Origin of the sequence: Burkholderia oklahomensis C6786 (assembly GCF_000959365.1) — a bacterium.
In the GTDB taxonomy this organism is placed as follows: Bacteria; Pseudomonadota; Gammaproteobacteria; order Burkholderiales; family Burkholderiaceae; genus Burkholderia; species Burkholderia oklahomensis.
In genome coordinates this window covers 339290-454632 of record NZ_CP009555.1, presented here as the reverse complement: position 1 = coordinate 454632, position 115343 = coordinate 339290, and the positions used below count along the sequence as shown (strand labels likewise).

Here is a 115343-nt window from a genome sequence, read left to right as displayed (position 1 = left end):
AGTCATATAGGAATCCAAATGAAATATCGACGACTCGATGGATTCGCGCGCGCCGGGCGCTACGCGGCGCTTTGCGTCGGATTCGGCTGCGGTGCGGCCGCGTCCGCGCAGAGCTCGGTGACGCTTTACGGCCTGCTCGACGCCGGCATCCAGTACAAGACGCACGCGAGCGCCTCAGGCGACGGCGCGTTCTCGTCGAACAACGCGAACACGTCGTATCCGTCGCGCTTCGGGCTGCGCGGCAGCGAGGATCTCGGCGGAGGCTATCGCGCGATCTTTCAGCTCGAGAACGGCTTTTCGCTCAGCAGCGGTGCATTCGCGGCGGCGGGTACGCTGTTCAACCGGACCGCGCTCGTCGGGTTGACGAGCGATCGTTTCGGATCGCTGACGTTCGGCCGGCAGTACAGCGTCCAGTACGACAAGACGGTGCTGTACGAGCCGACGCTCTTCAACAACTATTCGATCTTCTCGCTGAACATGATCCCGCCCGCGACGGTGCGGCTCGACAACTCGATCAAGTATGTGTCGCCGGATCTCGCGGGCGTGAACGTCGAGGCGATGTACGGCTTCGGCCAGCAACTGCCGGGCAATGAGGACGCGGGCCGCTACTGGGGCGTCGCCGTCGAATACAAGCATGGCGAGTTCTGGGCGCGCGCCGGCTACGAGGAGGTGCGGGGTACCGTCAGCGACGCGCTCGACCGCTCGGGTGCCGCCGACCGTCGCGCGAGCGTCGTCGTGCGCTACGCGTTCGACCGCTTCACGGTGTCGGGCGGCGTCGTGACGGTGCGCGGCTCGCTGCAGGCGTCGCCGAACGGCGATATCTACTGGGCGGCGGGACAGTACATGCCGACGCCGGCGTTGAAGCTGATCGTCGAAGGCGGCCGCTACGTGTTCAAGGACAGCGGCGGGCGGCCGACGCTCGTCAATGCGTCGGTGCTGTATTGGCTGTCGAAGCGCACGACGGTTTACGTGACGGCAGGCTACACGATCAACGGCGGCGGCAGCGACTTCGGCGTCAATAACTACACGACGACGCCTGCGCCCGGGATGACGCAGCTCGCGGCGGGCACGGGATTGATTGTGCGATTCTGATGTTGGCGATGGCGATGGCGATGGCGATGGCGGGGAGGGTTGCGCGTACCGCGGCCGGAAGCCGCGCACCGCGCAGCCGATTGCAGCCTGAGCGATCAAGCGGACGCGGGGCGACGCTCAGCGCACGGCTGCTCGGCGCAGCCGGCGGCACCTAGCGCCAGCTCTCGCGACGGCGCGCGGCGAATGGCCGTGAAGACGCTTCCGGCACGGCGCGAACGGCTCGAATCCATCCAAGCGTTCCCGCGCGATCGGATCGCCTGGAGCGAATCGACGCGACGCAAAGCCCCAGGCCAAACCCTTAGCCTTCCTCATCATCCGCCGCCGCGCGCCGCTGCCGCGCCATCGCGGCCTTCAGCATCTCGATGCACTTGTTCACGGCGATCGACCGCGGCCGATACCGGTACACGCAAAGCTCGACGCTCACCTGTCGCAGCTCCGTGTCGGCGATCGGCACCGCATGCAGGCCGGTATCGTCGGCCGGCGCGGCGCCGTTCGCGTCGCGCATCGCGAAGCACGGCAGGATCAGCAGCGCCGCGCCCTGCCGCGCGAGCGCCTTCTGCGTTTCGAGCGAGCAGGTCGTGAAGAGCGGCTTGAGCGTCACGCCGCAGCGCTTCGCGATCCGCTCGAGCGCCTGCCGCACGCCGAACGCCGCATCGGGAATCGCGAGCGGCTGGTCGACGAGCTCCGCGAGCGTGACGCTCGCCCGTGTGCTCAGCGGATGCGTCGACGGCACCAGCACGCGATGCGATAAATCGACGGTTTCGAGTATTTCGACGTCCGCCCGATGCGGCAGATAGAAGCCGACGCCGAGGTCCGCGCGGCCCTGGCAGAGCGCGTCGAGCGTGTGCTGCGCGCTCGCGACGGCGATGTCGAAGCGGATGCGCGGATAGCGCCGCGTGAAGTCGGCGAGGACGGGGGCGAGCAGTCCGGACACGATCCCCTCCGACGCATAGACCGAAACCGAGCCGGCTTCGAGATTGCGCCGCTCCGAGATCAGCGTCTTCACTTCGTCGAGCTCGCGCAGCACCGTGTCGATGCGCTCGGCGAGGAATTCGCCTTCGGCGGTCAAGCGAATGCCGCGCGGTCCGCGTTCGAGCAGAAGCGCGCCAAAATGGTGCTCCAGTTGCTCGATCTGCCGGCTGATCGCGGTCGGCGCGACGTGCAGCCGCTCGGACGCCTTGCGCAACGACGCGCAGTGCGCGAGTTCCTGGAAGTAGCGGAGTGTGCGGAGTTGCATGGGACCGTCCGGTTGGGCAAGCGCAGGAAGGAGCCGACCGTTGGGCGGAGCAATTCCCGTACCGGGCCGGCAGATGCGGGCACGGCCGGGCGCGACGCACGGACGGCGCGAACCGGAACAGCATAGGACACGGCGGGCGCCGCGCAAATTGGGGGAGAGACGGTGCGCGGCGACGGCGCCGCGCACCGCGGCATTACGGATTGAGGCGGTGCGCGGCGGGCGGCGTCGGCGTGCGAACGTAGACGCGCAGCATTTCCTGCTCGTCGCCCGGGCGCGCGCCGGACCAGAACGGCTTCCATTCGCCGCCGAGCGCGGGCGGGCTCGCGCGCGTGCCTTGCACGATGAGCCACGTGCATGCGCTTGTATCCGGCAGCGCGACGGGCTGGTGCCGGATGCCCGAGAAGTAATAGAGCATCGGCGCTTCCGACTCGCCGAGATCGACGCTCGCCATGCAGTCGCCGTCGTTCCACTCGAGCGCGAGCCGGCGGTTCAGATCTTCGAACACCGAACGATAGCTCTTCGCGACGTCGAGCCACGGCAGCAGCAGCGTGTAGACGAGCCCCCACGCGACGAGCGCGCCCATCGCCCACGACAGCGCACCGCGCCATTTGCCCGCGAGCCGCAGCGACGGCAGCAGGCCGACCCAGCCGATCGTGATCGCGAGCGCCGACAGTACGAGCGCGGGCTCGATCGGCATCGTCCAGTCGAGCGGCAGCCAGCGGCCGAGCCATTGCAGTCCGGCGCGCGGGCCGTTGTGATCGGACATCAGCGACCAGACGATCCACGCGAGCGCCGCGACCGCGCCGAACAGCAGCCGGCTCGCATAGTCCCACGCGGTGTGCAGCCGCTGCGGCAGGCGCGGGATCGCCTGCGCGGCGACGAGCGCGAGCGGCGCGATGAACGGCAGGACGTACAGTTGCCGCGACGTCGCGGAAATGTGCAGCACGACCATCCCGATGCCCGCGAACGCGAGCGGCAGCGCGACGCGCGGCGCGCGCCACTCTCGCCAGAGGCCGCGCGCGAGCGCGACGAGCGCGAGCGGGGCGACCGGGAAGCCGACCGTCAGCAGTGCGCGCCAGATGAAGAGCGGCTTGTCGTTTTCGGCGCCGAGCGTCGGCACCGAGAAGCCGAAGAAGCGGCCGACGTTGTTTTCCCAGAACCAGACGAGGAACAGCGATTCCGAGCGCAGGAACAACGCGGTCGGCCAGATCAGCGCGAACGGCGCGCACACGAGCGCGGCGACGGCGAGCGAACGGAGGAACGCGCGGCTGCGGCAGGCCGGGTAGAGGACGAGCGTCGCGGCAACCGTCGCGCCGAACACGAGCGGCACGAACAGCCCCTTCGACATCAGCGCGATGCCGACGCCCAAGCCGAAGAGCGGCGCCGCGAAGCGGTTCGCGGGCGCGCGGTGCGTCGGGATGGCGCCGTTCGCGCCGCCGGCGTGCCGGATCACGAGCTCGAGCAGTCCGCAAAATCCCATCGCCGTGCCCGCCATCAACGCGACGTCGGTCATCAGATCGTGCGAATGCTTGATGACGATGAGCGAGCCCGCGTATAGCGCGACGGTGCCGATCACCGGCAGCTCGAGCCAGCGCGTCGCGCCGGTCGCGATGCGCGCGGCGCGCGCGGCGAAGCCGAACGCGAGCGCGGCGAAGAGGGCGCTCGCGAGCCGTGCTGCGTCGTGCAGCGGCAAGTAGCGGGAAAAGAGCCATGCGAGGCCGGTGGCGACCCAGTCGTACAACGGCGGCTTTTCGAGGAACGGCTGCCCCGCGTTGGTCGGCACGACGAAATCGCCGCTCTCGAGCATGTGCTGGATGATGCCGAACGTGTAGGTCTCGTCCTGCTTCCACGGATCGTGGCCGAGGGCGCCCGGCAGCAGGTACGCGCACAGCACGGCCGCGGCGACGAGCCATGCGCGCAGCCCGGCGAGCGGCGCGCGGGCAACGGACGCCTCGCGCGCATCGGCGGCACGGCCGCCTGCTGCGCCCGCAGCGCTCGATGCGGGGACGGCGAGCGTCGCGGCGGACGATGTCGGTGAATTGGCTTCCGATGGGCGGACGTGATGCGCCGAGCCGGGCGCAGGCGCGTGCCGGCCGCCGGGCGTTGCATTTCCCTGCATCTGGGTGATCTCTTCGTATGTGCCGGCCAGGCTGCGTGGGTTTGGCCGATTTCGTGACCGCGAGGTGGCGGATGACGGGCGTGCGACGGCGTACGTCGCGATGGTCGTTAGTAGACCACGAGACTATTACGAACGTTTACGAAAATTGTTATGAAACGCTAAAGATTGCGGAGAATTGTGAAGTTTTGTGTGGCCGGCACGGCAGGCGCTCGCGTTGCAGGTCGTGTCAGGCCCGCATTGTGCGGCGACCGATGTGAAAAAACGACGGTCGGCGGCCCGAACGTGCAGGCGAGGGCGCGAAATCGTTCGAAGCCCGAATGAACGGAGATGGCCTCGCCGTTTGGCGCTCGCCGCTCGACGAGATCGAAGACGCGGCGTGCGCGGGCTTCAGCGCCCGCCGCCGACGTCGAGCAGTGCGCCCGTCACGTACGACGCCGCGTCGCTCAGCAGCCAGACGATCGCTTCGGCTACCTCGTCGGCTTCGCCTGCGCGGCCGAGCGGCGTCTGTGCGCCGAGCCGCTCGGCGCGGCCGGGCTGGCCGCCGCTCGCATGGATCTCGGTTGCGATGAGGCCCGGGCGCACCGCGTTCACACGCACGCCGTGCGGGCCGAGTTCTTTCGCGAGGCCGAGCGTCAGCGTGTCGACCGCGCCCTTCGAGCCTGCATAGTCGACGTATTCGTTCGGCGAGCCGAGCCGCGCGGCGATCGACGACACGTTGACGATCGCGCCGCCCGCGCCGCCGCGATCGGTCGACAGCCGCCGCGCGGCCTCGCGCGCGCACAGATACGCGCCGAGCACGTTGGTGTCGAACACGCGCTTCAGGCGCGCGACGTCCATGTCGGCGAGCGGCAGCGACGGCGCGACGATCCCCGCGTTGTTGACGAGCGCGTCGAGTCGGCCGAATGCGGACTGCACCGCATCGAACATGCCGGTCACGTCGGCGTCGTTCGCGACGTCGCCGCGCACGACGCACGCTTGCCCGCCCGCGGCGCGCACCGCATCGGCGGTCGCTTCGGCGGCGTTCGCGTCGCGCGCGTAATTGACGCCGACCGACCAGCCGCGCGCAGCGGCGAGCAGCGCGGTCGCGCGGCCGATGCCGCGGCTCGCGCCGGTGATGAGGACGACTTTGGGCGGCGTATTCGTCATCGCTTGAACCTCGGCCCGGGCGGAACGCGCATTCGGGCGGAAAAGGGGAACGGCGGGAAAACGGAGACCGAGCGGACACTGCGAGGCGATTGCGCGGCGCGGCCGGTCGGCGCGAGAGACGAGACCGGCGCGCGGAGCGCGGAGCGGGCATCAGCGAAAGCGGTGCGAGGCGGCGCGCCGGATCGCGGCGCGCGCCCGCGATGCATTGCGCCGGCTCAGGCTTCCTGCTCGGACAGGAACGTCCATTTGTCGCGCGCGGGCGGACGATACTGGGCGAGCTGATCGATGAGCGCGTCGGGCGCTGCGTCGATGCACAGCGCATCGAAGTACGTGCGCTGCATGAAGCCTTCGTCGACCGTGTGCCTGAGGAGCGTGATGAGCGGTTCGTAGAACGCGTCGACGTTGTAGAGCGCGACGGGCTTGCGGTGATAGCCGAGCTGCGCCCACGTATAGACCTCGAAAAACTCTTCGAGCGTGCCCGCGCCGCCCGGCATCGCGACGAATGCGTCGGCGAGCTCGGCCATCATCTTCTTCCGATGATGCATGTCGGGCACGACGTGCAGCTCGGTCAAGCCGGTGTGGCCGACTTCCTTGTCGACGAGCAGCTCCGTGATGACGCCGATCGCGTGCCCGCCCGCGGCGAGCACTTCGTCGGCGATCACGCCCATCAGGCCGACGCGCCCGCCGCCGTAGACGAGCGTGAGGCCGGACTGCGCGAGCGCGCGGCCGAATGCGCGCGCGGCTTCCGTGTAGACGGGCTTGACGCCGTGCGCCGAACCGCAATAGACGCAGACGGCCTTCATTGCTTCGTATCCTTGCGCGGCGAACCGTCGCGCGGCGGCAGGTAGTCGTGGAACTCGCGCTTCGGCAGCTTGCCGGACACGAGATCGTCGAAGATCTGCCGCGAGCGGCCGCGCAGATACGGCGCGATCACCGAGATCACGTGCATGCTGACCTGGTGCAGCTCTTCGCGGATCGCGTCCTGGTCGTTGTACTTGCGCGGGTGCATCACGTATTGATACGACAGCCAGTAGGTGGCGATCACGGCCATGTTGGTCGCGATCACCTCGATCTCGGCGGGCGTCGCGACGAGCTCGCCGTCGGCCGCGAGCAGCTCGCACATCTCGCGCGCGAAGCGCACCTTGTGGCTGATGATCTGCTTGAAGTGCGTCTCGAGCGTGCGGTTGCGCGCGAGCAGATCGTTCAGGTCGCGATAGAGGAATCGATAGGTCCACATGAAGTCGGCCATGTACTGCAGGTACGACCACGTTTCGTCGATCGTCGGCCGATGATCTTCGGGAAAACGCAGGCGCCGTTCGATCTGCTGTTCGAACTGCGCGAAGATGCTGTTGATGATGTCGTCTTTGTTGCGGAAATGGTAGTACAGGTTGCCTGGGCTGATTTCCATTTCCTCGGCGATCGTCGTTGTCGTGACGTTCGGCTCGCCGATCTCGTTGAAGAGTTTCAACGACAACTCAAGAATCCGTTCGCGCGTGCGGCGGGGAGGTTTCGCTTCCATGTCGTCCGGCCCTGTGTTTGCCGGACTGGCGGGCGCTGCCAATGTTGCTGCGTGAATCGTAGTCCGGCTCGGGTTGCTGTTTTGAAGGCTGTCGGCCGATTATAAACCGCTACCTTGCACGTCCGGCGTATTTCGTCATCGGTGCATACCCGGCGGTGCTGCGTCGCACACAAGAGGCGGGTCGAGGCGGCGCGAGTCTCGGCGGGGACCGGTCGGCCGCCGGCCGCCGCGATGCGCCTAGCCGGCGAGCCGGTGCCAGACGAGCGGGCCGAGTATGAGGCCCCAGGTCGTCAGGCACGCGCAGAGCGCGACCGTGACGGCCGCGCTGCCGAGATCCTTCGCGCGCTTCGACAGCTCGTGGCGTTCGAGCGAGATCCGGTCGATCGCCGTCTCGACGCTCGAGTTCAGCAGCTCGACGATCAGCACGAGCAGCACGGTGCCGATGAGGAGCGCGCGCGACGCCGGCTCGACGGGCACGAACGCCGCGATCGGCAGCATGATCGCCGCGAGCGTCAGCTCCTGGCGGAACGCGCTTTCTTCGCGGATCGCGACGCGAAAGCCGTTGTATGAGTTCTTGAGCGCATGCCATGCGCGCATCAGGCCGCGATTGCCCTTGTACGGATTGTGCGGCAGCGCGAGCGGATCGTCCGGGCCGAGCGGCTCGTGCGGCTCGGGCGTTTCAGACGGAGAGAACGGAACGTGGACGGGATGCGCGGCGGCCGCACGTGCGGCCGGCCTCCGCGGCGAATGGGTCGGGGGCGCTTTCGCGCGCATGGCTGGTTTCAAACGGCTGCGCCTTCGGTGTGTGGACAGGCGGTTTTCGGCAGCGGCTTCAGGTGCGACGCGAACTGCTCGGACGCCGCGAGCCACGAGTAGCGCTCCGCCCATGCGCGCGCATGCCGCCGGTCGATCTTCAGCGCCTCGAGGCACGCTTCGCGCAGGTCGTCGTTCATCGCACCCGCGCCGCCGTCGGCGAGCACGTCGACGGGCCCGGTGACCGGATACGCGGCGACGGGCGTGCCGCACGCGAGCGCCTCGAGCAGCACGAGCCCGAAGGTGTCGGTGCGGCTCGGGAACACGAACACGTCGGCGGCGGCGTAAACCTTGGCGAGCTCCGCCTGAGTCAGCACGCCGAGGTAATTGGCCTCAGGATAGCGCGATTTGAGCTCGGCGAGCGCGGGCCCTTCGCCCGCGACCCACTTCGAGCCGGGCAGGTCGAGCTTCAGGAACGCCTCGACGTTCTTCTCGATCGCGACGCGGCCGACATACAGGAAGATCGGCCGCACGGTGTTGAGCACCTTCGACTCCATCGGCCGGAAGATGTCGAGATCGACGCCGCGCGTCCACAGCACGACATTGTCGAAACCGTATTGCTCGAGGTCGCTCTTGACGACGGGCGTCGGCGCCATCACCGCGAGCGACGCGCCGTGGAACCAGCGCAGGAAGCGGTAGGTCGCGGACAGCGGAACGCCGAAGCGCGCCTGCACGTACTCCGGAAAGCGCGTGTGATACGCGGTCGTGAACGGCAGCCGGCGCGCGCGGGCGTAGCGGCGCGCGGCGAGGCCGAGCGGGCCTTCCGTCGCGATGTGCAGCGCGTCCGGCGCGAACGCGTTCAGGCGTTCGCGCAGCCGCCGGTACGGCAGGATCGACAGGCGGATTTCGGGATAGGTCGGGCACGGGACCGTGCGGAACTCGAGCGGCGTGACGAGCTCGACGCGGTGGCCGAGCGCGACGAGCTCGCGCGCGGTGCTCTTCAGCGTGCGCACGACGCCGTTGACTTGCGGCTCCCACGCATCGGTGACGATCATGATTTTCATCGCAGGCAGTCCTTTCGGGGGTCAGGCGGTGGCGGCTTTCGTCTTGCGCGATTGCGCGGCGGGCGGCGTGTGCAGCACGGTCCAGTAGACGACCTTCAGTTCGCCCTCCATCGTCTCGACGAGCGCGGACAGGCTCTCGACCCAGTCGCCGTCGTTGCAATAGAGCACCCCGTCGATGTCGCGGATCTCGGCCTTGTGGATGTGGCCGCAGACGACGCCGTCGCAGCCGCGGCGACGCGCCTCGTCGGTCATCACCGCTTCGAACGACGAGATGAAGTTCACGGCGTTCTTCACCTGGTGCTTCAGGTATTGCGACAGCGACCAGTACTGGAAGCCGAAGCGGCTGCGGATCCGGTTGAACCAGCGGTTCAGCACGAGGATCAGCGTGTACAGCGTGTCGCCGAGATAGGCGAGCCACTTCGCGTGCTGGATCACACCGTCGAACAGGTCGCCGTGAACGACCCACAAACGTTTGCCCGACAGCGTCGTATGGAACGCCTCGCCGCGCACGTGGATCTCGCCGAACGCGAGATCGCAGAACTGGCGCGCGGCTTCGTCGTGGTTGCCGGGGATGTACACGACCTGCGTGCCTTTGCGCGCCTTGCGCAGGATCTTCTGGACGACGTCGTTGTGCGCCTGCGGCCAGTACCAGCCCTTTCTGAGCTGCCAGCCGTCGATGATGTCGCCGACGAGGTACAGGTATTCCGATTCGTTGTGCTTGAGGAAGTCGAGCAGGTAGCCGGCCTGGCAGCCGCTCGTGCCGAGGTGGATGTCCGACAGCCAGATGGTCCGGTAGCGGTGCGAGGCCGGCTCGTGGTCGTCGTGCCGCGTGGCGCTCGCGGCGGGCGGACGGGCCGGCGCGAGCACTTCGCTCGCTGCGGAGCCGGACAGGAAGGCGCTGGCGGCGTGCAGGCCGGCAGGATCACGAAAGAAGGAGGTCGCGGACGTTTTTTTGCCCATGCATGACTCGCGCCGATTGATGTTATCGGCATTGCGCCATGCGGGCGTGACTATGCCGTGACAGTCACGAGACGTTCTTATTACGGGGAATCAGCCGTGGCGGGGCGCGCCGACGATGCGGGTGCCGGCGAGGCGATCGTGCGGGAACTGGCGGCTCGGGTGCAGCCGCGCGGCGAGCGCCCACAGCGCGAACCAGACGGCCGCGGCCGCGAGCGTGCGCGGCACGGAAAAGCCCGCGAGCGGGTGCAGCGCGAGGGGCGGCAGGAACCACAGCCAGCCGAGCGCGTAGCGGACGAGCGCCCGGCCGACCGACAGCGGCGTGCCGCGCGCGGTCTCGATGCGCAGCCGCCAGGTCTTCATCGGCAGCGTCTGGCCGCCGTGCGTCCAGAACCAGACGAAGTAGGCGCCGACGACGATCGCGATCCACGCGGCGAGCAGATTGTGATGGGCGAGGCCGTTGCGCTGCTGGAGCGTCACGCCGAACGCGAGGCCGGCGAAGAACACGACGCCGAACAGCAGCAGGCTTTCGTAGACGAGGGCGGCGAGCCGGCGGCGCACGCTCGGCGGCGGCGCCGGCTCGGACGGAATCGCGGGCGCCGTCACGGCCGCTTACGAACCGTTGAAGAGCGACGGCGCCTCGGACGGCGAGACGGGCGTGGGCACGGCCGGCGTGACGGCGCCCGTCGTCGTCGATGCAGGAGCGGGCGCCGCGGCGGGCGCTCCGGCGGCGGGCGGCGCGATGCTAGCGGCGGGCGCGCTCGCCGGATGACGGTCGTGCGCGTTGACGAGCCGGTTGACGTCGCGGTCGGTCTTGCCGGTGGGCGGCGCGCTGACGACGGTCGGCCGGCGCCGGCGCTCGGCCGCGGCGAGCTTCTCCTTCTGCTCGGGCGACAGCTGCTGGTAAGCCTTCCAGGCCTTCTCGCGAGCCTGCGCGGACAGATCCTTCGACACCAGGTAGTTCTCGCGCGCGACGCGGCGCTGCTCGGGCGTCATGCGGACCCATTCGGTCATCCGCTCCTGCAGGCGCTTTTGCGCTTCGGGCGACATCTTCGGGAAGCGTGCCGCGATCTTCAGCCATTTGCGCTTGCGTTCGTCGCTGAACGAATCCCATTGGTTGGCGAACGGCGCGAGCGCGACGCGCTGCGGCGGCGTGAGGCGCGCCCAGGACAGCGGGCTCGACGGCGGCAGCGCCGGGAAGTCGGTCGTGAGGGTGATCGCGGCCGACGCGACCGCCGGTGCGCTCGCGGCCGCCACCGCGGCCGGTTGTGGGTGAAAGCGCGGGTAGGTGGCGGCGTACGCGACGATGAGCGCGATCACGCAACCGAAAAAGACAGCCAATCCCCGTTTTTGACTCACCCGTGCGTTCCTCTTCTTGATGCGTTGGCGTTAGTGAGTGTGCGACAGATACGCGTTGAACCCGTGGTCGAGATACGCGGTGAGCGGCAGGTTGTCGCTCAGCATCGCCGCGTCGATGTCCGCGAGCTCGGCCGTGCGCTGCATGTCTTCCCAGTACGCGATGCCGACGAGCCCCGCGAGCAGCAGCGCGAGCGGCCACGCGCGGACCAGCCGGCGCGCGAGCGACTTGCGGCGCGGTTCGGCCGACGGGCGCAGCTCGAGCGTGCCGGCGCTGCCGGCGAGCGCCGGCACGAGCACGATCGCGGCGTCGGGCTTCTTGCGGGCGATCGCGGCGCGGCGCGCGGCGGCGAGCCGCTCCGTCGTCGCGGCGGGCAGCGCGGTCGCGCGCTCGTCGAGCGCGCGACGCACCTTGAAGGCGAAATCGGTTTCTTCTTTCGTTGCGGGAGCGGAGCTCATAGCGTGATTCCTTTGGCCTTGAGCGCGGCCGCCAGTGCGTGAGTGGCTCGGGAGCAGTGCGTCTTGACGCTGCCCTCCGAGCAGCCCATGGCGGCGGCTGTCTCGGCGACATCCATATCCTCCCAATAACGCATCAGGAAGGCTTCTCGTTGACGCGCCGGAAGCTTCTGGATTTCGTCGTCGATGAGGGCGAGCACCTGCTCGCGCTCGAGCCGCGTCTCGCTGCTCTCGACGCCGCCGCCGTCCGCCGATTCGAGCGTCTCCAGCGGGTCGAACTCATCGTCGTCGGTGTTGTTCAGCGACGAGAACAGGCTGACCCAGGTGTTGCGCACCTTTTGTCTGCGGAAATAGTCGTGAATCGCGTTCTGAAGTATCCGCTGAAAGAGCAGCGGCAGCTCGGCGGCCGGGCGGTCGCCGTATTTCTCTGCGAGTCGGATCATCGCATCCTGCACGATGTCGAGCGACGCGTCGTCGTCGCGCACCGCGTAAGCAGCCTGCTTGAACGCGCGCCTTTCGACGCCCGCCAGAAAGTCCGCGAGTTCCTTGTCTGATGCCATTCCGTGAAGGTCTGCGCTGCGTTCTTGCGGCGTGAAAAGATCGGAAAAAATTCGTAAAACCCGCGGATGCTAACAAATTTCGCCGTCGACGGCATCCTGATCGGGCTGCCAAGCCGTCGAAACGGGCGTGCGCGGCGGTTCGCCGCCGGCCTCGGCGCGGCGTTCGCGGCCGCTTCGCCGGGAGGATTGATGCGCCGCGGGATTTTCCGCTTGACCGCCTGTCAGGGACCCGCTATCGTTGCCAGTTCGCAACATAAGTGATGGTCACATTTGAGGCTGGCCCAAGAAGCCCGCCTTTCAACTGGACGCGCCGCTTGAACCTGAGCCACAAGCCCAGCAGAGAGCACCCGATCAATTTTTTGCCGAAAATTCGAAAGGTCAACGATGAACATGCCCAGCGCGGAATTCTCCACGTCGGAATCCCTTTCCCCTCAGAAAACCGGCTCCATCGGCGCCACCGTGCTCATGAAGGCACTGGCCGACGAGAACGTCGAATTCATCTGGGGCTACCCTGGCGGCTCGGTCCTCTACATCTACGACGAGCTGTACAAGCAAGACAAAATTCAGCACGTGCTCGTGCGCCACGAGCAGGCGGCCGTGCACGCCGCGGACGCGTACTCGCGCTCGACGGGCAAAGTCGGCGTGTGTCTCGTCACGTCCGGCCCGGGCGTCACGAATGCGGTGACGGGCATCGCCACCGCGTACATGGATTCGATCCCGCTCGTCGTGATCAGCGGCCAGGTGCCGACCGCGGCGATCGGCCAGGATGCGTTCCAGGAGTGCGACACCGTCGGCATCACGCGTCCGTGCGTGAAGCACAACTTCCTCGTGAAGGACGTGCGCGAACTCGCGGAAACCGTCAAGAAGGCGTTCTACATCGCGCGCACCGGCCGGCCCGGCCCGGTCCTCATCGACATCCCGAAGGACATATCGAAGACGCCGTGCGAGTACGAGCCCGTCAAGAACGTGTCGCTGCGCTCGTACAACCCGGTCACGAAAGGCCACTCGGGGCAGATCCGCAAGGCGGTGTCGCTGCTGCTGTCCGCGAAGCGTCCGTACATCTACACGGGCGGCGGCATCATCCTCGCCGACGCGTCGCGCGAGCTGAACCAGTTCGCCGACCTGCTCGGCTATCCCGTCACGAACACGCTGATGGGCCTGGGCGGCTACCGCGCGTCGGACAAGAAGTTCCTCGGCATGCTCGGCATGCACGGCACGTACGAAGCCAACATGGCGATGCAGCACTGCGACGTGCTGATCGCGATCGGCGCACGCTTCGACGACCGCGTGATCGGCGATCCGGGCCACTTCGCGTCGCGTCCCCGCAAGATCATCCATATCGACATCGATCCGTCGTCGATCAGCAAGCGCGTGAAGGTCGACATCCCGATCGTCGGCGACGTGAAGGAAGTGCTGAAGGATCTGATCGAGCAGCTGCAGACGGCCGAGCATGGCCCGGACACCGAAGCGCTCGCGCAATGGTGGAAGGACATCGAGAGCTGGCGCGCGAAGGACTGCCTGAAGTACGACCGCGAAAGCGAGATCATCAAGCCGCAGTACGTGGTCGAGAAGGCGTGGGAGCTGACGGACGGCAACGCGTTCGTCTGCTCGGACGTCGGCCAGCACCAGATGTGGGTCGCGCAGTTCTACCGCTTCAACAAGCCGCGCCGCTGGATCAATTCGGGCGGCCTCGGCACGATGGGCTTCGGCCTGCCGGCGGCGATGGGCGTCAAGATGGCGCACCCCGACGACGACGTGCTCTGCATCACGGGCGAAGGCTCGATCCAGATGTGCATCCAGGAGCTGTCGACCTGCAAGCAGTACGACACCCCGGTGAAGATCATTTCGCTGAACAACCGCTACCTCGGCATGGTCCGCCAGTGGCAGCAGATCGAATACAGCAAGCGCTATTCGCATTCGTACATGGATGCGCTGCCCGATTTCGTGAAGCTCGCCGAGGCGTACGGCCACGTCGGCATGCGCATCGAAAAATCCGCGGACGTCGAGCCGGCGCTGAAGGAAGCGCTGCGCCTGAAGGACCGCACCGTGTTTCTCGACTTCCAGACCGACCCGACCGAGAACGTCTGGCCGATGGTTCAGGCCGGCAAGGGCATCACCGAGATGCTGCTCGGATCGGAAGATCTGTAAAGGCGCGATGCGCGCCCGAGCCCGCGGGCGGCCGCCTTCACGAAGGGCGGCGCGGCACGCGGCGGTGCGCTGCGATACGCAATCGACACGGGATAATTCTGGAAGAAGCGAACATGAGACACATCATTTCCGTCCTGCTGGAAAACGAACCGGGCGCGTTGTCGCGCGTCGTCGGTCTGTTCTCGGCACGCGGCTACAACATCGAAACCTTGACGGTGGCGCCGACCGAAGACCAGTCGCTGTCGCGCCTGACCATCGTTTCCATCGGCTCCGACGACGTGATCGAACAGATCACGAAGCATCTGAACCGCCTGATCGAGGTGGTGAAAGTGGTGGACCTGACCGACGGTGCACACATCGAACGGGAGCTGATGCTCATCAAGGTGAGGGCAGTGGGCAAGGAGCGCGAAGAAATGAAGCGGATGGCGGACATTTTCCGCGGCCGTATCATCGACGTGACCGAGAAGACCTACACGATCGAATTGACGGGTGCGAGCGACAAGCTCGACGCATTCATTCAGGCGCTGGACGCGGGCTCGATTCTCGAGACCGTGCGCACCGGCAGCTCGGGCATCGGTCGAGGCGAGCGCATTCTGAAGGTCTGACGCCGCCGCGCCGAACGAGCCGGGTGCGCCGTCAGGGCCCGGTCTCACTAACGAAATTCACTGAATCAGCGAAGGAACAATCATGAAAGTTTTCTACGACAAGGACGCCGACCTCTCCCTCATCAAGGGCAAGCAAGTCACGATCATCGGTTACGGCTCGCAAGGCCATGCGCACGCGCTGAACCTGAAGGACAGCGGCGTGAACGTGACGGTCGGCCTGCGCAAGGGTGGCGCGTCGTGGAGCAAGGCCGAGAACGCCGGCCTCGCGGTCAAGGAAGTGGCCGAAGCCGTGAAGGGCGCGGACGTCGTGATGATGCTGCTGCCCGACGAGCAGATCGCCGCCGTCTACGCGCAGGAAGTGCACGCGAACATCAAGCAGGGCGCGACGCTCGCGTTCGCGCACGGCTTCAACGTCCACTACGGCCAGGTGATCCCGCGCGCGGATCTGGACGTCATCATGATCGCGCCGAAGGCGCCGGGCCACACGGTGCGCGGCACGTACGCGCAGGGCGGCGGCGTGCCGCACCTGATCGCGGTCGCGCAGGACAAGTCGGGTGCGGCGCGCGACATCGCGCTGTCGTATGCGGCGGCGAACGGCGGCGGCCGCGCCGGCATCATCGAAACCAATTTCCGTGAAGAGACGGAAACCGACCTGTTCGGCGAGCAGGCCGTGCTGTGCGGCGGCACCGTCGAGCTGATCAAGGCCGGTTTCGAGACGCTGGTCGAAGCGGGCTACGCGCCGGAAATGGCGTACTTCGAGTGCCTGCACGAGCTGAAGCTGATCGTCGACCTGATCTACGAAGGCGGCATCGCGAACATGAACTACTCGATCTCGAACAACGCCGAGTACGGCGAGTACGTGACGGGCCCGCGCGTCGTCACCGAAGAGACGAAGAAGGCGATGAAGCAGTGCCTGAAGGACATCCAGACGGGCGAATACGCGAAGAGCTTCATCCTCGAGAACAAGGCGGGCGCACCGACGCTGCAATCGCGCCGCCGCCTGACGGCCGAGCACCAGATCGAGCAGGTCGGCGCGAAGCTGCGCGCGATGATGCCGTGGATCGCGAAGAACAAGCTCGTCGACCAGTCGAAGAACTAAGCTGCGCGTCTCATCCGGCCCTCGAATCGAGGGTCGGCATCAAAAAGCCGCCCGAAGGCACCGGAGCCGAGGGCGGCTTTTGCTATCCTACGGGCTTTGCAATTCAACGAAGAACGAACCATGAACTATCCTCATCCGATCATCGCGCGCGAAGGCTGGCCGTTCATCGCGATCGTAGCCGTCGTCACGCTGCTGATCCATGCCATCGGCGGGTTCGGCCTCGCATGGCCGTTCTGGCTGCTGCTCGTCTTCGTGGTTCAGTTCTTCCGCGATCCGCCGCGCGCGATCCCCACGCAGGCGAACGCGGTGCTGTGCCCGGCCGACGGCCGCATCGTCGCGGTCGAAATGGCGCAGGATCCGTATGCGAATCGCGAAGCGCTGAAGATCAGCGTGTTCATGAACGTGTTCAATGTCCACTCGCAGCGCTCGCCCGTCGACGGCGCGGTGCAGAAGGTCGAGTATTTTCCGGGCGCGTTCCTGAACGCCGCGCTCGACAAGGCGTCGGCCGAGAACGAGCGCAACGCGGTCGTGATCCAGACGGCGACCGGCCAGACCGTGACGGCCGTGCAGATCGCGGGCCTCGTCGCCCGCCGGATCCTCTGCTACGTGCGCACGGGCGAGCCCGTGTCGCGCGGCCAGCGCTACGGCTTCATCCGCTTCGGGTCGCGCGTCGACGTGTATCTGCCGAAGGGCAGCCGCGCCCGCGTGTCGATCGGCGAGAAGGTGTCCGCATCGTCGACGATCCTCGCCGAACTGCCCGAACAACAGTAATCGGGAAAACGTATCGATGGCCGCTTTCAAACCGCGCCGGCCGCGCAACGGCAATGCTCCGTGGCCGCGCTCGTTTCGTCACAACAAATCGGTCGCGCAGGACGTCGCGCCCGTCGAGAGCCGGCGCGCCGCGCGCCAGCGGTTCCTGAGGACGCGCGGCATCTACCTGCTGCCGAACGCGTTCACGACGGCCGCGCTCTTCTGCGGCTTCTTCGCGGTCGTGCAGGCGATGAACGTGCGCTTCGAGACCGCCGCGATCGCGATCTTCGCCGCAATGGTGCTCGACGGGATGGACGGACGCGTCGCGCGGATGACGCACACGCAAAGCGCGTTCGGCGAGCAGTTCGACAGCCTGTCGGACATGGTGTCGTTCGGCGTCGCGCCCGCGCTCGTGATGTACGAGTGGGTGCTGAAGGATCTGGGCCGCTGGGGCTGGCTCGCCGCGTTCATCTACTGCTCGGGCGCCGCGCTGCGCCTCGCGCGCTTCAACACGAACATCGGCGTCGTCGACAAGCGCTTTTTCCAGGGCCTGCCGAGCCCGGCCGCCGCGGCGCTGATCGCGGGCTTCGTGTGGCTCGCGACCGACAACCGCGTGCCGATGAAGCTCGGCTGGCTGCCGTGGGTCGCGTTCGTGCTGACGGTCTACGCGGGCGTGACGATGGTGTCGAACGCGCCGTTCTACAGCGGCAAGGCGCTCGACGTCAGGCATCGGGTGCCGTTCGCGGCGATCCTGCTCGTCGTCGTCGCGTTCGTGCTCGTGTCGTCCGATCCGCCGCTGATGCTGTTCTGCCTCTTCGTGCTGTACGGGCTGTCCGGCTACGTGTTCTGGGCCTATATGGCCGTGCGCGGCCGGGCCAATCCGGCGCGCTCGTCGCAGCGGGAGCACTGACGGGCCCTGCTGGCCTGGCGCGACGTCGAATCGAGTCCGGCTCGCGCCGGGCGCACCGAAGACGGCGGCCCGCGTGGCCGCCGTTTTTCTTGCCCGGATGCCGTGCGGCGCGGCGTTCGTGCCCCGAGAAGCTGCCGATTGCGCGCGGCCGGGAATGCCGCTATATTCGTCGGCATGACCGCATTTTCCCGCCTCTCCCTTCTTCTAGCCGGTGCGCCGCTACGCGCGCTAGCGCTAGCGCGCCTGCCGCGCTGACCGTTTTCGCCCTCCGTCGAGCTTCGTCTGTTGTCTAGCGTCGCCTGCGGTGGCGCGAGCTTCATCACGTGTGTTTCCCCATTCGACACCTGGAGTCCCCATGACAGACAAGCTGATCATATTCGACACGACGTTGCGCGACGGCGAACAATCGCCCGGTGCGTCGATGACGAAGGAAGAGAAAATCCGCATCGCGAAGCAGCTCGAGCGCATGAAGGTCGACGTGATCGAAGCCGGCTTCGCGGCCAGCTCGAACGGCGACTTCGACGCGATCCACACGATCGCGTCGCAAGTGAAGGACAGCACGATCTGCTCGCTCGCCCGCGCGAACGACAAGGACATCCAGCGCGCGGCCGATGCGCTGAAGCCCGCGAACAGCTTCCGGATCCATACGTTCATCGCGACGTCGCCGCTGCACATGGAAAAGAAGCTGCGGATGACGCCGGACCAGGTGTTCGAGCAGGCGCGCCTCGCGGTGCGCTTCGCGCGCAAGTTCACCGACAACATCGAGTTCTCGCCGGAAGATGGCAGCCGCTCGGACTTGGACTTCCTCTGCCGCGTGCTCGAAGCCGTGATCGCCGAGGGCGCGACGACGATCAACATCGCGGATACGGTCGGCTACGGCGTGCCGGAGCTGTACGGCAACCTCGTGAAGACGCTGCGCGAGCGCATCCCGAACTCGGACAAGGCGATCTTCTCGGTGCATTGTCACAACGATCTGGGGATGGCGGTCGCGAACTCGCTCGCCGGCGTGAAGATCGGCGGCGCGCGCCAGGTCGAATGCACGATCAACGGCCTCGGCGAGCGCGCGGGCAACACGTCGCTCGAAGAGATCGTGATGGCCGTGAAGACCCGCAGGGACTATTTCGGCCTCGATCTCGGCATCGACACGACGCAGATCGTGCCGGCGTCGAAGCTCGTGTCGCAGATCACCGGCTTCGTCGTGCAGCCGAACAAGGCGGTCGTCGGCGCGAACGCGTTCGCGCACGCATCGGGCATCCACCAGGACGGCGTGCTGAAGGCGCGCGATACGTACGAGATCATGCGCGCGGAAGACGTGGGCTGGACCGCGAACAAGATCGTGCTCGGCAAGCTGTCGGGCCGCAACGCGTTCAAGCAGCGCCTGCAGGAACTCGGCATCGCGCTCGACAGCGAAGCCGAGCTGAACGCCGCGTTCGCGCGCTTCAAGGATCTCGCCGACCGCAAGGCCGAGATATTCGACGAAGACATCATCGCGATCGTGACCGAAGAGGAATCGGCGCTCGCGCACGAGCATGAGCACTACAAGTTCGTGTCGCTGTCGCAGCGCTCGGAGACGGGCGAGCGGCCGCAGGCGAAGGTCGTGTTCGCCGTCGACGGCGGCGAAGTGGCGGGCGAGGCGAGCGGCAACGGCCCCGTCGACGCGACGTTCAACGCGATCGAGACCGAAGTGGGCAGCGGCGCCGAGCTGCTGCTGTATTCGGTCAACGCGATCACGACGGGGACGCAGGCGCAGGGCGAAGTGACGGTGCGTCTGGCGAGGAGCGGGCGGATCGTCAACGGCGTCGGCACCGATCCGGACATCGTCGCCGCATCGGCCAAGGCGTACATCGCCGCGCTGAACAAGCTGTACTCGAACGCCGACAAGCTGAATCCGCAGCGCGCGTAACACGCGCCGTGCGTGCGCGGGCGGCATCGCCGCCGCGTTCCGAATGAACGACGCCCCGCGGGCCGATGGCCTCGCGGGGCGTCGTTTTTTTGACGGCACGGCGAGCCGGCGCACGCCGGCTCACGCGCTCACTGCGCCGTCGGGCTGCGGAAGAACCAGCGGATGCCGCGGCCGCGCGCGTGCTGGACCTGGCGCCGGTAATCGACCGTGATCTCGCGCCGCGGCGCCTCCGCGACGAACGCATCGAGCATTTCGCGCACGTCGTGGTCGATGTAGTCGGCGCGGGTCGCGTCGATGATGACGACCGCGCGGTCCGGGATCTGCGCGAGATAGTGCTTGATCTGGACCTTGCCGAGGAACGACACGTCCTTGCGGAACGACAGCAGATAGTGGTCGTCGTGCTGCGCGAGCGTCGCCGGGCTGCGCAGGTTCGCGCACGCGACGGCCAGCACGCAGCAGGCGAGGCCGAGCGCGATGCCGGCGAGGAGGTCGATCGCGAGCACGCCCGCGATCGTCACCGCGAACGGCAGGAACGCGCCGGGGCCTTGTTTCGCGACCGACGTGAAGAGCGCCGGTTTCGCGAGCTTGAAGCCCGTGTGAATCAGGATCGCCGCGAGGCTTGCGAGCGGAATCAGGTTCAGGAGCCCGGTGAGCGCGAACACGCTGACGACGAGCATCACGCCGTGCACGATCGCCGACATCCGGCTCTGCGCGCCTGCGTTCACGTTGACCGAGCTGCGCACGATCACCGACGTGATCGGCAGGCCGCCGATCGCGCCCGCGACGAGATTGCCGACGCCTTGCGCCTTCAGTTCGCGGTTCGGCTGGGTCGGACGGCGCTTCGGATCGATCTGCTCGACCGCTTCGAGGCTCAGCAGCGTCTCGAGACTCCCGACGACGGCGAGCGTGATCGCGATGCGCCACACGTCGGGGTTCAGCAGGTGCGCGAGGTTCGGGCCGAGGTCGGCGGTCTTGAGCGCGTTGCCGAGCGCGGCGAACGACGCGAGCTCGGGCAGCGCGACCCGGTGCTCGGCGGGCGGCGCGAAATGCGGCGCGACGAAGCCGAGCGCGAACGTGGCGCCGATGCCGAGCAGCACGACGGCGAGCGGCGCGGGCACGAGGCGTACGAACGCGAAGCGGCGCATCGCGCGGGTCTCCCAGACGGCGAGGAGCGCGAGCGACGCGAGCGCGATCACGCTCGATGCGAGCACCGCGTGGCCCGGCGCGTCGCCGTCGCCGCCGAGGCCGAGCGCGAACGGCATCTGCTTGACGATGAGCAGGATGCCGATTGCGGCGAGCATTCCTTTGATCACGGGCGAAGGCACGTATGCGGCGAACCGGCCCGCCTTCAGGAGACCGAGGCCGAACTGGATGACGCCCGACAGCAGCACGGCGAGCAGGAACGCCTGGAAGCTGCCGAGCTGCGCGATGCCGTCGACGATGATCACGACGAGGCCCGCGGCGGGACCGCTGACGGACAGCGGCGAGCCGCTCAGCACGGCGACGATGAGACCGCCGACGATGCCGGACACGAGGCCGGCGAACGGCTCGACGCCGGATGCGTTGGCGATTCCGAGGCAGAGCGGCAGCGCGACGAGGAACACGACGGTGCCGGCCACGAAGTCGCGCGGAAACGTGGAAAAGGAAGCGCGTAGATTCTTCATAGTGAACGGAAAAAAACGGGTTGAGGCGGAATGCGGCGCGGCGGCGCCGGCCGGTCAGGCGGTCGCGGCTACTGCGCGTTCGGCTTGCGGCGCCGGCTCGGCGGCCGCGTAGCCGGACGCGAGCTCTTTGAGCCGTCCGTCGGCGAGCGAGAAGATCCAGCCATGCACGAGCGGCGCGGGATCGGCGTCGCGGATGATCGGCGAGCTGCGCAGCAGGCGGACCTGCTCGAGCACGTTGAGCTCGGCGAGCCGGTCGGCGGCCTGGTCGGGCGGTACGCCGTCGAGCTCCACGCGATGGCGGCCGGCGAGCGCGCACAGCGGCGCGATCCGGCGGCTCACGTGCGGCAGCTCGGGCGAGGGCGGCAGCAGCGACGCGCGCACGCCGCCGCAGCCGTAGTGCCCGCAGACGATCACGTGATCGACCTTCAGCACCCGCACTGCGTACTCGAGCACGCTCGCGCAGTTGTCGTCGTCGGGCTGGAAGATGTTCGCAATGTTTCGGTGAACGAATAGTTCGCCAGGCGCACTCTGCGTGATGGTTTCGGCCGGCACGCGGCTGTCGGCGCAGCCGATCCACAGCACGCGCGGGTTTTGTCCGCGAGACAGCGCGTCGAAGAAGTCGGGCGAGCGTTCGGACGTCTCGCTGGCCCAGGCGATATTGGCGACGAGCATGCTTTTTGGGCGATTCATTGAGGATTCCTTCTTATGCGTGTGGTATCGGCGACGCAAACATGCATCTGCGCAGAACCAATTGCTTTCTAAATTGAAAGGTTGTTGTGTGTGATATTAGGGGAACCTCGTAATCCGAAGTTCAATTTGAAATATTCTGTTGCAATTTATTTTCGAGGTTAGGACGATTGCACCAACCGTGAATATTGAACGGCCGCAAAGGGTGCATATCGCACTGAAATGGGCGTGAGACGCCCGTCCAGCGGGGCCGAGGGGGTCAGGCGGATGTTTTATTTTTGATTTCGCCGATGCGGCAGTCGCGATATTGCCGCGTCATGAAAGATGACAAAAATTTTAAAAAGCTAATGAGAAAAATGATAAAAAAGTCATTTAAGAACCCGAGCGCGCTAAATGACTTCGGAAGCGGGCGCGCCGGCCGGGCGGCCGGCGGCGGGGAGCATCAGAACAACGTGCGGCGATCGGGGTCGTGCAGCGGGTCGGGCGTCTTCTGCGTGAGGCGCAGGATGCCGGCATCGTCGAAGTAGAAGCTGTAGAGCATGTACCAGACGTTGTCTTCGAGATAGCGATAGGTCCACACTTCACGCTTCATCAGCGGGAAGTAGGACGTCTCGACCGGACGGCCGAAGTTCACGAGCACGTCGGTTCTGGTCCACTTGCCGATCTCGGCGCGATAGAACTCGAGCGGCTGCAGCACCTGCCGCACGTTGACGATCCTGCCATGGGCGTCGATGTCGGCGGCCGTCGTGACCTCGCCCATCGGCTGGGTCGGCCACATCAGGCGCTTGCCGCCGTTAGGCAGGTCGTAGACTTCGCGCGGCGGGCCCATCCGGGCGACGATCGCCGACGAGTCCTCTCCGGCGCGAAACTGCTGCCACGGCTGGGCGCAGCCGGCAAGGAGCGCCGCCGCGCAAGCGAACAGCGGGAGACGAGCGTACATACTTTTCTCCATGAGGCGGGGATGGCGACGTTTTATCACGGCGGATGAGCGCGTGCGCGTGCCGGCGCGGAAAAGTTTGCGCTGCGCGGCATCCGTGGCATCCACGACACGGCGACACGGCGACACGGCGGGCGGCGGGCGGCGGGCGGCGGGCGGCGGGCGGCGGGCGGCGGCGGCGCCTTTCCGAGCCGGCGTCGGGAGGGCGGGCGGATGGGGCGGGCGTCGATGGGGGCATGCGCCCGACGGTGCGTCCGGACGGACGATGTGCCCGGCCAGGCGATCGACGCTCGCCACGCGTCCGTTCGGCCGTCCTGCTTGCCCGTTCGCCGCGCGCTCGCCTATGATCCTGCGCTCGACAAACGGACTGCGCAGGAAACCACGCGATGTCTACCTGCTGGATGCGTTTTGCCGCTGCCTCGGCGGCGCTCTCGTTGACGATGCTGTTGCCCGCGCAGGCCGGCGCGGCGGGCGAGCCGATCCGGATCGCGCTTGTCGAGGGGATGTCGGGACCGTTCGCGAATGCGGGCGCGGCGGCCGAGCGCAATCTGCGCTTCGGCGTCGAGCGCGTCAATGCGCGGGGCGGCGTGCGGCTGCGCGACGGCGCCCATCCGCTGGAACTCGTCGTGCTCGACAGCAAGGGCGGCGTCGAGGAGGCGCTCGTCCAGCTGCGCGCCGCGACCGACAAGGGGATAGGCTTCGTCGCGCAGGGCAACGGCTCGGCTGTCGCGGCGGCGCTCGTCGCCGCGCTCGCCAAGCAGAACGCGCGCGATCCCGGGCATCGCGCGCTGTTCCTCAACTATTCGGCCGACGATCCCGCGCTGACGGGCCGCGACTGCAGTTTCTGGCACTTCCGTTTCGACGCGCACGCAGGCATGCGGATGGACGCGCTCGCCGACGTGCTCGCGCGCGATCGCGCGGTCAGGAAGGTCTATCTGCTGAACCAGGACTACAGCTTCGGGCACGATGTCAGCACGCTCGCGCGCGCCGCGTTGAAGGCGCGGCGGCCGGACATCGCGATCGTCGGCGACGAATTTCATCCGATCGGACGCGTGAAGGACTTCTCGCCGTACGTCGCGAAGATTCGCGCGAGCGGCGCGGACGCGGTCGTGACGGGCAACTGGGGCAACGATCTGACGCTGCTCGTGCGTGCGGCGCGCGAGCAGGGACTCGCGACGAAGTTCTACACGTTCTACGGCAACAGCCTGGACGCGCCTGCCGCGCTCGGCGACGCGGGCGTGAAGCGCGTGCTCGCGGTCGCCGACTGGCATCCGAACGCGGGCGGCGCGCAGTCCGACGCGTTCTACCGCGCGTTCCGCGCGCGCTTCCCGACGCCGCAGGACGACTATCCGGTGCGGCGGATGAGCCTGATGATCGAGATGCTGGCGGCGGCGATGGCGCGCGCGGGCTCGGCCGATCCGGTCGCGGTCGCGCGGGCGCTCGAGGGGATGCGCTACGACGACGGCTTCCACCCGGCGCAGATGCGCGCGGCCGACCACCAATTGATCCAACCCCTTTACGTGATCGAGATGGATCGCGTTGGCGCGCCGGGCGTGCGCTTCGATAACGCGGGGTCGGGTTACGGCTTCCGGACGGTGCTCGAGCTGCCGCCCGCGCCGGGCGCGGCTTCCGCCGAATGCCGTATGAAACGCCCGTGATAGGCGGGTTCGCCGGCCGGGCGACTTGTGCTACAATGCGCGCCGGTTGTAAATCACGGCACGGCCTTTCTTCCGTGTCCGCCTGTTCAGTCGAAAGGAAATCAAATGTCTGTTGCTGATATCAAGAAGTCGGAAGTTGTTGCTCAGTTCGCGCGCGGCGCCAACGACACGGGCTCGCCCGAAGTGCAGGTCGCGCTGCTGACGGCGCGCATCACGGAACTGACGGGTCACTTCAAGACCCACGCGAAGGACCACCACAGCCGCCGCGGCCTGCTGCGCATGGTGAGCCGCCGCCGCAAGCTGCTCGACTACCTCAAGGGCAAGGATGCCGACCGCTACCGCGCGCTGATCGAGAAGCTGGGTCTGCGTAAGTAATCGGGGCGTTGCTCGCCTCCAGCAAGATGCCTGTGTCAGTCTGCTGATACAGGCATTTTGTTTTTTCGCGGCACGCACGATGCATGCCGTCGGGCTGTCAAAGCCCACAACCGGCCAGGCGCACAAGGGTTGAGCTTTGTGTCATTCCAGCGCGCTGTTCGCGTCCCGCTCGACGCCGAGCGGCGAGCACGGCGCTGGAATGGCATAAAAAACACACCTCTTCCCATGTGGCCCGGTCGCGCCGCCGCCATGCCGGCTTCGTCCGCGCACGGCGATCCAGTCATAGAACCTGAAAGGAGCGACCATGTCTCTGTTCAACAAAGTCGTGAAGGAATTCCAGTGGGGCCAGCACAAGGTGCGCCTCGAAACCGGCGAGATCGCGCGCCAGGCTAGCGGTGCCGTGCTCGTCGACATCGAGGACACCGTCGTCCTCGCGACGGTCGTCGGCGCGAAGTCGGCGAAGCCGGGCCAGGATTTCTTCCCGCTCACCGTCGACTACATCGAGAAGACCTACTCGGCGGGCAAGATCCCGGGCGGCTTCTTCCGCCGCGAAGGCCGTCCGTCGGAGCACGAGACGCTGACGTCGCGTCTCATCGATCGCCCGCTGCGCCCGCTCTTCCCGGAAGGCTTCTACAACGAAGTGCAGGTCGTGATCCACGTGCTGTCGGTGAACCCGGAAGTCCCGGCCGACATCCCGGCGCTCATCGGCGCGTCGGCTGCGCTCGCCGTGTCGGGCCTGCCGTTCAACGGCCCCGTCGGCGCCGCGCGCGTCGCGTACGTCAACAACGAATACGTGCTGAACCCGACGCGCGAGCAGATCAAGGCGTCGCGCCTCGACCTCGTCGTCGCGGGCACGGAGCGTGCCGTGCTGATGGTCGAGTCGGAAGCCCAGCAACTGCCGGAAGACGTGATGCTGGGCGCCGTGGTGTTCGGCCACGAGCAGATGCAAACGGCGATCGACGCGATTCACGAACTCGTGCGCGAAGGCGGCAAGCCCGAATGGAACTGGCAGCCGGCCGCGAAGAACGAAGCGCTGATCGCGCGCGTGACCGAGCTCGCGCAAGCCGACCTGCAGGCGGCCTACCAGATCCGCGAAAAGCAGTCGCGCTCGACGAAGCTGAAGGAAGTCTACGCAGCCGCCACCGCGAAGCTCGCGGAAGAAGCGGCGGCGTCGAACGCCGAAGCCGCCGACGCGGCGACGGTCGGCAACATCCTGTTCGATCTCGAAGCGAAGATCGTCCGCTCGCAGATCCTGAACGGCGAGCCGCGCATCGATGGCCGCGACACGCGCACCGTGCGCCCGATCGAGATCCGCACGGGCGTGCTGCCGCGCACGCACGGCTCGGCGCTCTTCACGCGCGGCGAGACGCAGGCGCTCGTCGTCGCGACGCTCGGCACGAAGGGTGACGAGCAGATCATCGACGCGCTCGAAGGCGAATACCGCGAGCGCTTCATGCTCCACTACAACATGCCTCCGTTCGCGACCGGCGAAACGGGCCGCGTCGGTTCGCCGAAGCGCCGCGAAATCGGCCACGGCCGCCTCGCGAAGCGCGCGCTCGTCGCGTGCCTGCCGAGCGCCGACGAATTTGGCTACTCGATCCGCGTCGTGTCGGAAATCACCGAGTCGAACGGTTCGTCGTCGATGGCGTCGGTGTGCGGCGGCTGCCTCGCGCTGATGGACGCGGGCGTGCCGATGAAGGCGCACGTCGCGGGCATCGCGATGGGCCTGATTCTCGAAGGCAACAAGTTCGCGGTGCTGACCGACATCCTCGGCGACGAAGATCACCTCGGCGACATGGACTTCAAGGTGGCCGGCACGGCCGACGGCGTGACCGCGCTGCAGATGGACATCAAGATCCAGGGCATCACGAAGGAAATCATGCAGGTCGCGCTTGCACAGGCGAAGGAAGGCCGCATGCACATCCTCGGCAAGATGACGGAAGCGGTCGCCGGCGCGAACACGCAGCTGTCCGAATTCGCGCCGCGCATGATCACGATCAAGATCAACCCGGAAAAGATCCGCGACGTGATCGGCAAGGGCGGCTCGGTGATCCGCGCGCTGACCGAAGAAACCGGCACGACGATCGACATCTCGGATGACGGCGTCGTGACGATCGCGAGCACGAACAGCGAAGGCATGGCCGAAGCGAAGAAGCGCATCGAGAACATCACGGCCGAGATCGAAGTCGGTCAGGTGTACGAAGGCACGGTGCTGAAGCTGCTCGATTTCGGTGCGATCGTGAACCTGCTGCCGGGCAAGGACGGCCTGCTGCACATCTCGGAAATCGTCAACGAGCGCGTGAAGGACATCAACGACTACCTGAAGGAAGGCCAGCAGGTGAAGGTCAAGGTGATCCAGACGGACGAGAAGGGACGCGTGCGTCTGTCGGCCAAGGCGCTGCTGAATGAAGCAGCCGCCCACCAGACGGATACGCCGCCGCAGCAGTAAACGGCGACGAAACGGCCGGCAGCGCGAATGCGCGCCGGCCGTTTTTTCATAGGATGGACCGGTTTGCGGGGCGCGCATCGCGCGCGCAAACCCGTCACGATCTTGGAGCGACGTGCATGAAAGCGATCGAAATCACCGAATTCGGCGCGCCCGACGTGCTGAAGCTGACGGAGCGCCCGCAGCCGGAGCCGAAGCGCGGCGAGGTGCTGATCAAGGTGGCGGCGTCCGGCGTCAACCGTCCGGACGTGTTCCAGAGAAAGGGCGCTTATGCGCCGCCGCCCGGCGCGTCGGATCTGCCGGGCCTCGAGGTCGCCGGCGAGATCGTCGGCGGCGACCTTTCCGACCCCGCGACGAACCCGTTCGGCCTGAAGCTCGGCGACCGCGTCTGCGCGCTGCTCTCGGGCGGCGGCTATGCCGAGTACGTGGCCGCGCCGCTCGCGCAGTGCCTGCCGGTGCCGAAGGGGCTGACCGACGTCGAAGCCGCGTCGCTGCCAGAGACGTTCTTCACGGTGTGGAGCAACGTGTTCGATCGCGCGCAACTGGGCGCGGGCGAGGGCGGTGCGCAGGAAACGTTCCTCGTGCAGGGCGGCTCGAGCGGCATCGGCGTGACCGCGATCCAGATCGCGCACGCGCTCGGCTTCCGCGTGTTCGCGACGGCGGGCACCGACGACAAGTGCCGCGCATGCGAGCGGCTCGGCGCGGAGCGCGCGATCAACTACAAGACTGAGGATTTCGTCGAAGTCGTGAAGTCGCTGACGCACGATCGCGGCGTCGACGTGATTCTCGACATGGTCGCGGGCGCGTACGTGCCGCGCGAGCTGACGGCGCTCGCCGACGGCGGCCGGCTCGTCGTGATCGCGCTCCTCGGCGGCGCGAAATCGGAGATCAATCTGGGCGAGATCCTGCGCCGTCGTCTGACGGTCACGGGCTCGACGCTGCGGCCGCGTCCCGTCGAGTTCAAGGCGCGCATCGCCGCGCAATTGAAGGCGCGCGTGTGGCCACTCATCGAGGACGGGCGCGTGAAGCCCGTCATCTACCGCGTGCTGCCGGCCGCGCAGGCGTCGGACGCGCATGCGCTGATGGAGAGCAGCGAGCACGTCGGCAAGATCATGCTCGATTGGGGTGCGAACGCTTGACACCGGCGGTTTGACCGGCTCTAGAGCTGCGCAGTAAAATCGCGGGTTCGCTTCGCCAGATGAACACGACGCCCGGCTTCGGCGCGTCAACGACGAGACAAACGATGTCGAAACATAGAATCAAGCGGGTGATCGGCAACTGGAAGATGCACGGTCGCTTGAGCGGCAATCAGGCATTGCTGAACGAAGTCGCGCAAGGCGCGCAAGCGGTGCACGACACTGTCGGCATCGGTGTGTGCGTGCCGTTCCCGTATCTCGCGCAGGCGCAGGCGCAGCTCCAGGGCGGTCGCGTCGCGTGGGGCTCGCAGGACGTGTCCGCGCACGAACAGGGCGCTTACACGGGTGAAGTCGCGGCCGGCATGGTGGCGGAGTTCGGTGCGGCTTACGCGATCGTCGGGCACTCGGAGCGCCGTGCGTATCACGGCGAATCGAGCGAGACCGTCGCGGCGAAGACGCAGCGCGCGCTCGCCGCGGGCCTGACGCCCGTCGTCTGCGTCGGCGAGACGCTCGCCGAGCGCGAAGCGGGGGCGACCGAGCGGGTCGTCGGCGCGCAGCTCGACGCAGTGCTCGCGGTGTTGTCGGCGGACGATGCGGCGCGCATCGTCGTCGCGTACGAGCCGGTCTGGGCGATCGGCACGGGCAAGAGTGCGACGGCCGAGCAGGCGCAGCAGGTGCACGCGTTCCTGCGCGCACGGCTCGCCGCGAAAGGGGCGGAGCACGTGTCGCTGCTGTACGGCGGCAGCGTGAAGGCCGACAACGCGGCCGAGCTGTTCGGTCAGCCGGACATCGACGGCGGCCTGATCGGCGGCGCGTCGTTGAAGAGCGGAGATTTTCTGGCGATCTGCCGGGCAGCGCAGTAAGCATTCGCACGACGCGGGCGCGAAAAGGATATCGGGGCAGCCGGCAGGTGCGCCGGTTGTTTAAACCAAACAGGTGAATGTATGCCGTATTTCAAAGTCTTGATCATTGTGGTCCAACTGCTGTCTGCGCTCGGCGTGATCGGCCTCGTATTGCTGCAGCATGGCAAGGGTGCCGACATGGGCGCGGCGTTCGGCAGCGGTGCGTCGGGCAGTCTCTTCGGTGCGACTGGCTCGGCAAACTTCCTGTCGCGCACGACGGCGGTTCTGGCGACGATCTTCTTCGTCGCGACGCTCGCGTTGACGTATCTCGGTTCGTACAAGTCGGCACCGTCGGTCGGCGTGCTCGGCGCGGCTCCCGCGCCTGCGTCGTCGGTTGCTGCGTCGCAAGCGCCTGCCGCGTCCGCGCCGGCCGCCGCGCCGGCCGCGTCTGCGCCTGGTCAGGACGTGCCGAAATAAATTTTCAAAAAATTCGCGCTTGTGCGTTGAACAATTTGAAGAGCCGGGTTAGAATTTAAATCTTGAAGCGATTCGCGGGATACGAAGTTCCTCCCGGGTTGCATGCAGTGCCGACGTGGTGAAATTGGTAGACACGCTATCTTGAGGGGGTAGTGGCGAAAGCTGTGCGAGTTCGAGTCTCGCCGTCGGCACCAAAGTTACTCAATGCCAGCCGCTTCATGTGGCTGGCATTTTTCATTTCTGGGCTACCCTTGCGCTCAGCTTGGGTTCTGCGGTAGTCCGAAATGATCCTTTCCCCGGAACGGTGTTATTCTCCGGAACGCTCGGAACCAACCAATAGAGGATAGCCTTGAACCTCGCAGCCTATTACCCCGTCTTGTTGTTCCTCCTGGTGGGCACTGGTTTAGGTATAGCGCTGGTCAGCATCGGCAAGATCCTCGGTCCCAACAAGCCCGACAGCGACAAGAACGCGCCCTACGAGTGCGGCTTCGAGGCGTTCGAGGACGCGCGCATGAAGTTCGACGTGCGCTACTACCTCGTTGCGATTCTGTTCATCATCTTCGATCTCGAGACCGCATTCCTGTTTCCGTGGGGCGTCGCCCTGCGCGAGATCGGCTGGCCCGGTTTCATCGCAATGATGATTTTCCTGCTCGAATTCCTGCTGGGCTTTGCCTATATCTGGAAGAAGGGCGGCCTCGACTGGGAGTGACGGGCTAATCGCCGGTTTGCATGGGCGGCCACGCGTCGCCGCCTGTCTGGAGTGGAAAGCAAATGAGTATCGAAGGGGTCTTGAAGGAAGGGTTTGTCACCACGACGGCTGACAAGCTGATCAACTGGACGCGTACCGGCTCGCTGTGGCCGATGACGTTCGGGCTCGCGTGCTGCGCAGTGGAAATGATGCATGCGGGCGCCGCCCGCTACGACCTCGACCGGTTCGGCGTCGTGTTCCGTCCGAGCCCGCGTCAATCCGATGTGATGATCGTCGCGGGTACGCTCTGCAACAAGATGGCGCCCGCGCTGCGCCGCGTCTACGATCAGATGGCCGAGCCGCGCTGGGTGATCTCGATGGGGTCGTGCGCGAACGGCGGCGGCTACTACCACTACTCGTACTCGGTGGTGCGCGGCTGCGATCGGATCGTGCCCGTCGACGTCTACGTGCCGGGCTGCCCGCCGACCGCCGAGGCGCTCGTCTACGGCGTGATCCAGCTGCAGGCGAAGATCCGCCGCACGAGCACCATCGCCCGTCAATAAAGCATCGAGCACCCCACAACATGGCAAGCAAAATCGAGACCCTCAAGGCGAACCTCGAAGCCGCGCTCGGCGCGCGCGTGGTGAGCCTCGTAGAAGCGGTTGGCGAGCTCACGCTCGTCGTGAAGGCAGGCGATTACCTCGAAGTCGCGAAAGCGCTGCGCGACGATCGCACGCTCGGCTTCGAGCAGCTGATCGACCTCTGCGGCGTCGACTATCAAACCTACGGCGACGGCGCCTACGACGGCCCGCGTTTCGCCGCCGTCCTGCACCTGTTGTCGATCGCGAACAACTGGCGCCTGCGCGTGCGGGTGTTCGCGCCTAACGACGATCTGCCGATCGTGCCGTCGATCGTCGACGTCTGGAACTCGGCGAACTGGTACGAGCGCGAAGCATTCGACCTCTACGGCATCGTGTTCGAAGGCCACCCCGACCTGCGCCGCATCCTCACCGACTACGGCTTCATCGGTCATCCGTTCCGCAAGGACTTCCCGGTTTCGGGCTACGTCGAAATGCGTTACGACCCGGAAGAGAAGCGCGTCGTATACCAGCCGGTGACGATCGAGCCGCGCGAAATCACGCCGCGCGTGATCCGCGAGGATCGCTATGGCGGTCTGAAACATTGAGAGGGCGTCATGGCTGAAATCAAGAACTACACGCTCAACTTCGGTCCGCAGCACCCGGCCGCGCACGGCGTGCTGCGCCTCGTGCTCGAGCTCGACGGCGAAGTGATCCAGCGCGCCGATCCGCACATCGGCCTTCTGCACCGCGCGACCGAGAAGCTCGCCGAGAACAAGACGTTCATCCAGTCCGTGCCGTACATGGACCGTCTCGACTACGTGTCGATGATGGTGAACGAACACGGCTACGTGCTCGCGATCGAGAAGCTGCTCGGCATCGACGTGCCGGAGCGCGCACAATACATTCGCGTGCTGTTCGACGAGATCACGCGCGTGCTGAACCACCTGATGTGGATCGGCGCGCACGCGCTCGACGTCGGCGCGATGGCGGTGTTCCTCTATGCGTTCCGCGAGCGCGAAGACCTGATGGACGTGTACGAGGCGGTGTCCGGCGCGCGCATGCATGCGGCGTACTATCGTCCGGGCGGCGTCTATCGCGATCTGCCGGACGCGATGCCGCAGTACAAGGCGTCGAAGATCCGCAACGAGAAGGCGCTCGCGAGGATGAACGAGACGCGCCAGGGCTCGGTGCTCGACTTCATCGACGATTTCTTCACGCGCTTCCCGAAGTGCGTCGACGAATACGAAACGCTTCTGACCGACAACCGGATCTGGAAGCAGCGTCTCGTCGGCATCGGCGTCGTGACGCCGGAGCGTGCGATGCAGCTCGGCCTGACGGGGCCGATGCTCCGCGGCTCCGGCATTGCATGGGATCTGCGCAAGAAACAGCCGTATGAAGTGTACGATCGCCTCGATTTCGATATCCCGGTCGGCGTGAACGGCGATTGCTACGACCGTTATCTCGTGCGTGTCGAGGAGATGCGCCAGTCGACGCGTATCGCGAAACAGTGTATTGAGTGGCTTCGCAAGAATCCCGGCCCCGTGATCACCGACAATCACAAGATCGCGCCGCCGTCGCGTGTCGGCATGAAGACGAACATGGAGGATCTGATCCACCATTTCAAGCTCTTCACGGAAGGTTTTCACGTGCCCGAAGGCGAGACGTATGCCGCCGTCGAGCATCCGAAGGGCGAGTTCGGCATCTATCTCGTGTCGGACGGCGCAAACAAGCCGTATCGCCTCAAGATCCGTGCACCGGGCTACGCTCATCTGTCCGCGCTCGACGAAATGGCGCGCGGGCACATGATCGCCGACGCCGTGACGATCATCGGTACGCAGGACATCGTGTTCGGCGAAGTCGACCGCTGACGGTCGCGCCGCTCGCGGGCCCGGTCGAGCCGCGAGCGGCGGGTCACACTCGGCGCGCGCCTCGGGCGCGCCGTCGCAACAAGCTGTCAACAGTGAGCGCCAGGTCTGCCGCATCGGTCATGCGGCAGGTTGTTCGTGCGGTAGGAATTGAAAGAGTCGTGTCTGAAAATGATCTCAGCTGAAGGCCTGAAAGAAATCGATCGAGCGATCGCGAAGTATCCCGCCGATCAGAAACAGTCCGCTGTGATGTCGGCGTTGGCCGTCGCTCAGGAAGAGCATGGCTGGCTGTCGCCCGAACTGATGCAGTTCGTCGCGGACTATCTCGGCATGCCGGCCATCGCGGTCCAGGAAGTCGCGACGTTCTACACGATGTACGAGCTCGCGCCCGTCGGCACGCACAAGATCACGCTCTGCACGAATCTGCCGTGCCAGCTCGGGCCGCACGGCGGCGCTGAAGCGACGGCCGAGTATCTGAAGCAAAAGCTCGGCATCGACTTCGGCGAAACGACGCCGGACGGCAAGTTCACGCTGAAGGAAGGCGAGTGCTTCGGCGCGTGCGGCGATGCGCCGGTGCTGCTGCTCAACAATCACAAGATGTGCAGCTTCATGAGCCGCGAGAAGATCGACCAGCTGCTTGAGGAGCTCTCGAAATGACATCCCTCCACGATCGTCACATCAAACCGCTGATCCTCGCCGGTCTCACCGGCGAGAACTGGCATCTCGAAGATTATGTCGCGCGCGGCGGCTACGCGCAGCTGCGCCGCATCCTCGAAGAAAAGATTCCGCCCGAGCAGGTGATCGCCGACGTGAAGGCGTCGGGGCTGCGCGGCCGCGGCGGTGCGGGCTTCCCCACCGGCCTGAAGTGGAGCTTCATGCCGCGTCAGTTCCCGGGCCAGAAGTATCTCGTCTGCAATTCGGACGAAGGCGAGCCGGGCACGTTCAAGGATCGCGACATCCTGCGCTGGAACCCGCACGCGCTGATCGAAGGCATGGCCATCGGCGCATACGCGATGGGCATCACGGTCGGCTACAACTACATTCACGGCGAGATCTTCGAAGTGTATCGACGCTTCGAGGCAGCGCTCGAGGAAGCGCGCCGCGCCGGGTTCCTCGGCGACAATATCATGGGCTCGGGCTTCTCGTTCCAGCTGCACGCGCACCACGGTTACGGCGCGTACATCTGCGGCGAGGAAACCGCGCTGCTCGAGTCGCTCGAAGGCAAGAAGGGCCAGCCGCGCTTCAAGCCGCCGTTCCCGGCGAGCTTCGGCGTCTACGGCAAGCCGACCACGATCAACAACACCGAGACGTTCGCCGCGGTGCCGTTCCTGCTCGCAGTCGGCCCGCAGAATTATCTCGAGATGGGCAAGCCGAACAACGGCGGCACGAAGATCTTCTCGGTGTCGGGCGACGTCGAGCGTCCGGGCAACTATGAAGTGCCGCTCGGCACGCCGTTCGCGACGCTGATGGAGCTCGCCGGCGGCATGCGCGGCGGCAAGAAGATCAAGGCGGTGATCCCGGGCGGCTCGTCGGCGCCGGTGATCCCGGGCGACATCATGATGCAGACCGATCTGGACTACGACTCGATCGCGAAGGCGGGTTCGATGCTCGGCTCCGGCGCGGTGATCGTGATGGACGAGACGCGCTGCATGGTGCGCTCGCTCCTGCGCCTGTCGTACTTCTATTACGAAGAGTCGTGCGGCCAGTGCACGCCGTGCCGCGAAGGCACGGGCTGGCTGTACCGCGTCGTGAACCGCATCGAGCACGGCGAAGGCCGCCAGGAAGACCTGGATCTGCTGAACTCGGTCGCGGAGAACATCATGGGCCGCACGATCTGCGCGCTCGGCGACGCGGCGGCGATGCCGGTGCGCGGCATGCTCAAGCACTACTGGGACGAATTCGCGTACCACGTCGAGCACAAGCACTGCATGGTCGGCGGCCACGCGCATGCGGCCGCGGCCTGACGGCGGAACCCGATTGCAGAATTCGAGCGCCCGGTCGAGCGGACGCGGGCGAGCGGTAATAGGTTAAGGACCATTCACCATCATGGTTGAACTTGAAATAGACGGCAAGAAGGTCGAGGTGCCTGAAGGCAGCATGGTGATCCAGGCTGCTCACAAGGCGGACACGTACATTCCTCACTTCTGCTATCACAAGAAGCTGTCGGTTGCGGCCAACTGCCGGATGTGCCTCGTCGAAGTCGAGAAGATGCCGAAGGCGGTGCCCGCGTGCGCGACGCCCGTGTCGGCCGGCATGATCGTCCACACCAACTCTGACAAGGCCGTGAAGGCGCAGCAGTCGGTGATGGAGTTCCTGCTCATCAACCATCCGCTCGACTGCCCGATCTGCGATCAGGGCGGCGAATGCCAGCTGCAGGATCTCGCGGTGGGCTACGGCAAGTCGTCGTCGCGCTACGCGGAAGAGAAGCGCGTCGTGTTCCACAAGGACGTCGGCCCGCTCATCTCGATGGAAGAGATGTCGCGCTGCATCCACTGCACGCGCTGCGTGCGCTTCGGCCAGGAAATCGCCGGCGTGATGGAGTTCGGCATGCTGGGCCGCGGCGAGCATTCGGAAATCACGACGTTCGTCGGCAAGACGGTCGACTCCGAGCTGTCGGGCAACATGATCGACCTGTGCCCGGTCGGCGCGCTGACGAGCAAGCCGTTCCGCTACAGCGCCCGCACGTGGGAGCTGTCGCGCCGCAAGTCGGTGAGCCCGCACGATTCCGTCGGCGCGAACCTCGTCGTGCAGGTGAAGAACAACCGCGTGATGCGTGTGCTGCCGTTCGAGAACGAAGCCGTGAACGAGTGCTGGATCTCGGACAAGGACCGCTTCTCGTACGAAGGCCTGAATAGCGAAGAGCGCCTGACGAAGCCGATGATCAAGCAGGGCGGCGAGTGGCGCGAAGTCGACTGGCAGACCGCGCTCGAATACGTCGCGCGCGGCCTGAAGGGCATCAGCGAAGAGCACGGCGCGTCCGCGCTCGCCACGCTCGGCAGCGCGCACAGCACGGTCGAGGAGCTGTTCCTGCTCAAGCAGCTCGCTCACGAGCTGAAGACGCCGAACCTCGATTTCCGTCTGCGTCAAACCGATTTCTCCGCGGCCGCCCAGGGCGCGCCGTGGCTCGGCATGCCGATCGCCGATCTGTCGGGCGTCGACGCCGCGTTCGTCGTCGGCTCGTTCCTGCGCCGCGATCATCCGCTCTTCGCCGCGCGTCTGCGCCAGGCGGCGAAGAGCGGCGCGAAGCTGCACTTCCTGCATGCGACGGGAGACGATTCGCTGATCCCGACCGCGCAACGCATCGTCGCCGCGCCGTCGGCATGGCTCGACGCGCTCGCGGGCATCGCGGCCGCCGTCGCACGGGCGCGCGGCGTCGCGTTGCCGGATGCGCTCGCGGGCGTCGAGCCGTCGAGCGCCGCGCAAGCGGTCGCGCAGTCGCTCGTGAACGGCGAGCGCCGCGTCGTGCTGCTCGGCAACAGCGCGGTCCAGCATCCGCAATTCGCGCAGATCCATGCGACCGCGCAATGGATCGCCGACGCCACGGGCGCGACGCTCGGCTTCCTGACGGAAGCGGCGAACACGGTCGGCGCGCACCTCGTCGGCGCGCTGCCGGGCTCGAACGGCCTGAACGCGGGCGACGCGTTCGCGCAGCCGCGCAAGGGCTACGTGCTCCTCAACGTCGAACCCGAATTCGATACCGCGGATCCGGCGCAGGCGATCGCCGCGCTGAAGCAGGCGGAGACGGTCGTCGTGCTGTCGCCGTTCAAGTTCGGCCTCGACTACGCGGACGTGCTGCTGCCGATCGCGCCGTTTACCGAGACGGCCGGCACGTACGTGAACGCGGAAGGTCGCGCGCAGTCGTTCAACGGCGTCGTGCGCCCGCTCGGCGACACGCGTCCTGCATGGAAGGTGCTGCGCGTGCTCGGCAGCCTGCTCGGCCTGCCGAATTTCGAATACGAGACGTCGGAAGAAGTGCGGCTCGCCGCGCTCGGCGACGAGGACGTCGCGCCGCGCCTGTCGAACAGGACATCGGCGGCGCCCGCGCGCGCCGCTGCGAAGGCGGCCGACGGCGGCCTCGAGCGCCTCGCCGACGTGCCGATCTACCACGCCGACGCGCTGTCGCGCCGCGCGGGCGCGCTGCACCTGACGGCCGCTTCGAAGGTGGCGCACAAGGTGGGCCTGCCTGCCGCGCTGTTCGACAAGCTCGGTCTGAAGAACGGCGACGCGGTGCGCGTGCGCCAGGGCGATCGCACGGTGCAGTTGCCGGCCGTGCGCGACGAGAATCTTGCGGAGATGGTCGTTCGCGTGTCGGCGGCCACGCCTGCCGGCGCAGCGCTCGGCAGCCTGTCCGGTGAACTGGTGGTGGAGAAGGCGTAAATGAGCTTGTTCGATACGATCAACTCGGGCGGAGCCCAGCTTCTCGGCGTCGCATGGCCGACGGTGTGGGCGCTCGTGCGCATCATCGTCGTCGCCGTCGTGATCCTGCTGAGCGTCGCGTACCTGATTCTGTGGGAGCGCAAGCTGATCGGCTGGATGCACGTGCGTCTCGGTCCGAACCGCGTCGGCCCCGCCGGTCTGCTGCAGCCGATCGCCGACGTGCTGAAGCTGCTGCTGAAGGAAGTGATTCATCCGTCGGCGGCGAGCCGCTGGCTGTATCTGATCGCGCCGGTGATGACGGTCGTGCCGGCGTTCGCCGTGTGGGCGGTGATCCCGTTCCAGGCGGGCGCGGTGCTTGCGAACGTCAACGCGGGCCTGCTGTACGCGATGGCGATCTCGTCGGTCGGCGTCTACGCGGTGATTCTCGCCGGCTGGGCGTCGAATTCGAAGTATGCGTTCCTCGGCGCGATGCGTGCGGCCGCTCAGATGGTGTCGTACGAAATCTCGATGGGCTTCGCACTCGTGCTCGTGCTGATGACGGCGGGCAGCCTGAACCTGTCGGAGATCGTCAACTCGCAGCAGCACGGCTTCTTCGCGGGCCACGGCGTCAACTTCCTGTCGTGGAACTGGCTGCCGCTCCTGCCCGTGTTCGTCATCTACTTCATCTCCGGCATCGCCGAAACGAACCGCCATCCGTTCGACGTGGTGGAAGGGGAGTCGGAGATCGTCGCGGGTCACATGATCGATTACTCGGGCATGGCGTTCGCGCTGTTCTTCCTCGCCGAGTACATCAACATGATCGTGATCTCGGCGATGGCGGCGACGCTGTTCCTCGGCGGCTGGGATGCGCCGTTCGAATTCCTGTCGTTCATTCCGGGCATCTTCTGGCTGGTGCTGAAAGTCTTCGCGCTGCTGTCGGTGTTCATTTGGGCCCGTGCGACGTTCCCGCGTTTCCGCTACGACCAGATCATGCGCCTCGGCTGGAAGATATTCCTGCCGGTGTGCGTGATCTGGGTGGTCGTGGTCGGTTTCTGGATGATGTCGCCGCTGAATATCTGGAAATAAGGGGCGGACGAAATCATGACGGCAATCCAACAATTCTTTAAGACCTTCTTCCTGACCGAGCTGCTGAAGGGGCTCGCGCTGACGGGACGCTACACGTTCAAGCGCAAGTTCACCGTGCAGTTCCCCGAAGAGAAGACGCCGATCTCGCCGCGTTTTCGCGGGCTGCACGCGCTGCGCCGCTACGAGAACGGCGAAGAGCGGTGCATCGCGTGCAAGCTGTGCGAAGCGGTGTGCCCGGCCCTGGCGATCACGATCGAGTCGGAGACGCGTGCGGACAACACCCGCCGCACGACGCGCTACGACATCGACCTGACGAAGTGCATCTTCTGCGGTTTCTGCGAAGAGAGCTGCCCGGTCGATTCGATCGTCGAGACGCAGATCCTCGAGTACCACGGCGAGAAGCGCGGCGATCTGTACTTCACGAAGGAAATGCTGCTCGCGGTGGGCGATCGCTACGAGAAGGAGATCGCGGCCGCGAAGGCCGCCGATGCGCGGTATCGGTGATTGACGTGCGCCGGCCCGGAGGACGGGTCGGCCCAAGCCGCGGCGATGCCGCGGCACGCCCGGCGGTGCCAGCCAACCGCGCCTGACAATGGCCTAATGATGAACCGGTAATCATGGACTTCACGACCGTACTCTTCTACATCTTCTCGCTGCTCCTCGTGGTGTCGGGGCTGAAGGTGATCACTTCGCGCAACCCGGTGGCGTCTGCGCTCTTCCTCGTGCTCGCGTTCTTCAATGCGGCCGCGATCTGGATGCTGCTCGAGGCCGAGTTCCTCGCGATCTTGCTGGTGCTCGTCTACGTGGGCGCGGTGATGGTGCTCTTCCTGTTCGTCGTGATGATGCTCGACATCAACGTCGACGTGCTGCGCCGAGACTTCAAGCGCTTCGTGCCGATGGCGACCGCGGTCGGCGCGATCATCATCGTCGAGACGGCCCTGATCCTGTGGCGCGGCTACGGCGCGACGGCCTCGCCCGTGCGCGACGTGGCCGCGGGCGCGCTCGCCGGCATGCCGAACACGAAGCTGATCGGCAAGGTCATCTACACCGACTACATCTTCGCGTTCGAAATCGCGGGCCTCGTGCTGCTCGTCGCGATCATCGCCGCGGTCGCGCTGACCGCGCAGAAGGGCAAGGACAGCAAGCGCCAGCGCGTGTCCGAGCAGGTGAAGGTGCGCCGCGAAGACCGCGTGCGCCTCGTGAAGATGCAAGCCGACAAGCCGCAGCCGGAAACCGCCGCGAGCGACGCCGCGTCGGGCGGGAACAACGGCTAAGCGGAGGAGAAGAATCTATGTTGACCTTGGCTCATTACCTCGTGCTGGGCGCGATCCTGTTCGCGATCAGCATCGTCGGGATCTTCCTGAACCGCCGCAACATCATCGTGATCCTGATGGCGATCGAACTGATGCTGCTCGCGGTGAACACCAATTTCGTCGCGTTCTCGCATTACCTGGGCGACGTGCACGGCCAGATCTTCGTGTTCTTCGTGTTGACGGTCGCGGCGGCGGAAGCCGCAATCGGCCTCGCGATTCTGGTGACTCTGTTCCGTAAGCTCGACACGATCAATGTCGAGGATCTCGATCAGCTCAAAGGTTAATTTCAGGCAACGCTGTTATGTCAACGACACTCAATGAAAACCTGCTGCTGGCGATTCCGCTCGCTCCGCTGGCCGGCTCGCTGATTGCGGGGCTGTTCGGCAACGCAGTGGGGCGCAAGGGCGCACACCGGATCACGATTCTCGGCGTCGCGATCTCGTTCATTCTTTCCGCGATCGTCTTCTTCGACGTGATGGGCGGCGCGAGCTTCAACGCGACCGTCTACGAATGGATGAACGTCGGCTCGCTGAAGCTCGAAATCGGCTTCCTCGTCGACACGCTGACCGCAATGATGATGGTCGTCGTCACGTTCGTGTCGCTGATGGTGCACATCTACACGATCGGCTACATGTCGGAAGAGGACGGCTACCAGCGCTTCTTCTCGTACATCTCGCTCTTCACGTTCTCGATGCTGATGCTCGTGATGAGCAACAACTTCCTGCAGCTGTTCTTCGGCTGGGAAGCGGTGGGTCTCGTGTCGTACCTGCTGATCGGCTTCTACTTCACGCGTGAGAGCGCGATCTACGCGAACATGAAGGCGTTCCTCGTGAACCGCGTCGGCGATTTCGGGTTCCTGCTCGGCATCGGCCTCATCCTCGCGTACGCCGGCTCGATGAACTACGGCGACGTGTTCGCGAAGCGCGCGGAGCTCGCGTCGCTGCATTTCCCGGGCACCGAATGGGGTCTGCTGACCGTCGCGTGCATCTGCCTCTTCATCGGCGCGATGGGTAAGTCCGCGCAATTCCCGCTGCACGTGTGGCTGCCGGACTCGATGGAAGGTCCGACGCCGATCTCCGCGCTGATTCACGCGGCGACGATGGTGACGGCCGGCATCTTCATGGTCACGCGCATGTCGCCGCTGTTCGAGCTGTCGGACGCCGCGCTGTCGTTCATCACGGTGATCGGCGCGATCACGGCGCTCTTCATGGGCTTCCTCGGCATCGTCCAGAACGACATCAAGCGCGTCGTCGCTTACTCGACGCTGTCGCAGCTCGGCTACATGACGGTCGCGCTCGGCGTGTCCGCGTATCCGGTCGCCGTGTTCCACCTGATGACGCACGCGTTCTTCAAGGCGCTGCTGTTCCTCGGCGCGGGTTCGGTGATCATCGGCATGCACCACGATCAGGACATGCGCAACATGGGCGGCCTGCGCAAGTACATGCCGATCACGTGGATCACGTCGCTCGTCGGTTCGCTCGCGCTGATCGGCACGCCGTTCTTCTCGGGCTTCTACTCGAAGGACTCGATCATCGACGCGGTGAAGCTGTCGCACCTGCCGGGCTCGGGCTTCGCTTACTTCGCGGTCGTCGCGAGCGTGTTCGTCACCGCGCTGTACTCGTTCCGGATGTACTTCCTCGTCTTCCACGGCGAAGAACGCTTCCGCCATCCGAAGGAATTCGGCAACAACCACGGCGCCGAGTCGGCCGCGCATCACGGCCATGACGACGACCACGGTCACGGCCACGCGCACGAGCCGCACGAAACGCCTTGGGTCGTCTGGGTGCCGCTCGTGCTGCTCGCGATTCCGTCGGTCGTCATCGGTGCGATCGCGATCGGCCCGATGCTGTACGGCGATTTCTTCCAGCACGGCGTCGCGTTCGACAAGGTGATCTTCATCGGCCAGAACCACCCGGCGCTCGCCGAGATGGCGGAGGAATTCCGCGGCTGGGCGGCGCTCGGTCTGCACTCGATCTCGACGCTGCCGCTCTGGCTCGCGCTCGCAGGCGTCGTGACCGCGTGGTTCCTGTACCTGAAGCGCCCGGATCTGCCGGCTGTGATCCGTCGCGCGTTCGGCCCGATCTACACGCTGCTCGACAACAAGTACTACATGGACAAGATCAACGAGGTCGTGTTCGCGAAGGGCTCGATCGCGATCGGCCGCGGTCTGTGGAAGGAAGGCGACGTCGTGGTGATCGACGGCCTCGTCAACGGCAGCGCGCGCTTCATCGGCTGGTTCGCCGGCGTGATCCGCTTCCTCCAATCCGGTTACATCTATCACTACGCGTTCGCCATGATCATCGGCATGCTGGGGCTCCTGACCCTGTTTGTAACGCTCGGCGGCAAATAAGGCGGGGGACGACTAATGCACTCTTTTCCGATTCTCAGTACCGCGATCTGGTTGCCGATCGTCTTCGGCCTCATCGTGCTCGCGGTCGGCTCCGACAAGAATCCGGGCGCGGCGCGCTGGATCGCGCTGATCGGCTCGCTGGCGGGCCTTGCCGTCACGATCCCGCTGATCACGGGCTTCGACTCGAGCACCGCTGCGCTGCAGTTCGTCGAGCAAACGACCTGGATCGAACGCTTCAACATCACGTATCACCTGGGCGTCGACGGCATCTCGATGTGGTTCGTCGTGCTGACCGCGCTCATCACGGTGATCGTCGTGATCGCCGGCTGGGAGGTGATCACCGAGCACGTGTCGCAGTATCTCGCCGCGTTCCTGATTCTCTCGGGGATCATGATCGGCGTGTTCTCGGCGGCCGACGGCCTGTTGTTCTACGTGTTCTTCGAGGCGACGCTGATTCCGATGTACATCATCATCGGCGTATGGGGCGGCCCGAACCGCGTGTACGCGGCGTTCAAGTTCTTCCTGTACACGCTCGCCGGCTCGCTCCTGATGCTGGTCGCGCTGATCTACCTGTACACGCAGACGCATTCGTTCGACCTCGCCACGTGGCAGAACGCGAAGATCGAGATGACGCCGCAGGTGCTGCTCTTCATCGCATTCTTCCTCGCGTTCGCGGTGAAGGTGCCGATGTGGCCCGTCCACACGTGGTTGCCTGACGCGCACGTCGAAGCGCCGACGGGCGGCTCGGTCGTGCTGGCCGCGATCATGCTGAAGCTCGGCGCATACGGTTTCCTGCGCTTTTCGCTGCCGATCACGCCGGACGCGAGCCACTTCTTCGCCCCCGTCGTGATCGCGCTGTCGCTGATCGCCGTGATCTACATCGGCCTCGTCGCGATGGTGCAGGCGGACATGAAGAAGCTCGTCGCGTATTCGTCGATCGCGCACATGGGCTTCGTCACGCTCGGCTTCTTCATCTTCAACCAGCTCGGCGTCGAAGGCGCGATCGTCCAGATGATCTCGCACGGCTTCGTGTCGGGCGCGATGTTCCTCTGCATCGGCGTGCTGTACGACCGCCTGCACTCGCGTCAGATCGCCGACTACGGCGGCGTCGTCAACGTGATGCCGAAGTTCGCGGCGTTCGCGATGCTGTTCTCGATGGCCAACTGCGGTCTGCCGGGCACGTCGGGTTTCGTCGGCGAGTTCATGGTGATCCTCGCCGCCGTCCAGTTCAATTTCTGGATCGCGTTCGGCGCGGCGTTCACGCTGATTCTCGGCGCGGCGTACACGCTGTGGATGTACAAGCGCGTGTACTTCGGCGCGGTGGCGAACGATCACGTCGCGAAGCTGAAGGACATCAGCCGCCGCGAGTTCGTGATGCTCGCCGTGCTCGCCGCGTTCACGATGCTGATGGGCCTCTATCCGAAGCCCTTCACCGACGTGATGCACGTTTCCGTGGAAAACCTCCTCTCCCACGTCGCGCAGTCGAAACTGCCGCTGGCCCAGTAAGCGCGAGCGGAGGATACAAAGATCATGCAAAACGCACCTATGAATGTCCTGTTGCCTGATGCGCTGGTGATGGTCGCCATCATCGTCGCGTGGCTGAACGACACCTTCGTCGGCGCGGCCGGCCGCCGCCTCACGTACCTGATCGCGGTCGTCGCATCGGCCGCGGCCGGCGTGTGGTTCGCGCTGCAAGCCCTCGATCCGCAGCAGTACTACTTCTTCTCGCGGATGGTCGTCGTCGATTCGTTCGCGAGCGTGATGAAGGCGGTGGTGTCGCTCGGCTTCGCCGTGACGCTCGTCTACTCGCGCAAGTACCTCGAAGATCGCGATCTGTTCCGCGGCGACGTGTTCCTGCTCGGCATGTTCTCGCTGCTCGGCCAGCTCGTGATGATCTCGGGCAACAACTTCCTGACGCTGTACCTCGGCCTCGAGCTGATGTCGCTGTCGCTGTATGCGGTGATCGCGCTGCGTCGCGACGCGGCGCAGTCGAGCGAAGCGGCGATGAAGTACTACGTGCTCGGCGCGCTCGCTTCTGGCTTCGTGCTGTACGGGATCTCGATGCTGTACGGCGCGACGGGCTCGCTCGAACTCAACGAAGTGCTGAAGGCGGTCGCATCGGGCCGCATCAACGACGCGGTGCTGCTGTTCGGCGTGATCTTCATCGTCGCGGGCGTCGCGTTCAAGCTCGGCGCCGTGCCGTTCCACATGTGGGTGCCGGACGTCTACCAGGGCGCGCCGACCGCGATGACGCTCTTCGTCGGCGGCGGCCCCAAGGTCGCGGCGTTCGCGTGGGGCCTGCGCTTCCTCGTGATGGGCCTGCTGCCGCTCGCCGTCGACTGGCAGGAAATGCTCGTGATCCTCGCGGCATTGTCGCTGATCGTCGGCAACATCACGGGTATCGTCCAGCGCAACGTGAAGCGGATGCTCGCGTACTCGGCGATCTCGAACATGGGCTTCGTGCTGCTCGGCCTGCTCGCGGGCGTCGTCAACGGCAACCCGTCGTCGGCGGCGAGCGCGTACAGCTCGGCGATGTTCTACACGATCGTCTACCTCGTGACGACGCTCGGCTCGTTCGGCGTCGTGATGCTGCTCGCACGCCGCGACTTCGAAGCCGAAACGCTCGACGACTTCAAGGGGCTCAACAAGCGCAGCCCGGTGTTCGCATTCGTGATGATGGTGATGATGTTCTCGCTCGCCGGCATCCCGCCGACGGTCGGCTTCTACGCGAAGCTCGCGGTCCTCGAGGCGACGGTCAACGCCGGCCTCACGTGGCTCGCGGTGCTCGCCGTCATCACGTCACTGTTCGGTGCGTTCTACTATCTGCGCATCGTCAAGCTGATGTACTTCGACGCACCGCAGGACACGACCCCGATCGCGGGCGACGCGTGCAAGCGCACGGTCCTCGTGCTGAACGGGCTCGCAGTCGTCGTGCTCGGCATCGTGCCGGGCCCGCTGATGACGATCTGCCTGCAGGCGATCAGCCACACGCTGCCGCTGTAATGTCGGCAGCCGGCTGGTTCATCGTGCTGTTGGCGCTCGCGGGCGCCAACCTGCCGTTCCTGAACCAGCGCCTGTTCGCCGTCGTGCCGCTCAAGAGCGGGGCGGCGGCGAAAAAGAGCGCGTGGATCCGGATCGGCGAATTGATCGTGCTGTATTTCGTCGTCGGCGCATTGGGCTTCTGGCTCGAATCGCGCGCCGGCAATCGCTTCGAACAGGGCTGGCAGTTTTACGCGATCACCTTCAGTCTTTTTGTGGTGTTTGCGTTTCCCGGCTTCACGTTCCAGTATCTCGTCAAACGGCGCTGACGGCGTAGGCCGTCGCGCCCCACTGCGGAGCCGCCGATGGCCGACTTGCCGAATCACGACGCCACCCTCACCGAAACTTGCATCGAAAGCGAGCCCGTGTACGACGGCTCGTTCCTGAAGGTCAAGCGCGATACGGTTCGCCTGCCCGACGGCAAGCATGCGACGCGCGAATACGTGACGCATCCGGGCGCCGTGATGGTCATTCCGCTCTTCGACGACGGCCGCGTGCTGATGGAGAGCCAATATCGCTATCCGATCGGCAAGGTGATGGCCGAATTCCCGGCGGGCAAGCTCGATCCGAACGAAGGCGCGCTCGCGTGCGCGATCCGCGAGCTGCGCGAGGAAACCGGCTACACGGCGCGCGAATACGTGTTTCTCACGCGGATTCATCCGATCATTTCGTATTCGACCGAATTCATCGACATCTATCTCGCGCGCGGCCTGACGGCGGGCGAGCGCAAGCTCGACGACGGCGAGTTCCTCGAGACGTTCACGGCGACGCTGCCGGATCTGCTCGAATGGGTGCGCACCGGGCAGATCAGCGACGTCAAGACGATCATCGGCACGATGTGGCTCGAGAAGGCGATGTCGGGCGCGTGGCCGCTCGGCGACGCGATCCGGCCGTGAGCCGGGCCGAGCGGGAGACTGTGCGAAGGGATACAATCGGTGCCGTCGGTTCGTTCGATCGCGTCCTTTTTCGAACTTAATTTAGCACGACCGTTCACAAAATTTCTATTTGCGATACACTGGCAGCACGCCCTGATTCAGCATGAAGGTCCTCGATTTGCAGTGCCCGGATGGCCATCGGTTCGAAGGCTGGTTCGCATCGGCCGATGAGTTCGAAGCGCAGTTGTCCCGCAAGCTGGTCGAATGCCCGGTTTGCGGTTCGACCGAGGTCAGCCGCATGCCGTCCGCGCCGCGCCTGAATCTGTCGGGCGCGACGCAGGCGCAGCCGGCCGATCCGCGCGAACTGCAGGCGCAGGCAATGCGTGCGCTGCGCGAGGTGCTCGCGAAGACCGAGAACGTGGGCGAGCGCTTCGCCGAGGAAGCGCGGCGCATTCACTACAACGAAGCGCCCGCGCGCAGCATTCGCGGCGTCACCACGCCCGAAGACGCGCAAGCCTTGGCCGAAGAAGGCATCGACGTGATGCCGCTGCCGGTTCCGGCCGCGCTGAAAGAGCCTTTGCAGTGATCGACCGCTGATCGCTGCGCGGCCGTCGGCGGCCGCCGGCGCGGTCAGAGGAGACACTGCGCATGGATCTCGATTATTCCCCCGCCGACGACGCGTTCCGCGCCGAAGTTCGCGCATGGCTCGAGGCGAATCTGCCTCGCACGCTGCGCGCCAAGGTTCTCGATCACAAACGTCTGAATCGCGACGACTTCGCGAGCTGGCATCGGCTGCTCGGCACGCGAGGCTGGTCCGCGCCCGCGTGGCCCGTCGAATACGGCGGGCCCGGCTGGAACGCGACGCAGCGCCACATCTGGGAAGAGGAGTGCGCGCGGATCGGCGCGCCGCCCGTGCTGCCGTTCGGCGTATCGATGGTTGCGCCGGTACTGATGAAGTACGGCAGCGAAGCGCAGAAGCGCCATTATTTGCCGCGGATTCTCGACGGCACCGACTGGTGGTGCCAGGGCTATTCGGAGCCCGGCTCGGGCTCCGATCTCGCGTCGCTGCGCACGCGCGCCGAGCGGCACGGCGATCATTACGTCGTCAATGGCCAGAAGACCTGGACGACGCTCGGCCAGTACGCGGACTTGATGTTCTGCCTCGTGCGCACCGATCCCGCGGCGAAGAAGCAGGAAGGGATCTCGTTCCTGCTGATCGACATGAAGTCGCCGGGCATCACCGTGCGCCCGATCACCACGCTCGACGAGGACCACGAAGTCAACGAAGTGTTCTTCGAGGACGTGAAGGTGCCCGTCGGGAATCTCGTCGGCGAAGAAAACCATGGCTGGACCTACGCGAAGTATCTGCTCGGACACGAGCGCACCGGCATCGCGCGCGTCGGCGCGTCGAAGCGCGAACTCGATTTCCTGAAGCGCATTGCGTCGCGCGAGCGCAAGAACGGCAAGCCGCTCATCGCCGATCCCGTTTTCGCCGCGAAGATCGCCGCGCTCGAGATCGAGCTGATGGCGCTCGAAGTCACGGTGCTGCGCGTCGTCAGCAGCGAGGCGAGCGGGCGCGGGCCGGGGCCGGAGGCGTCGATGTTGAAGATCAAGGGCTCCGAGATCCAGCAGGCGCTGACCGAGCTGATGGTCGACGCGATCGGGCCGCTCGCCGCGCCGTTCGACGCACCGTTCCTCGAAGGCGAGCGCGAGCACAGCGTCGCGGGCGACGACGACGCGGCGCCGCTTGCCGCGTATTACTTCAACTACCGCAAGACTTCGATCTACGGCGGTTCGAACGAAATCCAGAAGAACATCATCGCGCAGATGATTCTCGGACTGTGAGGAGCGGCGCCATGAACTTCACCTTCAGCGAAGAACAACAGCAATTCGCCGACGCGCTGCGCCGCTATCTCGACGAGCGCTACGGCTTCGACGCGCGGCGCGCGATCGTCCATTCGGATGCCGGCGTGTCGGCCGACCAGTGGCGCGCGTTCGCCGGGCTCGGCCTCACCGCGCTGCCCGTGCCGGAAGCGCACGGCGGTTTCGGCGGCGGCGCCGTCGACATGCTCGTCGCGATGCAGGAGCTCGGGCGCGCGCTCGTCGTCGAGCCCTATTGGGCGACCGCGGTCGGGATCGAGGCGGTGCGCGTCGCGGGCTCGGGCAGCGGCGAAGACGCCGCGCTCCTCGAACGCGTGGCGCAGGGCGACGCGAAGCTCGCGGTCGCGTTCCACGAGCCGCACGCGCGCTACGACCTGTTCGCGATCGAGACGACCGCGCGGCCTCATGGCGATGCTTTCGTGCTGAACGGCGTCAAGTCGGTCATCCAGCACGGCGCGCAGGCGGATGCCCTGATCGCGCCCGCACGGCTGCCGAACGGCGCGCTCGGCCTGTTCGTGGTGGCGCGCGGTGCGACGGGCGCGGATGTCGTCGACTATCGGACGATCGACGGCCAGCGCGCGGCGACGATCCGCCTGTCGAGCACGCCGGCGCGCGCGCTTGCCGGCGGCGAGCGCGACGCGTCCGCGCTCGAGAAGATCGCCGACTACGGGATCGTGCTGCTGTGCGCGGAGGCGCTCGGCGCGCTCGACGCGCTCAATCGCGCAACGCTCGACTATACGAAGACGCGCCAGCAGTTCGGCGTGCCGATCGCGCGCTTCCAGGCGCTGCAGCACCGGATGGTCGACATGCTGATCCATGTCGAGCAGGCGCGCTCGCTCGCGTATCTCGCCGCGGTGCGCTATGCGAGCGACGATGCCGACGCGCGTCGCAAGGCGGTGTCGGCGGCGAAGGTCCGCATCGGCCAGGCGGCGCGCTTCGTCGGCCAGCAGGCGGTGCAGCTGCACGGCGGGATGGGCGTCACCGACGAGGTCGCGGCCGCGCATCTGTTCAAGCGTCTGTCGATCATCGAAACGACGCTCGGCGACGTCGATCATCATCTCGCACGCTTTGCGTCGCTGCCGGATTTCGCGGCATTGCAGGATGCCTGAGCGGGCGCGCCCGCCCGTCTCATTTCACGGAGAAGCTCGATGGGTATCAGTTACGAAGACCTGGAAGTCGGCGGTAAAACCGAAGTCGGCAAGCATCGATTCACGTCCGATGAAATCGTCACGTTCGCGCAGGCGTACGACCCGCAGCCTTTTCACGTCGACGAGGAAGCGGCGAAGTCGTCGATGTTCGGCGGGCTCGTCGCGAGCGGCTGGCATACGTGCTCGGTGTTCATGGGCATGCTCGTGCGCAACGTGCTGCAAGGCTCGACGAGCCTGGGCTCGCCCGGCATCGACGAGATCCGCTGGATCAAGCCGGTGCGCTCGGGCGACACGATCACGATGTACAACAAGGTCCTCGACAAGCGGCTGTCCGCGAGCCGGCCCGATCGCGGGATCGTGACGACCGAATGGGAAGGCGTCAACGAGCAGGGCGAGACGGTCATCACCGTGCGCTCGAAGGTGATGTTCGGGCTGCGGGAGCCGAAGGAGCGCGCATGACGGACACGACGGACGACAGGCAAGCGGCGCTGCCGACGATCGCGTCGGCGCAGGCGCTGCGCGAGCTCGTCGGCGGGGAGCCGTTCGTGAGCGGCTGGATTACCGTCGATCAGCCGCGCGTCGACCGTTTCGCGGAAGCGACCGACGATCGGCAATGGATTCACGTCGATCCCGAGCGCGCGCGACGCGAATCGCCATTCGGCGGGCCGATCGCGCACGGCTTTCTGACGCTGTCGCTGATTCCCGCGCTGATGGTCGACGCGGTCCGCTTCGAGGAGCGGATGAGCGTGAACTACGGGCTCAATCGCGTGCGCTTCCTGCGGCCGGTGCCGGTCGGCGCGCGCGTGCGGGCGCGCTTCGCGGTGAAGGACGTGAGCGAAGGCGCGCAGGGCGGCATGCGCGCGACGTGGTCGGTGTCGGTCGAGATCGAGCATCCCGAAAAGCAGGCGCACGCATGCGCGGCGGAGTTCGTCACGCTGCATTTCTTCTGAGCGCTCGCGCGGCGTTTCGCGGCTTTGCAGCGCGGTCGCGGCGGCGCATCGCGTGGCGAAGGCGGCAGGAATGAAAAGGGACGCGAGTCGAACCGCGTCCCTTTTTCTTTTCGATCGACGTGACCCGCGACCGTCGCCGCGCGGCCGGCCGCGCGTCAGTGGCGCGAGTACTGCGTCGCGCCGAACAGCATCTCGCGTGCGCGATCGTCGTCCTGCAACGGCTTGCGCAGCGACGCCAGCACCTCGACGCCGCGCTGCACCGCCGGACGCGCGGCGATCGCTTCATGCCAGCGCTTCACGTTCGGGAATTCGTCGAGCTCGATGCCCTGGTTCTTCCATGAGCGGGTCCACGGGAACGTCGCGATGTCGGCGATCGTGTAGCCGTCGCTCGCGAGGTACGCGGATTCGGCGAGGCGCTTGTCCATCACGCCGTACAGCCGCTTCGCCTCGTTCGTGTAGCGGTTGATCGCGTACTCGATCTGCTGGGGCGCATAGAGGCGGAAGTGGTGCGCCTGTCCGAGCATCGGGCCGACGCCGCCCATCTGGAACATCAGCCATTCCAGCGTTGCGTAGCGCGCGACGGGCGCGGACGGCAGGAACTTGCCGGTCTTCTCGGCGAGATAGATCAAGATCGCGCCCGATTCAAACAGCGAGATCGGCTTGCCGTCGGGACCGTCGTGATCGACGATCGCCGGGATCTTGTTGTTCGGGCTGATCTTCAGGAATTCCGGCTTGAACTGGTCGCCCGCACCGATATCGATCGGATGCACGCGATACTCGAGGCCGGTCTCCTCGAGCAGGATATGGACTTTGTGGCCGTTCGGGGTTGCCCAGCTGTAGACGTCGATCATCGTCGTTCCTTTGTGACGGTTCGTCGATGCGGCGCCGTCACGGCGCCGCGGCACGCGGGAAATTAGAGCATAGATCCGTCGGCGCTGCAGACGGCCGCGCCGGCGGAGGAAACGACGCCCGCGCGTGGCGCGCCGCCGCGTTTCGTTTCGATGCGCGCCGCGCGGCCTCGGTTCGGCGACCCGGCGATTTGCCGGTTTGTTGGTTCGTCGGTTCGCCGGTTCGCCGGAGCGAACTCGAAACGCCTGCCACCCGCACCGCCGCGCGCAAGACGGCGATCGCGTCGGCGCGCGCGGCCGACGCCTGCCGCCGATCGCCGCCGCGTCAGCTTCCTCGTGCCGGCGCGCTCGCATGGCGTGCGAGTTCGAGCTTCGCGATCGCGTTGCGATGCACTTCGTCGGGGCCGTCCGCGAAGCGCAGCGTCCGCGCGCTCGCATACGCGTACGCGAGCGGGAAATCGTCGCTGACGCCGCCGCCGCCGTGCGCCTGGATCGCCCAGTCGATCACCTCGCACGCCATGTTCGGCGCGACCACCTTGATCATCGCGATCTCGCCGCGCGCGCCCTTGTTGCCGACGGTATCCATCATGTACGCGGTCTTCAGCGTGAGAAGCCGCGCCTGCTCGATCATGCAGCGCGCTTCGGCGATCCGCTCCTGCGTGACCGTCTGCGCGGCGATCGGCTTGCCGAACGCGATGCGCTCGGACGCGCGCCGGCACATCAGTTCGAGCGCGCGCTCCGCGAGCCCGACGAGCCGCATGCAGTGATGGATGCGGCCCGGCCCGAGCCGCCCCTGTGCGATCTCGAAGCCGCGTCCTTCGCCGAGCAGCAGGTTCGACGCGGGCACGCGCACGTTCTCGAGCGTGATCTCCATGTGGCCGTGCGGCGCGTCGTCGTAGCCGAACACGTTGAGCGGCCGGCGCACGGTGACGCCGGGCGCATCGGACGGCACGAGGATCATCGATTGCTGCGCGTGGCGGGGCGCGTCGGGATCCGTCTTGCCCATCACGATGTAGAGTTTGCAGCGCGGATCGCCGGCGCCGGACGACCACCACTTGTGGCCGTTGATCACGTAGTCGCCGCCATCGCGCTCGATGCGGGTCCGGATGTTCGTCGCGTCCGACGACGCGACCTCGGGCTCCGTCATCAGGAACGCCGAGCGGATCGTGCCGTCGAGCAGCGGTTCGAGCCACGTCGCCTTGTGCGCATCGGCGCCGTAGCGCTCGAGCGTTTCCATGTTGCCGGTGTCGGGCGCGTTGCAGTTGAAGACCTCGGGCGCCCACGGCACGCGACCCATGATTTCGCAAAGCGGCGCGTATTCGAGATTCGTGAGGCCGGCGCCGCGCGTCGAATCGGGCAGGAACAGGTTCCACAGGCCCGCGGCGCGCGCCTTCACCTTTAGCGTCTCGATCAGCTCGACCGGCTGCCATGCGTCGCCGGCGCGCCGGTTGCGCGCGATTTCTTCGTAGAACGCGCGCTCGTTCGGATAGATGTGCTCGTCGAAGAACGCGTTGAGCCGCGCGCGCAACGCTTCGACTTTCGGGGTGTAATCGAAATGCATGGCTGCCTCGCCTGTCGGTCGGTTCGGTGAAAGAGTGGGGCCGCTAGCCTGCGCGCCGCCGTGCGTAGCGCCACGCGAGCTCGGCCATCGGCCGCGCGCGCTGGCCGGCGTCGAGCGCCTGGGCGCTCGACGCGGTGCCGTCGACGACGCGCTTCATGATGCCCTGCAGGATCGCCGCGATCCGGAACATGTTGTATGCGAGATAGAAGTTCCAGTTGCCGGGGATCGTCAGGCCGGTGCGCTCGCAGTAGCGCGCGACGTAATGCGCTTCGTCGGGAATCCCGAGCGCCGGCAGATCGAGCCCGGCGACGCCGCGAAAGCGCTCGGGCGTAACGTGCCACGCCATGCAGTGATACGCGAAATCGGCGAGCGGGTCGCCGAGCGTCGACAGCTCCCAGTCGAGCACCGCGAGCACGCGCGGCGCGTGCGGATCGAAGATCAGGTTGTCGAGCCGATAGTCGCCGTGCACGATCGACACGCGCGCGTCGTCTTCGGCCTCGGGCGGCAGATGTCGCGGCAGCCAGTCGATCAGCCGGTGCATCGCGTCGATCGGCTCGGTCTCCGAAGCCAGATACTGCTTGCTCCAGCGCGCGATCTGACGCGCGAGATAGTTGCCCGACTTGCCGTAATCGGCGAGCCCGACCGTCCGCGGATCGATCGAGTGCAGCGCGGCGATCACGCGGTTCATCTCGTCGTAATGGCGGCCGCGCTCCGCGGGCGTCATGCCGGGCAGCGACGGATCCCACAGCACGCGGCCGTCGACGAACGCCATCACGTAGAACGCGCGGCCGATCACGCTTTCGTCGTCGCAGAGCGCGAGCATCGGCGCGACGGGCACGCCGGTGTCCGCGAGCGCGGCCATCACCCGATACTCGCGCTCGATCGCGTGCGCGGACGGCAGCAGCTTCGCCGCGGGCGCGGGCTTCGCGCGCAGCACGTAGCTGCGCGCGGGCGTCACGAGCTTGAACGTCGGATTCGACTGGCCGCCCTTGAACTGCTCGACGGAAAGCGGGCCGGCGAAACCGTCGACGCGCTCGGCGAGCCACGCGCTCAGCGCGTCCACGTCGAAGCGCTGCGCATCGCCGACGGGGCGCGTGCCTTCAAATGCGGCGTAATCGGTCGGCTTGGACTTCGGATCGTTCTCGGCTGCCATCGTCTCCTCCAGATCCGTGCGACGCGCCTACTCGCGCGTGCTTTGCAAAAACTGGTGATACAGCACTTCCATCGTCGTGTTGCGGATGTCGCGGTGCAGCGCTTCGGGCGGCGAGTAGTTGACGAGCCGCACGACCCAGTCGTCGTCGCGCTCGCCGACGTCGAGCGCGTTGATGCAGCCCGCCGACTGCGACAGCGTGCCGATGAAGAGCCGATGTCCGGGCACCGTCGCGTGCGACAGGAGCGCGCAATTCACGCCGCCGTGCAGCACGAGCAGCACCGTGTCCCACGACGGATCCGCGCGCAGCGCGGCGAGCGGCGGCAACACGCGGTCGATCAGCTCGCCGATCGTCTCGCCGCCGAGAAAGCGCGTGTGCTCGGCGACGATGCCGTCGAGCACGCGCAGGAACGCGGCTTCCTGCTCTTCGGGCGGGATGTCGGCGAGGAAGCCGCCGCGAATCTCGCGCCACGCGGGCTCGATGTCGATGTCGAGCGGTTGATCGATCTCCGCGAGCACGCGCCGCGCGGTTTCGATCGTGCGCGGCAGGCCGCTCGTGATCACGCGGTCGAAACGCACGTTCTGCTCGGCGAACGCGCGCCCCGCGGCGCTCGCCTGCATCCGGCCGCGCTCGTTGAGCGGCACGGCGTCCTGGTCGAACGGACGGCCGCTCGCGTCGAAGTAGGTGACGTCGCCATGCCGCATCAGATAAATGCGGCGGCGTTTCGGCAATTGATAGGACATGGGCGGGCTTTAGCGTTTGTAGACGGGAGGGCGTTTGTCGAGGAACGCGGTGATCCCTTCGAGCGCGTCCGCGTGGTGCAGCGACTCGACGAAGTGATCGCGTTCGGCGACGAGGTGTGCGGCGAGCGGCTGCGTCTGCGCGTCGGCGATCAGCGACTTGATCCGCGCGAGCGCGTTCGGCGACATCTTGCCGAGCTCGTCGGCCCACGCGATCGCCTCGTCGCGTGCGGCGCCCGGCTTCGTCAGGCGGTTTACGACGCCGAGTTCATGCAGCCGCGATGCGGCGGCCGGCTTGCCTTCGAACAGGATCTCGGCCGCGAGCGCGCGGGGCAGCGCACGCGCGAGGAACCACGAGCCGCCGCCGTCGGGCGTGAGCGCGACGCGCGCGTACGACATCACGAACTTCGCATCGTCGGCGGCGACGAGGAGGTCGCACGCGAGCGCGAGCGAGAAGCCCGCGCCCGCGGCCGCGCCCTCGACCGCGGCGATCACGGGCTTCGTCACGGTGTTGATCGCGGTGACCCATTCGCCGAGCTGATCGATGCTCGCCGCCTGCACGGCGGGCTCCTTTGCGCGATTGTCGAGCAGCCGGTTCAGGTTGCCGCCCGCGCAGAAGAAGCGGTCCGCGCCCGTCAGCACGACCGCGCGGATCGACGGATCGCGCTCGGCCGTGTTGAGCGCTTCGAGGCCGGCGGCGTACATGTCGGGATGCAGCGCGTTGCGCGCGCCGGGGTTGGACAGCGTGAGGACGAGCGTCGATTCGCTTTCGGGCGGGCGCGACGCGAGCAGTTCTGCGCTCATGCGGTGAGTCTCCTTGAATGCGATAGGCGTCGGGAACGGCGCGCCGCGTGCATGCGTCGCGCGGCGCGGGCGCCGTCCCGGCCGGCTTGGCCGGCATTTTTGAGGCGGTGCTCGAAACGTGCCGCGGCGCGAACGCCGCGACGCGCTTCGAAGTTGCTTTAGACTAGCATGAACGTGCTTTTCGGCGTCACGCCGACCGACGTGCGGGACACATCGCGCGCGGCCCTTTTCCCATGACGAAGGAGACTTCGATGCTTCGGCTCTGTGGCTTACCGCTGTCCAACTATTACAACAAGGTCAAGTTCGTACTGCTCGAGCACGACATTCCGTTCGAGGAAACGCTCGTCAAGCTGCCGATCGACGATCCCTCACTGTTCGCCGACACGCCGCTCGGCAAGGTGCCGTATCTGCTGACCGAGCACGGCGCGATCAGCGAATCGCAGGCGATCGTCGAATATCTCGCCGCGACCCATCCCGGCAAGCGCCTCTTCCCGGCCGATCCGTTCGCGGCGGCGAAGGCACGCGAGATCACGACGGTGCTCGAGCTGTATCTCGAATGGAACGTGCGCGAGCTGTTTCCGGAGGCGTTCTTCGGCGGCAAGGTCAGCGACGGCACGAAGGCGCACGTCGAGAAGCGCATGCCGCGCGCGCTCGACGGCTTCAAGCGGCTCGCGAAATTCTCGCCTTACGTGCTCGGCGACACGTTCGGCATCGCCGACGTCGCTGCGTTCATCCATTTGCCGGTCGTCGCGCTTGCGACGAAAGCGGTTTACGGCCGCGATTTCCTCGCCGATGCCGGAATCGACTGGAAGTCGTACGTGAAGCGCATCGAGGAGGAGCGGCCGGCGGCGCGGCGCGTGAGCGAAGAGCGCAAGGCGTTCATCGCGGGGCTTGCGAAGCCGAGTTGAGGCGACCCCGCCCCATGTGACGCACGCGCGGTGCGCGAAGGCCGATTGGCCGTCTCGCGCATCGCGCGCGCGTTTGCCGCCATGCCGGCGGCGCGACGGACCGCCTGACCGCGCAACGGCGACGGGCGGTCGCGGCGGCCCGTGCGGGGCCCGCTCATACGCCGGATTTACAAACGCGCGAGCCGCTCGAGCGCGGTGGCGAGCGTCTCTTCGCGCTTCGCGAAGCAGAAACGCACGACGCCCGATTCGTGCGACTCGTGATAGAACGCCGATACAGGAATCGCCGCGACGCCGACCTCGGTCGTCAGCCACTGCGCGAATTCCGCTTCGGGCAGATCGCTGATTGCCGAATAATCGACGCACTGGAAGTACGTGCCCGCGCACGGCAGCAGTTTGAAGCGCGTGTTCGCGAGCCCGGCGCGGAAGAAGTCGCGCTTCTTCTGATAGAACGCGGGCAGCGTCAGATATGGCTCGGGATCGCGCAGGTAATCGGCGAGGCCGAACTGCATCGGCGTATTGACCGTGAACACGTTGAACTGGTGGACCTTGCGGAACTCGGCCATCAGCGCGGTGGGCGCGGCGACGTAGCCGACCTTCCAGCCCGTCACGTGAAAGGTCTTGCCGAAGCTCGACACGACGATGCTGCGCGCCGCGAGTTCCGGATAGCGCGCGACGCTCTCGTGCCGCGCGCCGTCGTAGACCATGTGCTCGTAGACTTCGTCGGACACGATCAGCAGATTGGTGCCGCGCACGATGTCTTCGAGCGCGCGCATGTCCGCCTCCCGCCATACGGTGCCCGTCGGATTGTGCGGCGTGTTGATCAGGATCGCGCGCGTCCTCGGCGTGATCGCCGCGGCGAGCTTGTCGAACGGAATCGCGTAGTCGGGCGCGTCGAGCGTGACGAACACGGGCGTCGCGCCCGCGAGCGCGATCGACGGCAGATAGCTGTCGTAAGTCGGCTCGATCACGATCACCTCGTCGCCGGGATGCACGGCGCACAGGATCGCGGTCAGGAGCGCCTGCGTCGCGCCTGCCGTCACGGTGATCTCGGTCGCGGCGTCGTAGCGGCGGCCGTAGAGCCGCTCGATCTTCTCCGCGATCGCCTCGCGCAGCGGCGCGACGCCCGTCATCGGCGGATACTGGTTGTGGCCGTCGCGCATCGCGCGCGCGACCGCGTCGACGATGCGCGGATCGCAATCGAAATCGGGAAAGCCCTGGCCGAGGTTGACCGCGCCTTTTTCCGCGGCGAGCGCGCTCATGACCGTGAAGATCGTCGTGCCGACGTCGGGCAGGCGGGAGAGGAGGGTGGGCGTCGTGGGCATGTCGTGCGGTGCGTCCATCGTGGCTTGTGCGAAAAGGGTTGAGGCGAAGCGCGTCGCTTACGCCGGCTCGGAGGCGTCGGCCGCGAGCGCGCTGGCGGCGAACGGCGCGGGCTGCGCGATCCTGAAGCCGAAGTCGCGCTCGGTCCGGCGCGCGAGCTTCAGGAGCGCGCGGTCCTTCGACACGAGCCAGTCGGCGCGTGCCGCATAGGCGAGCTCGAGAAATTTCTGATCGTCGCGGTCCTTGCACTTCGGCAACGGGCGCGGCGGCGGCGCGTCTGCGGCGGGCGAGGGCGCGGCCGCGTCGGCTGGCGACGGCGAATCCGTGCGGTCCGCTTGCGCGTCTGCCGCGTCTGTCGCATCCGGAAGGTCCGAAGCGTTCAAGGGATTCGGGCTATTCGAAGCGCCCGCCGATGATGCGATCGCAAGCGAGCGGTCCACGCCGGCGCCCGTCGTCGCGGCGGACTCCCGCGGCTCGCCGCGATCGGGCCCTGCGACGCGCTCCGACAGGCGCGCGACCGTTGCGAGCGCAGCGGCCTTGTCGACCGAGCGTGCCTTAAACTGAGGGTAGTCGAGCACGCGCTCGAGCTCGACGAGGCAGCGAACGTCGATGAGCGCCGTGATGGCGCCCGTTTCTAGGGCATCGCGGATCGGGCGGGCGGCGGGGTCGTCGAACACGAGGATGTCGATCCAGACGTTCGAATCGAGCACCACGCGGCGACCGGCGCGCGGAGCGTCGGGGCTTGGCATTCGTTACAATCGGTGGTTTTCGTCTGACTGCACGGCACGGCGTGCCGGCGAGCCTCTATGATAATCGTTCTCTCCCCGGCGAAATCGCTCGACTACGAAACCCCGCCCCACGTTGCCACCCATACGCTGCCTCAGTTCGCCAACGACGCGGCCGAACTGATCGGCGAGCTGCGCCGGCTGTCGCCGCAGCAGATCGGGACGCTGATGAGCATTTCCGATCCGCTCGCGCGCCTGAACTTCCAGCGTTATGCGGACTGGTCGGGCACGTCGACGCCCGCGAACGCCAAGCAGGCGGTGCTGGCGTTCAACGGCGACGTCTACGAAGGCTTCGACGCGCGCTCGCTGTCGGCCGACGATCTCGACTATGCGCAGCGGCACGTCCGCGTGCTGTCGGGGCTCTACGGGCTGCTGCGGCCGCTCGATCTGCTGCAGCCGTACCGGCTCGAAATGGGCACCCGCTTCGCGAACCGGCGCGGCAAGGATCTGTACGCGTTCTGGGGCGAGCGGATCACGCAGGCGCTGAACGTCGAGCTGAAGACGCGCGACGGCGCATCGCGCGTGCTCGTCAATTGCGCGTCGGCCGAGTACTTCAAGTCGGTGAAGCCGAAGCTGCTCGACGCGCGCGTCGTCACGCCGGTGTTCGAGGACTGGAAGGACGGCCGTTACAAGATCATCAGCTTCCACGCGAAGCGTGCGCGCGGCCTGATGGCGCGGTACGTCGTCGAGGGGCGGATCGCGTCGCCCGACGCGCTGAAGGACTTCGCATCGGAAGGCTACGCGTTCGACGAAGCCGCGTCGAACGACGACACCTACGTGTTTCGCCGGCGTGTCGGCGCTTGAATTCCGGGCGGCCCGGCGCGGCCGCCGCTACCAGGAGATGCAATGACTCTCTCGATCACGAGCAATTTCGACGCAGGCGCGATCGACGTCCTGTCGTGCGAGCGCGCGGATGCGATCCGGCTGCGCGTGCGCGGCGACAATCGTTCGGAGTTCGCTCAATGGTTCCACTTCCGCCTGACGGGCGCGCGCGGCGAGCGTTGCGTGATGACGTTCGAGAATGCGAGCGACTGCGCGTATCCGGCCGGCTGGCGCAACTATCGTGCAGTCGCGAGCTACGACCGGGTCAACTGGTTCCGCGTGCCGACGTCGTATGACGGCCAGGTGCTGACGATCGACCATACGCCCGATTTCGACAGCATCTACTACGCGTATTTCGAGCCGTACGGCGAAGAGCGTCATTCGGAGTTCCTCGGCGCGGTCCAGCAGATGCCGCATGCGAACGTCGTCGAGCTGGGCCGCACGGTCGAAGGGCGGCCGATGTCGCTCGTCGTGCTCGGCACGCCCGAAGAAGCGGGCGTCGCGAAGAAGAAAGTGTGGATCATCGCGCGCCAGCATCCGGGCGAGTCGATGGCGGAATGGTTCGTCGAAGGGCTCGTGAAGCGGCTCGTCGGCTGGGGCGACTGGTCGGGCGATCCGGTCGCGCGCAAGCTCTACGATCGCGCGACGTTCTACATCGTTTCAAACATGAATCCGGACGGCAGCGTGCACGGCAACCTGCGCACGAACGCCGCGGGCGCGAACCTGAATCGCGAGTGGATGGAGCCTGATGCCGAGCGCAGCCCCGAAGTGCTCGTCGTGCGCGACGCCATTCACGCGATCGGTTGCGATCTCTTCTTCGACATCCATGGCGACGAAGATTTGCCGTACGTGTTCGCGGCCGGCTCGGAGATGCTGCCGGGCTTCACCGAGCAGCAGCGCGTCGAGCAGCGCGCGTTTATCGACGCGTTCAAGCGCGCGAGCCCTGATTTCCAGGACGAGCACGGCTATCCGCCGGGCAAGTACAAGGAAGATGCGCTGAAGCTCGCGTCGAAGTACATCGGCCACCGGTTCGGCTGCCTGTCGCTGACGCTCGAGATGCCGTTCAAGGACAACGCGAATCTGCCGGACGAGCATGTCGGCTGGAACGGTGCGCGGAGTGCGTCGCTCGGCGCGGCGATGCTGGGCGCGATTCTCGAGCACGTGCAGACTTTCGCCTGAGCGATGGCCGCTGCGCAGCGGATGCGCGCGAAATGGAGCGCGAATGAAAAAGCCGGAGCGGCTTTGCCGCGCTCCGGCTTTTTTGCGTCGAGCCGACGGCGGCGCATGACGCGCGTCGCCCGACGCCGTCATCGTTCGGACCGGCGTTCGATGGGCCGCTTCACGACTTCTGCGACGACCGCTTCTTTACGACTTTTTTCGTCGTGCCCGACTTCTTCGTCGCAGCCGATCGCTTGCTGCTCTTGCCTGCCGCCTTTGCCTTGACCTTGCCCTTGCCCGAGTGCGCGCGGAGCTTTTTCTTCGACGACGTCGTGCGCTCGACGCGCGGCTTCGCGGGCGGCACCGGATCGTTCCAGCTGAACGCGAGCATTTGCGTGCCGACATAGCCGCAGCGGAACTTCAGGTGCTCCGGGTCGCCGCCGCTGCTGCGCACGCCGAGGCCTTCGACGGTCACGATGTTGTCGACCTTCACGCGCTGCTTGCCTTCGTCGAACGAGTCGTTCCACGGCGTGATCGAAGCGTTGCCGCTGTCGAACGCGTTCGGCGGAAATTCGACATGATCGAAAGCGCTCGACGTGCTGGCTATGAAGCTGCCGTGTGCGGCGCAATCCGCGACGAGCGGATCGGCGTGCATTTCATTGACGTATTTGTTGATGAGTTCGGCGCGTTGATCGAGCAAGTCGGCGAACGCGGGTGCGGCGAACGTGAGCGACAGGCCCGCAACACAGGCCGTCAGCTTGCCGAGCGCGCCGAGCAGGCGATGCGAGGCGGGAAAGCTGTCCATCTGGAGGTATGAGATAAGCGCGATAGAGACACCAGGCACATGAGATGCCCGATGAAGAGCAGGGTTCCATCTTAGCGTAATTTTTCGGCGCGGCAGTAGAGCGATTGCCCGTATGGCCGGGTGTGTGCGCGTCTACGCGCGCTTCGTCAAGCGGACGAACTCACGCGCGCGGTCCGCCGAGGCGATAGCGGCGCACGTCGGAGGTCGTGACCCATGCGGGCCGGTAGACCGCGATCAACGCGGTCGCCATGCCGGTGAACCACGCTTCGCCGAGCGCGAGCAGCAATGCGTTCAGCGCATAGCCGGACGGGACGACGACGAGCGTGCCGTCGGCGAGCGCGATCTGCACGCCGGCCGCCGCGGCCGCGACGACGCCCACCGTGATCGCAGGCGACACGAAGCCTTGGCCGATGATGAGCGCGGGCAGATTGTGCGGCAGCCACGCGAGCGCGGCGCGCTGCAGCAGCGCCGATATGGCGACGGGAAGCGCGCCGTATACGAGATAGGTGAGCCCGACGCCTTGCCAGGTCGCGTCGAACACGGCCGCCGCGACGCCGATCACGGCCGCCATTGCGACGAGCGCAAGGGTCCAGTCGAACAGCGTGACGAGCAGCGTCGCACCGAGGAGATGCATGACGAGGCCGTCGTCGAGCCATGCATTGGACGCCCATAGCACCGTGATCGTGGTCACGAGCGCGAGCCACACATGCTGCAGCGTCGCATCCTGCAGACGACCGAATGGACGCCTCCACAACGCAAAGGCGAGCAGCCCCCCGGCGGCGATCCAGCCACCGACGGCGACCCAGAACGGAAGCGGCGTGTAGAGGAAACCCATGTTTTTATATTACTCGTTGAATACAAAAGATGGGAATGGATTCACCCTCTACGCGGGTTTTGCCGGCTATTCGTTCGCCTTGAACGGAGCGCCCGGTTCGGCCGCGATGAGCGGCTGGGCAGACGATTCGTTCTCGGCGACGAGCGGGTACCTGTGCTGCGTCTTCGCCGGGCGCAGCGGCACGGAGCCGGCTGCGCCGTGTACGGGCTTCGGCGAGCTGTCGCGCGCGGACAGCAGCACTTCGAGATGCGGCGGCAGCCAGCCGTTGTAGATCGCGACCGCGGCGGCGCGATTTGTCGCACCCAATTGCTGGAAGATGCTGGCCAGATGAATCTTGACCGTGCCTTCGCTGATGCCGAGCGTGCGCGCGATCATCTTGTTGGTGCTGCCCATGTGGACGAAACGCATGATCTGCGCCTGGCGCGGCGAGAGCAGGCTGCACGCCGAGCGTTTCCTGCGCGGGAGCTGGCTGACGATCGCGTCTACGCGGCCGTCTCTCGCGCGTGCGGCCGGCTCCGTGAGGTTCAGCGCGCTCGGCGGGATGTAGTGTCCGCCGAGCAGCACCATTTCCAATGCGCGAACGATGAGGTGAGGGCGCGTCGAACGTGGAATGACGCCGAGCACGCCGGCGTCGAATAGCGCTTGCGCGTGCTCCGGCGACGCGTCGTCGGTCAGCGCGGCGACGGGCGTCGGCGCGCAGGCCCGGCAAAGCGCGTGTAGATCGCCGAGCCGCTTGATGTCCTGCCAGTCGACTGCAATCAAGTCGAAGCTCTGTTGTTTGATGAGCCGTTGCGCCTGCCGCCAGTCCTTGGCGTCGTTGTAGCCGGCATGTCGGTCGATTTGACGCAGCAGGGTTTTCAAGCCGTCGCGACGCTCTGCGTCGGAGTTGAGCACCAGAAACCTCATGTTATGCCTCCGCTTATCCGATTGATCGAGAAAACAACGAGTGCCATCTCCTCAATAATGACAAAGGCATTACAAAATGTCGGCCTGGCTGAAAGTCATAAGAAAAATTCAGACAAGCAAGAGTGCGAAGGCCGCCTCGAGCGCGAGCTCGAGGCGGCCTTCGATGGACCTCTCGCGCCGGACAGCGCGAGTCGGGCGGGGCTTCAGTGGAAGTGCGGCTGCGCGGGCGTCGCGTCTTCCGGCATCTCCGCGTGGACGATCTCGCCGAGCGGGTCCGCGTACAACGGGACGCCGCAATCGTCGCAATATTCGGGTTCGAAGCGGCCGGCATGGCGGCGGATGTCGGTCACGCCCGCTTCCTTCAACAGCGACGCGATGTCCTCGAGCGGTCCGTCGGCGGGCGCCTCGGCTTCGAGCGTCGCTTCGTCGACCGCCGCCTCGCCGTTCTCGCGGCCATAGAGCGGCCAAACGACGCCATAGATGACGTCGTTGCTGCCGCGGCGCGTGAACGCGACGCGATATTCGTCGATTCGACGCTCGCCGAACCCGGCGATCACGGCGCGCAGTTCCTGCGGCGGCGCGCCGATCGTGTCGAACAGATAGCGGATCGCGGTGCGTACGGTGTGCGGACGGATCCGCTCGTCCGCGTCGCGGCACGCGGAGTAGTACGCGTCGGGCAGCAGGCACTCGAATTCGCAGCCGGGCAGCGCGGCCGACAGATTGACGCCGCCTTGCGCAGCCCATTGCTCGAGGCATTGGCCGCGCTCGATGCGCGAGCCGTGCTCTTCTTCCTGCCAGCGGAAAAGCGGAGCGCCGGCGGGCGCGGCGACGACGGCAAGCAGGAAGCGCGGATCGGCGAGGATCGGCGAGGTCTCGGGCAGGTCGCCGAAGTTGAGCTTGACCGGATGGTTGCCGAGCGCCGCATGTGCGAGCTGCTGCGCGAGGCGGTAAGTCTCGACGTGATGGCGCGGCAATTGATCGATGCTGTAGAAAAAGGGCGTCATCGCGACGAGCGTGCCTTGCGCGAGCACGTGTGCTTGCAAATGAGTGCGCAACACGTCGGCGATCTCGATCTTGAGCGAGCCCGACGGAATCATGTAGCGGGTCCACGCGAGGACGGGGACTGCGACGAGAAGCGCCTCGTACGGCTTGCCGTCGTGCTCGACGGACAGCGATTCGCTGTGCGTCTCGGCCATGTCGGCGAGGGCGCCGTAGGCGTCCGGATGATTCTGCTGGAGATGATCGAGCGCGGCGTCGAGCGTGGTCTGGTTGCCGTTGCGGACGATCTTTGCGAGCAAGGCGTCGAGCTTGGCTTCCCAGAAGCGATCTTCGACGCGGCTGCCGGACGCAAACAGCGCGAGCGACAGACCGACCAGTTTGTCGGCATCGGGAGGGAGGCGTTTAGCGGTTCGCTGGCGCATAGATTGACATGGTTGGATGCGAGGAACCTATCATTTTAGTCCGTTCCGCGTATGTTCAGCGGTTTGCCGGCCTTTTGACAGTTTTCCGTATAGACAATATGCGAGCGCGTTCGGAGTGTGAATGTAAAAAGACAAAAGAATTTCCGAAAACCCCCTTGCGGGGTACGAATCTTATGTCTAGAATCACGCCTCTTTCGCGGTAACGGTGACGGGACGCGAGAGGGGAAGCGGGAAGAAGATCCAGGCGGTGCGCGGCGAGGCGGTAAAAAAGTTGTTGACGCGCTGCGAATAAGTGATCATAATCTCATTTCTCTGCTGCGGACAACGCAGCGCTGCTGAGAAGGCGGTTCGAAGTAGGAAGTGCTTCTCGCGGATATGCTCTTTAACAATGAACAGCCGATAAGTGTGGGCGCTTGATGGGGCGGACGATCTACGGATCGAAAGCGAAAGTATCAAGAGTCTCACACGAAAGTAAGTCAGGTTTGTGAAGCAATTCACGACCTGTCAGCTTTGAGTGAGCGACCGGTTGGAAACAACCGAAAACAGTAACAGGTTTGAACTGAAGAGTTTGATCCTGGCTCAGATTGAACGCTGGCGGCATGCCTTACACATGCAAGTCGAACGGCAGCACGGGTGCTTGCACCTGGTGGCGAGTGGCGAACGGGTGAGTAATACATCGGAACATGTCCTGTAGTGGGGGATAGCCCGGCGAAAGCCGGATTAATACCGCATACGATCTGAGGATGAAAGCGGGGGACCTTCGGGCCTCGCGCTATAGGGTTGGCCGATGGCTGATTAGCTAGTTGGTGGGGTAAAGGCCTACCAAGGCGACGATCAGTAGCTGGTCTGAGAGGACGACCAGCCACACTGGGACTGAGACACGGCCCAGACTCCTACGGGAGGCAGCAGTGGGGAATTTTGGACAATGGGCGCAAGCCTGATCCAGCAATGCCGCGTGTGTGAAGAAGGCCTTCGGGTTGTAAAGCACTTTTGTCCGGAAAGAAATCCTACCGACTAATACTGGGTGGGGATGACGGTACCGGAAGAATAAGCACCGGCTAACTACGTGCCAGCAGCCGCGGTAATACGTAGGGTGCGAGCGTTAATCGGAATTACTGGGCGTAAAGCGTGCGCAGGCGGTTTGTTAAGACCGATGTGAAATCCCCGGGCTCAACCTGGGAACTGCATTGGTGACTGGCAAGCTAGAGTATGGCAGAGGGGGGTAGAATTCCACGTGTAGCAGTGAAATGCGTAGAGATGTGGAGGAATACCGATGGCGAAGGCAGCCCCCTGGGCCAATACTGACGCTCATGCACGAAAGCGTGGGGAGCAAACAGGATTAGATACCCTGGTAGTCCACGCCCTAAACGATGTCAACTAGTTGTTGGGGATTCATTTCCTTAGTAACGTAGCTAACGCGTGAAGTTGACCGCCTGGGGAGTACGGTCGCAAGATTAAAACTCAAAGGAATTGACGGGGACCCGCACAAGCGGTGGATGATGTGGATTAATTCGATGCAACGCGAAAAACCTTACCTACCCTTGACATGGTCGGAATCCTGCTGAGAGGTGGGAGTGCTCGAAAGAGAACCGATACACAGGTGCTGCATGGCTGTCGTCAGCTCGTGTCGTGAGATGTTGGGTTAAGTCCCGCAACGAGCGCAACCCTTGTCCTTAGTTGCTACGCAAGAGCACTCTAAGGAGACTGCCGGTGACAAACCGGAGGAAGGTGGGGATGACGTCAAGTCCTCATGGCCCTTATGGGTAGGGCTTCACACGTCATACAATGGTCGGAACAGAGGGTCGCCAACCCGCGAGGGGGAGCCAATCCCAGAAAACCGATCGTAGTCCGGATTGCACTCTGCAACTCGAGTGCATGAAGCTGGAATCGCTAGTAATCGCGGATCAGCATGCCGCGGTGAATACGTTCCCGGGTCTTGTACACACCGCCCGTCACACCATGGGAGTGGGTTTTACCAGAAGTGGCTAGTCTAACCGCAAGGAGGACGGTCACCACGGTAGGATTCATGACTGGGGTGAAGTCGTAACAAGGTAGCCGTATCGGAAGGTGCGGCTGGATCACCTCCTTTCTCGAGCTTAACCGCTGCGTTGAGCGCTCACGCTTATCGGCTGTAAATTTAGGACAGGCTCAGGGGTCTGTAGCTCAGTCGGTTAGAGCACCGTCTTGATAAGGCGGGGGTCGTTGGTTCGAATCCAACCAGACCCACCAAGTTGTCTGGCGCAGGGAACCTGGGTGAAGTCTCGGTATGGGGGCATAGCTCAGCTGGGAGAGCACCTGCTTTGCAAGCAGGGGGTCGTCGGTTCGATCCCGTCTGCCTCCACCAATCTTCAATGGGAAGCGTTTGGATCACACGAAAGTGACGTGTGAGACGAGCATTTGCCATTGGCGATTGAGCCAGTCAGAGTGATATGAGTAACACCATATCGGCTGTCGTTCTTTAACAATCTGGAAGAAGCAAGTAATTTGGATAGCGGAAGCGTCTTGAGATGGACGTGGAAGTTATCCGGGTTGTGATTGTATCGAAGTATCTCAAGATGATTCGAACTTCATTGTTCGGCTCGATTTTGGAATACGGCACACACGTAGTGTGGGCTCCGCGTAAGTGCTAAAGCACTAACGCTGAGCGACACGCGAGAACTCAACCTGTAGCGACTGTCGAAGAGACAGACTCGTTATAGGGTCAAGCGAACAAGTGCATGTGGTGGATGCCTTGGCGATCACAGGCGATGAAGGACGCGGTAGCCTGCGAAAAGCTACGGGGAGCTGGCAAACGAGCTTTGATCCGTAGATGTCCGAATGGGGAAACCCACTCCGAATGGAGTATCCATAGCTGAATACATAGGCTATGTGAGGCGAACGCGGTGAACTGAAACATCTAAGTAACCGCAGGAAAAGAAATCAACCGAGATTCCCAAAGTAGTGGCGAGCGAAATGGGAAGAGCCTGTACTCTTTATTTGTATTGTTAGCCGAACGCTCTGGAAAGTGCGGCCATAGCAGGTGATAGCCCTGTAGGCGAAAACAGTATGAAAGAACTAGGTGTACGACAAGTAGGGCGGGACACGTGAAATCCTGTCTGAAGATGGGGGGACCATCCTCCAAGGCTAAATACTCGTGATCGACCGATAGTGAACCAGTACCGTGAGGGAAAGGCGAAAAGAACCCCGGGAGGGGAGTGAAATAGATCCTGAAACCGCATGCATACAAACAGTCGGAGCCTCGCAAGGGGTGACGGCGTACCTTTTGTATAATGGGTCAGCGACTTACGTTCAGTAGCAAGCTTAACCGAATAGGGCAGGCGTAGCGAAAGCGAGTCCGAATAGGGCGTTCAGTTGCTGGGCGTAGACCCGAAACCAAGTGATCTATCCATGGCCAGGATGAAGGTGCGGTAACACGTACTGGAGGTCCGAACCCACTAACGTTGAAAAGTTAGGGGATGAGCTGTGGATAGGGGTGAAAGGCTAAACAAACTTGGAAATAGCTGGTTCTCTCCGAAAACTATTTAGGTAGTGCCTCGTGTCTCACCTTCGGGGGTAGAGCACTGTCATGGTTGGGGGGTCTATTGCAGATTACCCCGCCATAGCAAACTCCGAATACCGAAGAGTGCAATCACGGGAGACAGACATCGGGTGCTAACGTCCGGTGTCAAGAGGGAAACAACCCAGACCGCCAGCTAAGGTCCCCAAATATAGCTAAGTGGGAAACGAAGTGGGAAGGCTAAAACAGTCAGGAGGTTGGCTTAGAAGCAGCCACCCTTTAAAGAAAGCGTAATAGCTCACTGATCGAGTCGTCCTGCGCGGAAGATGTAACGGGGCTAAGCTATATACCGAAGCTGCGGATGCGAGCTTTGCTCGCATGGTAGGAGAGCGTTCCGTAAGCCTGCGAAGGTGCGTTGAAAAGCGTGCTGGAGGTATCGGAAGTGCGAATGCTGACATGAGTAGCGATAAAGGGGGTGAAAGGCCCCCTCGCCGTAAGCCCAAGGTTTCCTACGCAACGTTCATCGGCGTAGGGTGAGTCGGCCCCTAAGGCGAGGCAGAAATGCGTAGCTGATGGGAAGCAGGTCAATATTCCTGCACCATTGTTAAATGCGATGGGGGGACGGATCGCGGAAGGTTGTCCGGGTGTTGGAAGTCCCGGTCGCTGCATTGGAGAAGGCACTTAGGCAAATCCGGGTGCGGAATTCAAGGGTGTGGCGCGAGCGACTTAGGTCGCGAAGCAATTGGAAGTGGTTCCAAGAAAAGCCTCTAAGCTTCAGTTTAACGATGACCGTACCGCAAACCGACACAGGTGGGCGAGATGAGTATTCTAAGGCGCTTGAGAGAACTCGGGAGAAGGAACTCGGCAAATTGGTACCGTAACTTCGGGATAAGGTACGCCCTGGTAGCTTGACCCCCCTGCGGGGGAAGGGTGAAGGGGTTGCAATAAACTGGTGGCTGCGACTGTTTAATAAAAACACAGCACTCTGCAAACACGAAAGTGGACGTATAGGGTGTGACGCCTGCCCGGTGCCGGAAGATTAAATGATGGGGTGCAAGCTCTTGATTGAAGTCCCGGTAAACGGCGGCCGTAACTATAACGGTCCTAAGGTAGCGAAATTCCTTGTCGGGTAAGTTCCGACCTGCACGAATGGCGTAACGATGGCCACACTGTCTCCTCCCGAGACTCAGCGAAGTTGAAGTGTTTGTGATGATGCAATCTACCCGCGGCTAGACGGAAAGACCCCATGAACCTTTACTGTAGCTTTGCATTGGACTTTGAACCGATCTGTGTAGGATAGGTGGGAGGCTATGAAACCGGAACGCTAGTTTCGGTGGAGCCGTCCTTGAAATACCACCCTGGTTTGTTTGAGGTTCTAACCTTGGCCCGTGATCCGGGTCGGGGACAGTGCATGGTAGGCAGTTTGACTGGGGCGGTCTCCTCCCAAAGCGTAACGGAGGAGTACGAAGGTACGCTAGGTACGGTCGGAAATCGTGCTGATAGTGCAATGGCATAAGCGTGCTTAACTGCGAGACCGACAAGTCGAGCAGGTGCGAAAGCAGGTCATAGTGATCCGGTGGTTCTGTATGGAAGGGCCATCGCTCAACGGATAAAAGGTACTCTGGGGATAACAGGCTGATACCGCCCAAGAGTTCATATCGACGGCGGTGTTTGGCACCTCGATGTCGGCTCATCTCATCCTGGGGCTGTAGCCGGTCCCAAGGGTATGGCTGTTCGCCATTTAAAGAGGTACGTGAGCTGGGTTTAAAACGTCGTGAGACAGTTTGGTCCCTATCTGCCGTGGGCGTTGGAAGTTTGAAGGGGGCTGCTCCTAGTACGAGAGGACCGGAGTGGACGAACCTCTGGTGTACCGGTTGTGACGCCAGTCGCATCGCCGGGTAGCTATGTTCGGAAGAGATAACCGCTGAAAGCATCTAAGCGGGAAACTCGCCTTAAGATGAGACTTCCCCGGGGACTTGATCCCCTTGAAGGGTCGTTCGAGACCAGGACGTTGATAGGTCGGGTGTGTAAGCGCAGTAATGCGTTCAGCTAACCGATACTAATTGCCCGTAAGGCTTGATCCTATAACAAGTCTGTTTCGACAGTCGTTAGCGCTTCAGCGCTTTACGAATGTCGAACGTCGAGTGTGAAGCACTCGACGTACTGCGGTTGAAGTACCGCGTACGTGTGAGATACAACCTCACAACCCCAGGATTACTGCTTCTTCCCAGATTGGTCGCGTTGCGAAGCAGCGCGACAACCCTCTTTGCCTGATGACCATAGCGAGTCGGTCCCACCCCTTCCCATCCCGAACAGGACCGTGAAACGACTCTACGCCGATGATAGTGCGGATTGCCCGTGTGAAAGTAGGTAATCGTCAGGCTCCCCCTCTCAAAACCCCCGCCCTGTCAGGCGGGGGTTTTGTCTTTCTTGCGCTCGCATCACGCGGATGGCCTCGGCCTGCCGCCCACGACTCCCCCCCCCGCCACGCCGCCGGACAGCGCCCCTCTTCTTACCCAAGCTCCTGCTCCAGTCAGGCACCAACGTACGGCTTGGCCCGACACGGTAGCGCGCACCACTGACGTGGCGTGCAATCGCACCGCGCTGACGTGGATCGACAGATTTGAAATCCGCCGTGAGGCGCGCGCCGATCCAGCCCTCTTCAAATTTGCCAGATCTCTTCCGGCGCATGCGATCGATCGTGCGTTCTCCGAACCGCTGCGCCGTCACGGATTCGGTTGCATTCACTAACGGATGACAAGGGCGCAGGATCGAGACGGGGTGGGGCGCACACCTTTGTCATTGCAATTCACCGGCAACCCGCTGTCCGGCCGTTGCGAGCGTCAGAGGATGCCGATTGTGCGCACCGGCGAACGAGTTTCGATGCCCGTTGTTCGACGAGCCGACGCCGACGCCCGACGCGTCCATGAGGCAAGCGCACAAACATGCCGGTTTCGCCAGGCGCCCACTCCACATCGGCGAATTGCTCGTCAGCCACGACATCGACATCGACCGCCGCGTAGGCGGCTGCATCGCCCTCACGGAGCGCGCCGCATCGTCGGGCATCGCGCGCGGAATGCGTGTGCGACCGGGCGTTCCGCCAATTCGGAAGGTTGCGTTCGTTTAAGCAGGACAAAAATTTAAGCTTGACGCAATTTCGGTCGAAAGGTAATTTTTTTGCCTGTCGGCCGCTGGAGCGTGGCCGCGTGCGCTTACTGATATCAATTTGGGCATCCGATGATCGATCGATTGAAATACAGTTTCTCCGACCTCACTCCATACGACGCATCGGTTGTCGACGCGCACGCACGGCTTTCCCGGCTGCTCGACGCGTTGCAGCTCGACGCGCTCGTGATCACGTCTCAGGACGAATACATCACCGAATGGCTGCCGCGCTGCAATAACCCACGCTATGCGCTGTCCGGGTTCGACGGTTCGGTCGGCTCCGGTGTGTTCCTGAGCGCCGCTGCGGCGAAGCGGATCGGTGCGCCGCAGTTCGTGCTGTTCGTCGACGGCCGCTATCACCTGCAGGCGGAAAAGCAGTGTGATCCCGCGCACGTGCACGTCGAGAAGCTCGGGCTCAACGCCGCGATGTGGCCCGCGATCGCCGACTGGCTCGTTGCGCATGCAACCGAACTCCGGCGCGTCGGCTACGACGCGTTGCGTTTGAGCGTCGCGCAGCGCGAGCGCTTGTTCGCGCATACGCAAGGCGCCGGCCTGCAATGGACGAGCCTGGCCGGCCGCGAGATCGACAAGGCGATCGCACTGCCGGGCTGGACCGTCGAGCGGCCGATTTTCGAACTGCCGCGCTCGATGACGGGCACCGGCATCGCGGAGAACATCGCGACGCTGAATCGCCGGACGCGCGAGCATCTCGGCGATCCGCACGCGAAGGTCGCGTTCCTGACCTGCGCGGCGGACGATCTGAGCTATCTGCTGAACAGCCGCGGCTACCATCTGCCGTGCGCGTCGTCGCACCTCGGCTTCCTGTTCGTCGTCGGCGAGGCGGTCGCGCTGTTCCTGCCGGAAGGCTGCGATCGCTGCCCGGTACAGATCGAGTCGTATCCGGCGCTGCGCGTGATCCGCAACGACGCCGCCGAACTCGAGCGCTTCCTCGCGCAATTCGATGTCGAGCACGTGTGCTACGGCTTCGAAGCGGTCAACTGCGCGCTGCCGGATACGGTGCGACGAATCTGGCCCGAGGCCCGTCACGTCGACCATAACCCGGTCGTGGCGATGCGTGCGAGCAAGACGCCTGAAGTGCTCGACCAGTTTCGCGACGCGTTCGCGCGCAGCTCCGAAGCGATCGCCGAGGCGATGCGCTGGGCGAAGACGGGCGAGCCGGGCAAGCGGCATTCCGAATACGATCTCGCGCGCGTGATCAGCGATGCATACGCCGCGCGCTCGGCCGTGGCGCTGAGCTTCACGACGGTTGCGGCGAACGGTGCGAATAGCGCGTCCGCGCACTACACGGCGGCGAGTCCCGACATCGAGCTGACGGAAGGCGAGCTCGTGCTGCTCGACAGCGGCGCGTACTTCGAAGGCGGCTTCGCGACCGACTGCACGCGCGTCGTGCTGCGCCGGACCTGCGCCGACACGCAGCCGCAGCCGTGGCAGCGAGAGATCTACACGGTCGCGCTGAAGGCGTGCATCAAGGGGCTCGTCACGCGCTTCTCGAAGGATGCGACGGGCGCGGAAGTCGACGCGGCCGTGCGCGAGGTCTGTCGCGCGCACGGCTACGATTTCAATCACGGCACGGGGCACGGCATCGGCATTCACGTGCACGAAGGCGGCGTGCGATTCAGCCTGGGTTCGAAGTACGGTCTCGTGCCGAACGCGGTGATCTCGGTCGAGCCGGGCATTTACGTGCCGGGCAAGGGTGGCGTGCGTATCGAGAACATCGTCGTCATCCATCCGAGCGAGCAGGAGCCGGACAAGATGGCGTTCGAGAACCTCGTGACCGTCGGCTACGACTGGGATCTGATCGATCTCGATCTGCTCACCGACGATGAGCGCGCATATCTTCGCGACTACGAGCAGTCGTGCGTCGAGCGCGGCACGAATGTGACGCATTGTCCGTTGTTGTAGCGACACGCGCACCGCGCGCCCGGATATGCGCCGGAAATGAGGAAACGCCGTCGAACAACCGTCCGGCGGCGTTTTTTGGGGTGCGCGCAATGAGCGTCGGCGAAGGCGCGACTGAGCGCCGCGCCTTCGCTTGCGCGCATCACGCGACGCGCGGCTCGTTCCAGCGGTTCGCGCGCCGGAAGGTGCCGATGTCGTTGAAGCGCACGCCGACCGCGCGCAACGCCGCATGGGCCCGCTTCGCGGTCAGTTGGCGAATGTAGAACGGATCGCGCACGACGAAGTGGTGAATCGCGTGCGTGCTGCCGAAGTTGAAGCAGAACAGCTGCACCGGAAGCAGCCACCACGGATTCAGCACCTGCGTCTGCTGGATGACGTTGCGCGAATCGATGTCGCCGTAGTAGTGCATGTTCGAACTGATGAAGTTGATGCAGAAGCTGCGCACGAAGTTCGGCCCGAGCCAGGTTACCGCGAGAAAGTCGACGATATGCATCGCCTGCTGGACGAGCGCCGGCACGTCCGGCTGATAGCCGAGCGCATGCAGCGCGAAGAGTCCGGCGTGATATGCGATGAATGCATGCCAGAGCACGTAATAGGCGTGGCCGATCGGCATGTACGACATCAGTTGCTCGATGCGCAGCCGCACGCGATCGCCGCGCGCTTGCGCGGGCTGCGCCGCGACGTACTGCAACATCTTGCGGCGCATGCCGAGCGGCCGCAGCGCGACGGCGAGCATGCCGTCCGCGAGCATCAGCAGACGCTTCACGCCCCAGCGCTCGCCGTTGGTGATCCCGTATTCCTCGAGGTCTGATTCGCCGCCCGACACCTTGTGATGGTGCAGATGCATCCGGCGGCGCGTCCACGGATTGATCGTGCCGGGCCGGGTGAGCCAGCAGAGCGTCATCATCAGATGATAGGCCCACGGCGTCTTCTTGAAGTACATCAAGTGGATCAGGTCGTGCTCGAGCTCGTGGATCAGCGACGTCGCGAGCGTCGCGACAGGCAGCGCGACGTACCACGCGATCGTGCCCTTTGCGTACAGATACGCGCTGGCGAGCAGCGTCGCGACGCAAAGCGCCATCACGGTCGCGCCGACCAGATTCTGATTGTCGAGCAGCGGATATTTCGCGCGCAGTGCGTCGCTTGCCGCATTGACCTCGTTGCGGACATACGCGACCTTTTCCGCGTCGCTCTTGAAGCGCAAAGTCTTGGACTTACTCATTGTTCGAATCCGTATCCCTGAAATCGGCGGTATGCCGATGACGCCATCTTAGAACCGTATGCGCATTCGCCGTGAGGGTCGGTCGTGCCAAAGGGGGAGTCATTTTAGGCCAATTTGCGGCGCCGCGATGGGTCATATCAGGCCATCTGTCGCTATAATCGGCCGGTCACCGCTCGGAGTCGATGTATGGCCACGTCCGTTCCGGACCCTACGAGGCAGTTGAACAAGGCGACCGTCTCGTCCGCCTATGCGCTTTTCATGCTGATGCTCGCGGAGGAGCGCGGCATTGCCGACGCGGACATTTTCGCGAACACGGGCGTCACGCGCGCGAAGCTCGAGGAGCCGGACGCGCGCATCACGCCGCTGCAGCAGGCGGCGATCGTATTCAATTTGCTCGGGAAAACGAACGATCCGTCGATCGCGATCGAGATCGGGCTGCGCAGCAGCCTGACGAAGTCGGGGATGATCGGCTTCGGGCTGATGAGCTGCGCGACGCTCGGCGAGGCGATCCAGCTCGGCATCCGTTATCTGCCGACGCGCGTGCCGTTCTTTTCGATACGGCTCACGGAACTCGAGCACACGGTGCAGATCGACATCCTCGAAGCGTTCCCGCTCGGCAGGCTGCGCCAGTTCGCGGTCGAGAACTTCATGGTCGAGACGGCGATCCTGTTCAACTCGCTGCTCACGCCGTCGCACGACAGGACGATGAAGGCGAACGCCGAGCTGTGCTTCGAGTGGCCCGAGCCGCCTTACTTCGTGCGCTATCGCGATCGTCTTCCCCGCTGCCATTTCGACGCGCCCGCGAACCAGATCCGCTGCGAAGCGGCGCTTCTCGACGAGCCGATCAAGACCGCGAACGCGCAGACCGCGCAGATGATCGTCCAGCAGTGCGAAGCAGAGCTCGCGCGGCTCGGCTACGCGGAGAGCATCGTCGAGCGCGTGCGCAATCTGCTGATCCGCGGCAGCGACGGCTACCCGTCGCTCGACGCGCTCGCGCGCGAGCTGCATCTGTCCGAGCGCACGCTCAAGCGCAAGCTGAGCGACTACGGCACGACGTATTCGGCGCTGCTCGACGAGATCCGGCTGCGCGACGCGCTGCGCCTGCTCGAGGGCACGCAACTGACGGTCGAGGAGATCGCGGTGCGTGTCGGCTACACCGATCGCGCGAACTTCAGCCGGGCATTCAGGCGTTGGACCGGCGCGTCGCCGAGCAGCAGGCGCTGAGCGCGACGCGCGGTCTTGCGGTCCGCGAAGCGTCGCATGCGACGTGCGTTGCGGGTCGTTCGAGCGCAACCGGGCACGGAGCAGGCGTGAAGTGCGCGCAACGTGCAGTCCGAGTACACCTGTCGGGAGCAGGGATGTTTGCATTCGCATCGATGCGTTTTCGCGACACATCGTCCACATTCCTTCAACCACATCAAGCGGCAATTCCCCACGCACAGTAGGACATGTCGATAACCTTGTGTTGTATTCCCGCAAGGCATACGATTTTCGAGCGGCGACGCGAAATGCGTAGCGCGCGGCTCGCGCGGCGCGAACGGCATAGGTAGCCTACGCGCGAGCGGCGGGCGCCGCGTCGACGACATTCCCGACTTCCTCCATGGTTCGACCATCACGCTGGGTGACATGACTTCCGTTCTTCTCCTCGAAAACATTCACGACAGCGCATCCCTGCATTTCGCCGATGCGCACGTCGACATCGAGCGGCGCAAGGGCGCGCTCGCCGGCGACGAGCTCAAGCACGCGCTGCAGCCCCATCAACTGGTCGGCATCCGCTCGGCGACGCATCTGATGCGCAACGAGATCGACGCCGCCCGCCATCTGCTCGCGATCGGGTGCTTCTGCATCGGCACGTCGCAGGTCGATTTGTCGGCGGCCGCGCATCACGGCATTCCGGTGTTCAATGCGCCGTTTTCGAATACGCGGTCGGTCGCGGAGCTCGTGATCGCGGAGGCGATCCTGCTGCTGCGGCGCGTGCCGGAGAAGAGCGTGCTCGCGCATGCGGGCGAGTGGGCGAAGGGCGCGGGCGGATCGTTCGAGGCGCGCGGCAAGACGATCGCGATCGTCGGCTACGGCAACATCGGCGCGCAGGTCGGCGTGCTCGCGGAGGCGCTCGGCATGAAGGTCGTCTATTACGACGTGCAGGCGAAGCTGTCGCTCGGCTCCGCGCAGCCCGCGCGCTCGCTCGGCGAAGCGATCGCGCTCGCGGACGTCGTCACGCTGCACGTGCCCGCGAATGCATCGACGCACAACATGATCGATGCGGACGTGCTCGCGCAATTCAAATCCAATGCAATCCTGATCAATGCGTCGCGCGGCACCGTCGTCGACATCGACGCGCTGCGCGATGCGCTCGTGCAGAAGCGCCTGGGCGGCGCCGCGATCGACGTGTTTCCGCGCGAGCCGAAGAGCAACGTGGATCGCTTCGAGTCGGTGCTGCAAGGGCTGCCGAACGTGATCCTGACGCCGCACATCGGCGGCAGCACGCAGGAAGCGCAGGAGAGCATCGGCGCGGAAGTGTCGTCGAAGCTCGTCGCGTTCCTGACGAGAGGCGATAGCGCGGGCGCCGTCAATTTTCCGCAAGTGAGCCCGGGCGAATGCACGTCGGCTGCGCGGCTCCTGAACGTGCACGGCAACACGCCGGGCGTGCTCGCGGTGCTCAACACGCTGCTCGCGCAGGACGGCGCGAACATCGTCGCACAGCATCTGCAGACGCGCGGCGACATCGGCTACGTGGTGACCGACCTCGACCGGGTGCCGTCCGACGCGTTTCTCGACAAGCTGCGCAGCGATCGCGCGTTCACCCGCAGCCGGCTGCTCCGCGGCGCATGAGGCGGCGCGCGGGCCGTCGGGACAAGGCTCGCGCATGATCTCACGCGAACCATTGATGCGCCGCCGCAGCGCCGCCGATAGCGACGGCGTTGGATTTCTCGCGGCCCGCGTGTAATATTGCGCTCCAATCGAATCGCCGCGTGGGAACGCCGCTCAAACGGATCACCGAATCCGGAGCGCCCGAACGAACATGTTCGCCCATCCGCGTCCCGCCGCGGATGGCGGGGCCGGCCGCGGCGAATCGCATCGCTTCGACGCGATGCGCGCTCGATGGAGTCGGATCGAGATCCTGAGATTTACTTAGAACAACAACGAATTTATCTGGGGAAGGGGGTTCGTGTATCGTGCGGCTTTTGATCCGCACGCTGTCGGTATTCCATCCGGCGCCCGCATGACGTCGCCTTCGGCGGCGTTGCGTGCGCTCGCCTACATTCCGAACGATTGCACGAGGCCCGCGCGGCAGACGCTCTGCGTTTGTCGCGGCTGACAGGCGTTTCATCGGCGTTGTGCACGTCGTGGGCATGCGCATTTCCGCCGATTTCTCGAAGAGGGCTGACGATGCAGTTCGAAGAGTTGAGCGATGACGAATGGGCGCGTATCGAGGGGCTGCTGGCTACGCAGCCGGTGCGGAATACGCGCTGCGGCCGGCCGCGCGCGCAGGCGCGTGCGGTCGCGAACGCCGTGCTGTGGGTGCTGACGACGGGCGAATGCTGGGGCGCGTTGCCGCGCCGCTATCCTTCGTCGCCGACCTGCCGCCGCCGCTTCGACGAATGGTCCGCGGACGGCACGCTCGCCGCGATCGTCGAGCGGCTGAAGGCATGCGGGCGACCGGTCGAGCTGCGCGAGCGGATCGGAGCGGTCGACGCGAAGTCTTCCGCGCGAGCGCGTCGCCGGTTCCAGTTCAACGCGTTCTGGAGCAGCCCCGAATCATGGTGCGGGCCTGTCGTCGGCAGTGGTGCGGCCGATGCGGGCGGGGACGGCCGTGTGCCGGAGCGAGGCGAAGGCGGCGCGGGCTGACGGAAAGCCATGCGGTGAGTCGCGCCGCGCATCGGGTGGCGCATCGTCGAATACGTCTTCGCGATTGCTCGGCAATCGACGATCGACGGGCAATCAATCGGTCGCGAACGACCGGCTTGTCATGCGCGTCGGCCTCGCGCGCATCGCGCGGTCACACCAGCGTCGAGCGTGGCGATGCATCGATCGATGCGCTCGTGCCTTTTCGCCGGGATGATCTTGATGTGGTCAGCGATGGCCGGACGCGGCGAGAAATCGCTCCGTAGCCGGCCGCCCGCACGGCATGTCGACCCATCGTCCGCCGCTGCCGCGCAACGCGTGGGCGCTTCGCTCGATGTGATTGCGTTGCGATTCGCGAGGATTCGCGAGCGACTACGCCGCTTGCCAGCGTGCGGCGGCGACGTCGATCTTGCGCGGAATCAGCTTGAGGCTCGCGAACGTATCGGCGATCTGCTGTTGATACGCGAGCGCCGCATGGTCGATCGGCTGCACGCCGTAGCTCGCGCGCTTCAACGCGAGCTCGAGCGTCGCGGTGTCGAGACCGACGAGCGGCGATAGCTGCGCGGCGACCGCGGCGAGGTTCTCGCGCGCCCAGCGGTCGACCGCGCCGACCTCGTCGAGCAGCGCGCGCACCAGCTGCGGCTCGGCTCCGGCGAACTTCCGGCTCGCGAGATAGTACTGCGTGTTGTTCACGAGCCCTTCGCCGTTCGCGATCACGCGCGCGTTCGTCTGCCGCTCGACCGCGGCGAGATAAGGATCCCAAATCACCCATGCGTCGACGCCGCGCTGCGCGAACGCCGCGCGCGCGTCCGCGGGTGCGAGATATACGGGCGTGATGTCGCGGTAATCGATCTTCGCGCGCTGCAGCGCCTTGACGAGCAGGTAGTGGACGTTCGAGCCCTTGTTGAGCGCGATCTTCTTGCCGCGCAGATCGGCGACGCTGCGAATCGGCGAATCGTGCGGCACGACGATCGCTTCGCCCTGCGGCGCGGGCGGCTCGCTGCCGACATAGACGAAGTCGACGCCGGCGGCGAGCGCGAAGACAGGTGGCGTCTCGCCGACGGTGCCGACGTCGATCGCGCCGGCGTTCAGGCCTTCGAGCAGCTGAGGGCCGCCGGGAAACTCGATCCATTGAATCGCGACATGCTGATCGGCGAGCCGCTTCTCGAGCGTGCCGCGCGCTTTCAGCACAACGAAGTTGCCGTATTTCTGATAGCCGATCCGCAGCGTCTTCGCGCTGCGTTGCGCGTGCGCGGCGCCGCTCGCCGACAGTGCGGCGAGGCCGCCCGACAATGGTGCGGCAAGCGCGGCCGCGACCGCGCCCGCCGCCTTCAGCAGCAGGCGGCGCGTGTCGTCATGAACGGATCGGGGAGCGGTGGAGCGGGGCGTGTCGTGAGAGGTCATGTGGCTCGTGTGTCGATGCGGTGTTTGCGCGCGATGCGGCTTGTCGCGGCGTGATGCACGGCCGTGCGGCCGCGCTGCGGATTCGCAGCCATCATCGTCGGCGCGCGCAAAGCGGGTCAATGGCCGGCTTCCACTTTGTTCTGCTATCGATTTCGTGCGAGAGAATTTGCGGATGCGGCGCGCTCGAGCGAAGGTGCGCGGCCGGCCTCGCGGTGCGAAGCTCGGGTGTGCGCGCGGCAATGGATGCTCGCGTGCCGATGCTTGCGCGTTTGCGGCGAACCGCATCGCGCGCGCAGGTCGTATCGGAGGGAGAGGGCTCGCAAGCGCGGGGCACCGGCGGGCGAGATGGGTTCGCGCGACTTTCGGGCGACGCGGGGCGATTGCGTGGCGGCTCGATCACGGAAAGGGAAACGGGGGGCGGGCGGCGCCGCGCGTGCAGGTGGCGCTCAGTCGCCCGATAGACCGCCGTCGCGGTTCGCCGCCCGAAGCCCATTGTCTGTCGCCCGTCGCCCAAAGCGCGCCGGCCGCGGTCGACCGGCCCGTCGCCGCGCAAGCCATCCGCCGCTGCCGATGCGGGGCGATGCTGCGTCGCAGCGCCCGAGCCCGCTGCTCCACGCCGGCCGCCCGTGCCGCGCCGATGCGCGTCCGCTTTTCACGAAGCAAGATCGATTTCATAATAGTCGCGCTGAACGGGATCGCGCGACGTGCCCGAGCGAGCACGCTCGCGGGGTGAGGAGAACCAGAATGGGCGAGTTGGCGGACGAATCGAGAATCTTCCTGTCGACATTGCAGCCTGAGCGCCGCGAGCGTCGGCTCGCGATGACGGCGGTGGTGCTGTCCGTGGTCCTGTTCGCCACGCTCGCGCCGTTCGTGCGTATCCAGATGCCGCAGGTGTGGGCGTTCATCCCGATCTATCAGTCGGCGATCGTGATCTGCGATCTGATCACGGCGGGCCTCCTGCTCGGCCAGTTCGGCATCCTGCGCACCAAGTCCCTCGTCGTGCTCGCGGGCGGCTATCTGTTCACGGGCTTCATGGCGAGCGTGCACATGCTCACGTTCCCCGGCCTGTTCCTGCAGAACGGGCTGCTCGACGCGGGCCCGCAGACCACCGCGTGGCTCTACATGTTCTGGCACGGCGGCTTTCCGCTTTGCGTCATCGCCTATACGTTCGTCAGCCGCGGCGAGCGCGGGCAGCCGCTCTACACGGGGCGGGTCGTGCTGCCCGTGATCGTCTGCATCGGCACCGCGGTCGTCGCGACGGGCGCGTTCGCCGCGCTGGCGACGAGCGGCCGCGAACTGCTGCCGGCCATCATGCAGAATCAGCACTACACGCCGCTCATGCGCGGCGTCGTCACGACGGTCTGGCTGCTGACGCTCGGCGCGCTGATCCTGCTCGCGTTGCGCCGGCCGCACTCGGTGCTCGATCTGTGGCTCGTCGTCGTGCTGTGCGCGTGGCTTCTCGACATCGCGCTGTCGGCGGTCCTCAATCGCGGCCGTTTCGATCTCGGTTTCTATGCGGGGCGCATCTACGGCCTCGTCGCGTCGAGCTTCGTACTGCTCGCGCTGCTGCTCGAAAACGGCAAGCTGTATGCGCGCACGGTGCTCGCGCTGCACGGCGAGCGGATCGAGCACCGGCGCGTGCAGGAGAAGACCGTCCAGCTGAACGAAGCGAACGAGTTGCTCGAGCAGCGCGTCGCCGAGCGCACGAGCGAGCTGATGACCGTGAACCGCGAGCTGCGGCGCGAGATCGCCGAACGCGAGCGCGCGGAGGAGGCGCTCGCGCGCTCGCGCGAGGAACTGCGCGAGATCGCCGCGATCAGCTCGACCGCGCGCGAGCAGGAGCGCGGCCGGATCGCGCGCGAGCTGCACGACGAGCTTGCGCAGACGCTCGCGATGCTGCGGCTCGATCTCGAACGCGTGTCGACGACGGGCAACGAGCTCGCCGGACGCTTTTTGGAAATGCGCGGACTGCTCGACGGCGCGGTGGCGGCGACGCGCCGGATCGCATCCGATCTGCGGCCGCTGATGCTCGACGATCTCGGGCTCGTCCCGGCAATCCAGTGGCTCGTGCAGGCGTTCCAGCAGCGGCACCGGATCGGCTGCACGCTCGTCATCGATCCGCCCGAGCTCGATCTCGTCGAGCCGCAGGCGAGCGCGACGTTCCGCATCTTGCAGGAATCGCTGACGAACGTCGGGCGCCATGCGCGTGCGTCGCACGTCGATATCCGGCTCATCGCCGATCATGACGAGGTGATGCTGAGCATCCGCGACGACGGCGTCGGCTTCGACACCGCGAATCCGCGCAAGCCGAATTCGTTCGGGCTCGTCGGTCTGCGCGAGCGCGCCTATCTGGTGCAGGGCACGCTGTCGGTGCAGACGGCGCCGGGGCAGGGCACGTCGATCGAAGTTCACATTCCGCTCGTGCAGTCGCACGAGGTGACCGTCCTGCAGAGCGGCGAACTGCGCAATTGACGCGGCGGCGCCCGGCGGCCGCCGTGTGCGTCAGCGCCCGGCTCGCGGGTCGCGCGGATCGATCGCGATCTCGCCGCCTTCCTTCGTGAACGGACCGCGCAGCGGCGATGGCGGCGTTCCCCGCACGCGTTCCGACGGTCGGTAGAGCCGGGCGCCGCGCCGCGTGTCGACGAACGGCCGGGTGATCGGGATCGGATGCGCGCGCGTCGCGTCGAGCAATTGCGCGACGCGCAGCGAAGCCGAGCTTCGCGCATCGCGTGCCTTTTTCGCGCAGCGCGTCGCATGCAGTGGGCTCCGCGTCGGCGATCAGCCGCTCCAGCGTCGTGTGGGCGTGGCGGGACGAGGCGGCCGTCGTGCCTCGGCCGTGCGGGCGGGCGGCGGCGCGATGCCGAAGCAGCACGCGGCATCATTCGAAAGCGGGCGAACAAAAGTCGACAGCGGACGAAACGGCGTTTCTATAGAATCGTCGACCCTTACATGTGCATTTCATCGCGCGGACAAGCGCCGCGCGCACGTTGCACGGCGCGTTGCACGATGCGATGCGCTGCACGACGCGATGCGCCGCCCCGCGCGATCGTCCGCCCCTCTTCACTTTCGCATCACGCATCCGCCATTCATGGTTCAACACGCATTCGTTTCCTCGCAGTCGCCCGCATGCTCCAAATCCGCTATCCGCCGTCGCGCGCCGCGCGCGCTGTCGACCCTCGCGCTCGTCTGCGCAACCGTGCTCCTCGCGACAGCCTGCGGCGAGCGCGCCGAGCCGCAGCGCGGCGGCGCGACGCCCGTGCTGACCGCATCGTTCAAGCCGAAGAGCGGATTCGTCGTGCCCGTTGCGATCGCGGGCAAGACTTATCACTTTCTCGTCGACACGGGCGCGAGCCACACGGTGATCGACAACCGGCTCGCGCAGTCGATCACGCAGCCGTCGACCGACGAACAGATTCCGATCGCGTACCGGGCGATGCTCGCGAAAGGCCTCGCGACGGCGGACGGCGTGCTGCCGCAGGAGCGCGTGCGCTTGTGGCAGCCATTGCCGCTCGCGCTCGGCAGCTTCGAGGTGCCGAGCTTCTATCCGTGGCTCGGTCTCGATCTGTCGTTGCTGTCGCAGGCGTTCGGCACGCAGATCGACGGTGTCGTCGGCATCGAGATCTTTCGCCAACTGAGCTGGGTCGCCGACAATCGCAGCGGCACGCTGACGGTCTGGCGTCATCCGCCCGCCGGGCAGCGCTTCCAGCATTGCGTCCCGTATCAGGACAGCTTCGGCCAGTCGCCCGCCGTGAGCGTCGACTTCGGCGATCAATGGACGATGTTCCGTTTCGATACCGGCGCGCGCCATTCGATCGTGTCCGCGCCGACGCTCGCGTTCCTCGCAAGCCACAAGGCCGCGAAGCCGCTCGGCGACACGGTGCCGAGCCTGTCGGTGAAGGGCGTCGGGCAGTCGCTCGACTACTTCGCGAAGGGGCTGTCGTTCGACGGCAAGCCGATCGGCGGCCTGCGCGTCGCGGAGGGCGGCGGCGACATGCTCGGGATGAACTTCCTCGCGCGGCTCGATCGCTACATGTTCGTGCCGAGCACGATGGAGTTCTGCTACGACGCGAGCCGCTTCACGCAGGACGATCCGCAGCCGCTGCGCACGATCGCGATCCGCTACGTCGACGGCCGTGTGCAGCTGTTCCACAACCGGCCGGACGAGCTCGGCCGCTACGGCCTCGAAAACGGCGACGTGCTTGTCGAGATCGACGGCAAGCATGTCGACCCGTCGGCCATCGACGACGTGCGCGATCGATTGAGCACGGCGCCGGCGGGCTCGCTCGAGATCGCGATCGAACGCGGCGGCGCGCGCCGCACCGTGCGGATATGACGCACGGCCTTGATCCGGCCGCTCGGGCGGCCGCGGGCGGCGCGTCCCGCGCGCCGCAGCGACGACGACTCGCGCGGGCTCGCCGCGCGTAACGCATTGCCGCATAAGAGAAAAATCGCGACGGCGCGTGCGGCGTCGCGAAACGTTGCGCTTCGCGCATGAGCGACTAAATTCAAAAAACGAGATTTGCGATCGCGCGTCCGATCGACTATCAGCGAAAAGAGGTATTTAATTGACATGAATCAATGCAAGGCAACGGTGCTCATGAGATTTTCGCGACATTGAAAATTTGAACAACAAGTTCCCATGAGACCAAAGAAAGCGATGGTGCCGGCGACGCACCCGCTTACCCCACGATCCGCAGGGGCGGCTCGCGTCGATGGCGGGAACGGGATGCCTTGCCGGAGAGGATGACAGTGACCTCGAGACCCACCGCTGCACTTGCCGTGCTGTGCGCCTTGCTGAGCCAGACGGCGCTATCCCAGGAACCGCAGACCGAACGCGCGCCCGACACGATGGAGGCGCGCGTGCTCGCATGCGCCGCGTGTCACGGAAGGCAGGGCGAGGGAACGTCGAACGACTACTTCCCGCGCCTGTCCGGCAAGCCCGCCGGCTATCTGTACAACCAGCTCGTCGCGTTCCGCGACGGCCGGCGCAAGTATCCGCCCATGAACTACCTGCTCGCGTATCTGCCCGACGCGTACCTGCATCGGATCGCCGACCACTTCGCGAGCCGGCGTCCGCCGTTCCCGGCGATCGCGGCGCCCGCCGCCGCGCCCGCGGTGCTCGGGCGAGGGCAGCAGCTCGTGAGGTCGGGCGACCCGTCGCGCAAGATTCCCGCGTGCGCGTCGTGCCACGGCGCGGCGCTCACCGGCATGGAGCCCGCCGTGCCGGGCCTCCTCGGCCTGCATGCGGAATACCTGAGCGCGCAGCTCGGCGAATGGCGCTACGGCACGCGCGCGTCGATCGCGCCCGACTGCATGCAGCAGGTCGCATCCCGGCTCACCGACACCGACGTGACCGCGATCTCGGCGTGGCTCGCGTCGCGGCCCGCGCCCGCCAATCCGTCGCCCGCCCCCGCGGGCTCGCTCGACATGCCGCTCGCATGCGGTAGCGAACCGCGCTAATGGAGGCCTCGGTGCACAAGCAATTGATCGTCAAATTCCGCAGCGCGCTCGCATTCGCCGGCGTGCTGCTCGCAGCCGCGGGCGCGGCGTCCGTCGCATCCGCGCAGCCGTCGAACGACGCGGCGACCATCCGGCGCGGCGAATATCTGGCGCGCGCGGGCGACTGCATCGCGTGCCATACGGTGCCGGGCGAGAAGCTCTTCGCGGGCGGCCGCGCGATGCCGACGCCGTTCGGCACGCTGTATTCGCCGAACATCACGCCCGACGACGAGGCGGGCATCGGCAAATGGACGGCCGACGAGTTCTACTCGATGATGCACACCGGCCGCTCGCGCGACGGCTCGCTGCTGTATCCGGCGATGCCGTTCGCCGCGTACACGAAGGTGACGCGCGCGGACTCGGACGCGATCTTCGCGTACCTGCGCTCGGTGCCGCCCGTGAAGCTCGCGAACCGGCCGCACGACATGCGCTTTCCGTACAACAACCGGCAGCTCCTGATCGGCTGGCGCACGCTGTACTTCAAGGAAGGCGAGTATCAGCCGGACAACGCGAAGTCGGCCGAATGGAACCGCGGCGCGTATCTCGTGCAGGGGCTCGGCCACTGCTCGATGTGCCACACCGCGATCAATGCGCTCGGCGGCAGCTCGGAATCGAACGCGTTCGAAGGCGGGCTGATTCCGATGCAGGCGTGGTACGCGCCGTCGCTCACGTCGAACAAGGAAGCGGGGCTCGGCGACTGGAGCATCGCCGACATCACGGGCCTGCTGCAGGCGGGCGCGTCGCATCGCGGCGCGGTGTACGGGCCGATGGCGGAGGTCGTCTACGACAGCCTGCAGCACCTGTCCGACGACGACGTGCGCGCGATGGCCGTCTATCTGAAGTCGCTGCCGCAGCGCGGCAGCGAATCCGCGTCCGCGCCGCCGGCGAAGATGCCCGCGTCGGAAGAGACGCGCCTCTACAAGCTCGGCGCGAAGATCTACGACGCGCAGTGCGCGAGCTGCCACGGCAAGACGGGCCGCGGCAAGACGCCGGCGTTCCCGCCGCTCGCGGGCAACCAGTCGATCCAGATGACGTCCGCGGTGAATCCGATCCGCATGGTGCTGAACGGCGGCTACGCGCCCGGCACCGCGAAGAATCCCGAGCCCTACGGCATGCCGCCTTTCGCCCAGTCGCTGTCGGACGACGAGGTGGCCGCCGTGACGACGTTCATCCGCACCGCCTGGGGCAACCGCGGCGCGCCGGTTTCCGCGAAGGAAGCCAACGCGCTGCGTTCCGCTCCGCTCTATTGAGGACATCATGAGCGACACTTCCCAACGACGCGGGGGCGACCCCGATCCGCACGACGACGCGGTCGACGAGATCGTCCGCGCGGGGCCGCGCGGCGCGCTCGCGCTCGCGGGCACCGCGACGGCGATCGTGATCGCGCTGTGGTTCGCCTTCTACTTTCTCGTCTTCCTGCCTCGCGGCGTGATCCAATAATCCGGCTCCCATGTCCAAACAACCTATGCCAGACCGTCTCGACGGCGCGCAGCTCGCGGCCCGGATCGAGCGCAGGTGGGCGATCCTCGCCGTCGGCCTGATGATCGTCCTCGTCGCCATGATGGTGTACACCGGCCTTCACTGGGCGATGATGCCGCCGTCGCGCGTCGAGACGATCGACCCGACGACGCTGCATGTCTCGGGCGAATTCGTCGAGAGCAACCTCGGCACAGCGCGCGAGCCGGACGGCTCGGTCACGGTGCGCGTGATCGGCCAGCAGTACTCGTTCACGCCGCAGTGCATCCTCGTGCCGGCGAACACGCCCGTCACGTTTCGCGCGACGAGCGCGGACGTCGTGCACGGCTTCCTCATCACCGACACCAACATCAACTCGATGCTCGAGCCGGGTTACGTCGCGACGTTCAGGACGACCTTCGACAAGCCGAAGGAGCACCTGATGCCGTGCCACGAGTATTGCGGCACGGGGCACGAGGGGATGTGGGCGCACGTCAAGGTCATTGACCGTGCGGAATTCGACAAACTGGCGTCCAGCGCGCGGAGATTGAGCTGTGTTAAAGAATAATCGACTGGTGCTCGCCCATTTCTGGCTCGCGTTCGCGGTCTTCGGCGTCGCGCTGCTGCTCGGCGCGTGGCAGATGCTCGCGCGCAGTCCGCTACATCCGTGGCTCGGCAATCCCGAGCTCTACTACCGTTCGGTGACGGCGCACGGCTCGGTGATGGGCTACGTGTTCCCGACGCTGATCGCGATGGGCTTCGGCTATGCGATCAGCGAGCTCGCGCTCAAGATGCCGCTCGTCGGCCGCCGCTGGGCGTGGACGGGCTTCTGGCTGATCGCGCTCGGCTCGGTCGTCGCGATGACGCCCGTGTCGCTCGGCCTGTCGTCGGTGCTGTACACGTTCTATCCGCCGATGATCGGCAGTCCGTTCTACTACCTCGGCGTCGTGCTCGTCGTCGTCGGGTCGTGGATCTGGGTCGCGCTGATGTCGGTGAACCTGTACGCGTGGAAGAAGGCGAATCCGGGCGCGCCGATCCCGCTCGCGATGTTCGCGAACGTCGCGGGCGCCTATCTGTGGGGCTGGACCGCGGTCGGCGCCGCGATCGAGATCCTGTTCCAGATCCTGCCCGTCGCGCTCGGGCTCAAGTCGACGATCGACGCGGGCCTCGCGCGCGTGTTCTTCTCGTGGACGCTGCATGCGATCGTCTACTTCTGGCTGATTCCCGCGTATATCGCGTACTACACGCTCGTGCCGCGCGCGATCGGCGGCAAGCTGTACAGCGACGGGATGGCGCGCATCTCGTTCATCCTGTTCCTCGTCGGTGCGATGCCGATCGGCATTCACCACCTGTTCGCCGATCCGCAGGTCGGCTCGGGCTTCAAGTTTCTGCAGTCGGTGTTCACGGCGCTCGTCGCGGTGCCGACGCTCCTCACGGTGTTCACGGTGTGCGCGTCGGTCGAGATCGCCGCGCGGCTGCGCGGCGGCAAGGGCGCGTTCGGCTGGCTGCGCGCGCTGCCGTGGCACGAGCCGATGATGCTCGCCGTCGCGTTCTCGTTCGTGATGCTCGGCTTCGGCGGCGCGGGCGGGCTCATCAACATGAGCTACCAGCTCGATTCGACGATCCACAACACGCAATGGATCACGGGCCACTTCCACCTGATCTTCGGCGGCGCGGTCGTCATCATGTACTTCGCGATCGCATACGAGCTGTGGCCGCATCTGACGGGCCGCGCGCTCGGCAGCGCGCGCCTCGTCAAGACGCAGCTTTGGCTGTGGTTCGTCGGGATGATCGTCACGACGTTCCCGTGGCACTACGTCGGCATCCTCGGCATGCCGCGCCGGATGGCCTATTACGACTACAGCGATCCCGCGCTCGCGCCGCAGGCGATCTGGGTGATCATGTCGGTCGTCGGCGCGCTGATTCTCGTCGCGTCGGCCGTGCTGTTCTTCGTCGTGCTGATACGCAGCCATCGCGGCGCGAAGGTCAAGCCCGCCGAGTTCACGTTCAGCTCGGCCGTGCACGAGCCGAAGACGCTGCCCGTCGCGCTCAACAGCTTCGGGCTGTGGGTCGCGCTGATGATCGGCCTCACGGTCGTCAACTACGGCTATCCGATCGCGCAATTGATGGCGCTCAAGCAACCGTCGGTGCCGGCGATCTACATGGGGGCGCAACGATGAGCACGGAACGTCTGTTTTCGATTCGCAACCGCTGGTTTACGGTCAGCGTCGGGCTCACGCTGTTCGCGGTGGTCGCGTCGGTGCTGATCGGCTTCGTCTGGCTGCCGTCCGTGCAGAAGGATGCGCAGTTCCAGGGCATCTGGAACGCGATCTGCAGCGCGGCCGGCGTGCCGCGCGCGTGGCTGCCGTCGCAGCCGGAGCCGGCGACGGTCAAGACGAGCGCCGTCGTCGTCACGCCGCAGATGATGACGCGGACGGACAGCCTGTCGATCGGCCGCGGCGCGACGCTCGCGATGCGCTGCACGATGTGTCACGGCGCGCGCGGGATGAGCGACGCGAATTCGCCGAACCTCGCGGGCCAGTATGCGGCCGTCATCTACAAGCAGCTGAAGGACTTCCAGGCGGGCGCGCGCACGAACGCGGTGATGGCGCCGATGGTCGTGAATCTGTCCGATCAGGACATGCGCGATCTCGCGGCGTTCTATTCATATCTGCCGCGCGCCGCGGCGAAGCCCGCCGCGAATCCGCCGAAGATCGTCGCGAGCGGCGCGCCGATGCGCAACATCGCGCCGTGCGCGTCGTGCCACGGCGGGATGGACAACAAGGTCGGCGGGCCGTGGCTCGAAGGCGAGCCCGAGGTCTACATCAAGGCGCAGTTGCAGGCGTTCGCATCGGGCGCGCGGCACAACGACATCAGCGAGCAGATGCGCAACGTCGCGCGGCAGATGACGCCCGACGAGATCGCGGCCGCCGCGCGGTATTACGCGGGCCGGCCGTAACGCGGGTGCGCGCGGCGGCCGCGCTTGCCGCGTTTGCGGCACGCGGGCTTGCGGCACGCGGGCGGGGCAGGGCGGCGCGCGTTTCGCGTGCGATCAAGTCGTGAAAGAACGAAGCGGCAAACGGGGCGAGCCCGTTTGCCGCTTTTGACCGAAGGGCGGTGATATGCGTCGTGCGTGGCCGCGTATGATCGCGCGCGTCACTTGTCGTCGCCCTGCGCGCCGCGAAAGAAGCGCCCGAGCTCGGCCGCGAGCTCGTTGAGCACGCCCATTTCCTGCTGCGTGATCTTGCGCGCCGGCTGGCCGGCCGCCCAGTCGCCGTACAGCAGCGCGACCGCGTTCTGCTCCGCGACCACGGGCAGCAGCACGAATGCGCGCGAGTCGTCGAACGCGTCCAGATACCACGCGGGCAGGCGCTTGACCATCTTCGGGTCGCGCGCGTTCTCGATGAAGATGCCGACCGAGTTCGTGATCGCGAGGTGGAACACGTCGGGCTCGAACGTCTCGTGAAAGCGCAACCGCTCGAGCTGCGCGTCGACGTCCGGACCGAACCCGAGCCGCGCGGCGAACGTGCCGTCGTCGCGCCGCACGAACATCACGGTGCGCGTGAATGCGAGGCCCGCGAGCACGCTTTCGGACGCGAGCGCGAGCACCGGGCCGAGCACGTGCTCGGACGGCAGCGCGCGCAGATCCGCGAGGCCCGCTTCGAGGCACGCCTGCGGGTTCGACGCGCCGCGCGCGATCTTGTCCGCGTTCGCGCGCAGCTCGACGATCTCGCGCATCACCGTGTCGCTCGTCTCCTCGCGCGACAGCGACGCGGCGATCTCGGCGAGCTCGTCGGCATCGGCGCCGAGCACGCCGTGAAAGCGATGCGCGAGCGCCGCGATCCGCGCGTCGCGCTGCTGCGCGTGCATCGACGTGAGCGCGGCCGCAACCTCGGTCGAGCAGTGGCTCACCGCACGCAGCCACTGGACGTCGTGCGGCGCGCCGTCGTTCGCGTCGAAGCGCGTCATGCCGGCGCGGATCAGCTCCGGCAGCCGCCAGCGGGACGCCGCCTCGAGGCCGATTTCGTCGAAGCCGACGCCGAGCACCGCGCGGCATGCGGCTTCGTCGTCGTCGTCATGCTCGGCCGCGCGCCGGCGGATCTCTTCCCACTCGGCGTCGAGATAGCAGACGACGAGCAGCTTGCCGACCTGCCGCATCAGCGTGCAGACGACCGCTTCTTCGCCCGCGCGCAGGTCGACGTGCTCGGTCAGCTTGCGCGCGACGCAGCCGGACAGCAGCGCGCGGTTCAGTTCGAGCTTCGCGTCGATGCGGCGCGGCGCGCTTTGATGAAAGTGGTCGACGAGCTTGAGCCCGACGACGAGATGGCCGACGGCGTCCATCCCGAGCACCATCAGCGCGCGCGTGACGGTCGTGATGTTGCCGCCGAACGCCATGTACATCGCCGAGTTCGCGAGCCGCAGCACCTTCTGCGTCAGCGCGAAGTCCGACAGCACGACGCGCACGAGCGCCGTGAAGTCGAGGTCGTCGTTCTTCATCGCGGCCATCGTCGCGCGCAGCGCGTCCGACAGCAGCGGAAAATCGCCGCGCTCGTTCATCCGGGCCCAGAGCTTGTCGAGCAGCGCCGTTCGCGGCAGTTGTGCGGTGATTGGCATACGATCAGTGATTGAGAAAGCCCGCGGCGTGCGTCACGCGGTTTCGTGCAGATACAGCTCCTGCGCTTCGAAGCGCTGCGCGAGTTCCTCCGACGGCAGCGCCTGGCAGACGAGCCAGCCTTGAATGTGGTTGCAGCCCATCTCGGTCAGCAGCGTGCGCTGCGCCTCGGTCTCGACGCCCTCGGCGACGAGCTCGAGCTCGAGCGTCTGCGCGAGGCCGACGACCGCCGACACGATCGCGCGGTCATTTCTCGACGTCAACAGATTTTCGACGAAACTGCGGTCGATCTTCAGCTTCGCGAGCGGGAAGCTCTGCAGGTACGCGAGGCTCGAATAGCCGGTGCCGAAGTCGTCGACCGCGAATCGGATGCCGAGCTCGGTCACTTCCTCGAGCAGCGTCTTCGCGTGATTCGGATCGTGCATCAGCAGGCTTTCGGTGATCTCGAGGACGATTCGGCACGGGTCGATGCCCGTCAGCTTGATCGCGTCGCGCACGCTCTGCGTGAAGCGCGGATCGCGAAACTGCTGCGGCGACACGTTGACGGCCACGTATTGCAGCGCGATCCCTTGCCGGTCCCACGACACGAGCTGCATGCACGCGGCCTTCAGCACCCAGTTGCCGAGATAGTTGATGAGGCCGATCGATTCGGCGAGCGGAATGAACGTCGCCGGCGCGACGAGTCCGTGCACCGGATGGTGCCAGCGGATCAGCGCCTCGACGCCGACGACGGCGCCCGTGTGGCTCTTCGTGATCGGCTGGAAGTGCAGCGAGAACTCGCCGTTGCGCACGCCGTTGTAGAGATCGGCTTCGAGCTTCAGGCGCTCGGCGTCGGCCGGGTCGTCGGTCGGCTGATGGAAGGCGAGCGCGTTGCCGCCCGCCGCCTTCGCCTGCGCGAGCGCGCGGTCCGCGCGCCGCAAGAGCGGGCTGTGATGCTGCGCGTGCTTCGAGGCGGCGCGCGCATCCGGGTAGATCGCGATGCCGGCGCTCGCCGACAGGTGCACCGCTTGCCCGCCGTGCGCGTAAGGCTGCTGGACCGCCGTCTGAAGCTGCCGCGCGAGCGCCTCCGCCGCGTCGATCGCGGCGACGCGCGTCGGCGCGCTCAGCATCACCGCGAACTTGTCGCTCGCGACGCGCGCGAGCCTCTCGCCGCGCGTCGCGAGCCGCTGCAGCCGCTGCGCGGTGTCGCGCAGCAGCGCGTCGCCCGCGTCGTAGCCGAGCGCGCGGTTGATCCGCTGATAGTCGTCGAGATCGAGGAGGATGAGCGCGGTGCAGCCGCCGCCTTCGTCGGCCGTCTGCTGCGCGCGCATCAGCGCGGGCAGCAGCGCGGACAGGTTGTCGAGCCCCGTCATCGGATCGTGGTGCAGCTCGTACGTGAGCCGCGCCTCGATCGCGCGCCACGACGACACGTCGAACGCCGCGATCGCGAAGCCGTCGACGCCGTGATGGCGGCTGCGCACCGCGCGCACCTCGACGTCGAGCGGGTAGGTCAGCGATTTGACGAGGCACAGCGTCGCCTTCTCGACGTCGCCCGTCTCCGACGCGCGTGCGAGCAGGCCGTCGAGCGTCGCGGTATCCTGCTCGGGGATCAGGTCGCGCAGCGTCAGCGTGTGCAGATAGTCGCGGTGGTAGCCGATGAAGCGCAGGCTCGCGTCCGACACGTACAGGAAGCGCAGATCGCGATCCACGTGAGCGAGGAAATCGACCGCACCGACGGTTTGCTCCAACCAGCTTCGGACCGTATCGTCGGCGCGCGGCGTGCCGGCGCGCGCGGGCATCAGCGCGCCGCCCGACCAAGCGAAGCGGCGGAGCTTGTGAAGTGCGGCGCGCCAGGAGCCCTTGCGGGGCGTTTTGTTCCTGATGGCTTCCATGTTTCTCGCTGGCGTGAAGGGGCTGGAACCGGTGTCCGGACGCAATAACGGCGCATTGTGCCGATTCTTTAGTGTCAGGGAAGAAACGATCTAGAGCATTTCGTCATGTGCGACAGTTCGGGATGCGAACGCGTGCGGCCGGCTTGCCGGGCGCCAGACCCTGTTGAACGTATGGACATTCGAAGACGAGGACTCAGATGAATCGAAAACTGGCAATGGGCGCGGCGGCCGCGCTCTTCGCGCTGTACACGGTCGCGGCCCATGCGGTGCTGAAGGTCGGCGACGCGGCGCCCGAGTTCAGCGCGCAGGCGTCGCTCGGCGGCAAGACCTACACGTACTCGCTCGCCGACGCGCTGAAGAAAGGGCCCGTCGTGCTGTACTTCTATCCGGCCGCGTTCACGACCGGCTGCACGATCGAGGCGCATGCGTTCGCCGACGCGGTCGACGCTTACAAACAGTATGGTGCGACGGTGATCGGCGTGTCGGCGGACGACATCGGCACGCTGACGAAGTTTTCGGTCAGCGAGTGCCGCAGCAAGTTCCCGGTCGCCGCGGACCCGGATGCGAAGATCATCCGCGAATACGACGCGAAGCTGCCGGCGATTTCGAAGGCGAACCGCGTGTCGTACGTGATTTCGCCGGAGGGGAAGATTCTCTATGGGTACACGAGCCTGTCGCCTGACAAGCACGTCGAGAACACGCTGAACGCGGTGAAGGCGTGGGCGGCGTCGCACAAGCAGCCGTGACGGCGGCGGCCGCGTCTCGGGCGCGGGGGCGGGATGCGGCAGCCGCGCCTGGAGCGGGCGCCGGCGGGGGGCATGCCGGGCGCGATGCCGGCAGCCGGGGCCGGCGGACGCGCCGCGCGCCCGGCCCGTTCGTTCAGGCGCGCAGCGCCTGCTCGATCGGCACGCCGCCGCCGACGAAGCCGATCGTCTTCTTCGAGATGCCGAGCTTGATCGCCTCGATCGCCGCCCATGCGACGTCCTGACGCGCGACAGGCGGCGCGTTGTCGAGCCGCTCCTCGGTGAGCGCGATCTTGCCGATGCCCGGATCGTCGGACAGCGGGCCCGGCCGCAGAATCACGTAGTCGATGCCCGACGCGATCACGCGGTCGTCGCCTTCGCGCTTCATCTGCGAGTAATGGCGCAGGAACTCGGGGCTGCGCTCCGGCCAGTACGCGCTCAGCGAACTGATCACGACGAGCTTCTGCACGTTGTGCGCCTTCGCATACTTGGCCGCGCGCGCAACGGCGTCGCGGTCGATCCGCTCCTCCTCGGCCGCGCCTTCGGATTCGGCGGAGCCCGCCGCGTAGATCGCGTGCGTGATGCCGCTGAACGCGGACGAGAAGTCGTCTTCCAGGTCGGCGACGACGACTTTCGCGCCCGGCAGCGCGTAATCCGGCCGGCGCACGAGCGCCGTGACCTCGAAATCCTGCTGCTTGAGCAGCAGGTCCGCGAGCGCGCGGCCCGTGCGGCCGGACGCGCCAATCAGCAGTACCTTCATCGACATGAAACCGCTCCTTGCATTGCGCTGCGTCAATGGCGCCCTCCACGAGGGACTGACGACGAACGTACAAGTGTATGCCGAATTCGCGTCCGATCGTTGGCGCCGAAACGAGATTCGGATCAAGGTCCGGCGCGCGGCGGCGGGCTGGCGCACATGACGGCGCAAGTGCGCGGATCCGTGCCGATCGCCGGTGCCGGGGCGTTCGCGGGCGGCGCGGCGCGGCGGTGGTTTTTCCCGCCGGCTGCGCGGCCCGCTCATTCATGAATAGACGACGGGCTTCGTATCAGGCGTAAGCATTTGTGACACGGCGGCTTCGCACGCGACGGAGAGGCCGGGCGACGCGCTTTCGCGCGATGCGGGCGGCGCGGCGCCGTCGCCCGGGCGCGGCGCGAGAGACGGCATGTCAACGCACGGCCGACGATCCGCGAGGCCGGCGCGCGTGCCGCGGGCGCCGCGCGGATCGGCGCGCCCCGCCCGCGTCGAGCCCGCCCGGCGCGTCACTCGCCCGCGATCGCCGCGCCGCCCGACGCGCCGCGATTCCTCCGCTTCTCGGCCCACACGCGCAGCCGGTCCATGTACAGATAGACGACGGGCGTCGTATAGAGCGTCAGCATCTGCGACACGATCAGCCCGCCCGCGATCGCGATCCCGAGCGGCGCGCGCAGCTCGGCGCCGTCGCCGCGGCCGAACGCGAGCGGCAGCGCGCCGAGGAGCGCCGCCATCGTCGTCATCATGATCGGCCGGAAGCGCAGCAGGCACGCCTCGTGGATCGCATCGAACGACGACTTGCCCTGCCGCGACGCATCGATCGCGAAGTCGACCATCATGATCGCGTTCTTTTTCACGATGCCGATGAGGAGAATCACGCCGATCAGAGCAATGATGCTGAACTCGGTCTTGAAGAGCAGCAGGCCGAGGAGGGCGCCCACGCCCGCCGACGGCAGCGTCGACAGGATCGTGATCGGGTGGATGTAGCTCTCGTACAGGATCCCGAGCACGATGTAGACGGCCGCGAGCGCCGCGAGAATCAGGATCGGCTGATCCTTCAGCGACTGCTGGAACGCCTGCGCCGTGCCCTGGAAGCTGCCCTGGATCGTCGGCGGCACGCCGACCTCGGCCATCGTCTGGTAGATCGCCTGCGTCGCCTTCGACAGCGACACGCCGGGCGGCAGGTTGAACGAGATCGTCGTCGCGACGAAGAGACCCTGATGGTTGACCGACAGCGGCGTCGTGCTCGGCCCGAAGCTCGCGATCGCGGACAGGGGCACCATCGTCGATTTCGACGTCGACACCGCCGCGCCCGACGACGCGCTCGACTTGCCGCTCGACGCGATCGAGTTGAGCGCCTGGTTGCGCGCCGAATCGGCGGCGATCGCGGCGGCGCTCTGCGCCGACGTGCCGGCCGCCGACGTGCCCGCCGACGTCGCGACGTAGGTGCCCGCCGCGGCGTTCGTCGTCTGCGCGCCGCTCGCGCTGCCGCCCGACGTGCTGATGTACACCTGCTTCAGCATCTCCGGGCTCTGCCAGTACTGCGGCGCGACTTCCATCACGACGTGGTACTGGTTGAGCGGGTTGTAGATCGTCGATACCTGGCGCTGGCCGAACGCGTCGTACAGCGTGTTGTCGATCTGCGCGGGCTTGATGCCGAGGCGCGCGGCCGTCGCGCGGTCGATCGTCACCATCGCCTCGAGGCCGCCTTGCTGCTGGTCGGAGTTCACGTCGGCGAGCTCGGCGCGCTTCTGCAGCGCTTCCGTGAGGATCGGCCCCCACTTGTACAGCTCGGCCGTCGAATCGCCGAGCAGCGTGAACTGATACTGCGCGTTGCTCTGCCGGCCGCCCATCCGGATGTCCTGCGCGGCCTGCAGGAACGTGCGCGCGCCCGCGACGTCGGCGAGCTGCGGCCGCAGCTGCTGGATCACCTGGTCGGCCGACAGCTTGCGCCCCGGCTTGTCCTTCAGCGCGACGAACATGAAGCCCGAGTTGGTCTGCGCGCCGCCCGTGAAGCCCGCGACGTTCGCGACGTTCGGATTCGCGCTGACGATGCGCATCATCTCGGTGAACTTGAGCTTCATTGCCTGGAACGACGTCGTCTGGTCGGCCTGGATGCCGCCCACCATGAGGCCCGTGTCCTGCTGCGGGAAGAAGCCCTTCGGCACGACGATGTACAGGAACACGTTGAGCGCGATCGTCGCGACGAGCGTCATGAGGATCGTGCGCGGATGGCGCAGCGCCCACGACAGCGTGCGCTCGTAGCCGCGCTGCATCCGCTCGAAGCCGCGCTCGAGCCAGCGCGCGAAGCGGCCTTCGTCGCGCGGATCGTGCGCTTCGGGCAGGAGGCGCGCGCACATCATCGGCGTCAGCGTGAGCGATACGACGAGCGATACGCCGATCGCGAGCGACAGCGTGATCGCGAACTCGCGGAACAGGCGCCCGACGATGCCGCCCATCAGCAGGATCGGCAGGAACACCGCGACGAGCGACAGGCTGATCGACAGCACCGTGAAGCCGACCTCGCGCGCGCCGTCGAACGCGGCCTGCAGCCGCGGCGTGCCGTTCTCGATATGGCGCGAGATGTTCTCGAGCACGACGATCGCGTCGTCGACGACGAAGCCCGTCGCGACGATGAGCGCCATCAGCGACAGGTTGTTCAGCGAAAAGCCGAGCAGGTACATCGCGCCGAACGTGCCGATGATCGAGATCGGCACCGCGACGCTCGGAATCAGCGTCGCGCGCCAGTTGCGCAGGAACAGGAACACGACCATCACGACGAGGCTCATCGCGATGAGGAGCGTGTGCTCGGTGTCGGCGAGCGACGCGCGGATGGTTCTCGAGCGGTCGAGCACCGGCGAGACCTTGATGTCGGCGGGCAGCGCGGCCGTCAGCTGCGGCAGCGCCGCTTTCACGCGGTCGATCGTCTCGATGATGTTCGCGCCCGGCGACCGGTACAGGATCACGAGCACCGCGCGCTCGCCGTTCGCGAGGCCGAGGTTGCGCAGGTCTTCGACCGAATCGACGACGGTCGACACGTCCGCGAGGCTCACGGCCGCGTGGTTGCGGTAGGCGATCACGAGATTCTTGTACTGCGACGCCTGCGATGCCTGGTCGTTCGTGTATAGCTGATAGCGGTTCGGGCCGAACTCGATCGCGCCCTTCGGGCTGTTCGCGTTCGCCGACGACAGCGCGGCGCGCACGTCCTCGAGGCCGATTCCGTAGTGAAAGAGCGCCTGCGGCTCGAGCTCGACGCGCACGGCCGGGTTCGCCGAGCCGCTCAGGCTGACCTGGCCGATTCCGTCGATCTGCGACAGCGACTGCTGGAGCACCGTCGACGCGGCATCGTACAGCTTCGCGGGCGACGCCGTCTTCGACGTCAGCGACACGACCATGATCGGCGAGTCGGCCGGATTGACCTTGCGATACGTCGGGTTGCTCTTCAGGCTCGCGGGCAGGTCGGCGCGCGCGGCGTTGATCGCCGCCTGCACGTCGCGCGCGGCGCCGTCGATGTCGCGGTTCAGGTTGAACTGCAGCACGATCCGCGCGTTGCCGACGGAGCTCATCGACGTCATCTCGGAGACGTCCGCGATCGAGCCCAGGTGCCGCTCGAGCGGGCTCGTCACGCTCGTCGCGACGGTCTCGGGGCTCGCGCCGGGCAGCGACGCCTGCACCATGATCGTCGGGAAGTCGACTTGCGGCAGCGGCGAGACGGGCAGCTGGACGAACGCGAACAGGCCGGCGAGCGCGATCCCGAGCGCGAGCAGCGTCGTCGCGACGGGGCGGGTGATGAACGGACGCGACAGGTTCATTTACGCGTCCGGATGCGCGGCCGTCGAGCCGGAGCGATCGAAGAAGCCGCGGATGCGGCGCGCGAGCGCGTCGAAGCCGAGGTAGATCACGGGCGTCGTGAAGAGCGTCAGCACCTGCGACACGATGAGCCCGCCCGCGATCGCGATCCCGAGCGGCTGGCGCAGCTCGGAGCCCGCGCCGGAGCCGACGATGAGCGGCACGGCGCCGAGCAGCGCGGCCAGCGTCGTCATCAGGATCGGCCGGAAGCGCAGCAGGCATGCCTGATAGATCGCCTCGCGCGGCGGCTTGCCCTCGACGCGCTCGGCTTCGAGCGCGAAGTCGATCATCATGATCGCGTTCTTCTTCACGATGCCGATCAGCAGCACGATGCCGATGATCCCGATGATGTCGAGGTCGTGCCCGGTGATCATCAGCGCGAGCAGCGCGCCCACGCCCGCCGACGGCAGCGTCGAGAGGATCGTGATCGGATGGATGTAGCTCTCGTACAGCACGCCGAGCACGATGTACATCGTGATGATCGCGGCGAGGATCAGGAACAGCTGGTTCGACAGCGACGCCTGGAACGCGAGCGCCGCGCCCTGGAAGCGCGTCTGGAACGACGCGGGCAGCCCGACGTCGCGCTCGGCCGCGTCGATCGCCTTGACCGCCTCGCCGAGCGACGCGCCCGGCGCGAGGTTGAACGAGATCGTCGTCGAGGGGAACTGCGACAGATGCGACACGAGGAGGGGCGCCGGCCGCTCGTGGAACGTCGCGATCGTCGAGAGCGGCACCTGGCCGCTGCCCGCCGACGGCAGGTAGATGCCGTTCAGCGATTCGGTGTAGTGCTGCATCTGCGGCTCGGACTCGAGGATCACGCGGTACTGGTTCGACTGCGTGAAGATCGTCGACACGATCCGCTGGCCGTACGCGTCGTAGAGCGCGTTGTCGACGGTCGCGGGCGTGATCCCGAAGCGCGCGGCGGTCGCCCGGTCGATCTCGATGTAGACCGACTTGCCGTTGTTCTGCAGGTCGGTCGCGACGTCGGCGAGCGACGGCTCCTTCTTCAGCCGCTCGACGAGCTTCGGCACCCAGGTCGTGAACTCGTCCGGATTCGGGCTCGTCAGCATGAACTGATACTGCGTCGGGCTCACCGTCGAGTCGATCGTCAGATCCTGCACCGGCTGCATGTAGAGCGAAATGCCGGGGATGTTCGACACCTGCTGCTGCAGCGAGCGGATCACGTCGCTCGCCGTCTCGCTGCGCTCGTCGCGCGGCTTCAGGTTGATCAGCATCCGGCCGCTGTTCAGCGTGATGTTCGAGCCGTCGACGCCGATGAACGACGTGAGGCTCTCGACGTCCGGATGCTTCAGGATCTCGGCCGCGAGCGCCTGCTGCCGCTCGGCCATCGCGCCGTACGACACGGCCTGCGGCGCCTGCGTGATCGCCTGGATCACGCCCGTGTCCTGGGTCGGGAAGAAGCCCTTTGGAATCTCGACGTAGAGAAGGGCGGTGAGCGCGAGCGTCAGCAACGCGACGACGAGCGTCGAGCGCTGCCGGTTCAGCACCCACTGCAGCGCGATGCCGTAGCGCGCGATCACGCGATCGATCAGCACGTGCACCTTCGCCTCGAAGCGGTGGCTCTCGGGCGGCGGCGTGTGGCGCAGCAGCTTCGCGCACATCATCGGCACGAGCGTGAGCGACACGATGGCCGAGATCACGATCGTCACCGCGAGCGTGATCGCGAACTCGTGGAACAGCCGCCCGACCACGTCGCCCATGAAGAGGAGCGGAATCAGCACGGCGATGAGGGACACCGTCAGCGAGATGATCGTGAAGCCGATCTGCTTCGAGCCCTTCAGCGCCGCTTCGAGCGCGGAATCGCCTTCCTCGACGTAGCGCGCGATGTTCTCGATCATCACGATCGCGTCGTCGACGACGAAGCCCGTCGCGATCGTGAGCGCCATCAGCGACAGGTTGTTCAGCGAGAAGCCCGACAGGTACATCACCGCGAGCGTGCCGATCAGCGACAAGGGCACCGACAGGCTCGGGATGATCGTCGCGTAGACGTTCGCGAGGAACAGGTACATCACGAGCACGACGAGCGCGACCGCGAGCCCGAGCTCGAACTGCACGTCGCGCACGGCGGCGCGGATCATCGTCGTGCGGTCGGTGACGATCTGCACGTCGAGCGCGGCGGGCAGCGATTCCTGCAGCTTCGGCAGGATCGCCTTGATGTTGTCGACCGTCTGGATCACGTTCGCGCCCGGCTGCCGCTGCACGTTCAGGATGATCGCGGGCTCGGAATCGACCCACGCGCCGAGCTTCGTGTTCTCCGAGCCGGCGACGATCTTCGCGACGTCGGTCAGCATCACGGGCCGGCCGTTCTTGTACGCGACGACGGCGTCCTGGTATTGCTCGGCGCTCGTCAGCTGGTCGTTCGCGTTGATCGTGTACGCGCGCGTCGGGCCGTCGAAGTTGCCCTTCGGCGTGTTGACGTTCAGGTTCGAGATCGTCGTGCGCAGGTCGTCGAGATTGAGGCCGTACGACGCGAGCGCGAGCGGGTTCGCCTGGATCCGCACGGCCGGCCGGTTGCCGCCCGACAGGCTGACGAGGCCGACGCCCGCCACCTGCGAGATCTTCATCGCGAGCCGCGTGTCGGCGAGATCCTGAACCTGCGTGAGGGGCAGCGTCTTCGACGTGACGGCGAGCGTGATGACGGGCGCGTCGGCCGGATTGACCTTCGCGTAGATCGGCGGCGCGGGGAGGTCCGACGGCAGCAGGTTGCCGGCCGCGTTGATCGCCGCCTGCACTTCCTGCTCGGCGACGTCGAGCGGCAGGTCGAGGCTGAACTGCAGCGTGATGACGGACGCGCCCGCCGAGCTCTGCGACGACATCTGGTTGAGCGACGGCATCTGCCCGAACTGCCGCTCGAGCGGCGCGGTGACGGACGACGTCATCACCTCGGGGCTCGCGCCCGGATAGAAGGTCTGGACCTGGATCGTCGGATAGTCGACCTCGGGGAGTGCGGCGAGCGGCAAAAAGCGCAGCGCGACGAGGCCGGCGAGCAGGATCGCCGCCATCAGGAGGGCGGTGCCGACCGGGCGAAGAATGAAGACGCGGGACGGATTCATCGATCAGCCGGCGTCATTGCGACTGGGCCTGCGACGCCGCGCGGCGCTTGTGCGCGCCGGACGCGGCCGACGCGCCTTTCGCGCCCGACGCGTGCTTCGGCTGCTCGGCCGGAATCGTGATCGCCGAGCCTTCGCGCAGCCGGTCGGAGCCGTCGGTCACGACGCGCTCGCCGACCGCGAGCCCGTCGACGATGCTCGTGCGCTCGCCGTCGACGGGGCCGGGCTTCACCTTGCGCACGGTCACGGTGTTGTCCGGCTTCACGACGTAGACGAACTGGCCGATCGAGCCCGTCAGCACGGCCGAGGTCGGCACGATCGTCGCGTCGCGCATCGTGTCGACGAGGAGGCGCGTGTTGACGAACTGATTCGGGAACAGCAGGTTGCTCTTGTTCTCGAACGTCGCGCGCAGCTTCACGGTGCCCGTCGACGTATCGATCTGATTGTCGAGCGTGTCGAGCACGCCGGTTTCGAGCGGCGTCGTGTTGTTGCGGTTGTACGCGGTGATCGACAGCTTGCTGCCGGCGTTCACCTGCTTGAGGATCGACGGCAGGTTGTCTTCCGACGTCGTGAAGATCACGCTCATCGGCTGCAATTGCGTGATGACGACGATGCCGTTCGTATCCGACGGCGTCACGTAGTTGCCCGGATCGACCTGCCGCAGGCCGACGCGGCCCGACACGGGCGCCGTGATCCGCGCGTACGTCAGGTTGAGCTTCGCGGAGTCGATCGCCGCGCGGTCGATCTGCACGGTGCCTTCGTACTGCTTGACGAGCGACGCCTGCGTGTCGGCCGTCTGCTTTGCGATCGAATCCTGCGCGACGAGCGTCTGGTAGCGCTGCAGGTCGAGGCGCGCGGTCGCGAGGAGCGCCTCGTCGCGCGCGAGCGCGCCCTGCGCGTTCGCGAGCGTGATCTGGTACGGACGCGGATCGATCTGCGCGAGCACGTCGCCTTTCCTGACGATCTGGCCTTCCTGGAACGAGACGGACTGCAGGTATCCGGACAGCTGGGTCCTGACCGCCACGTTCGCGAGCGGCGTGACCGTGCCGAGCGCGTTGAGGACGATGGGCATCTCGCCGCGCGCCGCGGCCGCGACCTGGACGGGCTGCGGCAGGTTCGCGAGCGCGGCCGGCCCGCCTCGCTTGCGCGCGCCGCCCGGCTGGCTCGCGGCGGTCGCGCCGCTTGCCCCGCTTGCGCCGTCCTTCCATGGATGCCACCACAAGAGGCCGCCGATCGCGACGACCGCGAGCGTGCAGAACGCGATCAGCTTGCGGTGCGAGCGGGGCGCGTCGGGGCCCGACGGCGGGTGGGCGGGAGAGCGGGGAGCGGGCTTTTCTTGGTTGTCCATCGGTTCGATCTGGATGTCGGCGTGCAGCGCGTACGACAGGCGCGGATGAGCCGCGTTCGCGATCGGCGCGGGCCGGCTGCGGCCCGGTCGCGTCGCGAAAGAGCGGGGTGCGCCGTTAGCGGCGCGAGGTTGCATGATGCTACGTCCCCATGACGGTTACAGTCCAGCATCCAATCTTTCAACGAATTACGGTCGTTACAGATGAACGGATGATGACGGCGCGCGATCGCGCGGCCGGGGCGGCGGCTTGCGGGGGCGTGCGGTTGTCGGCTGCGGGCTGCGGGCTGCGGGCGAAGGGCGAAGGGCGAAGGGCGAAGGGCGAAGGGCGAAGGGCGAAGGGCGAAGGGCGCGCGTCGGGCGTGGGCATCGCGGCCCGCGTGCCGCCCGCGGCGGCAGGCATGGCGAAAGACTGCGCGTCAGCGCGCGCGGTCCGGCCAGGCGGAGCCGCCGATCTCGCGCGTGATCTTCGCGATGCACTCGCGTAGCGCGGGCACCGCGACCGAGCGCAGGAAGTCGGGCGTGCACTGGTGCGCGGAACCGCCGCAGTTGACCGCGTAGCGCTGGCCGGTCGGCGCGACGAAGCCCGCTGCGATTGCATTCAGTTCCTCGCGCCATTCGCCGATCGCGATCGCATAGCCGTTCTGCGCGATATCGGAGAGCGCGGAATTCAGCCGTGCGACGACGAACGGCCAGTCGTCGCCCGCCGCGGCCTGCAGCGCGCCGATCAGCTCGCGCCGCGCGTCGTCCTCGAGCGCCGCGAGGTACGCGCGGCCGACCGCCGTGCGTGCGATGTCCATCCGCGAGCCGGTCTCGAGCCGTGTGACGAGCACCGCCGAGCGCGGGCGGATCACGTCGATCGCGACCATGTCGAGGCGGTCGCGCACCGCGAGGTGGACGGACAGCGAGGTCTTTTCGGCGAGCTCGACGAGGAACGGCCGCGAGCGCGCGCGGATGTCGAAGTTGCGCAGGAAGCCGTTGCTGAGCTCGAGCACCGACGCCGTCAGCACGAAGCGCTCGCTGTCGGGCAACTGGAACAGGAATCCGGCGCTGACGAGCGTCGCCGTGATCCGCGACACGGTTGGCTTCGGGATACCTGTCAATTCTGCCAGTTCCCGGTTGCTGACCGGGGCATCGGAGGCCGCGATGCGACGCAGGACGGCCAAGCCGCGCGCGAGGGCCGTGATTTCGTCGGAGGTGGCTTCCCGTTCCCGGGAAACGGGTTGGGCGTTGGAGCGTGTCGTCACGGATATCTCTCTTTTTCGAAACTTGATTTCAGATTTTTATAAATTGTAAGACGAATACCGGAAAATGCGCACGCTTCGCCATAATCTTTCACGATGCGCAATATTTACTGATTTTCCCTGAGTTTATTAGGGAAATGTCGGGTCGCGCACCGTCGGGAATGAGGAGGGAGCATGTATTTTTCGCTTGACTTGTCGGCCGGAAACGGAAAAAATGTCTCCTAATTTCGAAACGTTGTTTCGTTAGTTTAGTCGGGAACGACGTTCGATGCAGTCTCTCAGGTTCTAGCACGGCCCTCGGAATGGCTAGAACTTTTTTAGCGCCACGGTCTCCGTGGCGCTTTTTTTTTGCCGTTCACAGCTTGATTGGCTGTTCCATATATTGGGATGTGTGCGGAAGGATGTCGGCCTGTCCGGTCTTTGCCGAACGGCGCCGCCGCACGCGGCGAGCGCGCATAAAAAAAGGCGCGGTGCCACGAGGGCATCGCGCCAACCCGGCGTCGAGCGCCGGCGAATCAGCCGTGACGACGAATAGAGCCGGTTGTCACGCCTTCTTGAGCTGGATCGCCGCGGGCTCGGCCGTCAGATAGCCGACGCTCGCGCCGAAGCGGTCCTTGTAGTTCGCGCGCACGAGCGGATCGAGCGTGCCCTTCACCTTGTCGTGCAGCGGCGATTCCCAATCGCCCGCGTGCTGGAAGTTGCTCATGATGTAGGTCCAGCCGTTGATCTCGTCGACTGCGTGCAGGCCCGTCGACTCGGCGCCCGCCGGGCACGACAGCACGCGCGACAGCTTTTTCGTGTCGACGTTGTACGCCCACAGGAAGTTGTTCACGTGCATCCCCGAATCCTCGCCGATGAACAGGGTGCGCAGCTTTTCCGAGAACTTCAGGTTGTCCGGATTCGCGATCTTGTCCGGATTCGCGAGATTGCCGAGCGCGTCGGCCGCGGCCAGGTCCTCGCCGACGAGCGCCGCGGGCGCGCTCATGTCGACGGGCACCCATTCGCTGTCGATCGCGGCGCCCGACGTGTCGCGCTGGCCGCCGCGCATGCCGAGCGCGTAGACGGCGCCCGCCGCGATCTTCTTGTCGAGCGCGACGTCGCGCGACACCGCGTTGCCTTTCACCATCGACGTCTCGAGCCGCGACATCGCCATGTAGACGACCTTGTCCTTCGCGTTCGCGGTCGTCCCTTCGAGCTTCGTGAACGCCATGCTGCCGCCCGCGAGCGCCGCGTAGCGGTGCGTCTCGAGGAACGCGGCCGCGAGCTCCATCCCCGGCTTCACGCGGATCCAGTTGAACTTGCCGCCGAAGTGGATCTTCGCGAACGTCGGATCGGCCGGGTCGGTCGTCGCGACGTCCATGATGTCGGACGCCTTCAGCCGGTTCGCGAGCGCCTCGATCTCGGCGCTCGTCGCGTGGCCGAGCCTGATCCACGTGAGCGTCGCCGCGCCCGCGCCCGCCGCCGACGTCTGCGTCCACTTGCCGACGTACAGCGTGCCCGCCGACAGGTCGGCCGGCTTGTCCGCGACGAACATGAAGAGGCCGCCGTTCGTCGCGTCGTCGCCCATCATCACGGTGCGCTGGTCGGGCATCACGTGGATCAGCTCGTGCGAGATGCGCCCGAGGCAGTAGTGCTTCTTCACGGCGCCCGTGCCGTCCGGGTTCACGACGATCTCGGGCAGGTGGCCGTAGTGGTACGGATTCGCGGCCGTGTCGCTGCCGAAAGTGTTCCGGCTGAACGCCTTGAACTGCGCGTCGGTCGCGGCCTTCGTCGCGTCCGGCTCGTACTCCTCGCTCGACAGGTGCGTGTTCCACGGCGACAGGCTCGCGCCGCACGTGATCCACAGGCCGTGCGCGGCCGACGTGTCGACGTTGTGGTACTTGACGAGCTTGAGCGCGCCCGTCGCCGGGTCCTGATCGAGCGTCAGCACCGCGATCGGCGACGGCAGCTGGCCGTACGCCGAATCGCCGTTCTGGCTGCGCGTCGCGTATTCGAACTGGACGACCGCGAACACCGTGTTGCCCTTCACGCCAGGCACCTTCGCGTCCTTGAGCGTGAGGAGCGAGCTGCCGTCCGGACAGTCGGAGAAGAACTGGCGCTCGCGTCCCGCGACCGTCGCGTCGACGATCGGCCGGTTGTTGATGTCGTAGTAGCCGCCCGCGAGGATCGTGCCGCCTTTGCCGTCCGGCACCTGGTCGCCCGTCACGAAGAACGGCCGGTACGCGAGCTTGTAGTTGCGCGTCGAGCCGTCGCTGAACGATACCGACAGCGTCGAGCCGACGGTCGTCGTCGCCATCGCGGCCGGGTCGGCGAGCGTCGGCGCGGCCATCGGCGCGAACGCGGCGGCCGCGAAGCTGGCCGCGGGCGGCGCGGCCGCGACGTTGTCGTCCCCGCCGCAACCGGACAGCAGGGCGGGGAGCGCGACGCCGGAGAGCGGCAGCATCGGCGCGCTGGCGAGAATCTTCAGGGCATGGCGGCGGGAGGGATTGGGCAACGCGGGCATGGGGAATCCAGTTGTTGTGGGCGACGGAAAACGCGGACGCGCCGACATCGAGCGCGGCGGACAGCGATGAAAACTGGATGGAAGTTTATTTTTTATAAATGAAAGTTTTTTGAATTGCTTTTGTATGAATGGACGGGCGTCTCGCGATGCGGGCGCGGGCGCAGGCGCGGGAGCGGCTCGCGCGGGCGGTGACCGGCCGCGCGGGCGCTGTGCGCGGCGTCGCCCATGCGGCAACGACATGTAAAAAAGAAACGGAAGCGGACAGGTGCGCGTCGGCGCGTCGTATCATGGCTTTTTCGCCACACGGAGCCGCTTTGCCGCGCCATTCGCCATGACGATCGAGATCGCCAACGCAACCGCCATCGTTTCCCGTACCGGCCGCAGCCGGATGTACGCCGCCGCGCTCGCGGCCGTTGCCGCCGCCGCGCTTGCCGGATGCAAGAAGCCGGAAGAAGCGAGTGCGCCGCCGCCGCCCGATACCGCGGCCGTTGCCGCCGCCCGCGCGGCCAGCCAGACGACGCAAAAGCTCGACCAGGTCGCGAGCTTCGTCAATCAGCAGATCGAGGCGGCGAAGCAGGGCGTCGCGTCGGCGGCGTCCGCCGTGCCGCCCGTCACCGCGAGCTCGGTGTCGGCCGCCGCGCAGGCGCACCTGCAGGGCGCCGCGTCCGCCGTGCTCGGTCAAGCCGCCGTCGCGGCCGGCACGAGTCTCGAAGCGGCCGGCCGCAAGCTGCAGCAATGGAGCCAGACGGCCGCGCTGGGCGCCTCGGGCGCGGCCGCCGCAAGCGATTCGGCGGCGAGCAAGTAAACTCCGCTTGCGTCCCGGGTTAAATGTAATTAATATGGTTACACATTGTCGTCGAAGCGGGGTGCGAGCGCACGCCGCTGCAGGTGAATCATGAATACGAGCAGCCGGTTTGCGTTTGCCGTCCACGCGCTCGCGTTGTTGTCGCTGCAGGAAGGCGTGCCGCTGTCGTCGGACATGATCGCGGGCAGCGTGAACACGAATCCGGCGCTGATTCGCCGCCTGCTGTCGATGCTGGCGGCGGCGGGGCTCACGACGTCGCAGCTCGGCGCGGGCGGTGGCGCGCTGCTGGCGCGCGAGCCGTCGAGCATCACGCTGCTCGACGTCTACCGCGCGGTCGATGATGCGCAACTTTTCGCGCTGCACCGCGAGACGCCGAATCCGGCATGCCTCGTCGGACGGCACATCCAGGGCGTGTTGACCGACTACATCGGCGACGCACAGCGGGCGATGGAGGCGTCGCTCGCGACGCGCACGCTCGCCGACGTGACGGCCGACGTATTGCGTTCGGAGGCGTCCGGGCAGCCGGGCGGCGCGCAGGCGAGTGGTTGAGTCGTTGGATGGTCAAGCGGGAAGCGGCGGCGCGCGTCGCATAGGACGTGCGCGGCGGCTGCCGACTGAGTTGGGATTCGTCGCTGGCCCGACAACGGGCTCGCGAAGGATGAAAGGCCAAGGGCTGTCGCCCGATGAAACGCCGCGCGGCGGTGACGACGGGCGGACGAGTTGACTATGATGGGGATCGTGGATCCCTCTTTTTTCGATTGAATATGTAATTAATTTAGTTACATATTCGCTTACCAGGAGAATCGACATGACGCAACGCACTTTGAAAATCGCTCTGTTCGGCGCGACCGGCATGATCGGCTCGCGGATCGCCGCCGAGGCGGCGCGCCGCGGCCATCAGGTGACGGCGTTGTCGCGTCGTCCGGCGGCGGGCGCCGGGAACGTGACCGCGAAGGCGGCCGACCTGTTCGATGCGGCGAGCATCGCCGCCGCGCTCGAAGGCCAGGACGTCGTCGCGAGCGCGTACGGTCCGAAGCAGGAGGATGCGTCGAAGGTCGTCGACGTGGCGAAGGCGCTCGTCGAAGGCGCGCGCAAGGCAGGCGTGAAGCGCGTCGTCGTCGTGGGCGGCGCGGGCACGCTCGAAGTCGCGCCCGGCAAGCAACTCGTCGATACCGAAGGCTTCCCGGACGCGTACAAGGCCGTTGCGCTCGCGCATCGCGACGCGTACGACTACCTGACGACGGTGCAGGACCTCGACTGGACGTTCTTCTCGCCCGCCGCGCTGATCGCGCCCGGCGAGCGCACCGGCACGTTCCGCACGGGCGCGGGCAAGCTGATCGTCGACGCCGACGGCAACAGCAAGATCTCGGCCGAAGACTACGCGGTCGCGTTCGTCGACGAGATCGAGCAGAATCACTTCGTTCGCCAGGTCGCGACGGTCGCGTACTGATCGCGGCGCGGGCGCCGGCCGCGTCGCGTGCGGTGTCCGCGGCATCCATGCCGATCGGCCGGGGCGCTTAGCCGAGACGCCTGGTCGTGAGCGCGGCGCACCGGGTCCCCCCCGGTGCGCCGCGTCGTCATGGCGGGCGCGCGTCGAAGCAGGCGGCGCGCGCGTTGGGGCTACACTGGCGATCGTCGTCATTACCCATACGATCGCATGCCGATTTCGCCTCGCTTGCTCTTCGCTCGCGGCGCCGCCTTGGTTCTCGCGGCGGTCGCCGCCCGTTCGTCGATCGTCGCGGGGGCGATCGCGCGGCGTTCGGCGGCGCGCGCCGCCGCGCTCGTACTCGCGTTCGCCGGTCTTGTGCTTGCCGGCGCGCCGCCCGCCGCGCGAGCCGCGACCAATCCGAGTCTCGCAACCCTCCAGAAGCTGATCGCGCCCGCCGCCGCGTCGGACGCCGCCGCGCCGGCGTCGGGCGCATCGGCCGCCGCGCCCGCATCCGCGCCGTCGCCCGCGAGCGCCGCCGAGATCGCGCGCTCGTTCGACTCCGTCATCAAGATGCTCGACAACGACCGGCAGCGCATGCAGCTCGTCGCGCAACTGAAGCAGTTGCGCGGCGTCGCGCTCGCCGCGCAGGTCGCGCAGACGGCGTCCGCCGCCGCGGCGGCGTCCGGCGCGACGGGCACGGGGCTCCTCGGCGCGATCGCGTCCGGGATGGCGTCCGTCGAGGCGAGCCTGCGCGATCGCGACACGCCGCTGCGCTACTGGTCCGCACGCTTTCGCGCGGCGGGCAGCGAGCTGTACGGGCTCGCAAGCGGCGCGGGGCCGCAGCCGCCCGCGCAGATCCTGCTCGATCTCGTGCTGATGCTGGCCGGCTGGCTTGCGTGCGCGGCGTTTCTGATCTGGGCGCAACACCGGGTCTGGGCGCGCTGCGGGATCGCGGTCAAGCTCGATCCGAACCCGGGCGCGAAGGACATGCTGATCTTCGCGCTGCGGCGCGTCGGGCCGTGGATCGTGTCGTTCGTCGCCGTGCTCGCGATCGCGCGCGGCCTGCCCGATTCGCTTGGCCGCACGCTCGCGCTCGTCGTCGCGTACGCAATCGTGTCGGGCTCGGTGTTCGCGTCGCTGTGCCTCATCATGTTCGCGCTCTTCAGCGCGGGCCACCGGCGCGCGGCGGGGCGCGTGCTGATCGGGCGCTCGTGGGGGCTGCTGCGCCTGATCGGCGCGTTCGGCGCACTCGGCGACGCGGCGCTCAACCGCGACATCGCGTGGCAGCTCGGCGTCGACCTGTCGAGCCTCGTGTCGACCGTGTCGAGCATGGCGGCCGCCGTGCTCTGCGCGTGCTTCGCGCTCGCGTACCGGCGGCCCGTCGCGCACCTGATCCGCAACCGCAGCCACGCGCAGCGCACCGGCCATCGCGCGACGACCGAGATGGCCGACTTCGCGGCCGCGTTCTGGCCCGCGCCCGTGCTGCTGCTCGCGTTCGCGGCGGTGGCGGGCACGCTGCTCGGCAGCCGTTCGTCGTCCGATCTGCTGCGCATCTCGATCGTGAGCGCGCTGCTGCTCGTGCTCGCGTTCTTCCTGTCGGCCGTCGCGCTGCGCGTCACGCGCCCGCATCCGACCCATCGCAAGCGCCGCCACCGCTCCGCGTACGTCGCGCGGCTCGTGCGCTTCGCGGGCTCGCTCGCGACGCTCTTCGTCTGGCTCGGCTACGTCGAACTGACGTCGCGCTTGTGGGGGATCTCGCTCGCGCGGATCGTCGAGCACAGCGTCGCCGCGCGCGGGATCGCGCAGGCGGTGACGGCGATCGTCGTCACGCTGTTCGTCGCGTGGCTTGCGTGGATCGTCGTCGACACCGCGATCCTCGAGGCGCTCAGCTCGGCGAGTTCGCGCGGCAAGAGCCGCAATCCGAGCATGCGTGCGCGCACGATGCTGCCGCTCGTGCGCAACGTCGCGTTCGTGACGATCGTCACCGTCGCCGCGATCGTCACGGCGGCGAATCTCGGGATCAACGTGACGCCGCTTCTCGCCGGCGCGGGCGTGATCGGCCTCGCGGTCGGCTTCGGCGCGCAGTCGCTCGTGTCGGACCTCATTACCGGGCTCTTCATCATCGTCGAGGACACGATCTCGGTCGGCGACTGGATCGACGTCGACGGCGGCCATGCGGGCACGGTCGAGCATCTGACGATCCGCACGGTGCGGCTGCGCGACGGGCAGGGCGCGCTGCATTCGATCCCGTTCTCGCAGATCAAGATCGTCAAGAACCTGTCGCGCGACTACGGCTGTGCGGTGTTCGAAGTGCGCGCGCCGTTCTCCGCCGATCTCGACCACGTCACGCGGCTGATCCGCGATGCGGGCGCGGATCTGTGGAGCGACGTCGCGATGCGCCGGCTGATGCTGGGCGCGGTCGAGATATGGGGGCTCGACCGCTTCGAGCCGAACTGGATGGTCGTCAAGGGACAGATCCGCACGCGGCCGCAGCAGCAGTCGACCGTGATGCGCGCGTTCAATGCGCGGATCAAGCGGCGGATGGACGACGCCGGCATCGAGATTCCGCTGCCGCAGATGCGCGTCTATTCGACGGCGACGGGCGGTGTCGCGGCGGAGGATGCGAAGGGCGAGACGGCGCGCGATGAGAAGCGCGACGAGCGCGGTCCGGAGCGCGTCGCGCACGACGGCGCGGGACGCGACGGCGAACGGCAGGGCGAGGGCGGCGCCGACGCGCGCGTCGAGCAGCGCGCCGATGTTCGTGCGGCGGCTGCGGGCAAGCGGGACGCGTCGAGCGGTTGATGCGCATGCCGCGCGCGACGCGTGGCGGCGAAGTCGTGGCTCGACGGGCCATGGCTCGCCCGCCCGGCAGGTGCGCGGAAGCCGCGTCCAGGCGCGCATGAACGCGTGCGATCGAGGCTAGTTCGCCGCGCTCGCGTCGCGGATGCCGATATCGCGCTGCAGCGCCCGCAGCGCCGCGGACAGCACGCTCGCGAATTCCGGATGCGACGCGATGCCTTCGGCGTCGAGCTTCGCGCCGAGAATCGGCAGCGCAACCGATGCATCCGCAACGATCGAGGCCGACATGACAGCGAGCGTCTCCTTGAGCGCCGCGTCCGCATGCGTCGCGCGCGGCGACGCGTTGAGCACCGCAACCGGCTTGCACACCATCGCCTCGCAGCCGACCACCCAGTCGAGCGCGTTCTTCATCACGCCCGTCACGCCGTGCGCGTACTCGGGGCTGGCGATCAGCACGCCGTTGGCCGTGTTCAGCCGATCGCGAAACGCCTGGACCGGCTCGGGCATCGGATCGTCGAAGTCCGGATTGAACAGCGGGAACTCGCCGAGCCGGCGGAACAGGCAGACGCGCATGCCTGCGGGCGCGAGCGCGGCGGCCGCTTGCAGCACGGCGGTGTTGATCGAGGTGGCTCGCAGGCTGCCCGAGATCGCCAGAATGTCGATTGTGCGCATCGTGTCGTGCATCGTGAGGACGCGTCGGAGTCTATCAAGCCGGCGGGCCGGGCGCGCGGTCGGCTACGAGAGGGCGGGTCGCGCCGGTGCTTGCATTCGCGAGAGCCGTTTCGTTTTTGGGGCGGGATGCCATGACGCGGACGATCAGGACCGTCGCTGCGGATGCGATTGGCGCTTTCTCGGCGCCGAAGGCGAAGCGGGTTCGCCACTGCCGGCGCACGTGACCGATGGGCCCGATCTCACCGTATCGAGCCGAAGGCACCGCGGCGGCAAGTCTCGTCAGGTTCTTCTTGACGGCGAACGCGGCGGGATCGAGCCGATGCGTCGGGCGCGCGTTCTCGATTGCCGTCTCGAATGGCATCGAGCGAGCCGCACGACGCGGTCATGCCGCGGCGATTGCGTTTCCCTCCGTCTCGCGACGCGAGATGGTCAAGCCGGCGCGCCGATGCGAGCGTCGGCGCGAACGCCGCGGCGTCGAATCGTCGCCGGTCCCGGGTTCGCATCGGGGCCGACGGCCGCGCGCTCACGCATACGGGCCGGCGTCGACCGCGACGACGTCGTTCACGTGCGTCGCCACTTGCTCGCCGGCCACGCCGTACACGTGCAGCGAAATCGCGGGCGCGTCGGCCGGCGCGCCCGCATGCCCGAGCCGGTGGATGGCCGCGCGCCCGGCGCAGACATAAGACGCCGCGCCCGTCGGCCGCGCGCGCTTGCGCGCGTCGATCGCACGGCAGGCCGCGTCGTTCCAGCCGTAGACGATCTCCGTGAGCTCGCCTTCGAGCACCGCGTAGCCGCACCACGTATGATGGCCGTGCACGGGGCTCCATTGGCCGGGCCGCCACACGAGCGACACGACCGCATAGCGGCCGAGCGGGTCGGCGGCGAGCAGATGGCGCCGATAGCCCGCCGCGCCGCTTTCGCGTTGCGCGGGCGTGAGGAGTCCCGGCGCCGCGACGGCTTGCGCGAGCGCGGCGCGCAGTTCGCGTGCGAACGCCGGATGTCGCGACGGCGCGGATTCGTTGGCGAGCGCGTCGAACGCGGCGTCGATTCGCGCACAGAAACGCTCGATCGGCGTCGGCGCGGCGAGTGCGCGACGCGGCGCGGACGTCGCGCGCTCGCGTTCGCGCTGGTTCGAGGGCGCATCCGGTGCCTGCGGGATGAGGGAGGCGGCGTGGTTCATCGTTGACTCGGTCGTTCTTTTCCCGCAGCGACGTTGTGCGGGTCCGGTACGTATTTATACCGGTCGACTCGGAGAAACGGATTCCATATTGTTTCCTCATGCGAACAATGAATAGAATAATTTTCTATTTGCTAGGGACTGGGGAAATGGACGCGATCGATCGTAAGTTGCTCGAGCTGCTGCAGGAGGACGCGACGCTGCCGATCGCCGAACTCGCGCAGCGCGTGAATCTGTCGCAGACGCCTTGCTGGAAACGGATCCAGCGGCTCAAGGAGACGGGCACGATTCGCGCGCAAGTCGCGCTGTGCGATCCGCGCAAGCTCGGCGTCGGCACGACGGTGTTCGTCGCGGTGCGCACGAACCAGCATACGGAAGAGTGGGCGGCGCGCTTCACGCAGGTGGTGCGCGACATGCCGGAAGTCGTCGAGGTCTACCGGATGAGCGGGGAGACGGATTATCTGCTGCGGGTCGTCGTCGCGGACATCGACGACTACGACCGCATCTACAAGAAGCTGATCCGCTCGGTGCCGCTTTTCGACGTCAGCTCGTCGTTCGCGATGGAGCAGATCAAGTATTCGACCGCGCTGCCGGTGCGCGACGGCGTCGCGGGTTGAAGCACGGCGAGCCCGCGCGGCGCCGGCGTTCGACGCTGCCGCTCAGCGCCCCCGCTCGAGCGCGCGCCGGCGCTCGTCGGCGAGCGCGTCGCGCCGCACGAAATCCGCGACGAATTCGCTCGCCGGATGGTGATAGAGGTTGTACGGCGTGTCCCATTGCGCGAGCCGTCCGTCGTCGATCACGCCGATCCGGTCGGCGAGCGCGAACGCTTCCGCCTGGTTGTGCGTGACGAAGAGCGCCGTGTGGCCCGCCGCCTTCAGGATGTCGCGCACCTCGAACGCGAGCCGCTCGCGGGTGTCGACGTCGAGATTCGAGAACGGCTCGTCGAGCAGCAGCAGCTCCGGCGACGGCGCGAGCGCGCGGGCGAGCGCGATCCGCTGCTGCTGGCCGCCCGACAGTTCGTGCGGATACGCGTTCGCCGCGTCGGCGAGGCCGACGAGCTCGAGCATCTGCGCGGCGCGCGCGCGGCGTTGCGCCTTCGGCGCGCGGCGCAGCCCGAACTCGACGTTTTGCTGCGCGGACAGGTGCGGGAACAGCGCGTAGTCCTGGAACATCATCCCGACGCGGCGTTTTTCCGGCGGCACGTCGGCATCGCGGCTCGCGAGCGCGGCGCCCGCCAGCACGATCTCGCCCGCGCGCACGGGCTCGAAGCCCGCGATCGCGCGCAGCACCGTCGTCTTCCCGCAGCCGGACGCGCCGAGCAGGCAGCCGATCGCGCCGCGCTCGAGCGCGAGGTTCAGGCGGTCGACGATCGTGCGCCGGCCGCGCGGCGTGTCGTAGGCGAGCGTGACGGCGTTCAGTTCGAGCAGCATGGCGTGAATCTCAGGATCCGGATTTCAGTTGGGTGCGCGCGAGCACGATCACGGGCGCCAGTCCCGCCACGACGATCGCGAGCGCGGCGACCGCGCCTTCCTCGTAGGTGCCGCGCGCGGCTTCGGCATAGAGCCAGGTCGCGAGCGTGTCGAAGTTGAGCGGGCGCAGCAGCAGCGTCGCGGGCAGCTCCTTCATCGCGTCGACGAACACGAGCAGCGCGCTCGCGCCGAGCGCGGGGCGCAACAGCGGCAGATGCACGCGCCAGAGCGTCATGCCCGCCGATTCGCCGAGCGTGCGCGACGCCTGCTCGAGCGATGCGGGAATCCGCGCGAGTCCGGCCTCGATGCTGCCGGCGGGAATCGCGAGGAAGCGGATCGCATACGCGACCACGAGCGCGGCCGCCGAGCCCATCAGCACGAGCCCGTCCCGGTCGAACGCGGCGGCGATCGCGCGATCGGCGAGCGCGAGCGGCGCGAGAAGGCCGATCGCGAGCACGGTGCCCGGCACCGCATAGCCGACGCTCGCGAGCCGCGCGCAGACGCGGCTCGGCTGGACGCGGGCGCTGTCGCGCGCGCGGCGCGTCGCCCACGCGACGACGATGCCGCACGCGAGCGTGACGACGGTCGCGGCGAGCGCGACGGCAAGCGTGTTCGCGAGGCTCGCGAGCAGTTGTCCGGACACGCCGCCCACGAGATGCAGCCGCTTCGCGGTTTCGTGGACCAGATACGCGGCGGGCGCGCCGAAGCCGGCGACGACCGGCAGCCAGCCGAGCGCCGCCGCGCCGACGGCGGCCGCGCCGCGCAGCCGCCGCGGCTCGATCGCGCGCATCCGGCGGCCGTGCGCGTAGCGCTCGCGGCGGCGGCCGTAGCGTTCGAGCGCGATGGCGCCGAACACGATCGCGAGCATCGCGAGCGCGATCTGCGCGGCGCTCGCGAGGTCCGA

Annotated in this window: 97 protein-coding genes, 3 tRNA genes, 3 rRNA genes and 1 pseudogene (1 of these 104 cut by a window edge); 61 read left to right on the top strand and 43 right to left on the bottom strand. The window is 66.3% G+C overall.

The features are described from left to right. Positions 1–18 precede the first annotated feature (18 nt). Positions 19–1092 carry a porin gene (locus tag BG90_RS02035; RefSeq protein ID WP_010114567.1) on the top strand — a complete coding sequence of 358 codons (1074 nt, stop codon included), beginning with the start codon at positions 19–21 and terminating at the stop codon, positions 1090–1092. A gap of 298 nt (positions 1093–1390) precedes the next feature. On the opposite strand, the gene BG90_RS02030 is transcribed toward BG90_RS02035, so the two are convergent. From BG90_RS02030 to BG90_RS01975, 12 genes are all read right to left on the bottom strand, one after another. Next, positions 1391–2329, bottom strand: a complete 939-nt coding sequence (locus BG90_RS02030) for a LysR family transcriptional regulator (protein ID WP_010114568.1) — start codon at positions 2327–2329, stop codon at positions 1391–1393. Positions 2330–2522: 193 nt separating this feature from the next. Continuing rightward, positions 2523–4448, bottom strand: a complete 1926-nt coding sequence (locus tag BG90_RS02025; RefSeq protein ID WP_010114569.1) for an ArnT family glycosyltransferase — start codon at positions 4446–4448, stop codon at positions 2523–2525. A 387-nt stretch (positions 4449–4835) separates the two neighbouring features. Beyond that, a complete protein-coding gene (locus tag BG90_RS02020) occupies positions 4836–5594 on the bottom strand; it encodes an SDR family oxidoreductase (protein ID WP_010102482.1) in 759 nt (252 codons plus the stop codon). Between the two features lie 215 nt (positions 5595–5809). Beyond that, positions 5810–6397, bottom strand: coding sequence for an LOG family protein (locus tag BG90_RS02015; protein ID WP_010114570.1), 588 nt, complete (start codon positions 6395–6397; stop codon positions 5810–5812). Further along, entirely contained in the window at positions 6394–7113 is a 720-nt protein-coding gene (locus BG90_RS02010) for a TetR/AcrR family transcriptional regulator (RefSeq protein WP_004203514.1), read from the bottom strand. Before BG90_RS02010 ends, BG90_RS02015 begins: the two co-directional genes overlap by 4 nt. Before the next feature lie 237 nt (positions 7114–7350). Then, positions 7351–7887, bottom strand: a complete 537-nt coding sequence (locus tag BG90_RS02005; protein ID WP_010114571.1) for a diacylglycerol kinase — start codon at positions 7885–7887, stop codon at positions 7351–7353. Between the two features lie 8 nt (positions 7888–7895). Further along, on the bottom strand, positions 7896–8930 hold the full coding sequence (locus tag BG90_RS02000) for a glycosyltransferase family 4 protein (RefSeq protein WP_010102487.1): 1035 nt from the start codon (positions 8928–8930) through the stop codon (positions 7896–7898). 21 nt (positions 8931–8951) lie between these two features. Beyond that, entirely contained in the window at positions 8952–9890 is a 939-nt protein-coding gene (locus BG90_RS01995; protein WP_010102488.1) for a UDP-2,3-diacylglucosamine diphosphatase, read from the bottom strand. 90 nt (positions 9891–9980) lie between these two features. Beyond that, positions 9981–10493, bottom strand: a complete 513-nt coding sequence (locus BG90_RS01990; protein WP_010102489.1) for an RDD family protein — start codon at positions 10491–10493, stop codon at positions 9981–9983. Positions 10494–10499: 6 nt separating this feature from the next. Beyond that, complete coding sequence (locus BG90_RS01985) at positions 10500–11246, bottom strand: DUF3106 domain-containing protein (protein WP_045568033.1); 747 nt, start codon at positions 11244–11246, stop codon at positions 10500–10502. Between the two features lie 30 nt (positions 11247–11276). Then, positions 11277–11702 (bottom strand): DUF3619 family protein, encoded by a 426-nt coding sequence (locus BG90_RS01980; RefSeq protein WP_045568032.1) that lies wholly within the window; start codon positions 11700–11702, stop codon positions 11277–11279. Next, positions 11699–12259 carry an RNA polymerase sigma factor gene (locus BG90_RS01975; protein WP_010102495.1) on the bottom strand — a complete coding sequence of 187 codons (561 nt, stop codon included), beginning with the start codon at positions 12257–12259 and terminating at the stop codon, positions 11699–11701. The genes BG90_RS01980 and BG90_RS01975 overlap by 4 nt, the downstream gene beginning before the upstream one ends. A 384-nt stretch (positions 12260–12643) precedes the next feature. On the opposite strand from BG90_RS01975, the gene BG90_RS01970 reads away from it, so the two are divergent. The 6 genes from BG90_RS01970 (at position 12644) to BG90_RS01945 (ending at position 19674) form a co-directional block, all read left to right on the top strand. Continuing rightward, positions 12644–14407 carry an acetolactate synthase 3 catalytic subunit gene (locus BG90_RS01970; protein ID WP_010114573.1) on the top strand — a complete coding sequence of 588 codons (1764 nt, stop codon included), beginning with the start codon at positions 12644–12646 and terminating at the stop codon, positions 14405–14407. 113 nt (positions 14408–14520) lie between these two features. Further along, complete coding sequence (gene ilvN, locus BG90_RS01965) at positions 14521–15012, top strand: acetolactate synthase small subunit (protein ID WP_004186134.1); 492 nt, start codon at positions 14521–14523, stop codon at positions 15010–15012. A gap of 82 nt (positions 15013–15094) precedes the next feature. After that, positions 15095–16111, top strand: a complete 1017-nt coding sequence (gene ilvC / locus BG90_RS01960) for a ketol-acid reductoisomerase (protein ID WP_010102500.1) — start codon at positions 15095–15097, stop codon at positions 16109–16111. Between the two features lie 120 nt (positions 16112–16231). Beyond that, positions 16232–16882, top strand: a complete 651-nt coding sequence (locus BG90_RS01955) for a phosphatidylserine decarboxylase (protein WP_010102501.1) — start codon at positions 16232–16234, stop codon at positions 16880–16882. 16 nt (positions 16883–16898) lie between these two features. Beyond that, positions 16899–17771, top strand: a complete 873-nt coding sequence (gene pssA, locus BG90_RS01950) for a CDP-diacylglycerol--serine O-phosphatidyltransferase (RefSeq protein WP_010102503.1) — start codon at positions 16899–16901, stop codon at positions 17769–17771. 355 nt (positions 17772–18126) lie between these two features. Then, entirely contained in the window at positions 18127–19674 is a 1548-nt protein-coding gene (locus tag BG90_RS01945; RefSeq protein ID WP_010114575.1) for a 2-isopropylmalate synthase, read from the top strand. Positions 19675–19802: 128 nt separating this feature from the next. Here the strand turns inward: BG90_RS01945 and BG90_RS01940 are convergent, their stop codons facing one another. From BG90_RS01940 to BG90_RS01930, 3 genes are all read right to left on the bottom strand, one after another. Then, a complete protein-coding gene (locus tag BG90_RS01940; protein ID WP_010114577.1) occupies positions 19803–21338 on the bottom strand; it encodes a SulP family inorganic anion transporter in 1536 nt (511 codons plus the stop codon). Between the two features lie 54 nt (positions 21339–21392). Beyond that, a complete protein-coding gene (locus BG90_RS01935; protein WP_025989736.1) occupies positions 21393–22028 on the bottom strand; it encodes a carbonic anhydrase in 636 nt (211 codons plus the stop codon). A 439-nt stretch (positions 22029–22467) separates the two neighbouring features. Beyond that, entirely contained in the window at positions 22468–22965 is a 498-nt protein-coding gene (locus BG90_RS01930) for a hypothetical protein (RefSeq protein WP_010114581.1), read from the bottom strand. 383 nt (positions 22966–23348) lie between these two features. On the opposite strand from BG90_RS01930, the gene BG90_RS01925 reads away from it, so the two are divergent. The 28 genes from BG90_RS01925 to BG90_RS01790 all read left to right on the top strand — a co-directional run bounded on the left by BG90_RS01925 (position 23349) and on the right by BG90_RS01790 (position 50028). Beyond that, positions 23349–24620 (top strand): branched-chain amino acid ABC transporter substrate-binding protein, encoded by a 1272-nt coding sequence (locus tag BG90_RS01925; protein WP_025989737.1) that lies wholly within the window; start codon positions 23349–23351, stop codon positions 24618–24620. A gap of 105 nt (positions 24621–24725) precedes the next feature. Then, positions 24726–24995 (top strand): 30S ribosomal protein S15, encoded by a 270-nt coding sequence (gene rpsO / locus BG90_RS01920; protein ID WP_004185828.1) that lies wholly within the window; start codon positions 24726–24728, stop codon positions 24993–24995. A 304-nt stretch (positions 24996–25299) separates the two neighbouring features. Further along, positions 25300–27444, top strand: a complete 2145-nt coding sequence (gene pnp, locus BG90_RS01915; RefSeq protein WP_010102511.1) for a polyribonucleotide nucleotidyltransferase — start codon at positions 25300–25302, stop codon at positions 27442–27444. 116 nt (positions 27445–27560) lie between these two features. Beyond that, a complete protein-coding gene (locus BG90_RS01910; protein ID WP_010102513.1) occupies positions 27561–28580 on the top strand; it encodes an NAD(P)H-quinone oxidoreductase in 1020 nt (339 codons plus the stop codon). A gap of 59 nt (positions 28581–28639) precedes the next feature. After that, positions 28640–29440, top strand: coding sequence for a triose-phosphate isomerase (gene tpiA / locus BG90_RS01905; RefSeq protein ID WP_010102514.1), 801 nt, complete (start codon positions 28640–28642; stop codon positions 29438–29440). An 81-nt stretch (positions 29441–29521) separates the two neighbouring features. After that, positions 29522–29896 (top strand): preprotein translocase subunit SecG, encoded by a 375-nt coding sequence (secG, locus tag BG90_RS01900; protein WP_010114593.1) that lies wholly within the window; start codon positions 29522–29524, stop codon positions 29894–29896. Positions 29897–30005: 109 nt separating this feature from the next. Continuing rightward, positions 30006–30090, top strand: a tRNA-Leu gene (locus BG90_RS01895). A gap of 155 nt (positions 30091–30245) precedes the next feature. Next, positions 30246–30605: an NADH-quinone oxidoreductase subunit A gene (locus BG90_RS01890; protein WP_010102516.1), complete on the top strand. Its 360-nt coding sequence runs from the start codon at positions 30246–30248 to the stop codon at positions 30603–30605. Positions 30606–30667: 62 nt separating this feature from the next. Then, the gene (locus BG90_RS01885; protein ID WP_004186402.1) at positions 30668–31147 is read left to right on the top strand and encodes a NuoB/complex I 20 kDa subunit family protein; all 480 of its coding nucleotides are present in this window, start codon (positions 30668–30670) and stop codon (positions 31145–31147) included. Positions 31148–31167: 20 nt separating this feature from the next. Further along, on the top strand, positions 31168–31770 hold the full coding sequence (locus BG90_RS01880) for an NADH-quinone oxidoreductase subunit C (protein ID WP_010102517.1): 603 nt from the start codon (positions 31168–31170) through the stop codon (positions 31768–31770). A gap of 9 nt (positions 31771–31779) precedes the next feature. Beyond that, positions 31780–33033 (top strand): NADH-quinone oxidoreductase subunit D, encoded by a 1254-nt coding sequence (locus tag BG90_RS01875; protein WP_010102519.1) that lies wholly within the window; start codon positions 31780–31782, stop codon positions 33031–33033. 168 nt (positions 33034–33201) lie between these two features. Further along, a complete protein-coding gene (nuoE, locus tag BG90_RS01870; protein ID WP_010102520.1) occupies positions 33202–33687 on the top strand; it encodes an NADH-quinone oxidoreductase subunit NuoE in 486 nt (161 codons plus the stop codon). After that, on the top strand, positions 33684–34994 hold the full coding sequence (nuoF, locus tag BG90_RS01865; RefSeq protein WP_010114596.1) for an NADH-quinone oxidoreductase subunit NuoF: 1311 nt from the start codon (positions 33684–33686) through the stop codon (positions 34992–34994). Before nuoE ends, nuoF begins: the two co-directional genes overlap by 4 nt. A gap of 82 nt (positions 34995–35076) precedes the next feature. Next, the gene (gene nuoG / locus BG90_RS01860) at positions 35077–37407 is read left to right on the top strand and encodes an NADH-quinone oxidoreductase subunit NuoG (protein ID WP_010114597.1); all 2331 of its coding nucleotides are present in this window, start codon (positions 35077–35079) and stop codon (positions 37405–37407) included. Beyond that, complete coding sequence (nuoH, locus tag BG90_RS01855) at positions 37408–38472, top strand: NADH-quinone oxidoreductase subunit NuoH (RefSeq protein WP_010102523.1); 1065 nt, start codon at positions 37408–37410, stop codon at positions 38470–38472. It begins immediately after the preceding gene. A 15-nt stretch (positions 38473–38487) separates the two neighbouring features. Further along, positions 38488–38976 carry an NADH-quinone oxidoreductase subunit NuoI gene (gene nuoI / locus BG90_RS01850; RefSeq protein WP_010102524.1) on the top strand — a complete coding sequence of 163 codons (489 nt, stop codon included), beginning with the start codon at positions 38488–38490 and terminating at the stop codon, positions 38974–38976. 113 nt (positions 38977–39089) lie between these two features. Then, positions 39090–39746, top strand: a complete 657-nt coding sequence (locus BG90_RS01845) for an NADH-quinone oxidoreductase subunit J (protein ID WP_010102526.1) — start codon at positions 39090–39092, stop codon at positions 39744–39746. Between the two features lie 17 nt (positions 39747–39763). Beyond that, a complete protein-coding gene (gene nuoK, locus BG90_RS01840; protein ID WP_010102528.1) occupies positions 39764–40069 on the top strand; it encodes an NADH-quinone oxidoreductase subunit NuoK in 306 nt (101 codons plus the stop codon). Between the two features lie 17 nt (positions 40070–40086). Beyond that, complete coding sequence (gene nuoL / locus BG90_RS01835) at positions 40087–42135, top strand: NADH-quinone oxidoreductase subunit L (protein WP_010114600.1); 2049 nt, start codon at positions 40087–40089, stop codon at positions 42133–42135. Between the two features lie 15 nt (positions 42136–42150). Beyond that, a complete protein-coding gene (locus tag BG90_RS01830) occupies positions 42151–43641 on the top strand; it encodes an NADH-quinone oxidoreductase subunit M (RefSeq protein ID WP_010102531.1) in 1491 nt (496 codons plus the stop codon). Positions 43642–43680: 39 nt separating this feature from the next. Further along, positions 43681–45138 carry an NADH-quinone oxidoreductase subunit NuoN gene (nuoN, locus tag BG90_RS01825; protein ID WP_010114603.1) on the top strand — a complete coding sequence of 486 codons (1458 nt, stop codon included), beginning with the start codon at positions 43681–43683 and terminating at the stop codon, positions 45136–45138. Continuing rightward, on the top strand, positions 45138–45443 hold the full coding sequence (locus BG90_RS01820; RefSeq protein WP_010102533.1) for a DUF2818 family protein: 306 nt from the start codon (positions 45138–45140) through the stop codon (positions 45441–45443). Before nuoN ends, BG90_RS01820 begins: the two co-directional genes overlap by 1 nt. A 36-nt stretch (positions 45444–45479) precedes the next feature. Continuing rightward, positions 45480–46070, top strand: coding sequence for an NUDIX domain-containing protein (locus BG90_RS01815; protein WP_010102534.1), 591 nt, complete (start codon positions 45480–45482; stop codon positions 46068–46070). Between the two features lie 142 nt (positions 46071–46212). Further along, a complete protein-coding gene (locus BG90_RS01810) occupies positions 46213–46635 on the top strand; it encodes a DUF1178 family protein (protein ID WP_010102535.1) in 423 nt (140 codons plus the stop codon). Between the two features lie 62 nt (positions 46636–46697). Beyond that, the gene (locus tag BG90_RS01805; protein ID WP_010114605.1) at positions 46698–47894 is read left to right on the top strand and encodes an acyl-CoA dehydrogenase family protein; all 1197 of its coding nucleotides are present in this window, start codon (positions 46698–46700) and stop codon (positions 47892–47894) included. Between the two features lie 11 nt (positions 47895–47905). Beyond that, on the top strand, positions 47906–49039 hold the full coding sequence (locus BG90_RS01800; protein WP_010114607.1) for an acyl-CoA dehydrogenase family protein: 1134 nt from the start codon (positions 47906–47908) through the stop codon (positions 49037–49039). A 39-nt stretch (positions 49040–49078) separates the two neighbouring features. Next, positions 49079–49537 (top strand): MaoC family dehydratase, encoded by a 459-nt coding sequence (locus tag BG90_RS01795; RefSeq protein WP_010102539.1) that lies wholly within the window; start codon positions 49079–49081, stop codon positions 49535–49537. Continuing rightward, positions 49534–50028, top strand: coding sequence for a MaoC family dehydratase (locus BG90_RS01790; protein ID WP_010102540.1), 495 nt, complete (start codon positions 49534–49536; stop codon positions 50026–50028). Before BG90_RS01795 ends, BG90_RS01790 begins: the two co-directional genes overlap by 4 nt. Positions 50029–50183: 155 nt before the next feature. On the opposite strand, the gene BG90_RS01785 is transcribed toward BG90_RS01790, so the two are convergent. The 5 genes from BG90_RS01785 to BG90_RS01765 form a co-directional block, all read right to left on the bottom strand. Then, the gene (locus BG90_RS01785; protein ID WP_010114609.1) at positions 50184–50879 is read right to left on the bottom strand and encodes a glutathione S-transferase N-terminal domain-containing protein; all 696 of its coding nucleotides are present in this window, start codon (positions 50877–50879) and stop codon (positions 50184–50186) included. 322 nt (positions 50880–51201) lie between these two features. Further along, on the bottom strand, positions 51202–52437 hold the full coding sequence (locus BG90_RS01780) for an acyl-CoA dehydrogenase family protein (RefSeq protein WP_010102543.1): 1236 nt from the start codon (positions 52435–52437) through the stop codon (positions 51202–51204). Between the two features lie 43 nt (positions 52438–52480). After that, positions 52481–53590, bottom strand: a complete 1110-nt coding sequence (locus BG90_RS01775) for a phosphotransferase (protein ID WP_010102544.1) — start codon at positions 53588–53590, stop codon at positions 52481–52483. Between the two features lie 27 nt (positions 53591–53617). Then, on the bottom strand, positions 53618–54331 hold the full coding sequence (locus tag BG90_RS01770) for a histidine phosphatase family protein (RefSeq protein ID WP_010102545.1): 714 nt from the start codon (positions 54329–54331) through the stop codon (positions 53618–53620). A gap of 9 nt (positions 54332–54340) precedes the next feature. Beyond that, on the bottom strand, positions 54341–55132 hold the full coding sequence (locus BG90_RS01765) for an oxepin-CoA hydrolase, alternative type (protein ID WP_010102546.1): 792 nt from the start codon (positions 55130–55132) through the stop codon (positions 54341–54343). A gap of 251 nt (positions 55133–55383) precedes the next feature. On the opposite strand from BG90_RS01765, the gene BG90_RS01760 reads away from it, so the two are divergent. After that, positions 55384–56040: a glutathione S-transferase gene (locus BG90_RS01760; RefSeq protein ID WP_010102548.1), complete on the top strand. Its 657-nt coding sequence runs from the start codon at positions 55384–55386 to the stop codon at positions 56038–56040. A 167-nt stretch (positions 56041–56207) separates the two neighbouring features. Here BG90_RS01760 and BG90_RS01755 read toward each other — a convergent pair whose 3' ends face one another. Continuing rightward, positions 56208–57380 (bottom strand): pyridoxal phosphate-dependent aminotransferase, encoded by a 1173-nt coding sequence (locus BG90_RS01755; RefSeq protein WP_010102549.1) that lies wholly within the window; start codon positions 57378–57380, stop codon positions 56208–56210. Positions 57381–57419: 39 nt separating this feature from the next. Beyond that, positions 57420–58073, bottom strand: coding sequence for a PIN domain-containing protein (locus tag BG90_RS01750; RefSeq protein ID WP_010102550.1), 654 nt, complete (start codon positions 58071–58073; stop codon positions 57420–57422). 93 nt (positions 58074–58166) lie between these two features. On the opposite strand from BG90_RS01750, the gene yaaA reads away from it, so the two are divergent. Both yaaA and BG90_RS01740 read left to right on the top strand, forming a co-directional pair. After that, positions 58167–58949 (top strand): peroxide stress protein YaaA, encoded by a 783-nt coding sequence (yaaA, locus tag BG90_RS01745; protein ID WP_010102551.1) that lies wholly within the window; start codon positions 58167–58169, stop codon positions 58947–58949. 42 nt (positions 58950–58991) lie between these two features. Continuing rightward, entirely contained in the window at positions 58992–60146 is a 1155-nt protein-coding gene (locus tag BG90_RS01740; RefSeq protein ID WP_010114613.1) for a M14 family metallopeptidase, read from the top strand. A 160-nt stretch (positions 60147–60306) separates the two neighbouring features. Here BG90_RS01740 and BG90_RS01735 read toward each other — a convergent pair whose 3' ends face one another. From BG90_RS01735 to BG90_RS01720, 4 genes are all read right to left on the bottom strand, one after another. Continuing rightward, a complete protein-coding gene (locus tag BG90_RS01735; protein ID WP_010102554.1) occupies positions 60307–60930 on the bottom strand; it encodes a BspC domain-containing protein in 624 nt (207 codons plus the stop codon). A 160-nt stretch (positions 60931–61090) separates the two neighbouring features. Next, positions 61091–61765 carry an energy-coupling factor ABC transporter permease gene (locus tag BG90_RS01730; RefSeq protein ID WP_010102555.1) on the bottom strand — a complete coding sequence of 225 codons (675 nt, stop codon included), beginning with the start codon at positions 61763–61765 and terminating at the stop codon, positions 61091–61093. A gap of 66 nt (positions 61766–61831) precedes the next feature. Next, a complete protein-coding gene (locus BG90_RS01725) occupies positions 61832–62671 on the bottom strand; it encodes a response regulator transcription factor (RefSeq protein WP_010102556.1) in 840 nt (279 codons plus the stop codon). A gap of 203 nt (positions 62672–62874) precedes the next feature. Next, the gene (locus BG90_RS01720; protein WP_010114615.1) at positions 62875–64092 is read right to left on the bottom strand and encodes a DUF2863 family protein; all 1218 of its coding nucleotides are present in this window, start codon (positions 64090–64092) and stop codon (positions 62875–62877) included. A 556-nt stretch (positions 64093–64648) separates the two neighbouring features. On the opposite strand from BG90_RS01720, the gene BG90_RS01715 reads away from it, so the two are divergent. From BG90_RS01715 to BG90_RS01685, 6 genes are all read left to right on the top strand, one after another. After that, positions 64649–66181, top strand: a 16S ribosomal RNA gene (locus tag BG90_RS01715). 63 nt (positions 66182–66244) lie between these two features. Continuing rightward, positions 66245–66321: transfer RNA gene (locus tag BG90_RS01710), tRNA-Ile, on the top strand. Positions 66322–66360: 39 nt separating this feature from the next. After that, positions 66361–66436, top strand: a tRNA-Ala gene (locus BG90_RS01705). A 355-nt stretch (positions 66437–66791) separates the two neighbouring features. Further along, positions 66792–69672: ribosomal RNA gene (locus BG90_RS01700) — 23S ribosomal RNA — on the top strand. 185 nt (positions 69673–69857) lie between these two features. Continuing rightward, positions 69858–69971 (top strand): 5S ribosomal RNA (gene rrf, locus BG90_RS01695). Together the 16S, 23S and 5S rRNA genes with 2 tRNA genes alongside form the textbook arrangement of a ribosomal RNA operon. Positions 69972–70825: 854 nt before the next feature. Further along, positions 70826–72676, top strand: a complete 1851-nt coding sequence (locus BG90_RS01685; RefSeq protein WP_010114621.1) for a M24 family metallopeptidase — start codon at positions 70826–70828, stop codon at positions 72674–72676. 139 nt (positions 72677–72815) lie between these two features. On the opposite strand, the gene BG90_RS01680 is transcribed toward BG90_RS01685, so the two are convergent. Continuing rightward, on the bottom strand, positions 72816–73895 hold the full coding sequence (locus BG90_RS01680; protein WP_025989738.1) for a fatty acid desaturase: 1080 nt from the start codon (positions 73893–73895) through the stop codon (positions 72816–72818). Positions 73896–74081: 186 nt separating this feature from the next. Between BG90_RS01680 and BG90_RS01675 the strand changes: the two genes are divergently transcribed. After that, a complete protein-coding gene (locus tag BG90_RS01675; protein WP_010114625.1) occupies positions 74082–75119 on the top strand; it encodes an AraC family transcriptional regulator in 1038 nt (345 codons plus the stop codon). Positions 75120–75521: 402 nt separating this feature from the next. Further along, positions 75522–76727 carry a phosphoglycerate dehydrogenase gene (gene serA, locus BG90_RS01670; RefSeq protein WP_010114627.1) on the top strand — a complete coding sequence of 402 codons (1206 nt, stop codon included), beginning with the start codon at positions 75522–75524 and terminating at the stop codon, positions 76725–76727. A 40-nt stretch (positions 76728–76767) separates the two neighbouring features. Here the strand turns inward: serA and BG90_RS34510 are convergent, their stop codons facing one another. Then, positions 76768–77091, bottom strand: a complete 324-nt coding sequence (locus tag BG90_RS34510; RefSeq protein WP_124072290.1) for a hypothetical protein — start codon at positions 77089–77091, stop codon at positions 76768–76770. 27 nt (positions 77092–77118) lie between these two features. On the opposite strand from BG90_RS34510, the pseudogene BG90_RS01665 reads away from it, so the two are divergent. After that, positions 77119–77744: pseudogene (locus BG90_RS01665) on the top strand (transposase). Positions 77745–78113: 369 nt separating this feature from the next. Here BG90_RS01665 and BG90_RS01660 read toward each other — a convergent pair. Next, complete coding sequence (locus BG90_RS01660) at positions 78114–79145, bottom strand: sulfonate ABC transporter substrate-binding protein (RefSeq protein WP_025989740.1); 1032 nt, start codon at positions 79143–79145, stop codon at positions 78114–78116. Positions 79146–79889: 744 nt separating this feature from the next. Between BG90_RS01660 and BG90_RS01655 the strand changes: the two genes are divergently transcribed. Further along, positions 79890–81617 (top strand): sensor histidine kinase, encoded by a 1728-nt coding sequence (locus tag BG90_RS01655; RefSeq protein WP_010114633.1) that lies wholly within the window; start codon positions 79890–79892, stop codon positions 81615–81617. A gap of 30 nt (positions 81618–81647) precedes the next feature. Here the strand turns inward: BG90_RS01655 and BG90_RS30945 are convergent, their stop codons facing one another. After that, positions 81648–81836 (bottom strand): thioredoxin domain-containing protein, encoded by a 189-nt coding sequence (locus tag BG90_RS30945; protein WP_010114635.1) that lies wholly within the window; start codon positions 81834–81836, stop codon positions 81648–81650. A gap of 397 nt (positions 81837–82233) precedes the next feature. Here BG90_RS30945 and BG90_RS01645 point away from each other — a divergent pair, with 397 nt between their 5' ends. The 7 genes from BG90_RS01645 to BG90_RS01615 all read left to right on the top strand — a co-directional run bounded on the left by BG90_RS01645 (position 82234) and on the right by BG90_RS01615 (position 89058). Beyond that, complete coding sequence (locus BG90_RS01645; RefSeq protein ID WP_010114637.1) at positions 82234–83478, top strand: aspartyl protease family protein; 1245 nt, start codon at positions 82234–82236, stop codon at positions 83476–83478. Between the two features lie 410 nt (positions 83479–83888). Then, the gene (locus BG90_RS01640) at positions 83889–84605 is read left to right on the top strand and encodes a c-type cytochrome (protein ID WP_045568031.1); all 717 of its coding nucleotides are present in this window, start codon (positions 83889–83891) and stop codon (positions 84603–84605) included. Continuing rightward, the gene (locus BG90_RS01635) at positions 84605–85894 is read left to right on the top strand and encodes a c-type cytochrome (RefSeq protein ID WP_010114641.1); all 1290 of its coding nucleotides are present in this window, start codon (positions 84605–84607) and stop codon (positions 85892–85894) included. The genes BG90_RS01640 and BG90_RS01635 overlap by 1 nt, the downstream gene beginning before the upstream one ends. Before the next feature lie 7 nt (positions 85895–85901). Continuing rightward, positions 85902–86084 (top strand): hypothetical protein, encoded by a 183-nt coding sequence (locus BG90_RS01630; protein ID WP_010102575.1) that lies wholly within the window; start codon positions 85902–85904, stop codon positions 86082–86084. 25 nt (positions 86085–86109) lie between these two features. Next, complete coding sequence (locus tag BG90_RS01625; protein WP_010102577.1) at positions 86110–86667, top strand: cupredoxin domain-containing protein; 558 nt, start codon at positions 86110–86112, stop codon at positions 86665–86667. Then, positions 86654–88279: a b(o/a)3-type cytochrome-c oxidase subunit 1 gene (locus BG90_RS01620; protein ID WP_010114643.1), complete on the top strand. Its 1626-nt coding sequence runs from the start codon at positions 86654–86656 to the stop codon at positions 88277–88279. Before BG90_RS01625 ends, BG90_RS01620 begins: the two co-directional genes overlap by 14 nt. Further along, positions 88276–89058: a c-type cytochrome gene (locus tag BG90_RS01615; protein ID WP_010114645.1), complete on the top strand. Its 783-nt coding sequence runs from the start codon at positions 88276–88278 to the stop codon at positions 89056–89058. The genes BG90_RS01620 and BG90_RS01615 overlap by 4 nt, the downstream gene beginning before the upstream one ends. Before the next feature lie 197 nt (positions 89059–89255). Here the strand turns inward: BG90_RS01615 and BG90_RS01610 are convergent, their stop codons facing one another. Then, positions 89256–90713, bottom strand: coding sequence for an HDOD domain-containing protein (locus tag BG90_RS01610; RefSeq protein WP_010114647.1), 1458 nt, complete (start codon positions 90711–90713; stop codon positions 89256–89258). Between the two features lie 33 nt (positions 90714–90746). Next, positions 90747–92489, bottom strand: a complete 1743-nt coding sequence (gene cdpA, locus BG90_RS01605; RefSeq protein WP_081469731.1) for a cyclic di-GMP phosphodiesterase CdpA — start codon at positions 92487–92489, stop codon at positions 90747–90749. Positions 92490–92779: 290 nt separating this feature from the next. Between cdpA and BG90_RS01600 the strand changes: the two genes are divergently transcribed. Continuing rightward, positions 92780–93328, top strand: a complete 549-nt coding sequence (locus BG90_RS01600) for a peroxiredoxin (RefSeq protein WP_025989742.1) — start codon at positions 92780–92782, stop codon at positions 93326–93328. 133 nt (positions 93329–93461) lie between these two features. Here BG90_RS01600 and BG90_RS01595 read toward each other — a convergent pair whose 3' ends face one another. From BG90_RS01595 to BG90_RS01565, 6 genes are all read right to left on the bottom strand, one after another. Beyond that, entirely contained in the window at positions 93462–94091 is a 630-nt protein-coding gene (locus tag BG90_RS01595; protein ID WP_010114660.1) for an SDR family oxidoreductase, read from the bottom strand. A gap of 494 nt (positions 94092–94585) precedes the next feature. Further along, on the bottom strand, positions 94586–97888 hold the full coding sequence (locus BG90_RS01585; protein WP_010114672.1) for an efflux RND transporter permease subunit: 3303 nt from the start codon (positions 97886–97888) through the stop codon (positions 94586–94588). Further along, entirely contained in the window at positions 97889–100999 is a 3111-nt protein-coding gene (locus tag BG90_RS01580) for an MdtB/MuxB family multidrug efflux RND transporter permease subunit (protein WP_010102593.1), read from the bottom strand. A gap of 13 nt (positions 101000–101012) precedes the next feature. Then, complete coding sequence (locus BG90_RS01575) at positions 101013–102344, bottom strand: MdtA/MuxA family multidrug efflux RND transporter periplasmic adaptor subunit (RefSeq protein ID WP_025989743.1); 1332 nt, start codon at positions 102342–102344, stop codon at positions 101013–101015. 416 nt (positions 102345–102760) lie between these two features. Then, positions 102761–103588 carry an IclR family transcriptional regulator gene (locus BG90_RS01570; protein WP_025989744.1) on the bottom strand — a complete coding sequence of 276 codons (828 nt, stop codon included), beginning with the start codon at positions 103586–103588 and terminating at the stop codon, positions 102761–102763. Between the two features lie 541 nt (positions 103589–104129). After that, positions 104130–106088 carry a PhoX family protein gene (locus tag BG90_RS01565; RefSeq protein WP_010114680.1) on the bottom strand — a complete coding sequence of 653 codons (1959 nt, stop codon included), beginning with the start codon at positions 106086–106088 and terminating at the stop codon, positions 104130–104132. A 331-nt stretch (positions 106089–106419) separates the two neighbouring features. Here BG90_RS01565 and BG90_RS01560 point away from each other — a divergent pair, with 331 nt between their 5' ends. The 4 genes from BG90_RS01560 to BG90_RS01545 all read left to right on the top strand — a co-directional run bounded on the left by BG90_RS01560 (position 106420) and on the right by BG90_RS01545 (position 111124). Further along, complete coding sequence (locus tag BG90_RS01560; RefSeq protein WP_010102599.1) at positions 106420–106893, top strand: BCAL1086 family glycoprotein; 474 nt, start codon at positions 106420–106422, stop codon at positions 106891–106893. 90 nt (positions 106894–106983) lie between these two features. After that, positions 106984–107442, top strand: a complete 459-nt coding sequence (locus tag BG90_RS01555; protein WP_010114684.1) for an Rrf2 family transcriptional regulator — start codon at positions 106984–106986, stop codon at positions 107440–107442. 259 nt (positions 107443–107701) lie between these two features. Then, positions 107702–108343 (top strand): NAD(P)-dependent oxidoreductase, encoded by a 642-nt coding sequence (locus BG90_RS01550; RefSeq protein WP_010114686.1) that lies wholly within the window; start codon positions 107702–107704, stop codon positions 108341–108343. A gap of 207 nt (positions 108344–108550) precedes the next feature. Further along, positions 108551–111124, top strand: coding sequence for a mechanosensitive ion channel family protein (locus BG90_RS01545; RefSeq protein WP_082094583.1), 2574 nt, complete (start codon positions 108551–108553; stop codon positions 111122–111124). Between the two features lie 117 nt (positions 111125–111241). Here BG90_RS01545 and BG90_RS01540 read toward each other — a convergent pair whose 3' ends face one another. From BG90_RS01540 to BG90_RS01530, 3 genes are all read right to left on the bottom strand, one after another. Further along, positions 111242–111805, bottom strand: coding sequence for an NADPH-dependent FMN reductase (locus tag BG90_RS01540; RefSeq protein WP_010121166.1), 564 nt, complete (start codon positions 111803–111805; stop codon positions 111242–111244). 22 nt (positions 111806–111827) lie between these two features. Further along, positions 111828–112154: a hypothetical protein gene (locus tag BG90_RS01535; RefSeq protein ID WP_010121164.1), complete on the bottom strand. Its 327-nt coding sequence runs from the start codon at positions 112152–112154 to the stop codon at positions 111828–111830. Positions 112155–112316: 162 nt separating this feature from the next. After that, on the bottom strand, positions 112317–112973 hold the full coding sequence (locus BG90_RS01530) for a cysteine dioxygenase family protein (RefSeq protein WP_010111458.1): 657 nt from the start codon (positions 112971–112973) through the stop codon (positions 112317–112319). Between the two features lie 146 nt (positions 112974–113119). On the opposite strand from BG90_RS01530, the gene BG90_RS01525 reads away from it, so the two are divergent. Further along, positions 113120–113587: an Lrp/AsnC family transcriptional regulator gene (locus BG90_RS01525; RefSeq protein ID WP_010111460.1), complete on the top strand. Its 468-nt coding sequence runs from the start codon at positions 113120–113122 to the stop codon at positions 113585–113587. Between the two features lie 42 nt (positions 113588–113629). Here the strand turns inward: BG90_RS01525 and BG90_RS01520 are convergent, their stop codons facing one another. Together BG90_RS01520 and BG90_RS01515 are read right to left on the bottom strand one after the other, a co-directional pair. Continuing rightward, positions 113630–114400 carry an ABC transporter ATP-binding protein gene (locus BG90_RS01520; RefSeq protein ID WP_010121162.1) on the bottom strand — a complete coding sequence of 257 codons (771 nt, stop codon included), beginning with the start codon at positions 114398–114400 and terminating at the stop codon, positions 113630–113632. Between the two features lie 10 nt (positions 114401–114410). Beyond that, on the bottom strand, positions 114411–115343 hold the 3' portion of the coding sequence (locus BG90_RS01515; protein ID WP_045568029.1) for an ABC transporter permease. The gene runs 780 nt beyond the window's last position; only the last 933 of its 1713 coding nucleotides appear in the window; its start codon lies beyond the right edge, outside the window; the stop codon is at positions 114411–114413.

Bases quoted from the DNA above. Each gene is read 5' to 3' on its own strand.
- BG90_RS02035 (WP_010114567.1), top strand. From the start codon at position 19: ATGAAATATCGACGACTCGATGGATTCGCGCGCGCCGGGCGCTACGCG.
- BG90_RS02030 (WP_010114568.1), bottom strand. From the start codon at position 2,329: ATGCAACTCCGCACACTCCGCTACTTCCAGGAACTCGCGCACTGCGCG.
- BG90_RS02025 (WP_010114569.1), bottom strand. From the start codon at position 4,448: ATGCAGGGAAATGCAACGCCCGGCGGCCGGCACGCGCCTGCGCCCGGC.
- BG90_RS02020 (WP_010102482.1), bottom strand. From the start codon at position 5,594: ATGACGAATACGCCGCCCAAAGTCGTCCTCATCACCGGCGCGAGCCGC.
- BG90_RS02015 (WP_010114570.1), bottom strand. From the start codon at position 6,397: ATGAAGGCCGTCTGCGTCTATTGCGGTTCGGCGCACGGCGTCAAGCCC.
- BG90_RS02010 (WP_004203514.1), bottom strand. From the start codon at position 7,113: ATGGAAGCGAAACCTCCCCGCCGCACGCGCGAACGGATTCTTGAGTTG.
- BG90_RS02005 (WP_010114571.1), bottom strand. From the start codon at position 7,887: ATGCGCGCGAAAGCGCCCCCGACCCATTCGCCGCGGAGGCCGGCCGCA.
- BG90_RS02000 (WP_010102487.1), bottom strand. From the start codon at position 8,930: ATGAAAATCATGATCGTCACCGATGCGTGGGAGCCGCAAGTCAACGGC.
- BG90_RS01995 (WP_010102488.1), bottom strand. From the start codon at position 9,890: ATGGGCAAAAAAACGTCCGCGACCTCCTTCTTTCGTGATCCTGCCGGC.
- BG90_RS01980 (WP_045568032.1), bottom strand. From the start codon at position 11,702: ATGAGCTCCGCTCCCGCAACGAAAGAAGAAACCGATTTCGCCTTCAAG.
- BG90_RS01975 (WP_010102495.1), bottom strand. From the start codon at position 12,259: ATGGCATCAGACAAGGAACTCGCGGACTTTCTGGCGGGCGTCGAAAGG.
- BG90_RS01970 (WP_010114573.1), top strand. From the start codon at position 12,644: ATGAACATGCCCAGCGCGGAATTCTCCACGTCGGAATCCCTTTCCCCT.
- ilvN (WP_004186134.1), top strand. From the start codon at position 14,521: ATGAGACACATCATTTCCGTCCTGCTGGAAAACGAACCGGGCGCGTTG.
- ilvC (WP_010102500.1), top strand. From the start codon at position 15,095: ATGAAAGTTTTCTACGACAAGGACGCCGACCTCTCCCTCATCAAGGGC.
- BG90_RS01955 (WP_010102501.1), top strand. From the start codon at position 16,232: ATGAACTATCCTCATCCGATCATCGCGCGCGAAGGCTGGCCGTTCATC.
- pssA (WP_010102503.1), top strand. From the start codon at position 16,899: ATGGCCGCTTTCAAACCGCGCCGGCCGCGCAACGGCAATGCTCCGTGG.
- BG90_RS01945 (WP_010114575.1), top strand. From the start codon at position 18,127: ATGACAGACAAGCTGATCATATTCGACACGACGTTGCGCGACGGCGAA.
- BG90_RS01940 (WP_010114577.1), bottom strand. From the start codon at position 21,338: ATGAAGAATCTACGCGCTTCCTTTTCCACGTTTCCGCGCGACTTCGTG.
- BG90_RS01935 (WP_025989736.1), bottom strand. From the start codon at position 22,028: ATGAATCGCCCAAAAAGCATGCTCGTCGCCAATATCGCCTGGGCCAGC.
- BG90_RS01930 (WP_010114581.1), bottom strand. From the start codon at position 22,965: ATGTACGCTCGTCTCCCGCTGTTCGCTTGCGCGGCGGCGCTCCTTGCC.
- BG90_RS01925 (WP_025989737.1), top strand. From the start codon at position 23,349: ATGTCTACCTGCTGGATGCGTTTTGCCGCTGCCTCGGCGGCGCTCTCG.
- rpsO (WP_004185828.1), top strand. From the start codon at position 24,726: ATGTCTGTTGCTGATATCAAGAAGTCGGAAGTTGTTGCTCAGTTCGCG.
- pnp (WP_010102511.1), top strand. From the start codon at position 25,300: ATGTCTCTGTTCAACAAAGTCGTGAAGGAATTCCAGTGGGGCCAGCAC.
- BG90_RS01910 (WP_010102513.1), top strand. From the start codon at position 27,561: ATGAAAGCGATCGAAATCACCGAATTCGGCGCGCCCGACGTGCTGAAG.
- tpiA (WP_010102514.1), top strand. From the start codon at position 28,640: ATGAACACGACGCCCGGCTTCGGCGCGTCAACGACGAGACAAACGATG.
- secG (WP_010114593.1), top strand. From the start codon at position 29,522: ATGCCGTATTTCAAAGTCTTGATCATTGTGGTCCAACTGCTGTCTGCG.
- BG90_RS01885 (WP_004186402.1), top strand. From the start codon at position 30,668: ATGAGTATCGAAGGGGTCTTGAAGGAAGGGTTTGTCACCACGACGGCT.
- BG90_RS01880 (WP_010102517.1), top strand. From the start codon at position 31,168: ATGGCAAGCAAAATCGAGACCCTCAAGGCGAACCTCGAAGCCGCGCTC.
- BG90_RS01875 (WP_010102519.1), top strand. From the start codon at position 31,780: ATGGCTGAAATCAAGAACTACACGCTCAACTTCGGTCCGCAGCACCCG.
- nuoE (WP_010102520.1), top strand. From the start codon at position 33,202: ATGATCTCAGCTGAAGGCCTGAAAGAAATCGATCGAGCGATCGCGAAG.
- nuoF (WP_010114596.1), top strand. From the start codon at position 33,684: ATGACATCCCTCCACGATCGTCACATCAAACCGCTGATCCTCGCCGGT.
- nuoG (WP_010114597.1), top strand. From the start codon at position 35,077: ATGGTTGAACTTGAAATAGACGGCAAGAAGGTCGAGGTGCCTGAAGGC.
- nuoH (WP_010102523.1), top strand. From the start codon at position 37,408: ATGAGCTTGTTCGATACGATCAACTCGGGCGGAGCCCAGCTTCTCGGC.
- nuoI (WP_010102524.1), top strand. From the start codon at position 38,488: ATGACGGCAATCCAACAATTCTTTAAGACCTTCTTCCTGACCGAGCTG.
- BG90_RS01845 (WP_010102526.1), top strand. From the start codon at position 39,090: ATGGACTTCACGACCGTACTCTTCTACATCTTCTCGCTGCTCCTCGTG.
- nuoK (WP_010102528.1), top strand. From the start codon at position 39,764: ATGTTGACCTTGGCTCATTACCTCGTGCTGGGCGCGATCCTGTTCGCG.
- nuoL (WP_010114600.1), top strand. From the start codon at position 40,087: ATGTCAACGACACTCAATGAAAACCTGCTGCTGGCGATTCCGCTCGCT.
- BG90_RS01830 (WP_010102531.1), top strand. From the start codon at position 42,151: ATGCACTCTTTTCCGATTCTCAGTACCGCGATCTGGTTGCCGATCGTC.
- nuoN (WP_010114603.1), top strand. From the start codon at position 43,681: ATGAATGTCCTGTTGCCTGATGCGCTGGTGATGGTCGCCATCATCGTC.
- BG90_RS01820 (WP_010102533.1), top strand. From the start codon at position 45,138: ATGTCGGCAGCCGGCTGGTTCATCGTGCTGTTGGCGCTCGCGGGCGCC.
- BG90_RS01815 (WP_010102534.1), top strand. From the start codon at position 45,480: ATGGCCGACTTGCCGAATCACGACGCCACCCTCACCGAAACTTGCATC.
- BG90_RS01810 (WP_010102535.1), top strand. From the start codon at position 46,213: ATGAAGGTCCTCGATTTGCAGTGCCCGGATGGCCATCGGTTCGAAGGC.
- BG90_RS01805 (WP_010114605.1), top strand. From the start codon at position 46,698: ATGGATCTCGATTATTCCCCCGCCGACGACGCGTTCCGCGCCGAAGTT.
- BG90_RS01800 (WP_010114607.1), top strand. From the start codon at position 47,906: ATGAACTTCACCTTCAGCGAAGAACAACAGCAATTCGCCGACGCGCTG.
- BG90_RS01795 (WP_010102539.1), top strand. From the start codon at position 49,079: ATGGGTATCAGTTACGAAGACCTGGAAGTCGGCGGTAAAACCGAAGTC.
- BG90_RS01790 (WP_010102540.1), top strand. From the start codon at position 49,534: ATGACGGACACGACGGACGACAGGCAAGCGGCGCTGCCGACGATCGCG.
- BG90_RS01785 (WP_010114609.1), bottom strand. From the start codon at position 50,879: ATGATCGACGTCTACAGCTGGGCAACCCCGAACGGCCACAAAGTCCAT.
- BG90_RS01780 (WP_010102543.1), bottom strand. From the start codon at position 52,437: ATGCATTTCGATTACACCCCGAAAGTCGAAGCGTTGCGCGCGCGGCTC.
- BG90_RS01775 (WP_010102544.1), bottom strand. From the start codon at position 53,590: ATGGCAGCCGAGAACGATCCGAAGTCCAAGCCGACCGATTACGCCGCA.
- BG90_RS01770 (WP_010102545.1), bottom strand. From the start codon at position 54,331: ATGTCCTATCAATTGCCGAAACGCCGCCGCATTTATCTGATGCGGCAT.
- BG90_RS01765 (WP_010102546.1), bottom strand. From the start codon at position 55,132: ATGAGCGCAGAACTGCTCGCGTCGCGCCCGCCCGAAAGCGAATCGACG.
- BG90_RS01760 (WP_010102548.1), top strand. From the start codon at position 55,384: ATGCTTCGGCTCTGTGGCTTACCGCTGTCCAACTATTACAACAAGGTC.
- BG90_RS01755 (WP_010102549.1), bottom strand. From the start codon at position 57,380: ATGGACGCACCGCACGACATGCCCACGACGCCCACCCTCCTCTCCCGC.
- yaaA (WP_010102551.1), top strand. From the start codon at position 58,167: ATGATAATCGTTCTCTCCCCGGCGAAATCGCTCGACTACGAAACCCCG.
- BG90_RS01740 (WP_010114613.1), top strand. From the start codon at position 58,992: ATGACTCTCTCGATCACGAGCAATTTCGACGCAGGCGCGATCGACGTC.
- BG90_RS01735 (WP_010102554.1), bottom strand. From the start codon at position 60,930: ATGGACAGCTTTCCCGCCTCGCATCGCCTGCTCGGCGCGCTCGGCAAG.
- BG90_RS01730 (WP_010102555.1), bottom strand. From the start codon at position 61,765: ATGGGTTTCCTCTACACGCCGCTTCCGTTCTGGGTCGCCGTCGGTGGC.
- BG90_RS01725 (WP_010102556.1), bottom strand. From the start codon at position 62,671: ATGAGGTTTCTGGTGCTCAACTCCGACGCAGAGCGTCGCGACGGCTTG.
- BG90_RS01720 (WP_010114615.1), bottom strand. From the start codon at position 64,092: ATGCGCCAGCGAACCGCTAAACGCCTCCCTCCCGATGCCGACAAACTG.
- BG90_RS01685 (WP_010114621.1), top strand. From the start codon at position 70,826: ATGATCGATCGATTGAAATACAGTTTCTCCGACCTCACTCCATACGAC.
- BG90_RS01680 (WP_025989738.1), bottom strand. From the start codon at position 73,895: ATGAGTAAGTCCAAGACTTTGCGCTTCAAGAGCGACGCGGAAAAGGTC.
- BG90_RS01675 (WP_010114625.1), top strand. From the start codon at position 74,082: ATGGCCACGTCCGTTCCGGACCCTACGAGGCAGTTGAACAAGGCGACC.
- serA (WP_010114627.1), top strand. From the start codon at position 75,522: ATGACTTCCGTTCTTCTCCTCGAAAACATTCACGACAGCGCATCCCTG.
- BG90_RS01660 (WP_025989740.1), bottom strand. From the start codon at position 79,145: ATGACCTCTCACGACACGCCCCGCTCCACCGCTCCCCGATCCGTTCAT.
- BG90_RS01655 (WP_010114633.1), top strand. From the start codon at position 79,890: ATGGGCGAGTTGGCGGACGAATCGAGAATCTTCCTGTCGACATTGCAG.
- BG90_RS01645 (WP_010114637.1), top strand. From the start codon at position 82,234: ATGGTTCAACACGCATTCGTTTCCTCGCAGTCGCCCGCATGCTCCAAA.
- BG90_RS01640 (WP_045568031.1), top strand. From the start codon at position 83,889: ATGACAGTGACCTCGAGACCCACCGCTGCACTTGCCGTGCTGTGCGCC.
- BG90_RS01635 (WP_010114641.1), top strand. From the start codon at position 84,605: ATGGAGGCCTCGGTGCACAAGCAATTGATCGTCAAATTCCGCAGCGCG.
- BG90_RS01630 (WP_010102575.1), top strand. From the start codon at position 85,902: ATGAGCGACACTTCCCAACGACGCGGGGGCGACCCCGATCCGCACGAC.
- BG90_RS01625 (WP_010102577.1), top strand. From the start codon at position 86,110: ATGCCAGACCGTCTCGACGGCGCGCAGCTCGCGGCCCGGATCGAGCGC.
- BG90_RS01615 (WP_010114645.1), top strand. From the start codon at position 88,276: ATGAGCACGGAACGTCTGTTTTCGATTCGCAACCGCTGGTTTACGGTC.
- BG90_RS01610 (WP_010114647.1), bottom strand. From the start codon at position 90,713: ATGCCAATCACCGCACAACTGCCGCGAACGGCGCTGCTCGACAAGCTC.
- cdpA (WP_081469731.1), bottom strand. From the start codon at position 92,489: ATGCCCGCGCGCGCCGGCACGCCGCGCGCCGACGATACGGTCCGAAGC.
- BG90_RS01600 (WP_025989742.1), top strand. From the start codon at position 92,780: ATGAATCGAAAACTGGCAATGGGCGCGGCGGCCGCGCTCTTCGCGCTG.
- BG90_RS01595 (WP_010114660.1), bottom strand. From the start codon at position 94,091: ATGTCGATGAAGGTACTGCTGATTGGCGCGTCCGGCCGCACGGGCCGC.
- BG90_RS01585 (WP_010114672.1), bottom strand. From the start codon at position 97,888: ATGAACCTGTCGCGTCCGTTCATCACCCGCCCCGTCGCGACGACGCTG.
- BG90_RS01580 (WP_010102593.1), bottom strand. From the start codon at position 100,999: ATGAATCCGTCCCGCGTCTTCATTCTTCGCCCGGTCGGCACCGCCCTC.
- BG90_RS01575 (WP_025989743.1), bottom strand. From the start codon at position 102,344: ATGGACAACCAAGAAAAGCCCGCTCCCCGCTCTCCCGCCCACCCGCCG.
- BG90_RS01565 (WP_010114680.1), bottom strand. From the start codon at position 106,088: ATGCCCGCGTTGCCCAATCCCTCCCGCCGCCATGCCCTGAAGATTCTC.
- BG90_RS01560 (WP_010102599.1), top strand. From the start codon at position 106,420: ATGACGATCGAGATCGCCAACGCAACCGCCATCGTTTCCCGTACCGGC.
- BG90_RS01555 (WP_010114684.1), top strand. From the start codon at position 106,984: ATGAATACGAGCAGCCGGTTTGCGTTTGCCGTCCACGCGCTCGCGTTG.
- BG90_RS01550 (WP_010114686.1), top strand. From the start codon at position 107,702: ATGACGCAACGCACTTTGAAAATCGCTCTGTTCGGCGCGACCGGCATG.
- BG90_RS01545 (WP_082094583.1), top strand. From the start codon at position 108,551: ATGCCGATTTCGCCTCGCTTGCTCTTCGCTCGCGGCGCCGCCTTGGTT.
- BG90_RS01540 (WP_010121166.1), bottom strand. From the start codon at position 111,805: ATGCACGACACGATGCGCACAATCGACATTCTGGCGATCTCGGGCAGC.
- BG90_RS01535 (WP_010121164.1), bottom strand. From the start codon at position 112,154: ATGCCATTCGAGACGGCAATCGAGAACGCGCGCCCGACGCATCGGCTC.
- BG90_RS01530 (WP_010111458.1), bottom strand. From the start codon at position 112,973: ATGAACCACGCCGCCTCCCTCATCCCGCAGGCACCGGATGCGCCCTCG.
- BG90_RS01525 (WP_010111460.1), top strand. From the start codon at position 113,120: ATGGACGCGATCGATCGTAAGTTGCTCGAGCTGCTGCAGGAGGACGCG.
- BG90_RS01520 (WP_010121162.1), bottom strand. From the start codon at position 114,400: ATGCTGCTCGAACTGAACGCCGTCACGCTCGCCTACGACACGCCGCGC.